The organism is Stenotrophomonas sp. Iso1, assembly GCF_027497995.1.
In the GTDB taxonomy this organism is placed as follows: Bacteria; Pseudomonadota; Gammaproteobacteria; order Xanthomonadales; family Xanthomonadaceae; genus Stenotrophomonas.
Window position 1 is genome coordinate 690,943 of sequence record NZ_JAODBT010000002.1, and the last position, 115,343, is coordinate 806,285.

Sequence of the window (115,343 nt, forward strand, 5' to 3'; positions counted from 1 at the left end):
GCAACCTGGGCATGACCCAGTTGGGCCGTATCGAAGCCGCACAGGTAGGCGTGCTGCTCAACACCGACTTCATCGACAACTCGGCCGGTGTGGATACCTCCGACCACGAAGTCAACATCAAGATCCTGCTCAACGACGTGGTGCGTGCCAAGAAGCTCACCGTCGAGCAGCGCAACAAGCTGTTGGCCTCGATGACCGATGAGGTGGGTGGTCTGGTGCTGATGGATAACTACCGTCAGAACCAGGCGCTGAGCCTGATGGAGCGCATGAGTGCGACCCGTCTGGGTTCCAAGCAGCACTTCATCCGCACGCTGGAGAAGCAGGGCCTGCTGGATCGTCAGATCGAGTTCCTGCCGTCCGATGCCGAGTTGTCGGCACGCAAGCTGCGCGGGCAGGGCCTGACCCGTCCGGAACTGGCGGTGCTGCTGTCGTATTCCAAGATCGTCGCGTTCCAGCAGTTGCTGGAGTCGGACATCCCGGAAGACCCGTACCTGTCCAAGGAGCTGCTGCGTTACTTCCCGCAGCCGCTGCAGAAGAAGTACGCCGATGCGATGGACCGTCACCGCCTGAAGCGCGAAATCATCGCCACGGCCGTGACCAACCAGACCATCAACCGCATGGGCGCCACCTTCCTGATGCGTATGCAGGAAGACACCGGCCGCAGCGTGGCCGAGGTCGCCAAGGCCTACACCATCAGCCGCGAAACGCTGGATGCCCGCGCGCTGTGGACGCAGATCGACGCCCTCGACGGCACCTTGCCCGAAGCCGTGCAGGTGGACGCGCTGGAAGTGATCTGGAAGTTGCAGCGTTCGTTCGTGCGCTGGCTGCTAAGCCGTCCGGGTGCCATGCCGGGCATCACCGCTGCGGTGGAGCGTTACCAGGGCCCGTTCAACGACATCCGTGTCGCCTCGGGTGTGCTGTCCGATTCGCAGCGTCCGTCCTATGAAGCCAGCGTCAAGGCTTGGAAGGAGAAGGGCTTGCCGGCAGGGCTGTCGCAGCAGCTGTCCGAGCTGCAGTTCCTGGAGCCGGCGTTCGACATCATCGAGCTGGCGCGTACCCGCAAGCTGAAGCCGGTGGACGTGTCCAAGGTCCACTTCCGCTTGGGTGAAGCCCTGCAGATGCCGTGGTTGTTCGAGCAGATCGACGCGCTGGAGGTCAACGGCCGTTGGCATGCAGTTGCACGTGGTGTGCTGCGTGACGAGCTGGCAGCGCACCAGCGCAACCTGGCCGGTCAGGTGCTGACCATGAAGGGCGCCAATGCCGAAGCCAAGGTCGCCGCATGGCTGAACCGCGACGACAGCAGCCTGCGCTTCACCCTGGCGATGCTGGCCGAGCTGGCCGAGCAGAAGACGCTGGATTACCCGACCGTGTCGGTCGCGGTGCAGCGCTTGGGTCAATTGGCGGCGCACGGGGTTTAATCCCGGAGGATCGGGTGTCGGCGGCAGAGTGCTTCCCTCACCCCAACCCCTCTCCCGTAAACGGGAGAGGGGCTTTAAGCAACCGCCCAATCAGAACCGAGCCCCTCTCCCGTTTACGGGAGAGGGGTTGGGCTGAGGGCTGGTTCCTGTAGAAGGCTGTCGCGTTCGCAGTTGCGGGTTATCCTCCGCACCTGAGCCGAACCAAAAGACGCGACTGTGTCCCCCCGAATCGCTTTTCTCGCAAGCACCGTCGAGGCCGCCCAGCAGGCACGCGCGCTGTTGGTTGCCCGCTATGGCAATCATGATCCGGAAGATGCCGATGTTCTCTGCCCGCTGGGTGGGGATGGCTTCATGCTGCAAACCCTGCACCGCCATGGCAGCAAGGGCAAACCGGTGTTCGGCATGAAGCTGGGTACCGTCGGCTTCCTGATGAACCATCATCGCGAAGAGGATCTCATCGAGCGTCTCGAAAATGCCGAGCCTGCACATTTGCGGCCGTTGGAGATGATCGCGCTGACCGAATCGGGTACCAGCACGGGTTCACTGGCCTATAACGATGTCTCAATGCTGCGGCAGACGCGCCAAGCGGCGCATATCGGCATTGATCTCAATGGCCAGCCGCGGGTCGAAGAACTGATCTGCGATGGCGTGCTGGTTTCAACGCCGGCGGGCAGTACCGCTTACAACTACTCCGCGCATGGCCCGATTCTGCCGCTGGGCTCGAACACCATTGCCCTTACGCCGTTGGCGCCTTACCGGCCCCGTCGTTGGCGCGGGGCCATACTCAAGGCCCAGACGGAAGTGCGCTTTCGTGTGCTTGATCCCTACAAGCGTCCGGTCAGCGTCACCGCCGATTCGCACGAAACCCGCGACGTGGTGGAAGTGACCATCCGTGAATCGCGCGAGCGTCAGGTAACCTTGCTGTTCGACCCCGAGCACAATCTCGAAGAACGCATCCTCAGCGAACAATTCATGGTGTGACAGCGGCGATGGTAGAGCCGCTGCAGCAAGGCCGGTGGGTGCATCGGGGGAGCGAGCCAGCTCCACGCGGCACTTTTTGCTGAGCACGCCTGTGAACTATCCGCTCGGCAGGGCTGGGCCGGAATCCAATGAACCCCCAATTTCCGGCTGCATGAGCCGGGAATGGCGGCTCCGGGATGGCAGAGGCTGGCGCGGGTTCCGGGTAGACTGGGCTCCGTTCCTTGATAGTCATTGGGTTCATCGCTCATGGGTGACAACACTCCCCGGCTTCTCACCGTCGCGGTGACCTCGCGCGCATTGTTCGACCTGGAAGAAGGGCACGCATTGTTCGAGCGTGACGGTCTGGAAGCCTATGCCGCCTATCAGCGCGAACACGAAGACGATGTGCTCAAACCGGGTGTCGCTTTCCCGGTGGTACGCAAGCTGCTGGCGCTCAACGATGGCGCACCAGGCGAAACGCCGCGAGTGGAAGTGATTCTGTTGTCGCGCAATTCGGCGGATACCGGTCTGCGTATTTTCAACTCCATCCAGCATTACGACTTGGGCATCATCCGCGCGACCTTCACCGCTGGCGAACCGACCTGGCCGTATGTAAAGCCGTTCGGTACCGACCTGTTCCTCTCTGCCAACCCGGAATCGGTGCGCCGTGCCTTGGTACACGGCATCGCGGCGGCGACGATCTTGCCGCATAGCGCGGCGGATGTGAGCGCCGCGACGGCTGCCGCCACTGATACCGGGCGCCCGACCTCACAATTGCGTATCGCCTTCGATGGTGATGCGGTGATCTTCGGTGATGAAAGCGAGCGCATCTCCCGCGAGCAGGGTGTGGAAGCGTTCGGTCGGCATGAGCGCGAACGCGCGCATGAGCCGCTGAGTGGCGGCCCGTTTCGCAATTTCCTGTCGGCATTGCATGCACTGCAGGCGGCATTCCCGCCGGGTGAGGCGGCGCCCATTCGCACCGCATTGGTCACTGCGCGTTCGGCGCCGGCACATGAACGCGTGATTCGCACGTTGCGCGAATGGGGCGTGCGATTGGACGAAGCCTTGTTCCTTGGCGGTCGTCACAAGGGGCCGTTTCTGGAGGCGTTCGGTGCCGATATCTTCTTCGACGATTCGCAGCACAACATCGACAGTGCACGGCAACATGTGGCCGCCGGTCACGTGCCGCACGGCGTCGCCAATCCTGACTAGGCGCATATCTGCCGGTCGGCACAAGCGGTGTGGGCACGCCGACGTCTTCTGACAGCATGCCTGCAATTACAGGCTTTCAGCGTTTTACGCGCCTGGTCAGCGTTGCAATTTGTTGCGTTCTTTCAGTATCGGAGAGCATGACGGTTATAGCCGGTTGCTGATCGCATGCTAGGATGAAAACGCTTTCGCGGGCTCATTCACGCCCAGCGGCAATCCTGCCGCGTCCTTGATCTGCACGAATGCGGCAGATTCATCCCGCCCGCACAGCAACCACCCGGTGATGTAGGGACGAGGCCTCGCCTCGGCCGGTAGCGTCTTCAGTCTGCCACTGCTCGCCAACGCTGCCCTCGGGCGGCTGCCGGGTGTTTCGCGCGCCGCGCGGGACCGGACGCATTGTCTCTCCTGCGCTGCGCATCATGCGCCCTTGCGCCGTGCTGCCGCGTTCATCTGCGTCAGCAGTTACACAGGAGAAACAATCCCAATGACCATGCGTATCGCCATTCTTGGTGCTGGCCCCAGCGGCCTGGCACAACTTCGTGCATTTGAATCCGCCCGCCGAGCAGGCGCTGAAGTACCGGAGATCGTCTGCTACGAAAAGCAGTCCGATCTCGGTGGGATGTGGAACTACACATGGCGTACGGGGCTGGATGCCTACGGGGAACCTGTTCACGGCAGCATGTATCGCTATCTCTGGTCCAATGGGCCGAAGGAAGCGCTGGAGTTTGCCGACTACAGTTTTGAAGAGCATTTTGGACGCCCAATCGCTTCGTATCCGCCGCGCGCGGTGTTGCGTGACTACATCATGGGCCGCATCGAGAAGAGCGGCGTGCGTGATCAGATCCGCTTCAACATGGCAGTGCAGTGGGTCGACTATTCGGAGCAGACCGGGCGCTTCACCGTCAGTGTTCGAGACCTGAAAAAAGACGAACTCGTGTCGGAAGAGTTCGATCGGGTGATCGTGGCGACCGGGCATTTTTCCACGCCCAATGCACCGTTCTTTGAAGGGTTGGAATGTTTCCCCGGCCGCGTGTTGCATGCGCATGACTTCCGCGATGCCTGTGAATTCACTGACAAGGACATCTTGTTGGTAGGCAGCAGCTATTCGGCCGAGGACATCGGCACCCAGTGCTACAAGTACGGCGCCAAATCGGTGACTTTCAGCTATCGGAGCAAGCCGATGGGGCACGACTGGCCGGCAACGTTTGATGAAAAGCCGCTGCTGCTGCGTGTGGAAGGCAACACTGGGTACTTTGCCGACGGTACATCCAAGCATGTGGATGCCATCGTCCTATGTACCGGATATCAGCATCATTTCCCGTTCTTGCCTGATGAACTGACGCTGCGCACGCGCAACCGCCTGTATCCGGGAGACATCTACAAGGGCGTGTTCTGGATCGACAATCCCAAGCTCATGTATCTGGGCATGCAGGACCAGTACTACACATTCAACATGTTCGATGCGCAGGCCTGGTATGCGCGTGACGTGATTCTGGGGCGCATCGCATTGCCGGACCCCGAAGCCATGCGTGCTGACAGTGACGCATGGGTTGCCCGTGAGGAAGCCTCGCAATCGGCTGAACAGGACATCGATTTTCAGACGGACTATGTGCGTGATCTGCTCGATGTCACTGACTACCCGGCATTCGATGTGGAAGCCGTGGCTGATTTGTTCAAACAATGGAAGCACGACAAGAAGGACGACATTCTTGGCTACCGCAACTGCAGCTATCGCTCTGTGTTGACCGGGACGCTGGCACCGCCGCATCACACGCCGTGGATGCAGGCGATGGATGATTCGTTGGAGGCGTTTCTCGCGGAAAGTGAGCTGGAAGAAGAACCTGTGCGACGCATTGCCTGAGCGTAGCTGGCGCCGGGCTTAGTCCGGCGCCTGTCCGGTGGGTAGCACGATGTTGGTCAGCCGCCAGCGCAGGCCTTGGCGGCTGAGCACGAACACCAGTTCGCGACCATCCTGCAGCCGTGTGGTGGCGGTGAAGCGCGACAACGATTCATAACGCCCGTGCGTGTCGGCTAGCGGCTTTGCTGGCGACGGTGCGGCCCAGGTATCACCGCCAATGGTGTCGCCTGTCGCACGCTTCCATGCGCTGTCGCCCTGCAGCAGGGCGGCAACGCCAAGGGGAGTGACCAGCGTATCCACGCCGGCGCCGGTCACGTTGCCGAGTACGCCCACCACCACCGCACCGAACAGGCTGGACTGCATCTGGCTACCGGCCTGGCGCACCAGATAGTCATTGACCTGAGCTTTGAGGTTGACCCGTAACGCGGGGAAATCCACGTAACGCTGCAATTTGCCGATGTCACGTTGTTCGATGGCGCGGCTGATGCCGTGGATGGTGAGGTAGGGCCCCGCAACCACATAGCTGCCGATGGTGAGCGCCACGATCACAACTGCGGCGATGATCCATTTTTTCATTGCGTCCGTCCGTCTTGTCAGTGGTGGTGATTGGCTTGGGACTCTGCCCATCGGCGCAACAACACCAAGGTTTCGGCCCAGGCTTGACTGCAGAAACTGTAGTACTCGTTCTGCGGTTCCCAGCCGAGATGCTGGAATTCCAACACGGTCATCGGCTCGCCTTCATGCGGCAGGCCGCGCCATGCGCCCGGGCTTGCCCGCCGGGACAGGTCGAAGCGGACCTCGGTGCCTGCCCAGACCGACGCCGGGCTCTGTGTCGGGTGGTGGCTGATGACCTCCCAGCGCACACGATGGCCAGGTACGGTTTCCAGCACCTTCATCACCACCGTGCCATGTGCTCCGCCAGGGTTGTGGCTGATCAGCGTATCGCCGTCATGGAGGGTCTGCTGGTGCGGCACCCACCAATGGCTCAGTCCGTCAGCACTGGCCAGCGCGTCGTAAAGGGTGGTCAGTGGGGCGTCGATCCAGATCTGGTGATGGATGGAGGACATGGCGGCAGCTTCTGGGTCGGTGGTGCCACAAGGTTGCCGCAAACGGTGTGTGACCGTGTGAAGCCCCGGCAAGGTCTGATGAGCCCGGTATGGGAAATGACGGGCTCAAGTACGGCGCTGCCTACCGCTTCCGCTGAAGGGTTGCTGCGATTGCGCGACCGTCGCAATTGGCTGCTTTATGGGCCTCACAGCGTCCGTCAGTGTTCTGGGTGCGCTGCGCTTTGGCTCAGAACTCCAGATCCAGTGCGGCGCACAGATAGTCGACGAATGGGCCGAGCGCAGCAAGGTCGCCGGCCAGCGTGTGGCGCAGGCGCGGGCCAGTCATGGTGCTGTCGTCCAGCGAGCGCCACAGCACCCAGTTGCGGTGTTTGAGGTCGTCGATGAATTCAAAATCAGCCGGGAAGCCCCGCGGCGAACGCACCAGCTTTTCGCTGGTCTCGAACTCATAGCGACGACGGGTGGCTGGCGCATGTGCGGCGGCTTTCCAGCTGCCCGGGTTGTCGAAGATGAACTGACGCAGGCGGCGTTGTACGTCCGGTTCCGGGTGCCAGATACCGGCGCCGACAAAGCTCTCGCCCGGTGCCAGATGGATGTAGTACGACGGCGCAGGCACCTGCTTGCGTCGCTCATGGAACAACCGCGCACCCTGCCAGGTTTTGTACGGCGTCTTGTCGCTGGAGAAGCGAGAGTCGCGGTAGATGCGAAACAGTGAGCCGCCCACTGTGCGAGGGTCGGCCTGGAAGTGCTCGCTGACCTTGCTCAGATCCGGCTGCAAGTCGGTGATCAGGCGCAGAAATGGCTGCCGTACATGGTCTTCATATTGCTGCTTGTGCTCTGCAAACCAGGTCTTGTCGTTATGGCGGGCAAGGCCGCGCAGGAATTTGAAGCTGGCGTCGCTGAAATACTGGCTCATAGTGATTTCTGCAGGTCGTGACCCCATTGGTCCAAAGCATCGAGCAGGGCCAATGAAGTGGAGTTGTCGTGGTGTTCTTCGCGCAGTGAGGTGATCTGTGCGATGTAGTCCGGCAGCATCTGTTCGCCCAGGCCCGGTGTTTCCAGCAGGCGTGCGCGGCGGTAGGTGTTCCAGCGCGCACGTGCCGTGGCATCCAGCGTATCGGGATGATTGCGGGCGCGGTAGCGGAACAGCAACTCGGGTAGACGCGGGTCGCGGAAACGCTGTTCCAGCTCGGCCAGTGCGTCCGGTGGCGCGGTGCGGACCTTGCTCAACAGGCCCTTGTCACCTTCGGCCAGGAAACCGTCGTACAGCGAAGCATCGGCGTCAATCGGCCCGTCGATGGCGCGCTCGCGGGAGAATACCTGGCGCGCTTTCTCCGCAAGTTGCGGGCCAATGGCGCGCAGCTTGTCAGCCTTGGCTTCGACGTCGGCGGGGTTGATGCCCAGTCGTTCAAAATCTGCTTCACGCAGATGATTCCATGCCACCAGCGCCGGCACTTTGTTCAAATGCACTTCCTTCAGGGGCACGCGCTGTTGGCCTTCGGGCAGGTCGGCGGCACGGGTGTAAAGGCGGCTGGCGATCTCTTCCACTGAGAGGTCCAGCAGCGCATCGACGTCACCTTCCAGGTCGAACACGATGACCCGGTTGTTGATGTGCGGATGGCGGGCCAGCGGCAGCACCGGCGCTGCGCACAGGCGGCTGGCCGGATAGCGCATCGAGATGTGCAGCACCGGCTGCATTGCCACCACATCCAGCAGGGTGCTGACATAACGTTTGTCGCGCAGGCGCAGGGCGTAGTCCCACATGCGCGGTTGGGTGTCGCGGAAACGACGTGCCATGCCGATGGTGGCGTGCACGTCGGACAAGGCTTCGTGCGCATCACCTTGTCGAACATTGTTGGCGATGGCCAAGTGCTCCAGTTTGAAGGACGTGGCGCCGTCTTCCCGCTGCGGCCAGTTGATGCCGTCCGGGCGGAGCGCATGCACCAGACGAAGCATGTCCAGCAAATCCCAGCGCGAGTTGCCGCCGCGCCATTCCCGTTCGTAGGGATCGTGGAAATTTCGGAACAGACCATAGCGGACGAATTCATCGTCGAAGCGCAGTGTGTTGTAGCCCAGCGTGCAGGTTTGCGGGCGCGCCATCAGCTCCTGGATGCGCGAGAACGCCTCGGCTTCGCTGACGCCTTCGGCCAGCGCATGCTGCGGCGTGATGCCGGTGATCAGAGTAGCGATGGGCGAGGGCAGTAGGTCGTCGGCAGGCTTGACGTAGAAACTCACCGGCTCATCGATCTGCCGCAGCTGGTCGTCGGTGCGGATGGCGGCGAACTGCGCGATGCGCGTGCGACGCGGGTCTTGACCGAAGGTTTCCAGGTCGTAAAACAGGAAGCTCTCGGCCATCAGTGCGCTCCTTCCAGAATGGGCAGTTGCTCGTGCACAATTTTCTCCAGCGCCGCCCAGTCGATGTGTTGCAGCGTCTGCTGGCCGGCAGTGGCATCAGCAAGGATGCGCTGCTGGATGCGGGTGCGCTCCAATGCCAGCGCATATGAGGTGTGCAGGAACGTGACCATTGTGTAGTGCGGCACGAAGCGGGTCGGCCAGCGCGCCTGCAATGCGTGCTCCAGCTCTCGCTGCAGCAGGAATGTGGGATCGGCGACGCGGTCGCGCATCTCCAGGTAGTTGTCCAGAGCCATCTGTTGGATGGCAGCGGCATTGGGTTGGCGCTCGCGCTCGAATGCGGCAAATGCCTGCGCGGTGTCTTCATGCTCGGCAAGCGTGCGTGCCAGTACCACGCAATCTTCGAATGCGCAGTTCATGCCCTGGCCGTGGAACGGCACCATTGCATGTGCGGCATCGCCTACGAGCACCGCTTTGCTGCCTTGGTGCCAACGGTCCAAATACAGCGTGCCGAGCAAGCCCGGCGGATGCTGTTCCCAGTCGCTGCGAAGGTTGGGAATCAACGACAGCGCGTCTGGGAATTCGCGCTGGAACAGCGTTTCGGCCTCGGTACCATTGCGCACATTGGCGAAGCTCGGTTCACCCTGATTGGGGAGAAACAGCGTCACGGTGAACGTGCCTTCGTCATTGGGCAGCGCGATGCACATGTAGTTGCCGCGTGGCCAGATATGCAGCGCATTGCCTTCAATCAGGAAGTTGCTGTCAGGGCCGGGCGGTATTTCGAGTTCCTTGTACGAATGATCGAGGAACTCGATGCGCTCACCGAGGGGCGATTTGCGATTCATGGCCGCACGCAGCGCCGAGCCAGCGCCATCGGCACCAATGAGCGGTGTATCGAAATGAATGTCGTGCGCTTGATCGTCGCGGTCGTCGATGAAGCGTGCGTACCGGGCATCGAAATCCACCGTGTGCAGTCGCCGATGGAAATGGAAGCGGGCGCCGGCCTCTTCGGCCAGCTGCAACAAGGTGGTATTGAGGTCCTTGCGATGTACCGACCAGATCACCTCACTGTCATCGCGACCATAACGTTGCAGCTCTGGCTCTCCCGTACGGGGGTGCACCATGCGTCCACGCATCATCACGGCCTTGGCCATGACGGCGTCTTCCACGCCAGCCTGACGCAGGGCATTGCGCCCGCGCTCGGCCAAGGCGAGATTGATGGAGCGGCCAGACTCGTAGTCGGCAATGCGCGGATCGCCGCGACGTTCGTAGAGCGTGATCTGCCAGCCCTGCCGGGATAACAGAATGGCCAGAAGGGAGCCGGCCAGGCCGGCGCCGATGATGGTGAGACTACGGGGGGAGGAAGTGGTCAACTCAAGGGTTCCGTTGGATCAGCTGCGGCGGGCCCAGTTCTCCACTTCTTCAACGAAGCGGTGAATGTCTTGGTAACGGTTGTACATCGGGGTCGGCGAGATACGGATGACATCGGGCTCGCGCCAATCACCGAGCACGCCAGCTGCTTGCAGGAACTCAAACAGCGAGCGCCCCTGCGGCCGGCCACCGTTGACGCGCAATGAAAGCTGGCAGCCGCGGCGTTCGGGTTCGCTGGGGGTGATGATCTGCAGCACTTCCGACAGACGTGCACGCACCATCGTTTCCAGATAGCCGGTGAGCTGTAGTGACTTGTTGCGCAAGGCATCGGTGCCGGCTTCGTCGAACAGCGCCAGCGAGGCGCGCAGCGGTGCCAGACCGAGCACGGGTGGATTGCTCAGCTGCCAGCCTTCAGCGCCCAGTTCCGGCACGAACTCTGGCGCCATCTTGAAGCGAGTGGATTGCTCATGGCCCCACCAGCCGGCAAAGCGGGGCAGGGTGGTGTCGCGTGCGTGACGCTCGTGGACGAAGCAACCGGCAACCGCGCCAGGGCCGGCATTGAGATATTTGTAATGGCACCACACCGCAAAATCGGGTGCGACGTCATGCAACGCCAATGGTACGTTGCCGACCGAATGGGCTAGATCGAAACCCACATTGGCGCCCTGCGCGCGCGCCAGACGGGTGATGGCGTCCAGATCAAACACCTGCCCGGTGCGGTACTGCACGCCCGGCCACAGCACCAGTGCGACACGCTGCCCGTGTTGGCTCAATGCGCGCTCGATGGCGCTCATGGAAATGGTGCCGTTGGGCTCGTCGGGCTGTACTTCGATCAGATCGGTTTCAGCATTGAAACCATGAAAACGCACCTGCGCTTCCACCGCGTGCCGGTCAGTAGGGAACGCGCCGGCTTCCATCAGGATGGCGGGGCGCTGCGAGGTGGGCCGGTAGAAGCTGACCATCATCAGGTGCAGGTTCACGCTCAGCGTGTTCATCGCCACGACTTCTTCGGGCTTTGCGCCGACCACGCGGGCCAGTGAATCGGTGACCAAGCGGTGGTAGTTCATCCAGTGCGTGGGACCGGTGAAATGGCCTTCGACTGCGATGCTCGCCCACAAGTCCAGCACTTCCTGCACCATCGCCAGCGCACCCTTGGGCTGCAGGCCGAGCGAGTTGCCAACAAAGTAGATTTGGTCGCCGCCGTGGTGTTGCGGAATCAGGAACTGGTCACGCAGATGTCGCAACGGATCGGCGGCATCGAGTGCGGCGGCATGGGCGGTGGACAGGATGTCGTTCATCGGGACAGGACGCGTGGCAAATGTAGCCGCAGTGTACCTGCCCGCGCGATGCAGGCGGTTGCGCTCAGGCGCTGCTGGCAACCGGCTGCGGCAGCGGATGGACGGTGCCACATTGATCGCAGGTGCGGTGTTCCAGCGAGGAATGGAAACGATCAAAAATCTTGGGCAGATCGGTCTCGATGTTCTTCAGTGGGAAGAATTCTTCATGGAGCTTGTGATTGCATTGCGGGCAGAACCACATCAGCCCGTCGAGCTCATGCTCCAGACGCTTGCGCTCCACCACCAACCCGACCGACCCGGGCATACGCTGTGGTGAATGCGGCACGCGTGGTGGTAGCAGGAAAATCTCCCCGGCGCGGATCGGGATGTCGCGGACCGCGCCATCTTCCTGTACCCGCAACACCATCTCGCCTTCCAACTGATAGAACCACTCCGGACCTTCGTCCCAGTGGAAATCGTTGCGGTTGTTCGGGCCGCCGACCACCATCACGATGAAGTCGCCGTTCTCGATCATCTTGTTGCCGACTGGCGGCTTGAGAAGATGTCGGTGCTCGTCGATCCAGCCTTGGAGATTGAGGGGAAGTGCGAGCATGGAGGTCTCGATGTCAGCTTTTGTCCCTTCTCCCGCCAGCGGTAGAAGGTGCCCCGAAGGGGCGGATGAGGGGGCTTTTAAAATTTCCAGCAGCTTGCCGTCACCCCAGCCCCTCTGCCGCACACGGGAGAGGGGCTTGAAGGCAGGGGCGGCTCTGCCTCAGTCGCGCTTGCCCTTGCGAGGCACATGCGACAAAGCCTTTTCATAGGCAGGCTGCAGGGCATCCGGGCTGTCGACGTCGATGCCCATTTCACGCACGCGGCCGTCGCGCAGGCTGTAGACCCAGCCGTGGACCATCAGTTTTTGCCCGCGTGCCCAAGCGTCCTGCACGATGGTCGAGCGGCAAGCGTTGACCACCTGCTCGATCACGTTCAGCTCGCACAGGCGTGCGTGCTTGAGTTCGGGTTCGTCAATCGCATCCAGAATTGCTGCATGCTTCTGCGCGACATCACCCACATGGCGCAGCCAGTTGTCGGCCAGGCCAACGCGGGTGTTGTTCAGGCTGGCGTGCACGCCGCCGCAGCCGTAATGGCCGACGATCAGGATGTGTTTCACTTTCAACTGATCTACCGCGTACTGCACCACGCTCAGGCAGTTGAGATCGGTGTGAACCACCACGTTGGCCACGTTGCGATGCACGAACACTTCGCCGGGAGCCATGCCGATGATCTGATTTGCCGGGACGCGCGAGTCGGAGCAACCGATCCACAGGTATTCGGGGTGCTGCTGCGTGGCCAGTTGATGGAAAAAGTTGGGGTCTTCCTTTTCGATCCGGTCGGCCCAATCACGGTTGTTCTGCAGCAGTTTGTGGATGTCTTGCATGGTGGTTGTCCCTGACGTCGGGTGGGGGCAAGACGCGGCCGTTATGGCTGCGTTGTCGCGGGAAACGGGTGTGTGTCAGTTGCCGGTGGCGGCTTCATCACGGCGCCAACGCATCCATTGCGCCAGCTCATCGGAAACGGGCGTTGCCAGTTGTTCCAGATTGTTGATGACGGACAATTGGTTGGCCTCGGGGTGGTTCTGGCTGAGCTTCAGGGTGATCTGTACCTGCTCGACCGTGAAGCGGAAGCCCACAATGCCGCGTAACTGGCGCAGGTGGTCGTCGCGCTCTGGTTCGAAGCGCCAAGCCTGGCCAACAGAGGCCTCAAAATGATCGCTCACCGAACCGACCAGTTCGGCCAGGGCATCGGTGTCGTTAAATGGCTGCAGCTGGCCGCGCAGTTCGGCAGTGGCGTAGTTCCAGGTCGGCACGCGCGCAGCCGTTTCCTTGTCTGGATACCAGCTGGCAGACACGTAGCCGTGCGGCCCATCAATCAGCACTTTGGCAGTGCCGTTGTGTCGCGATTGTGGGTTGGCACGCGCCCAATGCCCGAGCAGTGTGATGTCCTGGCCCTGCCGGTAGTACAACACCGGCAGGCGGGTGAGTTCGGGCAGGCCGTCGTCGCCGGTGGTCAGCACCGTTACGAAGGGATCACGGGCCAGCAGGCGATCCAGCCAATGCAGGTCGTTCTCGCTGAAGGCGCGGGGGCTGAACATCGGAGTGGGTCAGACCCGGGTGCCGAGCAGTTGCACCATGCGGTCCCGCAGGGCTTCATCATCTTCGGCAACTGGCGGTTGCACTTCATGCAGCGAGAAGCCGCGTGCGAGTGCGTCCTCTTCGTCCAGCCCATCGAAGGCCACGAACTCGGCGTCGAACAACTGCGCGCGGGCAACGTCTTCGCTGTCATAGCTGAGCGTATTGCCATCACTGTCCAGCACTTCAGCGGTGCCCGCCGGGCGCACACGCAGGCGCGCCCAGATCAGGGTGCCGCCGAGTTGTGCAAGCCACCACTGGTCGAGGGGGGTGTCGAGGTCGTTCATTTCAATACCTGGGAATAAAGGCCGAGCAGCCCGGCCATGGCCAACCCGCCCAGCATCACCAGCAGGGCGATGCGTGCCGGGGTGGCAAGGCCGGACAGCGAGCGGTCGCTGATGCCGGCGTAGCTGCCTGTCAGCAGCCAGCGCAGGCAGTCGGGTTTGAGGAAGGCGCCAGCACCGAACGCGTCAGCCAGCACCGGATGTTGGTCGCGGATATGCACCAGCGTCAGCGGCCAGAAGATCAGGAACGCGCTGAGGCCAGCGATGGCGATACCCACAAAGCACAGCGCGAAGAAGAGCGTCATGCGTGCAGATGCGAGTGAAAATGAGTGGGAAGTGAGAAACAGCCGAGGCTGCTCGCTGCCGATGGTTCCGCTTTTTTCTCACTGCTCATGTCTCGCTCCTCACTTGGTTGCTTAGAACTCCGCCGAACCCGGTGCGCGCGGGTAGGGGATGGCGTCGCGGATGTTGGACAAGCCGCAGACGTACACCACCAAGCGCTCGAAGCCCAGGCCGAAACCGGCGTGCGGCACCGAACCATAGCGACGGAAATCGCGGTACCACTGGTAGTGCTCCGGATCCAGGCCGAACTGTGCCATGCGCGCATCGAGTACATCCAGGCGCTCTTCGCGCTGGCTGCCGCCGATGATCTCGCCGATGCCCGGGGCCAGTACGTCCATCGCGGCAACGGTCTTGCCGTCGTCGTTCAAGCGCATGTAGAAGGCTTTGATGTGCTCGGGGTAGTTGGTGACCACCACCGGACGGCCGACGTGTTCTTCGGTCAACCAGCGTTCGTGCTCGGTCTGCAGGTCCAGGCCCCATTCGACCGGGTAGTCGAACTTCTTGCCGGACTTCTGCAGCAACGTGATCGCATCGGAATACTCGATGCGCTCGAACGGTGCGTTGACGAACGATTCCAGTCGGGTGATGGCGTCCTTCTGCACGCGCTCGGCGATGAAAGCCATGTCGTCGCCGCGCTCATCGAGCACAGCGCGGAACAGGTACTTGAGGAATTCCTCGGCCACGCGTGCGTCTTCAGCCAGATCAGCGAAGGCGATCTCCGGCTCCACCATCCAGAACTCGGCCAGGTGGCGGGTGGTGTGGCTGTTCTCGGCGCGGAAGGTCGGGCCGAACGTGTAGACCTTGCTCAGCGCCAGGCAGTAAGCCTCGACGTTCAGCTGGCCGGACACGGTCAGGAAGGTTTCCTTGCCGAAGAAATCGCGGCTGAAGTCGATCTCACCGTTGCCGGTGCGCGGCAGGTTGCTCATGTCCAACGTAGACACGCGGAACATCTGCCCGGCGCCTTCGGCATCGGAGGTAGTGACGATGGGCGTGCTGATCCAATAGAAGCCGTTCTCGTGGAAGTAACGGTGCACGGCCTTGGACAGGCAGTCGCGGATACGCGTGACCGCGCCGAACAGGTTGGTGCGCGGGCGCAGGTGGGCCACTTCGCGCAGGAACTCTGGCGACATCGGCTTGGGCTGAATCGGGTAGGTCAACGGGTCTTCGACCCAACCCACGATCTCAAGGCTCTGGCCCTGGATCTCGAAGCTTTGGCCCTTGCCCTGCGACTTGACCAGCGTGCCGGTAGCGATCACTGAGCAGCCAGGGGTCAGGCGCTTGATGTCCTCGAAATTGCCCAGCGCCTCGGTGGCTACGACTTGGATCGGCGCAAAGCCCGAGCCATCGCTGACGTTGACGAAGGCCAGTCCTGCCGAGCCGCGCACTGTGCGCACCCATCCGCGAACCGTGACTTCTCCGCCTTCCGGGAACTTCCCGGCAAGGGCGTGTGCAACGCTGACCACCGTCATGACATGAATCCTCTGTTGATCGACTCGATCTGTGAATGCGAGATTTTAGCGGCTGTAGGCCCGGGCAAGCGAGCATTTATCGGCGCTTGCAGTACCCGGTGGCCGTCCCCATCTATAATTGGACTGTAATTTTGCTGGAGTCGCCCATCATGGCTGTTCATTTGACCCCCGTCGCCCATTCCCGGGTGCAGCGCTTTGTTGAATCCACCCCTGGCGCGCTGGGGCTGCGTTTTGGCGTGACCCGCACGGGTTGCTCCGGCTGGGGGCATATCACCGACCTGGCCAAGGACCTGCGCGACGACGACACCGTGTTCGAGCAGGACGGCGTGCGGATCTACGTGGATGCTGACAGCCTGCCGTTGGTGGACGGTACCGAGATCGACTTCGGCAAACATGGCCTGAGCGAAACCTTCACTTTCAAGAACCCGAACGCAGCGGCTGAATGTGGTTGCGGCGAGAGCTTCACCACCGAAGACATGCATCGCTGAGGCTTTGTGACGTATCAGTGGAATAAAGAAGGCCGGCACCTTTGGGGCGCCGGCCTTTGTTTTTACGGGTGGATGCAGATTCCTGGGCGGAACTCCCGGGCAGCGCAAAGGCGCACACCTTTCCCTTGTCGCGCTGCGTGGATGGTGTTCCCAAGGGACGGATGAAGGGCGTTGGGCTTTAGTTTGTGAGTCCAAAGACAAAGGCTCCCTTCACTCCGGCTCATCTCACGGGAACGTGAGCAGGGATTGAATTACTGGCTGCAAACCGCCTCACGCCCTGCATTGCGGCGCTCAAAAGCAACCGCGGCGAACCACAGCAACAATCCGGCCGCCGCTGTGGCCGCGCCGACATAGCCCGTGCTCGCATGCCCAAAACCGGCATTGATCGCCATGCCGCCCAGCCAAGGGCCCAACGCGTTGGCGGTATTGAAAGCAGCATGGTTGGAGGCTGCCGCCAGAGTTTGTGCCTCACCGGCAGCGTCCATCAGGCGGGTTTGCAAGGCCACCGCCAATGCGCCCATTGTGCCCACGGCGATGATGGCCGGCACCATAGCCCAGGCCGAATGTGCGGCCAGCGGAAACAGTAGTAAAACCACCACCGACCACGCCAGCAGCACGCCGGCGGCACGGAATTGCAGGCGGTCAACCAACTTGCCGCCCGCGATATTGCCGATGATCGCGCCGACGCCAAACAGGCCTACGGCCACCGGCATCCAGCGCTCGTTCACGCCGGTTACGCTGACCAAGGTGGGAGCCAGGTAAGTGAACACGCAGAACATGCCGGCAAAGCCAATCGAGCCGATCGCCAGCGCCAGCCACACCTGGGTCTGGTTGAACGCCCGAAGCTCGCGCATCGGCGAGGTGCGGACTTCGTTGGGGTCCGGGCGAAGATGGCGGGCCACCATCACGACGGTGGCCAGGGCAAGCAGGCTGACGAGAGCGAACGCGGTGCGCCAAGTGAATTGCTGGCCCATCCAGGTGGTCAGCGGGTTGCCGACCAGAATGGCGATTGAAAGCCCCAGTAGCACTTTGGAAACGGCAGCGCCGCGCTGCTCCGGCGGGCTGATCGAGGCCGCCACCAGCATGGCCACACCGAAATAGGCGCCGTGCGGCAGGCCGGCAACAAAGCGGGCCAGCAGCATCGTGTGGTAATTCGGTGCCAGTGCGCTGGCAAGGTTGCCGGCGGCGTAAAAGCCCATCAGGCACAGCAGCAGGGTGCGCCGGCTCAGGCTGGCGCCGGCAAAGGCCAGCACCGGGGCGCCCACCACTACGCCGACGGCATAGGTGCTGATCAGATGCCCGACCTGTGCTTCGCTGATGCCCAGCCCGCGACTGATCTCCAGCATCAGGCCCATGCTGGCAAATTCACTGGTGCCGATGGCAAAGCCGCCAAGTGACAACGCCAATAGAATGAGGGTGCGCTGGCCCGAGCTCAGGCTCGCGGCGAGGGGGGCGGAGGGGGTCACGTTGAAACCTGGGGCGGCGTGGAAACGGCTGCAAATTGTACTGCTGCACCGCAGCAAGAAAGTGCCGGATATAGCGTTGCCCATCGGACGCTGTGTTCAGCTTGGCGGGGGATGGCTTGCCTGCGAGGCTGGCACGTTGGATAATGCGCGGCTTCCTTCGCTTCCGGCGTTGGAATCCTTGCCCCACCGCGTTCACAGCGGGGGGCTGTCCGGCCCATAAGGGCTACATCCGAAAGGTATAAAAACATGAGTCGTCATTACGAAGTCGTGTTCCTGGTCCACCCGGATCAGAGCGAACAGGTCCCGGCCATGATCGAGCGCTACAAGGCGCTGGTCGAGAACGGCAACGGCACCATCCACCGTCTGGAAGATTGGGGCCGCCGCCAGCTGGCTTACCCGATCCAGAACCTGGTCAAGGCTCACTATGTTCTGCTGAACATCGAAGTCGACCAGGCAGTTCTGAACGAACTGACCGAGAGCTTCCGTTTCAACGACGCCGTGCTGCGCAACCTGGTCATGAAGCGTGACGAGGCTGACACCGAGCAGTCGCTGATCATGAAGAGCAAGGACGAAAAGGGTGAGAAGCCCGAGCGTGGCGAACGCCGTCGTCGCGACGACGAAGAGGGTGCCACTTCCTCCACCAATGACGAAGCCGGCGACGACGCCGTTGCTTCTGCTGAATAAGGAGCACACCCATGTCCAAGTTCTTCCGTCGCCGTAAGTTCTGCAAATTCACCGCTGAAGGCGTGAAAGAGATCGATTACAAGGATCTCAACACCCTGCGCCAGTACCTGACCGAGAACGGCAAGATCGTTCCGAGCCGCGTCACCGGCACCAAGTCCAAGTACCAGCGCCAGCTGGCTACGGCCGTCAAGCGCGCCCGTTTCCTGGCCCTGATCCCGTACACGGACAACCACGACGTCTGATCACAGATTGAGTGGCGGCGCTTGCGCTGCAGGACGTGAGGAGTGAGAGGGCAATCTGCTCTTTCGCTCCTCACCTCTCTTCACTCATTACCTGTCATCAACCCGTCCTATTCGGACAGCAAGCGTTGCGACGCCCTTGGGTGCCGCTAACGAATAACGGAGCAATACAAATGAAGCTGATTCTTCTGCAGAAAGTGACCAACCTCGGTGGCCTGGGCGACCTGGTTGACGTGAAGCCGGGCTACGGCCGCAACTTCCTCGTGCCGCAGGGCAAGGCCGTTCCGGCCACCGAGAGCAATGTTGCCGAGTTCGAAGCCAAGCGTGCTGACTACGAAGCCAAGGCCTCGGCCCAGCATGCCGGTGCCGAAGCCCGTGCTGCCAAGTTTGAAGGCGCCAGCGTCACCATCGGTGCGCACGCTTCGACCGAAGGCAAGCTGTACGGTTCGGTTGGCCCGCGCGATATCGCCGAAGCCTTCACCGCTGCCGGCCTGGAGCTGAACAAGAGCGAAGTCATCCTCGGCGAAGGTGCTTTCCGCAACGTGGGCGAGTTCGACGTTATCGTCAAGCTGCACGCCGACGTGGAAGCCACCGTCAAGGTCATCGTCCAAGCCGACGCCTGATCCTGCCGTTGTAGATGTACTGGAACGGGCGCCGCAAGGCGCCCGTTTCTTTTGGGCTGCCGGCCATGCAGCCCGGGGCTGCGGGTGTCGCTATACTCGTTGCCCAGTGCCGTGCTTCAAGTTTTGAATATTTACGGATATCAATAGCTTGGGGGCGGGAAAGGAACTTCCGGAATTACCCCCGGGGTGCCGGCAGACCTGTGCCGGGCTCCGCCAATAGCCCGAGTCCATGCGTCTATCCACGATCAAGCTTTCCGGTTTCAAGTCCTTCGTCGATCCCACGACGCTGCACCTGCCGACCAACATGACCGGCGTGGTCGGCCCGAACGGCTGTGGCAAGTCCAACATCATCGATGCGGTGCGCTGGGTGATGGGCGAAAGCTCGGCCAGCCGCCTGAGGGGCGATTCGCTGACCGATGTGATCTTCTCCGGCTCGGCTGGGCGCAAGCCGGTGTCGCAGGCCACTGTTGAGTTGATCTTCGACAACACCGACCATGCGATCTCCGGCGAGTACGCCGCGTTCAATGAAATCTCGGTCAAACGCACGGTCAGCCGTGACGGCAGCAGCAACTATTACTTGAACGGCACCAAGTGCCGGCGCCGCGATATCACCGATCTGTTCCTGGGCACCGGGCTTGGCCCGCGCAGCTACTCGATCATCGAGCAGGGCATGATCAGCCAGATCATCGAGGCGCGCCCGGAAGACCTGCGCGTGTACCTGGAAGAAGCCGCCGGCATCTCCAAGTACAAGGAGCGTCGCAAGGAAACCGAAACCCGTATCCGCCACACCCGCGAGAACCTGGACCGTCTCAACGACTTGCGCGAAGAAATCGGCAAGCAGTTGGAGCACCTCAAGCGCCAGGCAAAGCAGGCCGAGCAATATCAGGCCTTGCAGGAAGAACGCCGCATCAAGGATGCGGAGTGGAAGGCGTTGGAGTATCGCGGTCTGGATGGGCGCCTGAGCGGGCTACGTGAAGCCTTGTCGCGTGAAGAAACCAAGTTGCAGCAGCTCATCGCCGAGCAGCGCGAAGCGGAAAGCCGCATTGAAACAGGCCGCGTGCGCCGCGAAGAAGCCGCCGAGACCTTGAACCGTGCGCAGGCAGATGTCTACCAGGTGGGTAGCACGCTGGCGCGCCTGGAGCAGCAGATCCAACACCAGCGCGAAATGGCGCAGCGTTTGAACAAAGCGCGCGACGAAACTCGTCAGGCATTGGCTGAACTGGGTCAGCACATCAGCGGCGACGAAGCCAAATTAATCGTGCTGCGCGAAACGGTGGAAGGCGCCGAGCCGCAGCTGGAGCAGTTGCAGGAAGAAAACGAGCTGCGTCAGGACGCGCTGCGCGAAGCCGAGACCAAACTGAGCGATTGGCAGCACCGTTGGGAAGCGCATAACCGCAATACCTCCGAAGCCACGCGCTCGGGTGAGGTGGAGCGCACTCGCGTGGATTACCTGGACAAACAGGTGCTCGAAGCGGATCGCCGTCGACAAACGTTGGCCGCTGAGCGCGCCGGGCTGGACATGGAAGCGCTGGCCGAGGCATTCGAGCAACTGCAGCTGCAGCACGAAACGCAGAAAACCAGCGTCGATTCGCTTACCGAGCAGGTCGAGGTGCGCAAGGAATCGGCGGCGACGCTGCAGGAACAGCAGCGCACCAGTCAGTCGGAACTGGCCGAAGTGCGCAAGCAGGCACAGTCGGCGCGCGGGCGCTTGTCGTCATTGGAAGCGCTGCAGCAGGCCGCGTTGGGTCAGGAACAGGGCGCGGCGGTGGCGTGGCTGAAAGCGCGCGGGCTGGATTCGGCCGTGCGCGTCGGCGAGCGCATCACCGTTGAGGCCGGTTGGGAGAACGCGGTTGAAAGCGCACTCGGGCAACTGATCGAAGGCGTGTTGGTCGATTCTCCGGAAACGCTGGTTGATGTACTCGGCGAGTTGGGTGAAGGCCGCATCGCGTTGGTTTCGGGCGCTGACGGCAAGGCTGATTTCGCGGCGACCTCGTTGGCCGCCAAGGTGCAGGGCCCGCTTGCGATTCGTCGTCTGCTGGCACGCTTGCATGCGGCCGATGATCTGACGCAGGCGCGTACTTTGCAGGCGCGACTGCCGGACGGTGACTCGGTCATCACCCGCGACGGTGAGCGTCTGGGCGAGGGCTGGGTGCGCCTGTCGCGCTCCGGCGCCGCACAGCAGGGCGCCTTGCTACGCGAACGAGAAATCGTCACTTTGCGCGAACAGATTGAAGCGTTGCAGGAGCGCGAAAGCGAACTGGAACAGCGGCTGTCCAGCCTGCGTGAGCAGTTGTTGGCAGCCGAACAGCATCGCGAAGAAGCGCAGCGTGCGTTGTATCAGGCGCATCGCGGTGCCTCGGAGCTGGCCGGGCAACTGCAGAGTCAGCAAGGCCGGCTGGAATCCTCCCGGCTCCGCATCGAGCGCATCGAAAGCGAGTTGGCGCAGCTGCTGGAAACGTTGGACGCCAGTCGCGAGCAGGCCAGTGAAGCGCGCGTTCGGCTGGATGATGCGGTGTCCAGCATGGGTGACCTTGAATCAGCGCGCCATGCATTGGAAAGCGAGCGCAGGCAGCTGACCGAAGCGCGTGATCAATCGCGCGATGCCGCACGCAATGTCCGCGACAGCATGCACGCGCTGGCGTTGACGCTGGAGTCACAGCGCACCCAGATCACCTCGCTCAGCCACGCGTTGGAGCGCATGAGTAACCAGCGTGGTCAGCTGGATTCGCGGCTGGGCGAACTGCACTCGCAGCTGGACGACGGCGACACGCCGGTACTGACGCTGGAATCAGACCATCAGAATGCGCTGGGCGAACGTGTGCGCGTGGAGCGCGTGCTCGGCGAAGCACGTGCACTGCTGGAAGGCATTGATGCCGAACTGCGCAGCGCCGAACAGACCCGCCACCAGCGCGATGAGCAGGCACTGGCTCAGCGCGAGCGCATTTCCCAGCGCAAGTTGGACCAGCAGGCACTGGTGCTCAGTGCCGAGCAGCTGTCCGGTGCGGTGGAGAAGGCGGGTTTTGTGTTGCAGGACGTCATCAACACGTTGGCCGAAGATGCACGTCTGTCCGACTGGGAGCAGGCCGTACATCAGATCGATGGACGCATGCGTCGCCTGGAGCCGGTGAACCTGGCGGCTATCCATGAGTATGGCGAGGCATCACAGCGCTCTGAGTATCTGGAAGCACAGAACAACGATCTGACCACGGCGTTGGATACGCTGGAAGACGCCATCCGCAAGATCGACCGCGAAACCCGCGGCCGCTTCAAGGACACCTTCGACCGCGTCAACGCCGGCGTGCAGGCGTTGTACCCGCGTCTGTTCGGCGGTGGCCACGCCTATCTGGAGTTGACCGGCGATGATCTGCTCGACACCGGCGTGACCATCATGGCGCGCCCGCCGGGCAAGCGCGTATCCAGCATCTCGCTGCTGTCCGGTGGCGAGAAGGCGATGACGGCAGTGGCGCTGGTGTTTGCCATCTTCCAGCTCAATCCTGCGCCGTTCTGCCTGCTGGACGAGGTGGACGCGCCGCTGGACGAAGCCAATGTTGGCCGCCTGGCCAATATGGTCAAGGAAATGAGCGAGAAAGTGCAGTTCCTGTTTGTCAGCCATAACAAGGCCACGATGGAGGCTGCGCAGCAATTGTCCGGCGTGACGATGCGCGAGCCAGGTGTCAGCCGCTTGGTTAGCGTGGACCTGGAAGAAGCCGCACGATTGGCGGGCGCGGCGTGACGTGCCATCCTTTATCCACCTGAACGAACCTCCGGAGACTCCAACGTATGTCCGACATGGCACTGTTGCGCATCGGCATTCTGTTTGCCGGACTGCTGCTGATCGTGGCGATTTTCCTGTTCGGGCGTTCCCGCAGGCCTGCACAAGGCAAGCGCAAGGAGTCGTCTGCAGCAGAATCAGGCGAGCGTGCTGAACGTCGCGAACCTGTGCTGGGTGCATCCGACGACCTGCAGGGCGGCGGGACAACAGCAGATCTGGCCGATGGCGAAGGCATCAGTCAGGCCGAGCTTGGCTTGGCCGACCCTGACCCGGCCGGCACCAGTGAGCTTGGCAAACGCCCCAGCCAAGAGTTCGACAAGATCGTGTCGCTGTATGTAGCTGCACGTTCCGGCGAAGTGCTGCGAGGTGAGGACATTGTCGTCGCTGCCGAGAAAACCGGTTTGGTGTTCGGCTACATGAATGTGTTCCACCGCCTGGTGGAAGGCCATCCTGAGCGCGGCCCGATCTTCTCGATGGCCAGCATCATGAAGCCGGGCAGTTTCGACATGGCCAGCATCCGTGACATGGAAACCCCGGCCATTGCCTTTTTCCTGACCTTGCCGGCGCCACTGACCGCGCTCGACGCATGGGAAAAGATGCTGCCGACCGTACAGCGCATGGGTGAACTGCTGGATGGCGTGGTGCTGGACGACAGCCGCAACGCGCTGGGTCGTCAGCGCATTGCCCATATCCGAGATGACCTGCGGGCTTATGACCGCCAGCATCAGGCGCCGCCGCTGACCAAGTCGCCGCGTTGGTGAGTTTGCGAGCGTTTTCTGGCAGCTGAGCTTTCAGCCGCAGAAGCACTCTTTCAGCCCTCCTTGTGGCTCCGCCGCCGGGTGGGGCTCGCGCCTTCGATCAAGGTGCCGGGCGCCGCTTTTGCCGTCTCCCTTTGGCGAGGCCAGGGTGAGGGTCGGCGGCAAGCCTCCCGCTTCTGATCCTTCATGCTCAAGATCCAACGCGATCACCCGGCGAACACGCACGCGGGTAAAATCGCCGTATGAATTCCAATACCCAAGCCTCTCTGCGCATCGCGGCGCTTCGGACACAACTGGCCGATGCTTCGCGTGCGTATCACGAGCTCGACGAGCAGATCATTCCCGATGCCGAGTACGACCGGCTGATGCGGGAGTTGGAGGCGCTGGAGGCGGCGCATCCTGAGTTGGATCGCGTGGATTCGCCCAGCCACCAAGTGGGTGGCAAGGCTTCGTCGCGCTTCCCTGAAGTGACCCATGCGGTGCCGATGTTGTCGCTGGGCAATGCCTTCAGTGACGAAGAAGTGCGAGATTTCGTGCGTCGCATTGATGAGCGTCTGCGGCGCAGGCAGGTGCTGTTTTCCGCTGAACCCAAGCTCGATGGTCTAGCGATCAATCTGCGTTACGAGCATGGTCGGTTCGTGCAAGGTGCTACGCGCGGTGACGGTGCTACCGGCGAGGATGTGTCCGCCAATCTGCGGCAGATCAAGGTGATTCCGAAACAGCTGGAAGGACAGGGCTGGCCGGACGTGCTTGAAGTGCGCGGTGAGGTTTATATGCCACGTGCCGATTTCGAGCGTTACAACGAGCAGGCGCGTCTGCACGGTGGCAAGGTGCTGGCCAACCCACGCAATGGCGCGGCAGGTTCGTTGCGGCAGCTTGATCCCCAAATCAGCGCACAACGTCCGTTGAGCTTCTTTGCTTATGGCTTGGGTGAAGTGTCCGGTGGCGAGTTGCCGGCCACGCACTCGGCTACGTTGGCGCAGTTGGCGCAATGGGGTTTCCCGGTGAGCGACCTGTGCAAGGTCGTTGAAGGCGCGGACGGGTTGTTGGCGTACTACCGCGATATCGGCGAGCGCCGCGATGGTTTGGCGTTCGACATCGATGGCGTGGTCTACAAGCTGGATGATCGCCAGGGTCAGCAGGAAATGGGGTTTGTCGCGCGGGCGCCGCGCTGGGCCATCGCCCACAAATTCCCGGCGCAGGAGCAGACCACTACTGTCGAGGCCATCGAGATCCAGATCGGCCGTACCGGTGCGGCGACACCTGTCGCACGTCTCAAGCCTGTGCATGTCGCTGGCGTGGTGGTCACCAACGCTACCCTGCACAATGCCGACCAGATCGCGCGCCTGGATGTGCGCGTGGGCGATACCGTGATCGTGCGCCGTGCCGGTGATGTGATCCCGGAAGTGGTCAGTGTCATCGCCGACAAGCGCCCCGACGGCACCACGCCGTGGCAGATGCCGCGCGTATGCCCAGTGTGCGGTTCGGAAATCGTGCGCGAGGAAGGCGAGGCGGCATGGCGCTGCTCGGGTGAGTTGAGCTGCCCGGCGCAACGCAAGGAAGCCATCGCGCATTTCGCTTCGCGCAAGGCCATGGATATCGACGGCCTCGGTGACAAGTACATCGAAACCCTGGTCGATGCCGGAATCGTGCGCGGCGTGGCAGATCTCTACGCGTTGAATCGTGATCAGTTACTGCTGTTGAAGCTGGCATTGGATGCGGATTCGCCCGAGGCGTTGGCTTCGCAACTCAGCCTGCATCTAGTGCCGGAAGGCAGCGGCGACACGCTCAAGCAGGTTCTGAAGCTGAGCAGTGACGATGCCGGTTGGCGCGCGCAGGTGCTGGCTGTGCCGGCGCAGTTCCAGTGGAATACAAAAAAAATCGCCACCAAGTGGGCCGATAATCTCATTGCTGCCATCGCCAACAGCCGCACTACGACGCTGGAGCGCCTGCTGTTTGCGCTGGGTATCGAACACGTGGGTGAGAGCACGGCCAAAGCCTTGTCGGTGTGGTTCGGTGATTTGGAGCTGATCCGCCACTTGCCGTGGCCGTTGTTCAAGCGCGTGCCGGATATTGGTGGCGAAGTTGCGCGCTCCATTGGCCACTTCATGGCACAGCCAGGCAACCAGCAGGCCATCGATGAATTACTGGCGCGCGGCGTACAGATCACCGACCGCCATCCTCCGAGTGCGAGGCTGCGCGGCGAGCTCACGTTGGTCAATCTGCTGCAGGACATGGAAATTCCGAAGATCACGCCGGTGCGCGCCAAACAGTTGGCCGAAGCCTTCCCATCGGCAGATGCCATCCGCGATGAAAGTGCGCACAACTTTGTCACTGCCGGATTGCCGGCGGAGACTGCCAACGCCTTGGTGGCCTGGCTGGACAAGGATGCCAATGCCGCTCTGTTTTCTGCCGCCGGTGCGCAGATGCACGCGCTGCAGCAGCTCACCCCAGAGGCCTCGGAGCAGGTTGTCGGTCCGTTGGAGGGCCAGACCGCCGTATTGACCGGCACGCTGGCGCAGATGAGCCGTGACGAGGCCAAGGCGCGCTTGGAAGCGCTGGGTGCAAAGGTGTCCGGCAGCGTGTCGAAAAAGACCAGCTTTGTGGTTGCGGGCACCGAAGCGGGCTCCAAACTCGACAAAGCCAACGAACTGGGCGTGGAGGTGTGGGACGAAGCGCGCTTGCTGAGCTTCCTCGCCGACAACGGACAAAGCGCATGAGCAACGACATCGCCGCCCGCATTGCCGGGCCTGAAGACTTCGCGCGGTTGATCGCGATGGTGCGGGACTTCTACGTGGAAGACTGCATCCCCTACCAGCCGGAGTTGGTCGAGCCGGGCCTGCGGGCGGTGCTGGGCAATCCGTCATTGGGCGCGGTGCTGATGCTGTCCAGTGATGACCTGGCCGAAGTGGGTTACGTCACCCTGGGTTGGTGTTTCAGCGTGGAGCAGGGCGGGCGTTTTGTGCTGCTGGATGAGTTGTATCTGGCGCCGTCGGCACGCGGCCGTGGCTGGGGCCGGCAGGCGCTGGCAGTCGCGCGCGACTGGGCTGCAGGGCAGGGCGCGGCGGTCATCCGGCTGGAGGTCAATCATCACAATGCCAAGGCCAAGCGCCTGTATCTCTCGGCGGGCTATCGCGATGACGAACGCGACATTCTGACGCTGTCGTTGAACGGCCAAGCTGGAGGGCTGCATTCGTGATTGAAGCACTACGCCAGCGCGCGCGGTTGAACGCGCTGATCCGTGATTTCTTCGCGCAGCGGCAGGTGCTGGAGGTGGAGACGCCGATCATGTCGGCGGCCGGCAACACAGAGCCGAACATCGAAAGCTTCCAGACATTTTTTACCGGCCATGCTGACGCCGGCGCGCCGCTGCGCTGGTTGCGTACCTCACCGGAATATCCGCTCAAGCGCCTGCTCGCTGCCGGCGTCGGTGATTGCTACGAACTGGGTCGCGTGTTCCGCAACGGTGAGGCCGGTGGCCGCCACAATCCCGAGTTCACCATGCTTGAGTGGTACCGCGTGGGTTGGGATCATCACCGTTTGATTGATGAAACCGTCGCCTTGGTGCAACAGGCGTTGGCGATGGTGGGGCGGCAAGGTTCATTGCGTGTGCTCACCTATCGCGAGCTGTTCATCGAAACAGTGGGGCTGGATCCGTTTCTTGCCGATATGGCGCAGCTGCGTGCGGGTCTGGGCGAGGTCAGCATTCAAGCGGATGGCTTGAACCGCGATGACTGGCTGGATCTGCTGATGACCCATCGCATCCAGCCGCAGTTCGCTTCCGATTGCATCACGGTGATCCACGACTGGCCGGCCACGCAGGCTGCGCTGGCGCGCATTCGCCCGGGTGAACCGCCCGTCGCAGAGCGCTTCGAGCTTTACCTGGGGGCTGTGGAACTGGCCAATGGCTATCACGAGCTGAACGATGCCATCGAACAGCGGCAACGTTTTGAGCGTGACCTGGCCGTGCGTGCAGCGCGGGGTACCGTGTTGCCGCCATTGGATGAGCCCCTGCTGGCGGCGTTGCCTGCCATGCCCGCCTGTGCCGGGGTCGCGGTAGGCGTGGACCGACTGCTGATGGCGCTTGCGGGCACGCCGCGCATTGCCGATGTGTTGGCGTTCGATTTCGGAAATGCCTGAGGGCCGTTGTTTCGTCTGGCCTGCGGCAATTCGTCGCACACATCTGTGGCCATCAGCCCGTTCATGTCATGGAAGGGCCTTGTCGGTTCGGCGATGATGATGCTTTGATCACACGCACTTGTGCAGGGTGTGCGTACCGGAGTCCATCGGAACCATGGGGGAATTTCGGATGAAAGCAGTTTGCGCGGTAGTGCTGCTGTTGGTTCCTGCGCTTTTCGTAGCGAAGGCGGGTGAGCCTGTGGCCGCATCCGCGCAGGTGGTGCGCTGTGAATCCAGGGACATGCTGCGTGTGTTCTGCGCGATGGACGACGTGGACAAGGGTGTGGAACTAGTGCGTCAGTTGTCCGAACAGAGCTGCATCCGCGAGACCAGCTGGGGTGTGGAGGATGACGCGGTGTGGGTCAGTCACAACTGCCGTGCTGAGTTCGCAAGGCGCCAGTCGAGCTCGCGCAAGAGCCGGCGCGTCGTGCGCTGCGAGTCGCGCAGCCGGGTCGAATCCTGCCCGGTGGTGCTGAGAGGTGCACCGGTGCGGTTGCTGCGCCAGCAATCGGTGCTGCCCTGCCGGGAAGGGCGCAGCTGGGGTTATGACCGCAACGAAATCTGGGTGAGCCGTGGCTGCCAGGGCGTGTTTGAAGTGGGGGCTGAGGACGGCTCAGGATTCGTGCAAACCCCACGCAAGGTGGTCTGCGAATCCAAGAGCAATCTCCGCCGCGAGTGCGGGGTGAGTGTCGAACGGCGGGTAACGCTGGTTGAGCAGCTCTCCAATGCGCCGTGCCGCGAGGGTGAGACGTGGGGCTGGGACCGCAATGGCATCTGGGTGGACAAGGGTTGCCGAGGCGAATTTTCCGCCGATTGAGCGGTGCATCGGCGGGGCCGATTACAATGGCCCGATGAACGACACTGCCCCCATCGATTTCGCCCGTTACGACCACGTCCGCCCGATCCGCTGGACCGGCGAGGCGCTTGAACTGCTGGATCAACGCAAGCTCCCGTTCGTGGTCGAGCATGTGCTGTGCCAGGACAGCGACGCCGTCGCCGAAGCCATTCATGCGCTGACCGTGCGAGGCGCGCCGGCCATCGGTATCGCCGCCGCATGGGGTGTGGTGTTGGCTGCTGCCGAAGTGCAGGCCGACGACGGGGCCGCCGCACTGGAACGGCTGGAGCCCGCGCTGGCCCGGTTGAATGCCTCGCGCCCGACCGCAGTGAATCTGGCGTGGGCGCTGGCGCGGATGCGTCGCGTGCTGTCCGCCGCAGGCGCTGACTGGAAACAGGTGCTGGCATGCGAAGCACAGGCCATTGCCGATGAAGACCTCGCCGCCAACCGCCACATGGGCGCCCTGGGCGCCGGGCTGATCTCCGCCGGCAGCGGTGTGCTGACCCACTGCAACACCGGCTCGCTGGCAACCGCCGGTTTTGGCACCGCGCTGGGCGTGATCCGCGCAGGCAAGGCGCAGGGCCACATCGCGCGCGTGTTCGCCGGTGAAACCCGGCCGTGGCTACAGGGCGCGCGCCTGACGGTGTGGGAGCTGCAGCAGGACGGTATTGACGCCACTTTGATCGCCGATTCAGCCGCATCACATCTGATGAAAACGGGCGCGGTGCAGTGGGTGATCGTTGGCGCTGATCGCATCTGCGCCAATGGCGATACCGCCAACAAGATCGGCACCTACCAGTTGGCCATCGCGGCCCGTCATCACGGCGTCAAGTTCATGGTGGTGGCGCCATCTTCCACGGTGGACATGGGCACCGCTCATGGCGACGAGATCGAGATCGAGCAGCGCGACCCAGGCGAACTGTACGGCGTGGGTGGGGTGCGGACCGTGGCCGAGGGCATTGCTGCTTGGAACCCGGTGTTCGACGTCACCCCGGGTGAGCTGATCGATGCCATCGTCACCGAGCGCGGGGTGATCCTGAAGCCGGACGCAGCGGCGATGCAGGCAGCGTTCGGTACCGCCTGAGGGCGTTGGCTCGGCAGGGTTCTCGTAGCGGCGATGACCCCGCTACGGAGTGGTTTTGCTGGGGCGCGGGCCGGGAGGTAGTGCAGCGTGATCGCGGCACCCGGAGACGGTGGCCCATCGTGATGCCGGGTTTGCTGCCGGCCTGAGGTCGGGTCGACCCGAGGGCGTTTGAAGCTGGCTCCACACCATTCCCTAAGTTCCTGATTTGTTCCGGTAAAAGCCCTCTAAAAGGCGGCAAAAAACGGCTGTTTGTGATAGTATCCGCCGGTTGATCAGAGATTCCGGCGTGGCTGCCCGTGGGCGAGCTTCCGCCGGCTTGGATCGCTACCAGACAACGGAACCCGAATGGCAGAAAACGCCAAGGAAATCATCCAGGTCAACCTGGAAGACGAGATGCGAAAGAGCTACCTCGATTACGCCATGAGCGTGATCGTGGGGCGCGCACTCCCCGATGCTCGCGATGGCCTCAAGCCAGTCCATCGCCGCGTCCTGTTCGCGATGAGCGAGCTGGGTGCGCACAGCAACAAGCCGTACTACAAGTCGGCGCGTATCGTCGGTGACGTCATCGGTAAGTACCACCCGCATGGCGATCAGTCGGTGTACGACACGCTGGTGCGTTTGGCGCAGCCGTTCTCGCTGCGCTACATGCTGGTGGATGGCCAGGGTAACTTCGGTTCGGTCGATGGCGACTCCGCCGCGGCGATGCGATACACCGAGGCGCGCATGTCGCGCCTCGCGCATGAGCTGATGGCCGACCTGGAGAAGGAAACCGTCGATTTCCAGCCTAACTACGACGAAAAGGAGATGGAGCCGAAGGTCATGCCGACCCGGTTCCCGAACCTGCTGGTCAATGGTTCGGCTGGTATCGCAGTGGGCATGGCGACGAATATCCCGCCGCATAACCTCACTGAATCCATCAATGCCTGCATCGCGCTGATCGACGATCCGTCGATCGACGTGGATGCCCTGATGGAATTCATCCCGGGCCCGGATTTCCCGACTGCCGGCATCATCAATGGCACCGCCGGGATCATCGCCGGTTACCGCACCGGCCGTGGCCGCGTGCGCATCCGTGCCAGGGCGGATATCGAAGTGGCCGACAACGGCCGCGAATCGATCATCGTCACCGAGATTCCGTACCAGGTGAACAAGGCGCGGTTGATCGAGAAGATCGCCGAGCTGGTCAAGGAAAAGAAGCTCGAAGGCATCAGCGAGCTGCGCGATGAGTCCGATAAGGACGGCATGCGCATTTACATCGAAATCAAACGCGGTGAATCGGCCGAGGTTGTGCTCAACAACCTTTACCAGCAGACCCAGATGGAGTCGGTGTTCGGTATCAACATGGTGGCGCTGATTGATGGCCGCCCGAAGTTGATGAACCTCAAGGAGATGCTGGAGGCGTTCCTCCGTCATCGTCGTGAAGTTGTCACCCGCCGCACCATCTTTGAACTGCGCAAGGCGCGTGCACGTGCGCACGTGCTGGAAGGCCTGACCGTTGCGTTGGCCAACATCGATGAAATGATCGAGTTGATCAAGACGTCGGCCAACCCTGCCGAAGCCAAAGAGCGCATGCTCACCAAGGTGTGGGCGCCGGGCCTGGTGGGCTCGTTGTTGGCCGCCTCGGGTGCGGAAGCATCGCGTCCGGAAGATCTGTCCAAGAGCATTGGCCTGGTCAATGGCAACTACCAGCTCAGTGACGTCCAGGCGACGCAGATCCTCGAAATGCGCCTGCACCGCCTTACCGGGCTGGAGCAGGACAGGCTGACCGAGGAATACAAGGTACTGCTGGAGGTCATCGCAGGCCTGATCCGCATTCTGGAAAACCCAGATGTGTTGCTGCAGGTCATCCGCGAAGAACTGGAGAACGTGCGTTCGGAATTCGGGGATGCCCGCCGTACCGAAATCCGTCACAGCGAAGAAGATCTCGACATCCTTGACCTGATCGCGCCGGAAGACGTGGTGGTCACGCTGTCGCGTGCGGGTTACGTCAAGCGTCAGCCGGCCAGTGCCTACCGCGCACAGCGTCGCGGTGGCCGTGGCCGCAGCGCAGCGGCGACCCGGGACGAGGATTCGATTGAGCAGCTGTGGCTGGTCAATACGCACGACACATTGTTGACTTTCACCAGCTCGGGCAAGGTGTTCTGGTTGCCGGTGCATCAGTTGCCGGAAGCCGGCTCCAATGCGCGTGGTCGCCCGATCATCAACTGGATCGCGCTGGAAAATGGGGAGCGCGTGCAGGCCGTGTTGCCGGTACGCGAGTACGACGACAGCCACTACGTGTTCTTCGCCACCCGCAACGGTACGGTCAAGAAGACGCCGCTGAGCGAATTTGCGTTCCGTCTGGCGCGCGGCAAGATCGCCATCAACCTCGACGAAGGCGATGCGCTGGTTGGTGTCGGCCTTACCGATGGTGAGCGCGATGTGCTGCTGTTCGCGTCCAACGGCAAGACCGTGCGCTTCGGCGAGGACAAGGTCCGTTCGATGGGCCGCACCGCTACCGGTGTGCGCGGTATCAAGATGGTCAAGGGTGAAGAAGTTGTCAGCCTGATCGTGGCCGAAAGCGCCGGCGGCGTTGAGGACGAGAACGAAGACGAAAGCAGTGTCGTCGAAGAAGTGGTGACCGATGGCGGCGAAACCGTCGACAACGGCGCCGATGATGCGGGTGCTCAGTACATCCTCACCGCGACCGAGAACGGCTATGGCAAGCGCACCCCGCTGGCCGATTACCCGCGCAAGGGTCGTGGCACGCAGGGTGTTATCGGCATCCAAACCAGTGAGCGCAACGGCAAGCTGGTCAGCGCAGTACTGGTGAGCAATGCCGACGAGGTGATGTTGATCTCCGATGGCGGCACGCTGGTGCGTACTCGCGGTTCGGAAATCTCGCGCGTTGGCCGCAACACCCAGGGCGTCACCCTGATCCGTCTGTCCAAGGGCGAGAAGCTGCAGGCGATTGAGCGCCTGGATGCCTCGCTGGATCTTGGCGACGATACGGATGGCGAGGCTGACGTGGTTGTGCAGGACGCAACGCCGGCACCGGCGGCGCCCGAAGCCTGATTGTTACTGCAGTTGAAATGAGAAAACGCCGGCTAAGCCGGCGTTTTTTTTGGCTGACCCTCACTGGAGCATGGCTCCGCTCCGCAGAGGATTGTTCGCGGATATCGGGATGCCAGCGCTGCAATCAGCGCGGCGTACGCACCATGCGCTCGAGCAGGTGCTCGACGATGCCTGGGGGATTGGCTGTACGGCCTACATGGGTTACCGACATCTGCACCACTGAGCTGCGCTTGGCCGTCAGGAAATGAAAGCGTGCGCGTGGAGGCAGCTGGGCGATGGGGCCAGCGTCGGGCCGGCCTTCGCAGATGGCGACGATCGCATCCAGCCACGGTTGCAACGATTCAATATCCAGCTGCGGCGCGAACGCCTGCATGCGAACGGTGTCGATCTCGATGGCTGCTTGCAGGTGGCCCGCGCTGGGGCAGGAGACAATCACCCCGACGTTGATGAACTCCTCGCGCTCCACCCGCGGTACGACGCGGATCACCGCGTAGTCATAGGTGTGCAGCGTGGGCACGGATGGCCTCCTGTACGAATGCTTCGCGCAGCTGTAGGCGGCGCTTGAGGTAGCTGGAATAGGCTTGGCGGTACGCGTCGGCATTGGTAAATGCGGGTTCGTTCTGCAGCCAGCTTTCCGGGATGTCGGCTACCGTCGCATCGATCACCGCGTCGGTCAGGACAGGTGCCAGTGCTGCATCGGCTTCGGCAATCGCGCTGGCGAACGGCAGCAGCACATGGTCGCGTATCAGTTTGAACGGCTTGCCGCAGGCCTCGCCGGCATTTTCCCAGTCATGGTGGAAATACAGCGCGGCACCGTGATCGATGAGATACAGCTTGCGGTGCCACACCATCAGGTTGGGATTACGCGCGGTGCGGTCGACGTTGCTGGTGAAGGCGTCAAACCAGACGATGCGCGAAGCCAATTCGGCATCCGGCTGCATCGCAGCGGGGTCGTAGTTGAGCGCGCCGGGCAAATAGTCGCTGCCCAGATTGATGCCTTCGCTGGCGCGGATCAGATCCTGGATTTCCGGGTCCGGCTCGGTACGTGCGAACTCGCGGTCCAGCTCGACCAGCGCCATGTCCGGCATGGGCAGGTGAAGTGCTTGCGCCAGTTTGCCGACCACCAGTTCGGCGATCAGCGCTTTGGGGCCTTGGCCAGCGCCGCGGAACTTGAGTACATACATGCCGTCGTCATCGGCTTCGATGACCGCAGGAAGTGAGCCACCTTCGCGTAGCGGGGTGATGTAGCGGGTCGCATGTACAGTCTTCACTGCTGGCAGGCCGTTACGGGAAAGGTGACAAGCCTAGCGCAAAGCCGTGAATGCAGGCTTCTTGCGGGCCGGCCAAGCGGACCAGTATCAGGCGGTGGCCTCGAAGGCATCGTGGTAGCGCACCTGCGCAATGGGTGGTTCGCCGCTGAACGACAGTAGTTGGAAGTACTCGGCCGGTACACCGGGCAGCGCCAGTGCAGGGTTGGCTTTGAAGCCGAAGCGGGCGTAGTACGCCGGCTCACCCAACAGTACGCAGCCTGCACTTCCCAGGGTTTGCAACCGCGCGATTGCAGCCCGCATCAGCGCCGAACCCACGCCTTGTTGCTGATGGGTTGGCGCCACCGATATCGGCCCCAGCCCGTGCCAGCCAACGTCGCCGGAAGAAAGTGTCACCGGCGATACCGCGACATGGCCGATCACCTCATCGTCCTTCAGTGCGACCAGCGATAGCGTCAGTTGGCCGGCATCGCGCAGTGCGGTAACGATGAACTGTTCGGTATGGCTGGAGTAGGGCTGATCGGCGAACGCCGCTTGGGTGATGCGGTGGATCGCTTCGATGTCGCCGGGCTGCTCGTCGCGTATCAGTAGTTCGGTGTCGCTGGGTTGGTGGTCGTCATCTCTGCGGGACAGATGGGTCGGCTGGGACATCAGAGTCATTCCGGCAAGAAATATGGCGGTCATGATGCGGGCAACCAGCGGGGAATGCGAGAGCAGGGTGATTCGCAAGCTGCGTAGTGGGCGTCGCTCGTACCAGGTACCGTCAGCCATGTGGTCCATTGCTTGGGATCAAGCGTGGTGAACATCCATTCGAGCCGGATCTAGCCGACAGCCAGCCACAACAGGTACCGTTGTTCGCGCAGCGCGTTCCAGCCCGCAATCAACGACAGGCCGAGCAGTGCGACATGGTGGGAACAACGAATGCGACGTCCTGCGCTGCGGTGGCGTGCAAGGCAACCAAGCCACTCAGGTGGATCAGGAGTAAGGCGTGAAATACATGAGCAGTGGCACAGGGTTGGGCGGGGCGGGGTGTGCTTCAAAACGGGCGCGCGGACCATTGCTCATGCTGGTGCTGCTGACGATGGCCGGTTGCAACACCGTGCCTCAGGCGCCTGCTGGACCGACGCAGGATGTACGGGCCGAGATCGAACGACGCATTCCGGCCAAGACGCCAGACCGCGACGGCTGGGCGGCGGACATCCAGACGGCGTTCACGGCGCAGCAGATCGAGCCCAATGTGGAGAACATCTGCGCGGTGCTGGCGGTGATTGAACAGGAATCAGGGTATCGGGCCGATCCGCAGGTGGCCAACCTGCCGCAGATCGCGCGACAGGAAATCCGTCGCCGTGCATCTGCAGTGCGTGTCCCCGGTTTGGTGGTGGATGCGGGTTTGAAGATACGGGCGCCAGACGGCATCAGTTATGGCGACAAGCTCGCCCGCGTGCGTACCGAGCGCGATCTAAGCCGTTTGTACGAAGAAATCATTGACCGTCTGCCGATGGGCAGGCGCTTGTTTGCTGGCAAGAACCCGGTGCAGACCGGCGGTGCGATGCAAGTCGGCATTCCCTTTGCGCAGACGCATGCGCAGGACTATCCGTATCCCGTGCAGAGCAGCATCCGCGACGAAGTGTTCAGTCGTCGTGGCGGCGTCTATTTCGGCACGCTGCACCTGCTGGGCTACCAGACGCCATACACGCGCAAAGTGCATCGCTTCGCTGACTACAATGCGGGTTGGTATGCCAGTCGCAATGCGGCGTTCCAGAGTGCGATGGCGCTGGCGGCCAACACCACGCTGGAGTTGGACGGCGACGTGCTGGTGCCGGACGCTGCGTTGGACAAGCCGGGGCAGACCGAGCGTGCCGTGCGTTCGCTGGGGCCGCAACTGCGCATGGATGAGCGTGCGATACGACGTGCCCTGGAGCAGGCCGATACGTTGGCTTTCAATGAGAGTGAGCTGCATCAACGCGTATTCGCCCTTGCCGAGGCGCGGGCTGGGCATGCACTACCGCGTGCCGTGATTCCGGGCATTCGGTTGAATAGCCCGAAGATCACACGGGAACTGACCACCGAGTGGTTTGCCAATCGTGTGGACGAGCGGTATCGGCAGTGTCTGGTGCGGTGAGGTGTGACTGCGGCGGTTGTTTCGCCGCCTTGCACCTGCAGGCCCGTTTTTTTTCGCGAAGACGGCAATTGCTGCCGTTCTAAGTGCCTGCTCTGCAGTCCTTGCGACCGTATTGCACCGACCGTTATTCCGTGCGCTGCGGATGCCGAGCCAGTGCGCGTGAGCCGGTGATGATCATGCGGATCATCTGCGACATCTGTTCAATCAGTTCCGGATCTTTTTCTTCCGGCAGATCCATTGCCATGCCACCCATGGCGAAGATCAAGCGCGTGATCGCTTTGGCTGCCAGTGCTGGCTCATACAGGGTGGCGTTGTCGAGCGCGGCCAAGCGCACGAGGTCCACTTTGAGCTCGTCCTCGAAATACACCAGCTCACGGTCCACCGCCTCTTTGAACGCGTCGGAACCTGCGGTGCCTTCGCGCAACAGCACATGCATCAAGCGGTCGTCAGCGCGCAACTGCTCCATGAAGGTTTCAACAGACAGGCGGATAACGCCGCGATTGCTGTCGGCCGCGCGCAGCCGCGCCTGGCCAATGATGGTGCGCAGCGAGCGTCCGGACAGATCAATCAGCGCAACCGTCAGTTCATCCATGTCACGGAACTGGCGATAGAACGAATTGGGAGCGATGCCGGCTTCGCGTGCCACTTCGCGCAGGCTTAGCGTGGAAACACTGCGGTGCGGGCCGATGAGGGCGAGCGCAGCGGCCAACAGGTCGTCACGCGAGATCGAGGCCTTGCGCGCGGGGTGCAGGTCGTCTGGTGCGGCGGTGGGCTGGTCGCGGGTGCTCATCACGGCTCGGGTGGTCAGGTCGATGAATCATAGCCTGTGTTGCGTATATACAGCTGTATACACAGTCGTATGCTCGCCCGTATAGTTCGTCCCCATGAGTGCCGTCTACCGCAATACCACCCCGCCCACGATTCCCTGGTTGAGCGAGGGCTTCTTCGATTTCTGGTCGTCCCGGGTACATCCGCTGTGGACGTTGCGGCGGCCGTTGGCGCGTTTGGTCTCGCGTAGCGCTGCCAGCGCCGATGCGGTCACCCTGGAATTGCAGCCCAATCGCCACTTCCGGGGGCTCGCCGCCGGCCAGCACATCAATCTGGGTGTCGAGGTTGAGGGCCGCTTGGCGTCCCGCAGTTTCAGCCCCACGCTGCTTCCGAACGGCCGCTTGGCGATTACCGTCAAGGCGGTTGCGGGTGGCAAGGTCAGCAATCATCTGGCGCGTGGCGCCGCTATCGGTGAGGTATTCGCGCTGGGCCAGGCGTTCGGCGACATGACGGTGCCGACGGATACGCCGCAGCGTTTGTTGCTGCTGGCAGCCGGTAGCGGAATCACCCCGATGCGGGCACTGCTGCGACAGCTGGATGCACAGGGCATGCGCGCACCGGTGGAGCTGCTGTACTGGGCGCGACGTCGCGAGGAGTTGTGCTTCGTCGATGAATTGAAGACGTTGGCCAGCCGCCATCCCAATTTCCGTTTGCAACTGCTGCTGACTCGCGATCCGCAGACACCGGATGCGCGGATTGATGCGCATGACTTTGCAGGCACTGCTGCGCTTGATGCCACGCGCGTACTCGCCTGTGGCCCCGGCGGCTTTGTGGAAGCTGCACGTCAGCGTCTGCAGGGGCAGGCGGCCAGCTTTCAAAGCGAGGCGTTCAGCCTGCCGCAGCTCCCTGCTCAGGAAGAAGGCAGCGTGCAGGTTCAGTTGTTGCGCAGTGGCCGCACGCTGACTGTGCCGCGTGGCACTGCCTTGCTGCAGGCGCTGGAAGCCGAAGGCATTCAACCGGCCAGCGGTTGCCGCATGGGCATCTGCAATACCTGCGTGTGCGGCAAGGTCTCGGGCATCACCCGGCACGCGCTTACCGGCGATTACGCCGATGAGCCCTCCACTCCACTGAAGCTGTGTGTCAACAGCGCCAGTACCGATCTCGCCCTGGAGCTGTAACCGATGCCTTCCGTGCACAACCGGGCGTTGTCGCCCGCTCAATTGCAGAATTTTGGTGATGAGCTGGACGCATTGCGCGCCCGTCACCAGGCCACGCTGGGGGCCAACGACGCACGCTACATCCGCAGAGTGGTCGCTGCCGTGCGTTGGTGTGGCGTTGCTGGCCGAGCGCTGCTGTTTCTCGGCGCGTTCGTACACAGCGTGTTGGTGCCAGCGTGGATTGCCGGTGTGCTGTTGCTGGCGCTGTCGAAGATTCTGGAAAACATGGAGCTGGCGCACAACGTCATCCACGGCCAGTACGACTGGATGGGCGACCCGAGCCTGCAGGGAAAGAACTACGAGTGGGATATCGCCGGTACGTCGGAAAACTGGCGCAAGACCCATAATTTCCGCCACCACACTTACACCAACGTGCGTGGTTTGGACGATGACATTGGCTATGGGTTGCTGCGCATCTTCCCCGAGCAACGCTGGCAGCCGCTCTACCTGTTACAGCCATTCGTGGCGGTCATTTTCGCGCTGCTGTTTGAATGGGGCATCGCCATACAGGATCTGCGCGTGGGCCGGCTGCTCGCTCGCAAGGTGACGTTGAAGCAGCTGTGGAAGCAGGCCAAGCCAGTGCGCCGCAAGGCGCTCAAGCAGGTGCTGAAGGACTATGTGCTGTTCCCGGCGTTGGCTGGCCCGTTCTTCCTGCCGGTGCTGCTGGGCAATGTGGCGGCCAATGTGATCCGTAATGTGTGGACGTACGTGGTGATCTTCTGCGGGCATTTCACCGCGGATGCGGAAACGTTTCCCAAGGATTGCGTCCGCAATGAAAGCCGAGGGCATTGGTATCTGCGCCAGCTGCGAGGCTCGTCCAATATTGCCGGTGGCAAGGCGATGAACGTGATGACCGGCAATTTGAGCCACCAGATCGAGCACCACTTTTATCCCGACATTCCCGCCAATCGCTACGCCGCGATGGCAGTGGAAGTGCGCGAAATCTGCGAGCGTTACGGCCAGCATTACAACACTGGCTCATTGCCGCGCCAGTTCGGTCAGGTGATGTGGCGGATCGTGCGGCATGCATTCCCGAGCAGGCCATCCCCGGCACGCCCGTTGGTGGCCCAAAACAAGGAAGGCGCCGAGCCGCTGGAAGGGCAGGCCGCCTAGCGGTCATGCCCGGGCGGCGCCGCGAATCCAGTGGCTGCCTTAGCCGCGTACTGCGGCTTCTATCGCGGCGACATCAATTTTTGTCATGCCCATCATGGCCTCGAAGGCGCGCTTGGCTATGGCGGGGTCAGGGTTGGTGAACGCCGCGGTCAATACACGCGGGGTGATCTGCCACGACAGACCCCATTTGTCCCTGCACCAACCGCACGCACTTTCCTCACCGCCGTTTTCGACGATGGCGTTCCATAGACGGTCGGTTTCAGCTTGGTCGTCGGTGGCCACCTGGAACGAGAACGCCTCGGTGTGCTTGAACGCAGGCCCACCATTCAAGCCCAGGCAGGGGATGCCCATCACGGTGAACTCCACTGTCAGCGGATCGCCTTGTTTGCCAGCGGGAAAGTCACTGGGTGCACGGTGCTCGGCCAGCACCTTGCTGTCCGGAAATGTGGCGGCGTAGAAGGTGGCAGCTTCCAGGGCATCGCCGTTGAACCAGAGACAGATCGTGTTCTTGCTGAGCATGACGTTTCTCCCGAATGGACGGCCTGCATAGCACGCCAAACATTCAGGCATCGTGGTCAAACTGCCAAGTTGCCAGGCGCTCGCGTTCATGCCAGCGCTGCAACCACGCGGGTTCAGTTGGCTGAATTCACTGCGTGGTTTTGCGCGAGAGCGTCAGGCTTTCAGGCGCGGCGCAGCCAGAAGTAAATCGGCAGACCCGCGATGATCAGGCCCACGCCCCACAGCAGCGCCTCGGTGCCGATACCGCCGATGGCATACACGCTGAAAGCCAAGGCGCCGGCAGCGGCAATGCGCGATGGAATGCCACTGCCACGCCATAGCCACGCCGCAGCACCCGCCAGATAGGGGAGCAAGGTGGCGGCTGTGGAAAGCAGCACCGAGAACTTGAACAGGTCCACCAACGAGCGGTTGTAGTTGCAGATCACCAGCACAGTGGCCAGCAGGCAGCTGACGATGACGCCGAAGGCAGGTGCGCCACGCTTGTTGGCGCGGGCGAAGGCGCGCGGCAAAACGCCATCGCGTGCGGCGGCCATTGGCAGTTGTGCCGACAGCAGGGTCCAGCCGTTGAGTGCGCCTACGCAGGAGATGGCCATTACGACTGCGAGCAATTTGCCAGCAGTCGGGCCCCATAGCGCGGCGGCAGCATCGGCCATTGGCGCACCGGAATTGGCCAGCACATCGGCCGGCAGTAGGCCCAGCACGGTGGTACACGCCAGTACCGTCGCGACGCCGGCAATCGCGGTGCCGGTGACGGTGGCGCGGGCGATGGTGCGCGGCGCGTCATCCACGGATTCAGCCGGCACAGTGGCGGCTTCCAGGCCAATCATGGCCCACAAGGTCAACGCCACGGTGGCACCGGCCACGCTGCCCAGGGATTCGCCGCTGGGGTTGAACGGTACGTAATGGCTGGTGTCGATGAACCACAGCGCTACCAGTCCAAACAACAGCAACGGCACCACCTTGAGTACGGTGGTCAGCAGTTGCAGGCGGCCGGCTTCGCGCACACCGATGAGGTTGACGCCAGCACACAGCCACAACGCCACCAGCCCGCAGGCGGCGGCGCTTACCGGTGTTGCGGTGAGCGCGGGGAAGATGGCACCGATGCTGCCGGCGAAGGCCACCGCGATGGCGGCGATGGCGCACCACATCGATATCCAGTAACTCCAGGCCACCAGAAAGCCGGGCAGTTCACCAAAGGCGTTGCGGGCGAACACATACGGGCCACCCGTCTGTGGCCAACGCTTGGCGAGCTGGGCGAAGGTGACCGCCAGCAGCAAGGCACCACACAAAGTGATACCCCAGCCGATAAGGGTGGCGGCGCCATAGGGAGCAAGGGTGGCCGGCAACAGGAAGGTGCCTGAGCCGATCATGCTGCCCACTACCAGGGCGGTGGCGGACCAGAAGCCCAGTGGGCGGCGTGAATTCGTCATGGTTACAGCAACGGCAAGGGTCATGCGGCGGCGCAGGGTGCACCGGGCGGGACGGGAACGGGGGCGGCAACTGTCCTGAACGGATGGCTGCAGAATTGGGGAATTATGACGGTTTGCCGGCCCGGCGGCGATCCCGGTTGTGGGTAGTGACCTTTGGCCCTTTTTTTTAGCCAGTTGGGCGGTAAGGCTGGCGGCCTTGTTCTCCCGTATGGAAAGTCTCCATGACACTTCGTCCGCTGGCATTTGCCGTTTCGCTGTCCCTGGCCGCCATGCTTGGCGCCTGTACACAGTCCCCGCAGCCCGCAGGTGGCGATGCCGCGAGCCAGGCCCCGCAGGCCGACAAGGCCGCACAGCTGACCCAGCTGTATGCCGATTATTGGGAAGGCGTACTCAAGCTGAACCCGCTGCAGGCGACCTTCCAGGGTGACAACCGCTACAACGACCAGTTGCCGGATTTCGGCTCGGCGGAATTCCGTCAGCAGAGCCATGACTTCAGCACCGAATGGCTGGGCAAGGTAGAGAAGCTGGGTGATGCCGGCCTGACCGGGCAGGACTTGCTGAGCTACCGCATCTTCGTCGAAGAGCAGAAGCAGTCGCTGGAAGGCGAGAAATTCCCCGGCTGGATGATGCCGGTCAACCAGATGAACTCCACTGTCAGCTATGCGGTGATGCTGGGTTCCGGCCAGGTGGCGCAGCCGTTCAAAACGGTAAAGGATTACGACAATTGGCTGGCACGTGCGGGCCGCCTTCCGGTGTTGCTGGATACCGAAATCAGCAACATGCGTGAAGGCATGAAGGCTGGCGTCGTACAGCCGCGTGTGCTGATGGAAAAGGTAGTGCCGCAGTTCGACGAGATCCTCGCCGCCAAGGTGGAGGACAGCCAGTTCTGGGGCCCGATCAAGTTGATGCCGGCAGACTTCGCACAGGCCGACAAGGACCGTTTGACTGCTGCCTACCGCACCTTGATCGCCGACCAGTTGTTGCCGGCGATCAAGAAGCAGCGTGACTTCATTGCCAACGAATACCTGCCGGCCACCCGCGATACGGTGGGTCTGGATTCGTTGCCGGACGGCAAGGCGTGGTACGCCTTCAACGCCAAGGAAAGCACCACCACCGCGCAGACGCCGGAGCAGATCCACGAGATCGGCCTGAAGGAAGTGGAGCGTATCCACGGTGAGATGCGCACGGTGATGGAGCAGGTGGGCTTCAAGGGTTCGCTGCAGGACTTCTTCAAGTTCATGCAGACCGACAAGCAGTTCGAGTTCAAGTCCGAGCCTGAGCTGCTGACGCATTACCGCGGGCTGGAAGCCAAGATCAACGCCAGCGTGCCGAAGCTGTTCTCGCTGACCCCGAAGGCGGCATTTGAGATCCGCCCGATTGAAGCGTTCCGCGCCAAGTCGGCCGCCGGCGGCGAATACATGCAGCCGAGCGAAGACGGTACCCGTCCGGGTATTTTTTATGTGAATACCTACGACCTGCCGACCCGCAAGACCTGGGATGCGGAAGACCTGTTCCTGCATGAAGCCATTCCGGGCCATCACTTCCAGCTGGCATTGCAGCAGGAATTGAAGGGCGTGCCGGCGTTCCGTCGCTTTGGTGGCGAGACGGCCTTCATTGAAGGCTGGGGCCTGTATGCCGAAAGCCTGGGCAAGGATCTGGGGGTGTACACCGATCCGTACAGCTATTTTGGCCGCCTGCAGGGCGAGCTGTGGCGCGCAGTGCGACTGGTGGTGGACACCGGCCTGCATTCCAAGAGCTGGACCCGTCAGCAGGTGCTGGATTACATGTTCGCCAACTCGTCGGTGAGTGAGCCGGATGCCATTGCCGAAGCCGAGCGCTACATCGCATGGCCGGGCCAGGCACTGGCTTACAAGACCGGCGAATTGAAGATCCAGGAACTGCGCAAGCGTGCGCAGGAGAAGCTGGGTGACAAGTTCGACATTCGCGAGTTCCACGCCGAAGTGCTGAAGGACGGCTCGGTGCCGCTGGATGTGCTGGAAGAGAAGGTGGACGGCTGGATTGCTGGCAAGAGCAAGTAATTCGCTTAGGTGGAGTTGGAGAGGCACCGCGAAAGCGGTGCCTCTTTGGTTTCGGATGTTGGTGGAAGCGAAAGCTTGCCCTCACCCCAATCGCTCTCCCGCGCGCGGGAGAAGGGTTCGGCGCAAGGCAAGTTGACGTAGTTCTGGCAACTGCAGCTTTAAAGCCTCTCTCCCGCCTGCGGATGAGAGGTTGGGATGAGGGTAGAACCAACGCCAGCAAACCTCGAAAGCCCCGAAATCCGGAAGAAGTAACCGCAAAACCCAACCCAAAAAAGAACGCACTGATTCACCTGCCAGCACCTGTCCAGCAACAGGCCTATGTCAAAGTACATGGCATCCCCCTGAGAACTTCCCAGCGGCCTGAAGGCAGTCGGCACCTGCGCTCCATCAATCGCTGTTATTGAAAATGACCCTACTCGTATCGCTGATCCTGCCGCTGCTCGCCTTGTGGCTGTGGTGGCCCGTCACCTCCTTGAGCAAGCGCCAACGACGTTGGCACATCGGCGTCACGCTTGCGCTCGCGCTGGTTGGTTTGAGTTTCGCCACGCTGTGGCGGATGGACGTGTTCGAGTACGCGGTGGAAGCGTGGATCCAGCTGGTGTTCGGCTGGGTGCTGGCGATGTTCATCATCCTGCTGGCGTTTCTGATCCTGCGGACGCTGGGTTGGCTGCTGTCACGCTTCATGCCCCGCACCTCGGTGTGGGCGACGCTGTGGCATGGCAAGCGTATGAACCAATCGGCGTCGATGCTCATCGTCACGCTGGCTACGTTGGGTATCTGGAACGGCTTGAAACCGCCGCAGGTGCGCGAGCGCGAACTCGTCGTGCCGCATCTGCCTGCAGAACTGGACGGCGTGCGCGTGGCGGTGCTTGCCGACCTGCATATCAGCCCGGTCAAGCGCGCCTGGCGCACACAGCGCATCGTCGATGCGGTGATGGCGGCCAAGCCCGACATCATTGTGTTGCCGGGTGACATGGTGGATGGCGAGGTTGCCGACACGGCAGTGTTTGTCGAGCCCTTGGCCAAACTGGCCGCGCCGCACGGCGTGTGGGTGGCGCCAGGCAATCACGAGTACTACCACGGCTACAAACAGTGGATGGCGCACTTCCGCGGCATGGGCCTGGGTGTGCTTGAAAACCAGACCGCACGCTTGTCGATCAACGGCCGCACGCTGGTGGTGTCTGGCGTGGGTGATCTGGCCGCGTTACGGCCCAGCTCCTATATGCGCGGCGGACTGGCACCGGATCTGCCGGCGGTCATCGCAGCAGCCAAGGGCAGTGATGCGCATATCTTGCTGGCCCACCAGCCCAAACAGGCGCGCGATGCGGCAGCGACCGGCGCGTTCAATTTGCAGATTTCAGGCCACACGCACGGCGGCCACATGTGGGGCTTCGATCGTTGGGTAGTGGCACCGGCAAATCACGGTTACGTGCGTGGCGAGTACAGGGTCAAGGACATGAAGCTGTTCGTCAGCAGTGGCGCCGGCCAGTGGGATGGCTTCACCGCACGCTTGGGCGTGCCTTCCAGTATTGATGTGCTGGTGTTGAAGCGTGCCGGCGTCAGTGACCGTTGATCTTCTGCAATGAAGTTTTGATGCGGGCGTTTGAACTCAGCTATCGATGGTTTCTTCGCTGACGTTGGTCTTCCGGTCCGGCATCAATCGCGGCAGTGTGCTCACGACCGCCAATGCTGCGGCGGTGGTCGCCAGTGCCACCATCTGCATGCCCATACCGGCGGCCATGCCGATGGCCGCGGTCATCCAGATGCCCGCAGCGGTGGTCAGGCCTCGCACCCGTTCCTTTTTGTCCTGCTTGAGGATGGCGCCTGCACCCAGGAATCCGATGCCGGAGACGATGCCCTGCATCACGCGGGTGACATCCGCACCGCTGATGCCCATCTGCAAGGGTGCCAAGACAAACAGCGCTGAACCCACCGACACCAGAATGTGGGTCTTCAGTCCCGCCGCTCGCCCCTTGCTTTCACGTTCCAAGCCCAGCAGTCCGCCGAGCACGATGGCAGTCAGCAGGCGTGATGCGACGACGGTCAGCGTCTCTACATCAGGTATCGAAAACTCAGCTGCCAGCGCATGGCCGATCTGCGAGGGGATGCTCATTGCAGGTCTCCGATGGAGCGAGGAAGGATTGCGGTGGGTCGACTGCTGCGACCAAGTCGCCACTGCATGGCTACACGTTGGAGTGGCATGGACGTCCGCAGGGGAACGCTAGCACCGTGGCAGTGCGGCAGAAGTGACGGCACGTTATGGCATGGTCGCGCGCGACGCATGATGGGCAGGCGCCGATGGACGATGCAGCGGCTGCTGAGCGCCGTTCGTGCGGGCGGTGGATCCTGCTGCACCTGAAACTACAACGGCCCTTTCCAGGGCCGTTGTAGGCGGGGCGGCATTGCTGATATCAGAGCGTAATCTGCTCGAAATTCTCGACCCGCGTATGCCCGTGGGTTGCCTCGCCGGTGCGGGGCTGCGGGTAGTCGCTGATACGATCCAGTAGCACGGTTTGCAGGCCGGCATCGCGCGCGGCATCCAGTTCTTCAACGATGTCCGACAGGAACAGGATGTCCTGCGGTGCAATGCCAATGGCCTGCGCGATGTGCGCATAGCTGGCGGCCTCGCGTTTGCCGCCCACTTCGGTGTCGAAGTTGCCGGAGAACAGATCGTTGAGATCACCTGCCTCGCTGAAACCAAAGAACAATTTCTGCGCCGGCACCGAGCCCGACGAATACACGTACAGCGGCAGACCGGCGGCATGCCACGCGCGCAACACGCCTGCGACTTCTGGGTACATGTGCGCGGCGTAGTCACCGTTGCGATAACCCACGTCCCAGATCATGCCCTGCAGCGCCTTGAGGGCGGTGTGCTTGCGGTCTTGGTCGATCCAGCCTTGCAGGGTTTCGACGATGACTTCGTCCTGGCAGGCGCCAGCGGCGATTTCAGTGGCGACCGCATCCAGCCACTGGCGGACCTGCGGATCGTTGCCGTGGTCGCGAACGAAGCCGGGCAGTGCAGTGCGGGCATACGGGAACAGCACCTCTTTGACGAAAGAAATGCTGGACGTGGTGCCTTCGATGTCGGTAAGGATGGCTTTGATGGTCATACGGGGTTCCTGCGCGGCGCTTTCAAAGCACTCGCGGGTAGTTGGGCTATGGCAGTCTGGATCTGCCCTCACCCCAACCCCTGTCCCAGGTGGGGGAGAGGGGCTTAATCGGGCATCAAACAGCGCTGGGTTCGTAGCGCGGGAAGCGCAGGGCGATGTCGGTGCCGGTGAAATGGCCGACCCAGCCGTCCGGCTCAGTGAAGAAGCGGATGGCGGCGAAGTTGGGTGCTTCACCCATATCGAACCAATGGGTGACGCCGTCCGGCACTGAGATTAGATCGTCCTTCACACATTCCACTTCGTAGACCTTGTCGTCCACGTGCAGGGTGAACAGGCCCGAGCCGGCGACGAAGAAACGTACTTCGTCCTCCTTATGATAGTGCTCGTCGAGGAACTTCTTGCGGATTTCCGCCCGGTTGGGGTTGTCCGGAGCGATTGAGGCCACATCCACGCTCTTGAAGCCATGCGCGGCAACCAGGCGATCAATATCTTCGCGGTAGGCGGAAAAGACTTCTTCCTGACTGGCGCCGGGGGTGATCGGATGCTGGGCCTGCCAGCGCTCGAAGGTGACGCCAATCTTTTTCAGTTCAGCGGCGATGACGTCGCCGTCACGGCTGTCGAGCAGCGGGGCGTCCGGAGCGGTGTCGTTGAAGATACGCAGTCGGCTCATGGCGATGGACTCCATGGGTAGGGGAAGGGGAGCGTAGCAGGCGCGGGCCGAGCAAGATCCGCGCCGATTCGGAATCAGGAAATGGCGCGTAGTTTGAGCAGTTCCAGTTCGCAATGGAGCAGGAACTCGAAGGCTTCCAGGTGGCGGCGGGCCTCGGCCATATCGCGGCCCCATGCATACAGGCCGTGACCGTCAATCAGATAACCCCACATCGGGCCCTTGTCGAGCTCGGCTTCGACCTGCTCGGCCAGTACGTCCATGTCCTGGGTGTTGGGGAACACCTTCAGGTCGACGGCGGTTTCGTGGGTGGCGTTGCCATGCAGCGCCTTCAGCAACTCGTAACCTTCCAGACGGATGTGGCCCTGGCGACCAAACAGGCGCGAGGCGATGGTCTGTACTGGCGAATGGGTGTGCAGCACGCAACCTACGTCCGGGAAACGGGCATATAACTGGGTGTGCAACAGGGTTTCGGCGGAGGGACGCAGCGGACGGCCGACGGCCTTGCCGTTGAAGTCGACCACCATGATGTCGCTTTCGATCAGCCGGCCCTTGTCTTTGCCGGACACGGTGATGGCTGCATGCTGGTCATCCAGCCGATGCGAAAAATTGCTGCTGGTGGCTGGCGTCCAGCCCGATTGGGCCAGGTCACGGATATTGTCGATCAGCAACTGGGCCAACTGGCTCAGCCGCTCACTGTCGTAGGGGACGGAAGGCGCGTTCATGCCCGCATTCTACTAAAGCCAGGGGCCATCGTAGGAGCCTGGACAGGCGGGGGTGAAATCCCTGCGGGGTCTTGTATGGCAAGTTCCATGAGACCGGGAATTCACGCCGCGCCCCGGGGTAGTCAGTTGCGGGTGATGACTCCGTCCGCCCGAGGGAAATGGGCATGTCTGGACTACAGCGCCATGCCGAAAGCCCTAGGCAGGGCCAACTAAAGAGCCCGGGTGTCTGAGGCCCGGGCTCTGGTCACTTGGTCGGTGCGTGGAGATCAGCCGTTCTTGGCCTTGTTGGCAGCATTGAGCTTGCTGTGGCGAATGCTGTAGGTGAAATAGATGATGAAGCCGGTGGCGGTCCACACGCCCATCAACATCCAGTTGTGCAGGGTCATGGCGGTGAGCAGCCCGATGCAGCTGAGCACGCCCAGGCTGCAGATCAGCCACGCCATCGGGATGCGGAACGGACGCGGCAGGTCCGGCTGAGTCCGGCGCAGGACCAGTACGCCGGCGCAGACCGCAGCAAAAGCGATCAGCGTGCCCATCGAGGTCAGCTCACCCAGGATGTCGAGCGGGAACAGCGCTGCCAGCAGCGCGATACCGATACCGGTGATCACGGTGTTGATATGGGGCGTGCGGTACTTCGGATGGATTTTGGTGAACACGGGCGGCAACAGACCGTCGCGGCCCATGATCATGAAAATGCGCGGCTGGCCGATCACCATCACCAGCACCACCGATGCCAGGCCGATCAACGCGCCGACTTCGACAATGACGCGCAGCCAGTCCAGCTGCGGGTGCGCGGCTACGGCGGTGACCACCGGTTCTGCAGTGCCCAGCAGTTGGTAGGGCACCAGGCCGGTCATTACAGCGGCCATGGCGATGTAAAGCACGGTGCAGATCACCAGCGACAGCAGCATGCCGATCGGCAGATCGCGCTGCGGCCGGTGCGATTCCTGCGCCGCCACGGACACCGCTTCAAAGCCGATGTAGGCGAAGAACACCATTGCCGCGCCACGCAGTACGCCGTCGAAGCCGTACTTGCCCGGGCCTTCGTTGGCGGGGATGAAGGGTGTCCAGTTGCTCGGGTCCACATACTTCCAGCCGGCAACGATCACCAGCACGATCAGGCCGGTCTTGAGGATCACCATGGCCATGTTCATCGCCGAAGACTTGCTGATGCCGACGTAGCACAGCCAGGTCAGCAGCAGCACAAGGGTGGCGGCCGGCAGGTTGGCGATGGCGCCGGTGGGGCGCAGCTGGGCATCCAGCGGCGCGTTGACCAAGGCCGCAGGCAGATGGATGTCGAAATGGCTGAGCAGGCTGAGGAAGTAGCCTGTCCAGCTCACCGCCACTGCGGATGCGGACACGCCATATTCCAGCACCAACATCCAGCCGATAAACCACGCCGACAGCTCGCCGAAGGTGGCGTAGGTGTAGGTATAAGCGCTGCCTGCGACCGGCACCATTGAAGCGAATTCGGCATAGGCCATGGCGCAGAACGCACAGCAGATGGCCGCCAGTACGAAGGACAGCATGATGGCCGGACCGGCATGGTTGGCCGCGGCCTGGCCGGTGATGACGAAGATGCCGCCGCCGATCACCGCGCCGATGCCCAGCGCAGTCAGGCCCCAAGGGCCAAGTGTGCGGCGCAGGCTCAGGCCATTGGCTTCTTCATGTGCGGCATGGGGATGTTTGGTGGCCCACAGTTGCTTGAACATGGTTCGAATATTCGCTCGTCAGTGCGCGGTGGGGGCGCGCAGAAAAACCGGCGCGGGAAGCGCCGGTGATGAAGTGGAGTCAGGCGCTCTTGTTGAGCTTGCTATGACGGATGCCGTAACCGAAGTAGATGCACAGGCCCAGCAAGGTCCACAGCACGAAGACCAACCAGTGCGCGACAAATGCCATCGCGAACAGGCCCAGGCAGATCAAGGCACCGAGCGGTGCGATCAGCCACACCGCAGGCACTCGGAAAGAACGCGGCAGATCCGGCTTGGTCCGGCGCAGCACCAGCACGCCGATGCAGACCGTTGCGAAGGCCAGCAGGGTGCCCATGGCGACCAGTTCGCCCAGCACCGACAACGGCACCAGGCCGGCCAGCGTCGCGGCGATTACGCCGACGAAAATGGTGCTCAGGTGCGGCGTGCGGAACTTCGGGTGGACCTTGCCGAAGATTGGTGGCAACAGGCCGTCGCGGGAGATGGTATAGGCGATGCGGGTCTGGCCCATCATCATCACCAATATCACCGACGACAGGCCGGCGATGGCGCCGATTTCGACCCAGGTCTTTAGCCAGGCCAGGTTGGCGTAGGGCTCCAGTGCAGTGGCAACCGGCTTGTCGGTGCCCAGCAGGTAGTACGGCAACAGGCCGGTCAGCACCGCGCAGACGATGATGTAGATCAACGTACATACCGCCAGCGAGCCTAGCAGGCCAATCGGCATGTTTCGCTGCGGGTCCTTGGTTTCTCCGGCAGCGGTGGAAACCGCGTCGAAGCCGATGTAGGCAAAGAATACGATGGAGGCCGCGCGCAACACGCCGCTCCAGCCAAATTCACCAAAGGTGCCGGTGTTGGCGGGCACGAACGGGGTCCAGTTGGCCGGGTCCACGTACATGGCGCCGAAGCCGACGAACAGGCAGATAACGCCTACCTTGATCGCCACGATCACCGCATTGACGAAGGTGGACTGGGTGACGCCGACGTAGAGCAGGCCGCTGATCGCGACGACGATGAGTACCGCCGGGAGGTTGAACAGTTTGCCTGAGGCAGCGAACTCGCCGTTCTGCCAGGAGATGGGGGCAGCGCTCAGTGCATCAGGAAAGGGCAGGTGCAGGGTAGTGGTGAGGAAGCTGATCAGATAAGCCGACCAACCCACCGCCACCGATGCCGAGGCGAACAGGTATTCCAGCACCAGGCACCAGCCGATGAACCAGGCCATGCCTTCGCCGAGGGTGGCATAGGAATAGGAATACGCGCTGCCGGAGACCGGCATCATTGCCGCGAACTCTGCGTAACACAGGCCGGCGAACGCACAGGCCAGGCCGGCCAGTACGAAAGACAGCATGATCGCCGGGCCGGCATGGTTGGCTGCGGCCTGGCCAGTGACGACGAAAATGCCGGCACCGATCACCGCGCCCATGCCCAGTAGGATCAGGTGCTTGGCTGTGAGGGTGCGTTTGAGCGTGGCCTCGCCTTGCAGGCTGCCCTCAATCGGCTCACCGGCATCGATATGCGCGGTGGGTTCGATTGGTTTGACCCTCAACAGTGTTTTGAGCATTCCGCTAATTCCCGAATCTTGTGTAATGCACCCGGGCGCATGGAAGCGACGGGGGAGGATGGAGGGTGTCACAAACTGAACGGTCGGCAACAACTCTACCTTGCCAAAGGTGGCCAAACTCGACAAGCGCATGTGCAACATCGACAGCGATAATGGCCGCTGCCTCAAATCAATGGGATGTGCTGACAGTCATGCTTGAACAGGATCAGAGTCTGCGCCAGGCGCTGCTGGAGTATGCACGGGCTGTTCCCGCGCATGGCGATGTGGCACAGGAATTTCTGGCATTGCTGGATGCACCAGGGCCGGACCCGTTCACCCGTGGGCGGCTGGCGGGCCACTTTACTGGCAGCGCCTGGCTGGTCAGTAGCGATGGCAAGCGGGCGCTGTTAACCCATCACCGGAAGCTCGGGCGTTGGCTACAGCTGGGTGGGCACGCCGATGGCGACCACGACCTGCCAGCCGTTGCGTTGCGTGAGGCTGACGAGGAATCCGGCCTGCCGGGGTTGACCTTGGCGTCGCGGGCGATATTTGACCTGGACCGGCATTGGATCCCGGAGCGTCGCGAGGTGCCAGGGCACTGGCATTACGACGTGCGCTACGTGGTAGTTGCTGGAGCAGATGAGCGCTTTGCAGTCAGTGAGGAGTCGCTGGATCTGGCCTGGTGTCTGGTGACGGACATCGCCCGACAGGAAGATGAATCCATGCAGCGCATGGCAACACGCTGGTTGGCACGGGGCTGATTCAGGAGTTGTGGCGGAAAAAAGAACGCCCCGTCGGGGGCGTTCTTCACTTCAAACTACAGGCAACAACTCAAGCCGTCTTCTTCGCCGCCAACTGCCGCAGTACGTACTGCAGCAGGCCGCCATTTCGGAAGTACTCCACTTCCTTCGGCGTCAGCAACAGCACCTTGGCCTGGAAGCGTTTGCTGCTGCCATCGGCTTTGCTGGCGGTAACCGTGGCGACCTTGGCGGTGCCGTCCTGCAGCCCAGTGATGTCGAAGGTTTCAGAGCCATCCAGGCCCAGGCTCAGTGCGTTCTCGCCGTTCTGGAACTGCAGCGGCAGCACGCCCATGCCAACCAGGTTGGAGCGATGGATGCGCTCGAAGCTCTCGGCGATGACTGCCTTGACGCCCAGCAGGTTGGTGCCCTTGGCGGCCCAGTCACGTGACGACCCGGTGCCGTATTCCTTGCCGGCGATAACAACCAATGGCCTGCCATCGGCCTTGTACTTCATGGCGGCGTCGTAGATGGCGAGCTTCTCGCCAACGTTGCTTCCGGAGGCGTAATACAAGGTGTTGCCGCCTTCTTCACCACCGAACATCAGGTTCTTGATGCGAATGTTGGCGAAGGTGCCGCGCACCATCACGTCATCGTTGCCACGACGGCTGCCGTAACTGTTGAAGTCGGCTGGCTGCACGCCACGCTCCTGCAGGAAGCGGCCCGCTGGCGAATCCTTCTTGATGTTACCGGCCGGGGAGATGTGGTCAGTGGTGATGGAGTCACCGAACAGGCCCAACACACGCGCGCCGTGTACATCGGAGATGGTGCCGACCTGCATGGTCATGCCGTCGAAGTAGGGCGGATTCTTGATGTAAGTCGAATCGGAATTCCATAGATAAGCCTGGCCTTCCGGTGATTCGATCTGCGCCCAGCGGCTGTCGCCCTTGAACACGTCGGCGTAGTTCTGCTTGAACATCTCCGGGCCGACGGTGGCGGCGATGGTGTCGCCGATTTCCTTGTTGCTCGGCCAGATGTCGCGCAGGAACACGTCCTTGCCGTCGCTGCTCTGGCCGATGGGTTCGCGGGTCAAATCGATGTTGACCGTGCCAGCGATGGCGTAGGCCACCACCAACGGCGGCGATGCCAAGTAGTTGGCCTTTACTTCCGGGTGCACGCGTCCTTCAAAGTTGCGATTGCCGGACAGCACCGAAGCCACCACCAGGTCACCGGCAGCAATGCCGGCGCTGACCTCGGTGGGCAACGGGCCGGAGTTGCCGATGCAGGTAGTGCAGCCGTAGCCGACCACGAAGAAGCCCAGCTTCTCCAGTTCGGTCATCACGCCGGCTTTTTCAAGGTAATCGGTAACCACGCGCGAGCCCGGCCCGAGCGAAGTCTTGACCCACGGCTTGGCCTTCAAACCCAGGCGTGCTGCATTGCGGGCGAGCAGGCCAGCGCCGAGCATCACCGCCGGGTTGGAGGTGTTGGTGCAGGAGGTGATGGCAGCGATCACCACCGAGCCGTCCTTCAACCGCATCGGTTGGTCGTCGATGACGATGTCGGCATGACCCTTGGCCAATTGCTCGTTGCCGACGGCCGCGCCGCCGCCTTCATTGATGAAGTCGGCCACGTCACCATTGCGTTGTTCACGGTGGGTGGTGAGCCCCTTGAGCGCTTCGGTGAAGTTGCTGTGCACGTCTTCCAGCAGCACGCGGTCCTGTGGGCGCTTGGGGCCGGCAAGCGACGGTTTGACGTCGCCCATGTCCAGTTCCAGCGTCGCGCTGTATTGCGCCTGCGAGCTGCCCGGTTCGTGCCACAGGCCCTGTGCCTTGGCGTACGCCTCGACCAGCGCGATCTGCGATTCGCTGCGACCGGAAAGACGCAGGTAAGTCAGAGACTCAGCGTCGATCGGGAAGATGCCGCAGGTGGCACCGTACTCGGGAGCCATGTTGGCGATGGTGGCGCGGTCGGCCAGTGGCAGGTGCTGCAGGCCCTCGCCGTAGAACTCGACGAACTTGCCGACCACGCCCAGCGTGCGCAGCATCTGGGTGACGGTCAGCACCAGGTCGGTGGCGGTGGTGCCTTCGGGCATCTTGCCGCTCAGCTTGAAGCCGACCACCTGCGGGATCAACATCGACGATGGCTGGCCGAGCATGGCGGCTTCCGCCTCGATCCCGCCCACGCCCCAGCCCAGTACACCGATGCCGTTGATCATGGTGGTGTGCGAGTCGGTGCCGAACACGGTGTCCGGGAAGGCCCAATGGGTGCCTTCGATATCGCGTTCCATCACCACGCGCGCGAGGTTTTCCAGGTTCACCTGATGGACGATACCGGTGTTGGGCGGCACCACCTTGAAGTTCTCGAATGCCTTCTGGCCCCAGCGCAGGAAGCTGTAGCGCTCGCGGTTACGCTCGAACTCGATCTTGCCGTTGATGTCCAGTGCGTCGGCGCGGCCGAACACGTCCACCTGCACCGAATGATCGATCACCAGTTCAGAGGGAATCAGCGGATTGATCTGCTCTGCCCTGCCGCCGAGTTTGGTCACCGCATCGCGCATGGCGGCAAGATCCACCACGCAGGGCACGCCGGTGAAATCCTGCAGCACCACACGGGCCGGCATGAAGGCGATTTCGGTGTCGGGTTCTGCCTTGGGGTTCCAACGTGCCACTGCCTCGATGTGCTCGGGACCGACGGTCTGGCCGCCGTCCTCATGCCGGAGCAGGTTCTCCAGCAGGATCTTCATCGAGTAGGGCAGGTGGGAGATGTCGTACTTCTGGCCGAGCTTGGGAAGGCTGCAGTAGGTGTACTGCTGGCCGCCAACCTCCAGTTGGCTGCGGGTGGAGAACGAATCGCTCATACGGCTTTGCTCCTTTACATACAGATGGCTTGCCGCGGCTGGGGTGCCGCGCGGGCTTTCCGGGGCCTGTGCCCCTTACATGAATGCCCGTCGAGTATGGACGAAGCCTTCGTGACCGGGGCGCGGCTGCAACCGACATTTTAGGCAACGGCTTGTTGCGCCCATGTAACGGCGTGCGGCATGCCGCGGCCCCCCAAGGGGCTGTGGTGGGTTGGGGTATGCCGGCCAAGGTATGTATAATTCGTACATACTTTGCTGGAGGTCGCCATGGAAGCCACCGTAGCTGAACGCGGGCAAATCACGTTGCCCAAGGCCGTACGCGACGCGCTGGGCCTGACCAAGGGCACGTTGTTGAAGGTTGAGCTGGACGGCAGCCGCATCATCCTGCGCAAAAGTGTGGACGATGCCATTTCCCGTGCGCGCGGCAAGTTCGCGTTGGACGGCTTTGAGTCGGCTGAGCAGGCCGTGCGTACCGTCCGTGACGAGGCCGGCGACGCATGATCGCCGTGGACTCTCCCGTCCTGATCGAGCTGCTCAGCGACGGCCCGCGTGCCGACGCAGTGGAAGCCTGCCTGCGGCAGGCGCTGGTCAGTGGCCGGGTGGTTGTCTGCGGTACCACGCTGGCTGAGGTCTGCGCCTCGTTGCGCGGCGGTGCCGAAGTGCAGGAAGCACTGGAAGAAATGGGCGTCCACTTCAATCCGCTGGAAGCCAAATCCGCACTGCGCGCTGGCGAGATGCATCGCCGCCACCGCCAGCGCAGCGGCGAAACCCGCCGTATCGACGATTTCATGGTCGGTGCCCACGCCCTGTTGCAGTGCGATGGCCTGATCACCTGGAACGACACGTTTTATCGCGACTACTTCAAGGGCCTGAAGCTGATCGTGCCGCAAGCCTGAGCCCATCCATTCTTAAACCGTAATACCCGGGAGTTGTCATGTTGGAAGCCTACCGCCACCACGTAGCCGAGCGCGCCGCGCTTGGCATCCCGCCGTTGCCGCTGACCGCACAGCAGACGGCCGACGTCATCGAGCTGCTGAAGAACCCGCCCGCAGGCGAGGCCGAGTTCCTGCTCGACCTGATCACCCACCGCGTGCCGGCTGGCGTGGACGACGCTGCCAAGGTCAAGGCCTCGTACCTGGCCGCCATTGCCTTCGGCAGCGAAAAGAGCACGCTGATCAGCCGTGCGCGCGCCACCGAACTGCTGGGCACCATGCTCGGCGGTTACAACGTTGCGCCCCTGATCCAGCTGCTGGACGACGCTGAAGTGGGTGCCATCGCCGCGAGCGGCTTGAAGCACACGCTGCTGGTGTTTGATGCGTTCCACGATGTGCAGGAAAAGGCCAAGGCGGGCAATGCCCACGCCCAGGGCGTACTGCAGAGCTGGGCCGATGCCGAATGGTTCACCAGCAAGCCGGAAGTGCCGCAGAGCCTGACCATCACCGTGTTCAAGGTGCCGGGCGAAACCAACACCGATGACCTGTCGCCGGCACCGGACGCTACCACCCGTCCTGACATCCCGCTGCACGCGTTGGCGATGCTGAAGAACAAGCGTCCCGACGCGCCGTTCGTGCCGGAAGAAGATGGCAAGCGTGGCCCGATCCAGGAAATCCTGTCGCTGAAGGACAAGGGCCACCTGGTCGCCTATGTGGGTGACGTGGTCGGTACCGGCTCCAGCCGCAAGTCCGCCACCAACTCGGTGCTGTGGTTCACCGGCGAAGACATCCCCTTCATCCCGAACAAGCGCTTCGGCGGCGTGTGCCTGGGTTCGAAGATCGCCCCGATCTTCTACAACACCATGGAAGACGCTGGCGCACTGCCGATCGAGCTGGACGTGTCGCACATGGAGCACGGCGATGTCGTCGAGCTGCGTCCGTACGACGGCAAGGCGTTGAAGAACGGTGAAGTGATTGCCGAATTCCAGGTCAAGAGCGACGTGCTGTTCGACGAAGTGCGCGCCGGTGGCCGCATTCCGCTGATTATCGGCCGCGGCCTGACCACCAAGGCGCGCGAAGCGCTGGGCCTGCCGGTGACCGAGCTGTTCCGTCTGCCGGTGCAGCCGGCCGATACCGGCAAGGGCTACTCGCTGGCACAGAAGATGGTTGGCCGCGCCTGTGGCCTGTCGGAAGGCAAGGGCATGCGCCCGGGCACCTACTGCGAACCGAAGATGACCTCGGTGGGCTCGCAGGACACCACCGGTCCGATGACCCGTGACGAGCTGAAGGATCTGGCTTGCCTGGGCTTCTCGGCCGATTTGGTGATGCAGTCGTTCTGCCACACCGCCGCTTACCCGAAGCCGGTGGACGTGAAGACCCACCATACGCTGCCGGAATTCATCTCGACCCGTGGCGGCGTTTCGCTGCGTCCGGGCGACGGCGTGATCCACAGCTGGCTCAACCGCATGCTGCTGCCGGACACCGTCGGTACCGGTGGTGACTCGCACACCCGTTTCCCGGTGGGCATTTCGTTCCCGGCCGGTTCGGGTCTGGTTGCCTTCGCCGCAGCCACCGGCGTGATGCCGTTGGACATGCCGGAATCGGTGCTGGTGCGCTTCAAGGGCAAGATGCAGCCGGGCGTGACCCTGCGTGATCTGGTCAATGCGATCCCGCTGTACGCGATCAAGTCCGGTCTGCTGACTGTTGCCAAGGCGGGCAAGAAGAACATCTTCTCCGGTCGCATTCTGGAAATCGAAGGTTTGCCGGACCTGAAGGTCGAGCAGGCGTTCGAGCTGTCCGATGCCTCGGCAGAACGTTCGGCCGCCGGTTGTTCGGTGCACCTGAACAAGGAGCCGATCATCGAGTACCTCACCAGCAACATCACGCTGCTGAAGTGGATGATTGCCGAAGGTTATGCCGACGCTCGTTCGCTGGCGCGCCGCATCGAGAAGATGGAAGCATGGCTGGCTGATCCGCAGCTGCTGGAGCCGGATGCCGACGCCGAATACGCCGCCGTCATCGACATCGACCTGGCCGACATTCATGAGCCGATCGTGGCCTGCCCGAACGACCCGGACGACGTGAAGACGCTGTCCGAAGTTGCCGGTGCCAAGATCGACGAAGTGTTCATCGGTTCGTGCATGACCAACATCGGTCACTTCCGCGCCGCTGCCAAGCTGCTGGAAGGCAAGCGCGATATCCCGACCCGTCTGTGGGTGGCCCCGCCGACCAAAATGGATGCATCCGAGCTGACCAAGGAAGGCGTCTACGGCACCTTCGGCGCCGCTGGCGCGCGCATGGAAATGCCGGGTTGCTCGCTGTGCATGGGCAACCAGGCACAGATCCGTGAAGGCTCCACCGCTATGTCGACTTCGACGCGCAACTTCCCGAACCGACTGGGCCGCAATACCAACGTGTACCTGGGTTCGGCTGAGTTGGCCGCGATCTGCTCGCGTCTGGGCCGCATCCCGACCAAGGAAGAGTACATGGCCGACATCGGCGTGCTCGATGCCAGCGGCAAGGAAATCTACCGCTACATGAACTTCGACCAGATTGCCGATTACAAGGACGTGGCCGATACGGTCAATGCCTGAGTCTGATCAGCGGTAAGTGTTGAACGAAAAACCCCCGGCGAAAGCCGGGGGTTTTTTGTTGTGGTGATTGGGAAGAAGAGGCCGCGGGACGCGATGCGCGCGCTGTAGAGAAGAGCCCTGTTCCGCCTCTGACATTGCGCGGGGACGCTCTGCCTGGCATCGGTCGGCACTACTGCTCTCTTTCTTTGACAGCGCAATCGGAGGGTCGAAAGAAGTGAGCCTTGGGTAGTATTGCGGGTCGCACCGTATCTGAAAGAAACGACGCCACCGAGAAGATCACCGCTCGCGGAACGCCTCCCGGCTCTTGAGGATCGGCTTGAGCAGGTACTCAAGCACGGTTTTTTCGCCGGTGCGGATTTCCACCGAGGCGACCATGCCCGGAATGATCGGCAACTCCTTGCCGCCGGCCTGCAGGGCGCTCTTTTCGGTCAGTACCAGCACGCGGTAGTAGGTGTCATCCGCACGGCCTGCGGCGGCCTTCTGGTCATCTTTCAAGGTGTCCGGACTGATGTGCTCGACCTTGCCGGTCAAACCGCCATAGATGGCGTAGTCATAGGCGGTGATTTTGACGGTGGCCGGCAGGCCGGGGCGCAGGAAGGCAACGTCCTTTGGTCGGATTTTGCCTTCGACCAGCAGCTGGTCCTCCAGCGGCACGATTTCGAGGATGTGCTCGCCGGGCTGGATCACGCCACCGATGGTGTTGACGCGGACATTCTTCACCGTGCCATGTACCGGCGCAGCGATGGTGGTGCGTTCGACCACGTCGGCGCGACCCACCAGATTCTCGTTGGTCTGCGACAACTCCATTTCCAGCTTCACGATTTCAGAGTTGGCATCGGCGCGGTAGCGGTTCTGGCGTTCCACGATCTGCGACTTGATGTCGTTGGCCTGGCGGCGCATGCGCAGCAGTTCAACATCCGATAGCAGGCCCTTGGCTGCCAGTGGTTCGGCCAGGTTGATCTCGCGCATGGAGAGCGAGTAGCTGCGCTCCAGTGAAGCCACACTCTCGGTCAGGGCACGGCGTCGCGCGTTGAAGGCGCGGGTTTCATTGGCGACCTCGTCCGGCGCGGCACGCACCTGCTCGTCGAATACCAGCGGTTGATCGTAGGCCTCGGCCCGCAAACGGGAGAGGGTGGCCTTCAATGAGATGACCTTGCTCAATGCTTCGCGATAGCTGGCATTGGCGCGGGTCGGATCGATCTTCAGCAACACCTGGCCCGCATTGACGATATCGCCTTCACGTACGTTCATTTCAGCCAAGATGCCACCTTCCAGACTCTGGATGACCTGCTCGCGGCTCTTGGAAATGATCTTGGCTTCGCCCTGTGTGATCTCCTCGACCCGAGCAAGAGACGCCCAGATCAAGCCGGCGCCCATGACCGCGACCACCATGTAGAGCACCAGACGCGAGCCCGGCGTTGTCTGCGCCAGCAGTGATTCCTGCACGTCATTCATGAAGGCAGCATCGTTGGCGCCGATGTTGCCGGCGTCCTTGTTTCGCTTGAACCATCCCAACATCACGGTGACTCCCCGGCGGCAATAGTGGTGGCGCGTTGCACGCGTATGCTCGGCGGCTGTGGTGTGCGTTCGCTTGACGACACTGTCAGTGTGCTGCCGGAGGTTTTGCGGGGAGCAGCGGCAGTGTTGCCGTGAGTAGTTTTCGGCGCCCCTTCTGTATCGCCCAGGGTTTTGGCCAATGCGGCCATCACGTTTTCCTTGGGGCCGTCGGCGATGATTTTGCCGCCGTCTACGACGATGACGCGGTCGACCAGGCTGAGCACGGAGGGGCGATGGGTGACCACGACCAGTGTCTGGCCTTCCATCGCACGTTTGAGATGGTCTAGAAACAGGGCTTCGGTCTGCGAATCCATGGCGCTGGTGGGTTCGTCCATCAGCAACAGCTTGGGCCGGGTCAACAACGTGCGCGCCAGCGATATCAGCTGACGCTGGCCGCCGGAAACGCCTTCACCCATTTCGCCGATAGGCAGATTGATGCCGCGCGGATGGGCGCCGGCAATGTGGTCAAGGCCAGTCAGACGCAGCACGCGCAGAAATTCTTCCGCCGTTGCCTCGGGCTTGCCGATCATCACATTCTCGCGCAGCGAGCCGTAGAACAGGCGGGCGTCCTGCGAGACGAAACCCACGGTCTTGCGCCAATCGGCCGGGTCAATCTGGTTGACGTCCAAGCCATCGCTGAACAACTGTCCTTCGACTGGTGCATACAACCGAGACATCACGCGAAGCAGTGTGGATTTGCCACTGCCGATCCGGCCAAGGATGGCAACGCGCTCACCCGGCTTGATCACCATGTTGATGTTGGTCAGGACCGGCGGGTTGGGCTGCATCGGCGGTGCCGGATAGCTGAAACCAACAGCCTTCAAGGTCAGTTGGCCGCTCAGCGCAGGGTTTGGCAGGTAATCGCATTCGGTGTCGCGGTCCACCGGCAGTTCCATCAGCTTGTTCAATGAAGTCAGTGCGGCCTTGGCTTGCTGAAAGCGCACTGCAAGGCCAATGACCTGGCCCAGCGGCGCGGTGGCGCGGCCGGCCAGCATCACCGTACCGATCAGTGCGCCCATGGTGAGGTCGCCAGCGGTGATCAGGTACACGCCGGTGATCACCAAAGCCACGGTCTGCAGCTGTTGCAACAGGGTCACCATGCCGGTGGCTGCGCTGGATAGCTTGCGTGACTTCATTGACGTTGCAGACTGCAGGGCGCTGAAGTGTTCCCAGCGACGCTGCATGTAGGCATAGCCGCCGGTGGACTTCAGCGTCTCCAGACCTTCGATCGATTCCACCAACACGCCTTGCTTGAGCGAGGATTCGCGAAGGTTCTCCTGCATCACCCGTGCAAGTGGCCATTGGATGCAGACCGAAATGATCAGGATCAGCGGCAGTATCAACAACGGCACCCAGCCCAACGGCCCGCCGATGAAGAAAATAACGCCGACAAACAACAACACGAAGGGAAGGTCGGAAATAGCGGCCAGCGTTGCCGATGACGCAAAGTCGCGCACTGACTCGAATTCACGCAGCTGATTGGCGAAGCTGCCGGATGAGGCCGGCTTATGCTCCATTCGCACCGACAGCGCTTGGCGGAACAGCATCGCGCCGAGTACCAGATCTGCCTTCTTGCCTGCGACGTCAAGCAAGTGTGCGCGCACGAAGCGGATACTGGCTTCAAATATCATCGCAACGATCACGCCGATACCCAGCGACCACAGCGTGATGAACGCCTGATTGGGGACGACACGGTCGTACACATTCATGGTGAAGAAGATGCTCGCCAGAGCGAGTACGTTGGCGACCACGGAGGCAATGGCGGCGCTTCGGTAGTAACGACGATAGCGCCACAGCGTACTGAGCAACCAGTGGCCGCTGGGGGCCGGGAGCATCTCACCTGCACGGTTGTCAGTCTTGGCGCGGGGCTTCACCAGAATGGCGAAGCCGGCATACATCGCATCCATCTCTTCCTGCGACAGCTCCACCGCTTCGTTGGAAACTTCCGGGAGAATTACGGAATAGCGAAGATGACGTTTGTTCTCGGCGTCGCGCACCTCATGGCGGGACAGCAAAACGCAGCCGCCGCGTTCGATGCGCAGCAGGATCATCGGCATGACCTGCGCAGGAAGGTTGCGGACGTTGCGCTTGACAAGCCCGCTGATCAAATCTGCGTTGCTCAGTGCAGCGAGTGCCAGCGACGGTGAAAGAATGCCCGCATGCGGTAATCCGGCAAGCAGTGCATCCGTGCTGCGATGCATGTCGTAGTGATTGCATATCCACGAGACACTCTGCAACAGGGTGTCATCGATCCTGGTGCTTTCATTGACCAGTGTGGCAGCTTCGTTAGGCGTGACGGCGGTAGTCATGTCTGGTTCCTGTATTAGCCGCCTTCACATGCGCGGTTTTGGATGGCGTAAAGGGAATGCCCGGCAGCACATCACGGATGAAGGTGCGAATCTTGGTTCAGAAACCCTTATCAGGGAATCGGATTTGTCCCAAATTTGCACATGGAGAAATAGGCCTGGTTTCTCTGTTCCTGATAAGCCTGAAACGTCAAAGGGCACGGGAATGCGGCTGCTTAACGTCAGATCAGGGGATGTGTGTTTTGTCGGAGTTTTCGGACAGGTCTCATGTACTTTGAATGGTGGCGCTCTTAGCCTTCGCCTTCGTTGGTGAGGAAGGTATTTGCCATGCATTACAGGGCGTGACAAAGCCTCGTTTCTTTTCTGGTGTGGTGATGATTGCGAGCGGCTCTACGGCGCCCCGCTGGGCAGTGCGGTTCTGATGCCGCAGAAACTGCGCAGCATTGACGTGCGCGGGGCCCGGAGGGCTGTCGATCCACTTCGTGATTGTGTCGTTGGTTCGTTGTTGCTTGTGTGGCAGTCGCTACACAGCAATCTGAAATTCTCGCTCCGCCAATGGCGGGCATTCAGAGGTGAATATGCGTAAGTCACAGTCGAACAGTCGACATCACGAAATCGTTTCCGTCAGGAAACTCAACTTTTCGATGTCTGCGCTTGCACTCGCGTGTCTGGGCTTGTTCTGCTCAGAGGCGTACGCCGATGACGAGCTGCTGCAGTTTGAGCGTATATCGCCCGAGAAAACGCGGACGGTGGTTGCGCCGCGCAAAAGTGCCGATGGTGACGTTGAGAAGATAGCGGCGCAGCTGATCGAGGCGCAGCGCGCTTCATCAGCGCAGCTTATTCAATCTGTGCGTCAGAGCCTTGCGCCGTTGCCCATGGCGAAGCAGGACGTACCTGCGCTGCAGTTCGAAAAGGTGGATGACTTGGCGGGTCCCCTGCAGGCCAAGCGATACGTTCCCGAACTGGGGACGACCCGATTGGATACGGCCGTTGCACCGATTGTTGTACCTGGATTGATTGAAAGTACGCCATTGGACCGCACGCTACCTGCGTCGGTGCTCACGCCGTCGGGGCAGTCGATGCCGAGTGAGCGACAACTACGAGAGATATTCCTTCGTGTGGTGGAGGCTGCGGCGGGGCGAAGCCCCACCGTTGCGCGAGCCTTGGCAGAGCGTTCTGCTTCTGAAGCCGATGTGTCGGCAGCCAAAGGCCAGCGGTATCCGCAGGTCGACATCGGTGCCCGTAGTCATTCCGTGGAGTTCGGATCCGGCGGCAGTCGTAGCGCCAGTGATCCGTCGTTGAGCCTGGATATCACCACGCCGATATTTGACTGGGGGCGAATCAGCAAGACGATTCAGAGCCGCTCTGAGCTGGCAAACGCTGCGGACTGGGCATTCGAAGCGGAGCTTGAGTCCTCTGCGTTCGATGTCACCTCCAATATGGTGGAACTGGGTAAGCAGCGCATCATCGTTGATATCAGCCAGCAGTACGTAAACCGCATGAGTGATCTGGTGAAAATGCTGGAAGGCATCGTTGCGGTGGATGGCGGGCGCGTGAGCGAACTAACGCAAGCGCGAGCCCGTTTATTGCAGGCCGAAGCGTCACGCAGTACTGCGGATACGCGGGCCCGTGATATTGAGATCAGCCTGCGCCGGATGGTGGGTGATCGCCCGCTTCCTACGCTGCCGACGTCGACGTACTGGGACATTCGCCTTCCGGAGCTGCAATGGCTGCTGGCTGAGGCCGTCAGTCATCCCGTTATTCGGCAGGCGCAGGCGCAGGCGTCGTCGGCTGATCTGCAGGCTGACGTCGTGCGGTCCTCGGCATTGCCGCAAGTCAACTGGGTGGTGGGGAAAGTGACGGGGCAGGATTCCTCCGGACGCGAACCGGCATGGCAAACCGGGCTTAGTCTCTCCTGGGGAGCTTTCAGGGGCGGTTCGGCGCGCGCGTCGGAACGTGCAGCAAGGCAGCGCGCTGAAGCCGGTTGGAAGGTCGCCGAACAGCAGGCGCTGGATCTCGAGTACCGCATTCGCGCCGCCAACGAAGATGCGCGAGCGCTGGTAGATCGTGCCGAGCTTTACCGTGCGCTTACCGTTGAAACGAACAAGGTGCGCGAAGCGTTCTATGAGCAGTGGTACCACCTTGGGCGTCGTACTTTGTTGGATGTCCTCAGCTCCGAGAGCGAGCACTACAACAACCAGGTGGGCGAAGTGTCCAGCCGCTTTGATGGCTACCAGGCGGTCATGCGGCAATACGCGAGTGCCGGCACGCTTGTCCGCTGGCTTTCAGTTGGAAAATCCTGACGGTTGTTGAATGCGTGGAAGGATGCTCAATGCATGCAGGTTTCGGGCGCTTTGCAGGTACATCAATCAGTATTGATGGCTTCATTGCGCGCCTCCTTTTGAGGCACGTCCTGTGCTGTCGGAATACTTGGGATCTGATGCTGCTCTGGCAGGAATCGAGTGTCCACTGTGTTCCAGTGCGAGCAGTGGAGTTGTGCTGCTTTGAAGGTAATTGATGCGATTTTTTCGGCCATATGGGATGGCCATTCTCGGTCGCTTGTCAGTGGGATGCAGGCGGGTGTTTCCGTACTGCGGTGATGGCGTCGCCTGCGAGTGCGTCGTGCTGGCGAAGAAGGACGGGTTTCTGTAGCTGACCGTAAATGGAATGTCGGCCAAGACGCGATGTAGCGCAGCACAATGCGGTTCCAAATAGATGGCGCATTGAATGGCGGCATGCATTTTTGATGTAGGCATTCGGCGCGTTGAGATGCCAAGCGAAAGGCGTAAATTGCCTTGCGTCATCGTTTTTGTACGTTTTTTGTCAGGCCAGGGTAAACCTTGGGATTTGTCTTATTCATAACTCGGTATTTTTCAGACATTCCCTGTGTACGGCGGATGCTCCGGTTGGGAATACTCCCTGCCTAACGATGGGGTGGCTGTGCGCAGTCATATCCCAGTCTTCAAGGTTCCGGGTGAATTCCGGAAATTCGAATTTGATCAGACGGGTGTTCTAGAAATGACTGTAATCGTGTCCGTAGTCGCCGATAAATCCATCGCAAGCAGTAAGGAACTGGACGGAGCCAAGGCGGGTAAGCCGGTCCGGATCAAGGCCATCAAGAATGGCAAGTATCTGCTTGCTGAGAACGAGAGCGGTATTGCTCCGGAGAACATCACCGTCAAGCGTGTAGGTAAGAACCTGCATGTTGCGCTTGAAGGGCGCGACCCGGATCAACCCGAGCTGATCATCGAAGATTTCTTCAGCTACGAGGGGCAGCTCGTTGGCCTTGCCGAGGATGGCGCATACCACGAGTACATTGCCGTCGACGGAAATGGCGACAGCGATGTTGCGTTCTTGTTGGAAGGTGTTTCCTCGCCGCTGGCCTTGGGCAGCGGCGAGCTGTTGGGGTTCGGCGACGGCTTGGTCAATGCAGGTGCCGGCATTCTGCCGTGGATGCTTGCTGGCTTGGGCCTGGCTGGCGCAGGTGTGGCGATTGACCGTCACAACAATGACGACAAGAAGCCGGTGGTCAAGAACAATGGCATTGGCCAAGTGGTGGATGACCAAGGCCCGGTGCAGGGAAATATCGAAAAGGGTGGTGTCACCGACGATGACCGCCCAACACTGGGCGGCAAAGGCCAGGTGCCGGGTGACACGGTCACCATTACCGACAACGGCAAGGTGATCGGTGAAGTGGTCGTTGACAAGAACGGTGACTGGAACTTCACCCCGGAGAAGGGGCTGGATGATGGTGAGCATTCGTTTGAAGTGATCATCACTGATTCCAACGGCAATAGTTCGGGCCCTTCTGATGATTTCACCGTGATTGTCGATACCATGCCGCCGTCGAAGCCAGGTGCCAACGATGCGCAGCTGATCGACGATGCCGGTGCGATCGTGGGGCCGATCGTCAGCGGTACCACCACCGATGACAACACGCCTACCTACAAGGGCAAGGCCGAGCCGAATGCCACCGTAGTCAGCTATGACAACGGTCAGGAAATTGGTCGTACGCAGACCAACGGTACCGGCGACTGGACGTTCACTCCGACCACGCCGTTGGTTGATGGCGACCATAGCTTGAACTATCAGGTGATCGACAAGGCGGGCAACGTCGGCGAGAAGTCCGATGCCATTGACTTCATCGTCGATACGATTGCGCCGATAAAGCCGCGTGGCGACGAAGCGGAGCTAATCGACGATGCGGGCGCGATTGTCGGCCCGATTGTCAGCGGCAGCACTACCGATGACAACACACCGACGTACAACGGCAAGGGCGAGCCGAATGCCACCGTGGTCATCTATGACAATGGTCAGGAGATCGGTCGCGCGAAGACAAACGGTGCCGGCGAGTGGACCTTCACTCCGTCCAAGCCATTGGTTGATGGCGCACACAGCCTGAACTATCAGGTGATCGACACGGCGGGCAACGTGGGCGAAAAATCCGATGCCATCGACTTCACCGTTGATACGATTGCGCCGACCAAGCCAAGCACCAATGACGCGCAGCTGATCGACGATGCAGGTGAGGTCGTTGGCCCAATTGTCAGCGGCAGCATCACCGACGACAACACGCCGACGTACAACGGCAAGTCCGAGCCGAATGCCACCGTAGTCATCTATGACAACGGCCAGGAAATCGGGCGCGCGCAGACTAACGGTGCCGGCGAATGGACCTTCACTCCGACCACGCCGTTGGTTGATGGCGACCACAGCCTGAACTATCAGGTGATCGACAAGGCCGGTAACGTTGGCGATAAATCCGATGTCATCGACTTCACCGTCGATACGATTGCGCCGACCAAGCCAAGCACCAATGACGCACAGCTGATTGACGACGCGGGTGCGGTTGTTGGCCCGATTCTCAGCGGCAGCATCACCGACGACAACACGCCGACCTACAAGGGCAAGGCCGAGCCGAACGCCACTGTGGTCATCTATGACGATGGCCAGGAGATCGGTCGCGCGCAGACCAACGGTGCAGGCGAGTGGGCCTTCACTCCGTCCAAGCCGTTGGTTGATGGTGCGCACAACCTGAACTATCAGGTGATCGACAAGGCGGGTAACGTCGGCGAAAAATCCGATGCCATCGACTTCATCATCGATACGATTGCGCCGACCAAGCCGACCATTGATTCGGTGGTAGATGACCAAGGCACGGTTACCGGCGAGTTGCAGAACGGCGATTCGACCGACGACGCCCAGCCGACCCTCAGCGGCAGCGCGGAGCCGGGTAGCACCGTGGTCATCTATGACAACGGCAAGAAGATCGGCCAAGCCGCAGTGGACGAGAACGGCAAGTGGACGTTTGAGCCGAAGCTACCGCTGGCCCTGGGCGGCCATACGCTGACGGTTGAAGCGGTGGACGCTGCTGGCAATACCAGCGTGCCGTCCGATGCGTTTGACCTGACGCTGGGTAACGCCGACAAGCCGAACCCGCCGGCAATCACCGGTGTGATCGACGATGTGGGCTCGGTGATGGGCAACATCCAGAAGAACGGCATTACCGATGACGCCCGTCCGACGATTGAAGGCACCGCGCAGCCGGGCATGACCGTGTCGATTTACATCGATGGCAAGCTGGCCGGTACCGTGCCAGCCGATGCCCAGGGCAACTGGAGCTTTACCCCGTCCAGCGATCTGGCCGATGGCCTGCACAACATCACTGCCACATCCACCAATTCATTGGGCAACGTGAGCCCGGCGACCGGTGACTATCCGATCGTGGTGGACACCGTGGCACCGAGCAAGCCGGGCAGCGGCGATGCGCAATTGTGGGATGACGAGGGTCAGATCACCGGTGAGATCGTCAATGGTGGTCCCGCTACCGACGACAGCACGCCGACCTTTAACGGCAAGGGCGAGCCGGAATCGACCGTGGTCATCTATGACAACGGCAAGGAGATCGGCCGGGCGCCGACCGATCAGAATGGTGACTGGAGCTTCACCCCGACCACGCCGCTGGTTGATGGCGACCACAGCCTGAACTATGAAGTGGTGGACAAGGCCGGCAACGTCAGTGAGAAATCCGATCCGATCGACTTCACCGTCAACACGGGTGACGTGGAGATCAAGATTGAGAGTGTCACCGACAACGTTGGCAAGGTGACCGGTGCCATCAGCAACGGTGGCGTGACCGACGATGCAACACCGACGCTGCATGGCAAGGCCACGGCCGGCGGGATCGTGAAGATCTACGAAGGCAGCGTGCTGCTGGGTGAGACCACGGTCAATGCCGAAGGCAAGTGGAGCCTGGAGCTGCCCAACGGCTTGAGCGAAGGCGCCCATGCGTTGACGGCGACCGTGACCACCGCGACCAATGGCGAAAGCACATCCACGCCGCCCTTCAACCTGACCGTGGACCTGAGTGCTCCGAGCAAGCCGAGCATCACCGAGGTCGGTGATGACGTGGGCAGCATCCAGGGTCCGATTGCCAATGGTGCGTCCACCGATGACACCACGCCGACCCTGAAGGGTCAGGCCGAAGCCAACAGCACCGTGCACATCTACGACAACGGCAAGTTGATCGGCAGTGTGCCGGCCGGTGGCAATGGTCTGTGGAGCTTCACCCCGACCACGCCGTTGGCGGGTGGCGAGCACGACTTTACCGTGACCAGCGAAGACAAGGCAGGCAACGTCAGTGTGCCGTCGGATATTCATGGCGTGGTGATTGATACCGTTGCGCCGGCCAAGCCGGTTATCGAAACGGTCTATGACGACCAGGGTGGCCAGACCGGCAACCTGACTTCGGGCGACGAAACCGACGACGCCCAGCCGACTATCAGCGGCAGCGCTGAGCCGAACAGCACCGTGGTCATCTATGACAACGGCAAGAAGATCGGCCAAGCCGCAGTGGACGAGAACGGCAAGTGGACGTTTGAGCCAAGCCTGCCTTTGCTCGATGGAGAGCACGATCTCACTGTAGTGAACGTAGATAGTGCTGGTAACGAGAGCTTGCCGTCTGATGTATTCACGATCATCACAGACACCGTACAACCAGAGAAGCCGGAGATCACTTCGGTTACGGATAACGAAGGTGCACTGCAGGGTCAGATCGTCCAGGGTGAAATTACTGATGATCTGACACCAGCGATATCCGGTAACGCGGAGCCGAATAGCACCGTGATCCTCTGGGATAACGGCGTGAAGATTGGGCAAGCCCCGGTCGATGCAGCCGGCAATTGGACCTTTGTGCCAAGCGATGCGCTGCAGCTTGGCTTGCATTCCATCCACGTCACTTCTGTGGACGGGGTGGGCAATGCGAGCGAGCCCTCGGACGCGTTTGATTTCACAATCAACAGGGAATTGCCTACGGCGCCGTCCATCACCAACGTGGCGGATGACGTCGGCCAGTTCACTGGCTTCGTTCTAAATGGCCGCTATACGGATGATGCCAAGCCAACCATCCACGGCAAGGGCGTTGCGGGTGAGAAGATCGAAATCCTGGTGGACGGCGAGCTGATCGGCAGTACCTATGTCGGTGTGGATGGCCGTTGGAAGTTCACTGCGGAGACTGCGCTGGAAGACGGCATGCGTGTTCTCACTGCGGTTTCGGTCAGTGCGGCAGGTATTCCCAGTGAAATGAGCAACGAATTCAGGATCAACCTGGATACGAAGGCTCCGGATGCTCCGACCATCGAAACGGTGATGGACGATGTTGGCATTTCTCAGGGCGAACTGAAGGATGGTGAGTACACCGATGACCGCCGGCCGACATTCAACGGCAAGGCAGAGGCTGGCGCCACCGTCATCGTTTATGACAATGGTGACGAAGTCGGTGATGCGCGGGTTGATGAGAATGGTAACTGGACCTGGACTCCTGCCGTGAACCTTACCTACGGAGAACATGAGTTCACGTTTGAGCCATTCGATACGGCAGGTAATGTCGGAAACCCGGAGCAGTGGACCCTGATAATCGGCAACGTAACCCGCGGCGCGCCACAAGCTGAGGATAGTGGCGAATTGCTGTCCATCCAGGATTTGTTGGTGGACGGTGACGCGGAGTTGCTTGGCGAAGGCGTGAATGTCCATTCCATGCAGATGGAGCCGGCTTGTCTGGATATGCCCGTTGCTACCGGCAAATGGATGCAGCCGCTTGATTCGCTCAACAGCACCTCAAACAACGGCTTCGTGCCGGTGGCGGCAGTGATGCAGGACAACCTGCATCAGCTCGAAAATCAGTTAATTGGGTAAAGGTTTGCCGGAGAGCCTCAATGAGGCTCTCCGGTGTTTGGCCGATAGTGTCACCCTCGCGGATTAACGTCGCCACTTGTCGCTGAGCAGGTCTTGGCGATTAACGACGTCAATATCAACCTATAGATCTACGCGGGAAATTGAGACGACCGGTTGCCGCTACAGACAAGTCGCAATGGGGCTTGTCCGTAGCAGGCACCAGTTGTGAGGAGCTGCTGCTCTTGCCGCGGTTAGGTTGATGCGAGATCTGAATATCAAGGGGCATGCCTGTGCTGTATCTGCGCGGCGGCATTCTTTTCCGCATTTAATTAGAGAAATAAAAATGAATTTTGATGTGTCGAAAGATAAAAGCGTTTCTTCTGCGCAGGGTCAGCCAGCTATGAGCGGCCGCGCTGGTATCGCAGCCACTGGCATCGATCCCACACTGGTTATCAAGGAAGTGTTGGACGACAAGGGGGGCAAGCAGGGTGCCATCGCCAATGGTGGGGTCACTGATGACAGTCGGCCTGAGATCACGGGAGCGGCTGGCGCCGGTGTTGTGGTTCATGTCTACAACAGCTCGGAGCTGATGGGCCATGTCACGGTGGGTGCAAATGGGGAGTGGTCATTCATTCCGAACATGCCACTGGCAGATGGCCGGCATGAAATCTCCGTCATTTACGAATACCCGAACGGCGACGTCAGCGAGATCTCCGCACCGCACGTGATTATCGTCGACAAGATTGCGCCGGACATGCCGATCATTCTGGGCATGGTGGATGATGAAGGTCGCATCACCGGAACGATTGCCAGTGAAGGTGTAACCGACGACAACCGCCCGGTGGTTGACGGCACCACTGAGCCGAACGCCACGGTCATTGTCTACGACAAGGACAAGGAAATCGGCCGTGCGCAAGCCGACAGTACGGGCAAGTGGTCCTTTACGCCCGAGCCGCCGCTGGCCGACGGTACCCATGTTCTGAAATATGTGTCGGTGGATGAGGCTGGCAACCAGAGCCCGGAATCTGCGTCTTTCGAGTTCGTGGTGGATACGCGGCCGGAGCTGGTCAGTATCGACAATGCCGACGATGACTTCGGCAGTGTCACCGGTACTCTCGTGTCGGGCAGTTCCACCGATGACGCCACGCCGACCCTGCATGGCGCAGCGACCGCTGGCGGGATCGTGACTATCTACGAAGGCTCCGTGCTGTTGGGTCAGACCACCGCGGGTGTGGATGGGCGTTGGACGTTCACGCCACAGAGCCCGTTGAGCGAAGGTGCGCACGCGCTGCAAGCGACGGTAACGCTGCCGGCCAAGGGTGAGAGCGATCGTTCGCCAAGCTTCAATCTGGTCGTCGACCTGAGTGCGCCTGACGCCCCCACCATTAATGAGGTCTATGACAACGTAGGCGTACATCAGGGGCCGTTGGAAAATGGTGCAGTCACCGATGACAGCACGCCAACGCTGAAGGGTAAGGCCGAAGCCGGCAGCACCGTGCAGATCTATGACGAGGGCAACCTGGTGGCCAGCGTCGTGGCCGATGCGGGCGGGAACTGGATCTTTACGCCAGCTACTCCGCTGGCCGAAGGCAAGCACACGTTCACCGTTACCGCTACCGACAAGGTTGGCAACACCAGTGTGCCCTCGGGCGAGTTCGTGCTGACCGCCGACTACACCGCGCCGGACACCAGCAAGCTGGCGATCACTGGTTTGGAAGATGATGTGGGGGGTATCCAGGGCAACATTGCCTCTGGGGGCACTACCGACGACAGCCGCCCGGTGCTCAGTGGTACGGGTACTGCCGGTGATACCGTCATCGTGATGGTGAAAGACGGTCTGGGCCAACACGAGTTGGGCCGAGCTATCGTGGACGAAAATGGTAAGTGGACACTGCAGGTGACCACGCCGCTGATTTCAGGCGCCAACGAGTTCACCGCCATCGAGAGGGACCCGGCGGGCAACACCTCCGCACCTACTGTTCCGTACACCGTTATCGTTGATACCGGTCGCCCGGAAGTGCCGGTCATCGAGAATGTGCAGGACGACGTGGGCGTGGTGCACATGCTGCAGAAGGGCGAAGTCACCAACGACGACACGCCTACCATCATCGGCACTGCGCAGGCAGGCAATCTCGTAAAGATCTATGACGGCGCGACGTTGCTCGGCGAAGTTGAAGTTGGCGCCAACGGCAAGTGGGAATTTACCCCACAGGTGCCCCTGATCGATGGCCCGCACACCATCACTGCAACGGCCACCAACAAGGTTGGTCAGACCAGCGATGCAACAGGTCCCTGGGGCTTTGTGGTCGACGCCACGGCGCCGGGGCAGGTCACCGACCTGGTGGTCACCGACAACGCGGGTGAAAAGCTGGGTTCGCTCGTCGACGGTGACATCACCGACGACAACACGCCTGAGTTCGCCGGCAAGGCCGAGCCGGGTGCAACGGTGAATGTGTATGACGGCGACACCCTGCTGGGCAGCGCCGAGGTCGGGCAGGACGGCAGTTGGACGTTTACCCCAAGCAAGCCGTTGGAAGACGGCAAGCATGACTTCACCACCGAGGTAGTGGATCCGGCGGGGAACAGCAGCGGGAAGGGTCCGGTGCTGAGCGTGACCGTGGACACCACGGATGTGACCGTGGCTATCAGCACGCTGGTGGATGACCAAGGTGCGATCACTGGTGCAATCATGCCCAACGGCGTGACCGACGACATGCGTCCCGAGATTCAGGGCACGGGCAAGGTCGGCAGCACCATCAAGGTGTACGACGGCGCCACGCTGCTCGGCGAGACGGACGTAAAGCCCGACGGCACCTGGAGTTTCATTCCCAAGGTTGACCTGAGCCAGGGCGCGCATGCCATCACTGCCACAGCCACTGACACGACCGGCAACGTGAGCAAGCCGACAGCCTCTTTCATCTTCAGTATCGACACGCTGGCGCCGGATGCGCCGAGCATTGACCTTGCCAAGGATGATGTGGGTGCCAAGCAGGAGGACTTGAGCAGCGGCGCTGTGACGGACGACCCGTCGCCGACGCTGGTGGGCAAGGCCGAAGCCGGTAGCACCGTAAATGTGTACGACAACGGCGCCTTCCTGGGCAAGGCTGATGTCGATGCCCAGGGCAACTGGAGCCTGACGCCGACGACGCCGCTGTCGGAAGGCGAGCACACGTTCACCGCCACCGCCACCGACAAGGCCGGCAATACCGGCGTGCCGTCGGGCGGGTTCGTGCTGACCACCGACTACACCGCACCAGACGCCAGTAAGCTGGCCATCACCGGCGTGGAAGACGATGTGGGCGGCATCACCGGCAACGTGGCCTCGGGCGCTACCACCGATGATGACTGTCCGCTGCTCAGCGGCACCGGCACGGCAGGTGACACCATCTTCGTGATGGTCAAGGACGGGCAGGGCTCACGCGAGCTGGGCCAGGCGACCGTGGACGCAGACGGCAAGTGGACGCTGCAGGTGACCAAGCCTCTGGCGGCTGGTTCCAATGAGTTCACTGCCATCGAAATGGACCCGGCAGGCAACAAGACCGCACCGAGTGCACCGCACACCGTCATCGTGGACACCAGCCGGGCGGAAGTGCCGGTCATCGAAAGCATCAAGGACGACGTGGGCGTGGTGCACCTGTTGCAGAAGGGCGAAGTCACCAATGACGACACCCCGACCATCAGCGGCACCGCTCAGGCGAACAACGTCATCAAGATCTACGACGGTGCGACCCTGTTGGGCGAAGCCTTGGCAGGTGCCGATGGCACGTGGGAGTTCACCCCGGGTACGGCACTGATTGATGGCCCGCACAACATCACCGCCACCGCCACCAATCCGGTCGGCCAGACGAGCGCCGCGACCGATATCTGGGACTTCGTGGTCGACATCACCGCGCCAGGCCAGGTTACTGACCTGGTAGTCAACGACAACGTGGGCGACAAGCAGGCGCCGCTGGTCAACGGTGATATCACCGACGACAACACGCCAGAGTTCACCGGAAAAGCCGAGCCCGGCGCGACGGTGAATGTGTATGACGGTGACACGTTGCTCGGCAGTGCAACGGTGGATGGGAACGGCGACTGGAGCTTCACGCCGAGCACGCCGTTGGAAGATGGCGCGCACACTCTCACCACAGAGGTGGTGGACCCGGCAGGCAACAGCAGTGGCAAGGGCCCGGTGTTGAACGTCACCGTAGACACCTCGCCGGTGACGCTGACGATCGAAGCACTGGTGGATGACCAGGGCGCAATCACCGGTGTCATCGCGCCCAACAGTGTGACCGATGACACCCGTCCTGAGATTCAGGGCTTGGGCAAGGTCGGCAGCGTCATCAAGGTGTACGACGGCAGTACGCTACTGGGCCAGACCAACGTCAAACCTGATGGTACGTGGAGCTTCACTCCTGAGGTTGACCTGAGCCAAGGTGCGCATGCCATCACCGCAACCGCCACCGATAAAACGGGGAACGTGAGCGCACCGACGGCGTCCTTCGAGTTCACTGTGGATACCGTGCCTGCCACCACGCCGTCCATCGGCAACATCTCAGACGACGTTGGCCAGTTCGTTGGTTTCGTTCTGAACGGGCGCTACACGGATGATGCCAATCCGACCATCAGCGGCAAGGGTGTCGCGGGTGAGAAGATCGAAATCCGGGTGGATGGCGAGCTGATCGGCAGTACCCAAGTGGGTGTGGATGGTCGCTGGAAATTTACAGCGGAGACCGCGTTGAGCGATGGCATGCGCGTCATTACTGCGGTTTCTGTCAGTGCGGCGGGTATCCCGAGTGAGGTGAGCAACGAGTTCAAGATCAACCTGGATACGAAGGCGCCGGATGCACCGACCATCGAGACGGTGATCGACGACGTGGGTGTCTCGAAGGGTGAACTGACGGACGGTGAGTACACCGATGACCGTCGGCCGACATTCAACGGCAAGGCGGAGCCTGGCGCCACCGTCATCGTCTATGACAATGGAGACGAAGTGGGTGACGCACGGGTGGATACGAATGGCAATTGGACGTGGACCCCTTCAGTCAACCTGACCTATGGAGAGCACGAGTTCACGTTTGAGCCTTTTGACACGGCAGGCAATATCGGTGGCACGGAACAGTGGACCCTGATCATCGGCAACGTCACCCGCAGTGAGCCGCAGTCTGAGACCGTTGTGCAAACGGCCGATAGTCAGGAAGTGGATGCCGCCATGCTGACGTTGAACTTGTCGCAGGTGCTGAACGATGGTGGCGTGAATCTGTTCTATGAAGGTGACCAAAGCCGCACGCAGATGATGGTCAAGGGTGGTGCCGGCGACAGCATCAATCTGGACGATCTGCTGGACGACGGTTTGACCGATCTGGGCGACTGGGCGGCAGCCGGCAACCAGACTGTCGATGGTGTCTCGTACACCGTGTATCAGCACTCTGGAGCCAACGTCGAGCTGCTGGTGCAGGAACCAGTGACGGTCAATTTGATCTGACGCGTAGAAGCGACGGCTGGCTGGATGTCAGCCGTCGCTGATGGTGTTTTCGTACATTGATCCATGGCGGATTAGCATCGCGTTTAAGTGCCTCGACAGTTTTTCAATGAATCCGCACTGGGTGATATTGGCAGTGTGAATAGCCCAGGATTTCGTAGACACCTCGCGCTGCCTTGTCGATCACAGCCGTTCTACATAATTCTATTCGCCATAAGTTGCGCCAACCTGGAGGCGAGCTTGGCGTTTTCCAATGTCAAAAAGTGCGTTCGCACCCTGTAGTGCATGGTGTTGAATGATGCGGCGCTTCTGTGTGCGTCAATACGTGAGGCATGAATGACCGCCGAGAGGCGGGCAGGGCCGAACCCATCAGGGTAGCTTCATGGGGTGCGTGACTTTCTACGCAGATTGAAGGTGCACATCTGTCAAATCATCGCAGCCGTTATTTTGGCGATGTCATTGCGTGCGCATCTGCGCCGGCACGCTCGGCTGCTGCGTGCATGGGCTCTGTGGCTGTTGCTGGGGAGAGGGCTGTACCGCACGTGGCCCACCGTTCATGCGCCCACTTCATGTTCCGTTTTGCCGAAGTTCTAATGCTGAATAATCGGTGATTCTCAGTCGGAAATTGCCGTCATTACATCTTTGGGATTTGTCTGAATGCCCGTCGACGGTGTTTGGGACGGCTCCTATGTACCGCCTGTTTTTCAATCGGGATACTCGCCCACGACGATGAGGTGGCTGTAGGCCTTGCCCCTCTGTGCCCAATGCGCCGGAAAAATGTTCCGGAGAAATTGCAACTGACCAGACGAGTATCCTAGAAATGACCGTAATATTGCCCGTAATCACCGGTAATTCCACTGCGACTATCGAAAGGCCGACTACCGGTAAGTTGTTTGGCGGCGCCACTGCCGCCATCAATTCCGTTCCCGCCATTGAGACAGTGCTGGACGACAAGGGCGCCAAACAGGGCGCCATCGAGAACGGCGGGCACACCGACGATAGCCGGCCGGAGATCACCGGTAAGGCGGCTGAAGGTGTTGTGGTGCATCTCTATGATGATTCGGAGCTGATAGGTCGCGTCACAGTCGGCGCCAGTGGTGAGTGGTCATTCATTCCGCGCCTGCCACTGGCGGATGGTCGGCATGAGATCTCCGTGATTTACGAATATCCAGACGGTGACGTCAGCGATGTTTCCGCGCCCTACGAGATCTTCGTGGACAAGGTGGCCCCGGACACGCCGATCATCCTGGGTATCGTGGATGACGAAGGTCGTCTCACCGGTGCAATTGCCAGTGAAGGTGTTACCGATGACAACCGGCCGACGGTTGACGGCACCACCGAAGCCAATGCGACGGTCATTGTCTATGACAAGGGCAAGGAGATTGGTCGTGCCCAAGCCGATGAAGCGGGCAAGTGGAGCTTCACTCCGGAGCCGCCATTGGCCGATGGCACGCACATTCTGGAATATGTGGCTGTGGATCAGGCCGGCAACCAGAGTGAGAAGTCTGGGTCGTTCGAATTCCTGGTGGACACGCGCCCGGAGCTGGTCAACATTCACGTTGCCGACGACGATGTCGGCAGCATCACCGGCACACTGGTGTCGGGTAGCTCGACCGATGATGAACTGCCGACGTTGCGTGGCACGGCGACTGCCGGTGGCGTCGTCAGCATCTACGAAGGTTCGGTGTTGCTGGGCCAGACGACGGCTGGCGTGGATGGCCGCTGGACGTTCACGCCCACAACCCCGTTGAGCGAAGGCCCGCATGCGCTGCAGGCCACGGTGACGTTGGTCGCCAAGGGGGAGAGTGAGCGGTCTCCGGACTTCAATCTGGTTATCGATTTGAGCGTGCCTGATGCACCCCACATCGTGGAAGTCATCGACAACGTGGGTAGCCAGCAGGGGCTGCTGACCAACGGTGCAGCTACTGACGACGACATGCCGCTTCTGGTCGGCAAGGCCGAGGCAGGTAGTACCGTGCACATCTACGACAACGGAAGTGTGCTGGGTAGTACGGTGGCAGATGCCAACGGAAACTGGAGCTATACGCCGCTCGCACCGCTGAGCGATGGTGAACATGCGTTCACTGCAGTGGCAGAGGACAAGGCGGGCAACGCCAGTGCGCCATCGAGTGTGTATGAGGTGGTGGTTGATACCACAGCACCGGGCAAGCCGATCATCGTGAGCGTTTACGACGATGCAGGGCTCACGACCGGAGAGATTGTTGACGGTGCGACAACCGATGATTCCAAGCCGACGATCAGTGGTACTGCAGAGCCCAACAGCACGGTTGTCATCAACGACAATGGTACGGAGATCGGCCGTGCGCTGGCGGATGGTGATGGTAAGTGGAGCTTCGAACCGAGCCAGCCGCTGGCTTGGGGCGGGCATGCACTAACAGCGGAGGCTATTGATGCGGTGGGTAACATCAGCGCACCTTCCGAGACGTTCAACCTCACACTGGAAAACAATGGTGATGACTATATCGATCTGAGCAAAGACGTGAGCCCGGTTAGCGTGACGTTCGTTGCTGATGTGTCCGGCAGCATGGCAGGCGAACGCATGGTGCAGCTGCGTGCCTCGTTGACTGCAATGGTCAATGAATATGCTGCACTGGGAAAGCCGGCGACGTTCAGTTTGATCACCTTTAATAGCGCTGCACGCAACGTGGGAACGTTTGACTTCAGCAGCACAGCAGATCCGGGCTACGCCAATCTGATCGTTGCCATCGCTGGTTTGGTGGAGACCGGTACGACCAACATGTCCGCTGGCATGGCCATGGCGATATCGCAGATCAAGGCGGAGTATGCAGCTGCGGGTCATGACCCATATGTTTCCAAGCAGGTGTACCTTCTGTCTGACGGCGCACCGGATGCAGTGCCAAACTTCAACACTTGGCACGCCGCTATGCAGGACCCCGATGGTAATCCAGCAACCAATAACCCGATCGAGGTAACCACCATCGGTTTGGGGGAGGGAGCTAGCTATGTGCACCTGGATAAGATCTCGAGCAGTGGTTCGTCTATTCATTCGCCCGTGCCGGAGGATCTGCATGGTGCACTGCTCCAGAACATGCTCGTTTCTTTGGCCGAAGGCAATCTGTTGGAAAACGACGTACAGATTGAAATGGACGGAGGCTCGAGGCTTAGCCAGATTGTGGTGGGCAACGAGGTCTTCAAGATCACGGCGATGAACCAGTTGGAGGTCAGTAATGCCAGCGGCAAGGCCACTGCGACTTACGACCCAGCCACCGGCTTGCTGACGTTGAAGACCGACGCTGGTGTCTTGGCTGTGTACATGAAGAGCTCTGCGGGCCATGACGCAGGTGACTACAGTTTCCGTGGTTACAACAACATGAAACTGCATCTGGAGGAAAGTGTCGACTACGTGTACGACTACACGGCAGTCAACAGCAAGGGCGAAACCCAAGTGTCCAGCCTGCACGTGCTTGGCAAAGTGCCGACAATCGGGCCGGATTCGGTCTCGGTTACCAGCATTGGCAAGGATGGCGGCGTGGCCGGCGACTACCTCACCGGTGATGCCGATGGCGGGCGCTTGGTCACCGGTACCCTCAAGGCCGATCTGGCCGACGGCTTGGCCCTGCAGGTGTCCATGGACGGTGGCGTCACCTGGCACAGCGTAACGCTGGTGGGCAGGCAGTGGGCCTTCGTGGACATGCAGGCACATCAGAGTGATTGGACCATACAAACTCGCGTTGCAGATACCAGTGGCAACAACAGTGGCGCGCACATCGCCCAGAATGTGACGTTGGAAACGGCATATGGCGCACCGACCATCTTGCGCATTCCGGAAGCCGAAGGCATCTACACCGCCGCATTGGCGGCAGGTGGTTCGCAGGTGATCCTGTCACTGTCGGATACCGGTGCCAAGGCCGGCGATATCGTGCATATGCAGTGGGGCAGCACCACCTATGATCAGGTGCTGACACAACTGGATATCAACACCGGTCTTGCCACCATCAACGTGCCTGCTACAGCAACCGTTACGGCCCAGGGGACCACCAAGGACTTCGCTGTGACCGCGCAGATCCATGGCCAGGGTGGTGGTGCAGTTGGCGTCTTGTCGAAGCCGTACCAAGTGGTGGGTGTGCCGGTTAAGGCCAACGTTGCCGATACCCTGCAGAAAGTGCCAGTGGACGATGAGTATGCGGGCACAGGCTTCAAGGTAACGACCACCGGCAGCCTGACTAAGACGGCGTTGACCCCAGCCGCACTGTCCGGCCTGACCCTGGGAGGTACTACGCAGGTAGACGCGACCTTTACGTTGGACAAGCCAGCGAGTTATTTCACGCTGCGCCTGACTGGCATTGACAACAGCATGGGTGCGCAGATTCAGGTGTTCGATATGAAGGGCAACCTGATGTACACGGAAAATTTCGTTGGCGGCACCGATGCGCGTCATACCAAGACATTCACCTATACAGCGCCAGAACTGACCGACATTGGCTCGTTCAAGGTTGTTACGGCGGGCGCCGGTATTACGCTGGATGCGTTCAGCCAAACGACGGTTACGCATACAACGGAAACCCGCGATCCGAATCTGATCAACTATTTATCTGATAGCTTCCTTGGCACGGCGGGCAACGATTTTGTGACGCTGAGGGATAGTTCGGCAAGCTACTTCGGTCGGGCCTCTACAGGTATCCATGGTGGCGCCGGCATCGACACGCTCAAGCTGGATGGGACCGCCCATGATCTGAACCTGGCTACCATTGGCAACAAGCTCAGCTCGATTGAGATCCTCGATCTCGTTAGCTACAACACACTGACGCTAGGGCTGTCGAATGTACTGGATAACGGTGCTGTCAACGCCTTCTACATCGGTGACAAAGACCGCGTGCAGATGATGGTCAAGGGCAACGGAAGCTCCAAGATGAACCTGAGCGACTTGCTAGCCAACGGCAATGACTTTGGCGATTGGGTTAAGACGGCCGCTGTGACCGTTGATGGCGTGACATATGACTCGTACCAGCATTCGTCGCTGGGTGCAGAGCTGCTGGTTCAAGTCGGTGTGACGGTCACTGTCACCAACTCCACCTTGGTTGGTGTGGACAGCGCCTTCGGCGCGGAGCAGGTCGAGAGCGCCGCGCTGCCGGTTGATAGCGCAATGTTGACGCTGAACTTGTCGCAGGTACTGAACGATGGCGGTATGAATCTGTTCTATGACGGTGACCAGAGCCGCGCGCAGATGATGGTAAAGGGCAATGCCGGCGACAGCATCAATCTGGATGATTTGCTGGATGATGGTTTGACAGACCTAGGCGACTGGGCGGTCGCTGGCAGCCATGCCATCGATGGCGTTGCGTACACCGTGTATCAGCATTCGGGAGCCAATGTTGAGCTGCTGGTGCAGGAGCAGGTGACAGTCAATCTCATCTAACGCGTAGAGGCGGTGGCTGGCTGGGGTTCCAGCCAGCCGGCCCTATCGTGCTCGGCTCATCAATGTTCAGCGTCACGTTTTGCGTTGCGCATGAACTGGATGATCTCTGGTCGGCGACGATGCTGCAGATCAATAGTGCATTTTCTGCGATACATCGACTTGAATGCATCTGTGGCCAGGGAACTTCCAGGACTATCGGCTTGGAGCTGTGCTCGCTCAAGCCGGTCTTGGACATCAATCGTGAGGCGCATCACCAGCGTCATTCCCTTGCATACACGTCATGCGCACAATCGCCTCAGTGTCGCGATCATGAAGGGAAACGTCATTGGTCAACGACAAGGTAATAGTTTTCTAAGCTGAGAATGTTTGGGCCATTTCTCATATACGCATTGCCCGCTGCTCGGGATACTTGCTGCGATGTTCCTGTATTCAATGTTCCGGAGATAAATTCCGGATAGTCGCAGTAGATCAGCATGGGTTCTCTAAAATGACTTCAATCATGGAAGGCAATGCCTCGCGTGGCAGCTTCGCAGTGGCTGCCAATAATTACACCCCGGCCATTGAGGCTGTGTTGGACGACCAGGGAGCCAAGCAGGGCGTCATCGAGAACGGTGGATATACCGACGATGGCCGGCCAGAGATCACTGGCAAGGCAGCTGCAGGCGTTGTGGTACACATCTACAACAATTCGGAGCTGATGGGCCGCGTGACGGCGGATGCGAATGGAGAATGGTCATTCATTCCACGTTTGCCGCTGGTGGATGGCGAGCACGTTATCTCCATTATTCATGAGTACGCTGACGGCGGGGTTAGTGATGTTTCCGCGCCCTATGTGATTCTCGTGGACAAGGTGTCCCCGGACACGCCGATCATCCTGGGCATGGTGGACGATGAAGGTCGCATTACGGGTGCGATTTCCCACGGGAGCATCACCGACGACAACCAACCAACGATTGATGGCACTGCCGAAGCAAACGCGACGGTTATTGTTTACGACAAGGGCTATGAGATTGGCCGTGCGCAGGCCGATGCCACAGGCAAGTGGAGCTTCACGCCGGAGCCGCCGCTGGCGGATGGCACGCATATTCTGGAATACATGGCGGTCGACCAAGCCGGTAATCAGAGTGAAAAATCCGGGTCGGTTGAAATCTTCGTGGATACGCGCCCGGAATTGGTCAATATTCATGTTGCTGAGGACGACGTCGGCAGCATCACCGGCATTCTGTTGTCGGGCAGTTCCACCGACGATGAACTGCCAACGTTGCATGGTGCCGCGACCGCCGGCGGTATCGTTAAAATCTACGAAGGTTCGTTGCTGCTAGGTCAAACCACGGCAGGTGTGGATGGCCGCTGGTCGTTCACGCCCACAACCGCGTTGAGCGAAGGTCCGCATGCGCTGCAGGCCACGGTGACGCTGGTTGCAAAGGGTGAGAGCGAACGCTCTCCGAGTTTCAATCTGGTTGTTGATTTGAGCGCGCCTGATGCACCTGTCATCGTGGAGATCATCGACAACGAGGGTAGCCAACAGGGTGTGCTGGCCAACGGTGCCGCTACCGACGACGGCACTCCGCTTCTGGTCGGTAAGGCCGAGGCCGGTAGTATTGTGCGCATTTACGACAATGGAATTCTGCTAGGTAGCGCGGTAGCGGACGCTGATGGTAAATGGAGCCACACGCCACTCACACCATTGATTGATGGCGAACATGCGTTCACCGCAGTGGCAGAAGACCCAGCGGGTAATGCCAGTGCGCCATCGAATGTGTATGAGGTGGTGGTTGACACCACGCCGCCTGGGAAGCCGATCATCGTTAGCGTTTACGACGATGCAGGCCGGACCACCGGCGAAATTGTAGATGGCGCGACAACCGACGATACCAAGCCGACGATCAGTGGTACCGCGGAGGCCGGGAGCGTCGTTGTCATCATGGACAACGGTACGGAGATCGGCCGCGCACCGGTGGATACCGATGGCAAGTGGAGTTTCGAGCCGAGCCAGCCGTTGAATTGGGGCGGGCACGCATTGACGGTGGAAGCTATTGATGCGGTGGGGAACATCAGCGTGCCGTCTGAGGCGTTCAACTTAACACTTGAAACCAGCGGTGATGATTACGTTGATCTTGCCGGCAGCAATAATCCCATCAGCGTGACGTTCGTCGCCGACGTTTCTGGCAGCATGGCAGGGGTCGGAATCACACAGCTGAAAGCGTCGCTGATAGCGCTGGTAGATGCGTATGCCGCGCTGGGCGCACCAACAACCTTCAACCTCATCGCGTTCGCCAGCGCCGCATCCAACAAGGGAACGTTCACTTTCAACAGTGCGAGCGATACCTCATACCTGCAGCTGATCAGCGCCATCAATCAGCTTACGGCGAGCGGTGGAACGAATATCGGAACTGGCCTGGTCATGGCCACCAACCTGATCAAGCAGGAATACATCGCTGCGGGTGCCGATCCGTACATGTCCAAGCAGGTGTTCCTGCTGTCCGATGGAAACACGACAGCGCCCGACATCGCGACATGGAAAGCCGCCATGAACGACCCGGACGGCAATCCGGCGACCAATAATCCGGTCGAAGTCACAAGCATTGGGCTTGGCAGTCACGTGAATTACGTGCATCTGGACGGAGCTTCCAGCAGTGGTACCTCGATCAGGACGCCCAATCCGGAAGACTTGAAGGATGTGGTGCTCCAGAACATGTTCGTGACGTTTGCGGAAGGCAACCTTCTTGAGAACGACGTACAGGTGGAAATGGATTCCGGTGCCGGGTTGAGCCAGATTGTCTTGGGTAATGAAGTATTCAAGATCAATGGCCTGAACCAGTTGGAAGTGAGTAACGTCAGCGGCAAAGTGGTGGCCTCCTATGACGCAGCAACCGGCTTGCTGGCTTTGAAGACGGATGTCGGCTTGCTGGGCGTGTACATGAAGAGCTCGGCAGGGCACGCAGCGGGCGATTACAGCTTCCGTGGCTACGAGAACACGAAGATTCACCTGGATGACAGCGTCGACTATGTCTACGACTACACCGCCGTCAATAGCAAAGGTGAGAGCCAGGTTTCCAGCCTGCACATTCTGGGCAAGGTTCAGACGATTGGAGCGGATTCGCTCACGATCACCAGCATGGGCAAGGATACGGGCGCGAGTGCCACCAGCGATTTCATTACCGCTGATGGAAGTGCGGGGAGACTGATCACGGGCACTGTCAATGGCGTCCTCGCCCATGGCTTGATTGTCCAGGTATCCACGGACGGTGGTACCACTTGGCATGATGTCAAACTGGTGGGTAAGCAATGGGGCTTTGTCGACCTGGACACGCATCAAGGTGACTGGGCAATCCAGACGCGTATCGCCGATGCCGGTGGCAAGAACAGTGGTGTGTTGACCAGTCAGGCGGTGACGTTGGTCGAGGCAGGTGGTGCTCCGAGCATCGTCCGTGTCCCGGACGCTGAAGGCTTGTACACGGCAGCAAAGGCGCAGGATGGTTCGCAGATATTGCTGTCGCTGACCGGTACGGGCGCCGAGGCGGGCGATACCGTGCACATACAGTGGGGCAGCACTACCTACGACCAGACGCTGACGCAGTTGGATATCAACTCCGGGCTTGCCACTATCGATGTGCCCAAGGCAGCCACTTATACGATTCAGGGCGCGACCAAGGACTTCTCGGTAACCGCACAGATCATCAGCACGAGTGGTGCTATCGGCCCGTTGTCCAGTCCCTATGAAGTCGTTGGCACACCCACCAAGGCGAATGTGGCCGATACGCTGCAGTTGAACCCAGTGAACAATGAGTATGCCGGTGCAGGGTTCAAAGTCACGACCACGGCTAGCCTCACCAAAACCGCGCTCACCACAGCCTCACTGGCTGGCCTGACGTTGAGCGGGGGCTACCAGCCCGAGGCCACCTTTACGATGGACAAGCCGGCGAGTTACTTCACGCTGCGCCTAACGGGTACTGACAACGCGCTTGGCGCGCGGATCCAGGTATTCGATGTGAAGGGTAATCTGATCCATTCGGAGTTCTTCGTTGGTGGCACGGATGCAAGGCATACCAAGGTGTTCTCCTTTACATCGGCGGATGCGGTCGACATCGGTTCGTTCAAGGTCGTGACGTTGGGTTCCAGCGTCACCTTGGATGCCTTTCGCCAGACCGTGGTTACCCACACGGCGGAAACCCGCGATCCGAACCTGATCGACTATGCGACGGAAAGCTTCATGGGAAGCGCTGGTAATGATGTGGTATCGCTGGCTATCACTTCGGCAACCTATTTCAACCAGCTATCAGCGGGTATTCACGGTGGTGCGGGTGTCGATACGCTCAAGCTGATCGGGGCCAACCATCAGCTCAATCTGGCTACAGCGGGAAACAAGGTCAGTTCGATGGAAATCATCGACATCACCGGCACCGGCAACAACACACTGACACTTGGATTGTCGCAGGTGCTGGAAAACGGCAGTGTCGACGCATTCTATAGCGGCGACAAAAGTCGGGTGCAGATGTTGGTCACCGGCAATGCGGGTGACAAGGTGAACCTCAGTGACCTGCTGGCCAACGGCAACGACTTTGGGGATTGGGTGAAGGCATCGGCTGTGATCGTCAACGGTCTGGCATATGACTCTTATCAGCATTCGTCGCTAGGTGCAGAGCTACTGGTTCAGCTCGGTGTGACGGTGACTGTCACAAATTCTGCAGTCGTTGGCGTAGGCAGTAGTTACGGTACCGACGGGGCCGCCAGCGCCGCACAACCTGTCGACGGTGCAATGCTGACACTGAATCTGTCGCAGGTAATGAAGGACGGTGGTGTGGATCTATTCCACGAAGACGGTCAGAGCCGCATCCAGATGATGGTCAACGGGAAGGCTGGCGACAGTATCAACCTGGACGACTTGCTCGCGGATGGCGTGACCGACCTGGGCGACTGGGCGGTGCATGGAAGCCATGCCGTCGATGGTATTGCGTACGCCGTGTATCAGCACTCGGGAGCCAATGCTGAGTTGCTGGTGCAGGAACCGGTGACAGTCAATCTGATCTAACCCAGGGAAGTGCGTGAGGTGGCAGTCGTGTCGATGGCGACTGCCACCTGGCTGGACTGAGTATCAAGATGGTCTCGTGCCCTGAGCAACCGCTTCTTTCTGGAACCCCAAAGGTCTGTGAACTTTGGGCGGGGTATGCGCGTATGTGTACCGGCGGGCGCATCTATGGCCTGAAAACCTCCTTCGCTGCCGTGTCCATCGGCGACTCAGGGGTGCGCGGAAGACTCGCTCAATCGGAGGGTGGCCGGTGGGATGCATGCAATTGCATGTGCCTCGCTGTCGTTCTGTTTCGCCTGTAGCGCAGCCGCTTCGGCTCACCTGCGCCAGACACGTGAAGTGCGTGCTGGGAATGTCGGTGAATGTCACTCAGCCATATCCGCTGCCTCGGGCCGCAACTTTGAGACTTTCCCTATGTACTGCGGAGCCGGCTGTCGGAATACTCGCCGCAACGATAGACCGACCGCGCGCAGTTCGATTTCCGTCTTCACATTTCAGGAGATATTCCCGGAAAGGTTGACTCAACCAAGCTGGCGTTTCCGACAATGAATGCACTATTTCCACGTTGCCAATGCCGCATTTTTTGGACGTCACTGGGCAAGAGATCGCTGCGTGGCAAGCCACGACACGCGGATGCAGTTGGCAGTGATGCGTCGCGTCGCCGTATTGGCAAGTTTGCAATCACTTTCGGGGAAAACGACGGCAGAGCATGCCGCTCTTTGTTGACGCGATGGAGCACGCAGCGTCTTCAACGAAATCCCCCGGAGCCTGCTTTGGAAGGTAGTGCTGATGCTGTGTTGACGGTTCCGCTGGAAATGCCTATCTGACGCGAAACATGTGACGACTGGGTGGGACGCCGGTCGTCACGCATTGTTGTGCCCACTTCAACTCGTACCCGTGATCAGGGTGCTTTGTCACCCCGAGAGAGACTTATCAATGTTCTTGAAAATCAACGTTTCGAAGCTGACATCCGTATTCCTTGCCACCCTCATGCTGTCGCTAATTGCTGTGAGCGCGCATGCGGCCGTGTTGCAGTCGGCATTCGGTGATGACTACCAGGCAGTTCCGGCGGTGGGAGTGACACAAAGCCAGGTTGTGTATTACCGCCTGGGTACACCTGGACAGAAGGCGGAGCCTTCATTTGTCTACATCGACAAGGAATTCCACACAGGTCTGTTGCCGGGCGGATACACCGTGTTCTGTCTCGCGCCGGGGCGTCACGGCTTGAGTGCAGTAGTGGACGATGCTCCGCGTTATGGCGGCAAACGCGTGCAACCAGGCGTGCGATTGGTGCCGGGAAAAACCCAGTTCATTCGCGTGAACGAGGCTGGGAGTCTGGAGCCTCAGCTTGTGGCCCGCGAGACGGCCGAACAGGAGTTGGCGGGTGCTCGCCGACAGGTGCACGTGCTGTCACGGGCCGCAGTGCAGTCGTGTGAGTACGTGGCGCAGCCGGAAGTGCAGAGCTACACGCTTTCCGGCGACGTGCTCTTCGGATTTGGCAAGTCGGCTTATGGCGATATTCGAGAAGAAGGCCGCAAGGCGTTCTCCGAGTTGCTGCACAAGTTGGGCAACGACAATCTGCAAGTGAACCAGATTGAAGTTGTGGGCCATACCGATCCGATTGGCAGCATTCCCTACAACGATGCGCTGGGGCTGCGACGTGCACAGACAGTACGTCAGCTTCTGATCGATAGCGGCGTCACGCCGCAGCACATCAACGCCCGTTCCGAAGGCAGTCGCCAGCTGGTGACCCATGGTTGTTCCGGTGATCGTGCCGCGCAGATTGCCTGCCATGCACCTGACCGGCGCGTGGTGGTGGAAGTCACCGCGAGCGGCGAGAAGTAACTGTCTGACATACGTAGCGATGCCTCAGGTATCGCCAAACTGCCCGCCTGCGTGAAGCAGGTGGGCGCAGGCAATTTAATGAAATGCAAGCAGGTGATTCATGTTCCGGAGTAGCAGATTGATGCGTTCTGCAGTGATGGCATGGGGGCGTTGCCTCTCAGTTTTGCCGGTGTTCCTGTTGGCGGGAATCCCCGCATCCGGTGCCGCCCTGGCCGTGGCAGATGGAGCATTCGGTGGACATTTCACCGAAAGCGCCCGGGTTGGTGAAGACCAAGCGCAGGTCATTTACTACCGCGCTGCCGATGCGTTGGCAGCAGGTGCTGCTAACGTCTATCTCGATCAAGAGCTGGTGACGGCATTGAAGCCAGGCGGCTACACCGTATTCTGCCTGACCCCGGGAAGGCACACGCTGGGAGCCTACCTGGACGACGCGCCCGACTACTCCGGCAAGACGCGCGAGCTGTATGCAGCGGCATTCAAGGCAGGGGCTACTTACTACCTCAAAGTTCGCGAAGAGGGGTTGAATCAACCCATGCCGGTCAACAAGACCACCGCAGAGGCGGAGCTTGGAGATACCCGCGAACAGATCCACCTGTTGTCGCGTGCATCGCGTGCCGAACCTTGCCGGTACTACGACTTTCTCGACGACCCGACTTTCTCGGTCCGCGATTTCACTGTGCTGGCAGATACCGCCTTCAATGCCCGTGGTGGCATGACTAACGACGGCAGCCGCGCAGTGGCTGCGATCCTGGCCGGATTGGAACAAGTCAACGCGCAGATCATCCGCGTGGAAGTGGAAGGCCATACCGACCCGATGGGCGCCGGCGCCAATAACCAAGCACAGGCGCAGCGATGGGCCGATGGTGTTCGTCGTGCGCTGATCGAGCGAGGTGTGCCGCAATCGGTGGTGGTAGCGACCAGCGCAGGTAGCCGGAATCTGGTGCAGCACAGCTGCTACGGAAGCCACGTCGAGCAGCAGGTATGTTATGCGCCGAATCGACGGGTCATGGTTCGCGTTCAGGTACGCACGGTGAAGGCGCGCTGATCAAGTACTCCCATTACCGTCTGAGCACTATCAAATCAGCTTGCAGGATGCACTGGGTGCGGGGCGCAAGCTGATGCGTTGCCGCACCCGTTGCACGATTCGAATGCGCTGGCAGGACCTGATGCAACGATGCCGTAAAGCAGTCCTGTGTCAGTGCCGCCAATGGTCACAAGAGGTTGCTCCAAAGCGCTCCGATACACGATTGCGCTGCAGAAGTTTGTAGTTCCGTTGTCTGCTGTTCGCAAGGTACGCGCATAGCGAAGTTTCAGGATGTCTACGATATGCGTGTGAAATGGTCCGTCGTGAAGCCGCTGCGAATTTCAGTGCTGGATGATCATTCGTTGATTCAGTTGGCAATGAAGACGCGGCTTTCGCGTGAAGCGGATTTTGCAGTTGTCGGAATCTATGCCAACAGCAGAGACATGTTCGCGCTGATGCCAGCGGTGGCGCCAGATCTATTGATCATGGACTACGTCCTTGCGGATACGGAGATGGACGGTCTGCATCTTCTGGGTCTGATCAGGCGGCGCTTTCCCGGACTTTGCATCCTGGTGTCGTCTTCGACGGAGAAGCCGTCGCTTGTGAACCTGATGCTGAACGGCGGAGCCAATGGTTTCTTCGGGAAATCCGAGGACGCGGAACTGTTGATCGATGCAGTACGCAATGTTGCCGCTGGCGAGACCTACGTCTCGCCGGCCTTGCAGCACGCATTGGGGCGATCACCGGGCCTGTACATCCCGCAGGACGGTGAACGCATCGAGGATGGGCAGCAGCTGTTGGACCATGCGGCGCTGTCCCCAAGAGAGCGTGAGGTGCTGCGCTGCTGCCTGGACGGGATGTCTGTTTCGCAGATAGCGCGGAAGTTTCAGCGAAGCACGAAGACCATCAGCGGGCAGAAGCAGTCCGCATATCGAAAGCTGGGTATTTGCACCGACGCCGAACTGTTCAAGCTGCAGAGCAGCCTCGTCGTCAATACGCCGTAAAGATGAGGTAGTGCCAAGATGTTTCCGTCGATTCGATCCGTCGGCATGCTGTGTACAGCTCTGATACTTCTGGTAGCGGTTGCGTGGCAGAGCGCTTCCCACGCGGCAGCTTCCCAGCCGCTATCCGAACTGCGGCTGCTTAGCCGATCCAGTAGCGGTGGAATGCAGCCGATCCTATCGGCTGACGAGTGGCACTGGGTCCGTGGCAAGCGGGCGCTGGTTATTGGTACGTCGTCGCCCAGCTTCGCGCCGATGGAGATGATCAATGCGGATACCTACTACGAAGGTGTGACCGCCGATGTGCTGGGGGCGATCGGCAGCATGTTGAGCCTGGATGTGCGAGTGGTGCAGTTCCCTAGCCGCAAGGCCGCGCTAGAGGCTTTGGAGGATGGGCGTGTTGATGTTGTGGGGAGCGCAAATAACTATGAGCTCTCTCTTCACACGATCGAGCTGACACAGAGCTATGTGCGCGATGAGCCTGTGTTGTACGTGCGAAAGGGCGAAGCACGGCCGCTCCCGCCGCGATTGAATGGCATGCGTCTGGCGATGGCCAAGGACTACCTGCCGCTGGAGCCGCTCAAAACGATGTTCCCGGGTGCGACCTTTGATACCTATGAATCGCGTGAAGCGGCATTGTCTGCTCTGGCTTTCAGCAAAGCAGATATGTATCTGGGCGATGCTGTCTCCAGCAACTACCTGATCAATCTGAGCTACTTCAATTATGTGAAGATCCACCAGGTTCTAGACCTCCCCACGGGTGGCTTTGCTTTCGCCGTGCGGCGCGATTCGGGTCAGCTGAGAACAGTGCTGGATGCAGCATTGACCGCTGCTCGCGGAGGCCATTCCAATGAAATTCTCAAGCGCTGGTCTGGCGGCGGCGCGATTGCCTCCTCCGAGCGGGTTGAACTCAATGCTGCCGAGCAGCGCTGGCTAGCACGCAACCCGTCGGTTCGCTTCGCGGTGAGCAATGACACCGCACCGCTGTCTTACTTCGACTCGGATGGGCGCTTCAGCGGCATCAGTGCCGACCTGCTCAAAGCGATTTCCGCGCGTACCGGTCTGGAATTCAAGCAGGTCAGGGAGCCGCATATCGGCGAGCAGATAGGAGCGCTGGAGCGCGGTTCCGCTGATGTGACGATACTGATGCCAACGCATGCGCGCGAGGAGGCGTTCCGCTTCTCCCGGCCTTTCGTGCAGACCGCGTTTGCGATCATTACCCGTGACACGCCTGGGGAGCCGGACGGAGTGATCGCGCTGCGTGGCAAACGCATCGCGCTTCCGGTAGGGCACGTCCTGCGTGAACTGTTGCAACCGGCGTGGGCCTATCGCTTTATTGAATCGGAGAGCGTGACGGAATCCTTGCAGATGGTGGCCGACGGCGAAGCGGATGCCACGATGGCCCTGCTGCCGATCGCGCAGTACTACACCGCCGCACAGCACCAGGGCGTGTTGAAGGTGTCGGGTGTGGTCGAGGACATGCCGACCGGGCTGTCCTTTGCAACGCGCAAGGGCGATGCCGAGCTGGGTTCCATCCTGGAGAAGGCACTGCTGCAGATTCCGCCGGACGAAGTGGATATCTTCCAGAACCGGTGGCGGCCGAAATCCGATGTGTCGAAGACCGCCTGGTTCGACTATCGCAACCTGATCTACAAGGTTGGCGGCCTGGCGTTTCTGCTGATTCTGGTGTCGCTGCTATGGAATCTTAAGATCCGCTCACAGTACAAGCGCCGGCAGCAGGCCGCCGATGCGCGAAGTGAACAATTGAATTTCATGGAGTCGCTGATCAACGGAACGCCGCACCCCATTTACGTACGGGATTGCGAAGGGCGGCTGGTGACCTGCAACAGCAATTACCTGGAAGTCTTCAGTGCCACTCGAGGAGCTGTAGTCGGGAAGAATGCGCTGGAAGGTGTGAAGCTTGATCGTGAGGAGGCACAGCAGTTCCATGAGGACTACCTGTGGGTGATCGAGAATGGCAAGCCATTGGAGAAGGACCGCACCTTGCATCTGCCGGGCCGAATTCTGAGCGTCTATCACTGGATTCACCCGTACTTTGACAAGCGGGGAAAGCTGGAGGGCGTGATCTGTGGCTGGATCGACGTCAGCGACCGGCGCGAACTCATGGAAGACCTGCGCACTGCGTTGGATGCCGCAGACCAATCCAGTCGTGCGAAAACAACTTTTCTGGCGACGATGAGCCACGAAATTCGAACGCCCATGAGTGCGGTCATCGGTATGTTGGAGCTGGCGATGTTGCATGCCGAACAGGGCAGGTTCGACAAGCAGGCCATCGAGGTCGCCCATGATTCCGCGCGCGGACTGTTGGAGCTGATTGGTGACATTCTGGACGTGGTACGTATTGAATCCGGCCATGCCAGCCTCAGTCCGCGCCGGGCAAACCTGCGCGAAGTAGTCGAGTCGGTGGTGCGCGTGTTCGATGGGCTGGCGCGACAGAAAGCGCTCACGCTCAGTTTGCAGATGGACGCCGCCGTCAACTGCGACGTGCTGGTCGATCCACTGCGCTTCAAGCAGGTGCTTTCGAACCTGGTGGGCAATGCCATCAAGTTCACCGACAGTGGCGAGGTGAAGATCATCATCGGCGGCAAACCACTGGCCAATGAGCGCCTGCTGGTGGTTCTGAGCGTAGAGGACAGCGGCATCGGCATTGCCGAGGATGAGCTGGAAGGGTTGTTTGAGCCGTTTGCACAGGCCAATCACGGGCGTATGTCACGCGGCGGCACTGGCCTGGGCCTGCCAATCTGCAAGTCCTTGTGCGAGCTGATGGGCGGGCATATCTCCGTTGGCAGCGTGCGTGGCGTGGGCACGCGGGTGACGTTGGAGATTCCGTTCAACCGGTTGTCAGAAGTCCAGGATGTGCCACATGTGCAGGAGGAGGCGTTGGGCACGGGGCACCCGACCATGCGGATCCTGGTGATTGATGACCAACAGGCCAATCGGGTGTTGTTGACTCAGCAGTTGGGCTTGTTCGGGCAGGTGGTGTTCAGCGCAGAGAATGGCGAGCAGGGCCTGCAGCTGTGGCGAGACCAGCCAGTGGACGTCATCATCACCGACTGCAACATGCCGGTAATGAACGGCTATGAGATGGCACGTGCCATTCGCCAGGAAGAAGAACGGGACGGTTTGGCACCTTGCGCGATCATTGGTTTCACCGCTAACGCGCAACCTGACGAGAAGGCCAAATGCCTGCAGGCAGGAATGGACGATTGCCTGTTCAAGCCGGTCAACCTGAAGGAGCTGTCGCGGTTGCTGATGTCCCTCGGTGGGATGCCGCAGGTGGTGCGTGCGGTGCCGCTGGAAGCGGCGGAAAGCACGATAGTGAGGATCCTGCGTGAGCTCACCGGTGGCGATGCGGCGATGGGCAGGATGCTGCTGGATGAAGCGCATCAGGACTACATTGATGACTTGGCCGCATTGGGCATACAGCGACAGCGGCTCGATGCCCGGGCGCTGTCGCGGTTGGCACATCGCATCAAGGGTGGGGCCCGCATTCTGCAGGCTCAGAGCATTGTTGATGCCTGCTCGCAGCTGGAGCGCCTATGCGACGCATCGGTCCTGGACAGGGTGGCGATCACCGCTGCGGTGATGCTGGCCGAACGTGAATTGGAATTGCTGATCGGCGAGGTGGCGGCATTTCGCGAGTCAAGCAGCGCGCCGGCCTGACCGGCGTGGGTGCCGCGCTGGCAAGTAGCCAGCGGCGGCAATCAGGCACGTGCCAGGGACAGGAGACGTTCGGCAATGCGTTCCAGCGGCAGGACTTCGTCGACGGCTCCCAGCCTTACCGCGCTGCCCGGCATTCCCCAAACCACGCTGGTGGCTTCGTCCTGCGCCAGCGTGGGCGCACCGGCCTGCTTCAGCGCCATCAAGCCCCGCGCGCCGTCCTCGCCCATGCCTGTGAGAATGGCGCCGATCGCATTGGCGCCAGCACTCTGTGCGACCGAACGGAACAGGACATCTACTGCGGGTTTGTGCAGGTTGACTGGCGCGGTGTCGTCCAAACGGCAACGCCAGCGCGCTCCGTCGCGGATGATGCGCAGGTGCCGGCCACCGGCTGGCAGGTAGGCATGACCAGGCAGGATGGCTTCGCCGTCGGTGGCCTCGCGCACTGACATGGCGGAATGCTTGTCCAGCCGCTCTGCAAATGCCGTGCTGAAGCTGGCAGGCAGATGCTGGGTCAGCACCACGGCCGGCGCGTCGGCCGGCATGGATTCCAACACGACTCGGATGGCTTCAGTGCCACCGGCCGACGCGCCGATGGCAATCAGGCGGTCGGTGGTGCGGAAGCCGATGTTGGGTGGCGTGCTGGGCGCTATGGCCGGGCGGCGCAGCAGCGAAGCGGAGGCGCGTACGCGCGAGCGTGCGGCCATCTTGACCTTGCTGCAGATTTCCTCGGCGTAAGCGCCTAGGCCGCGTGCGATATCGATCTTTGGCTTTGCAACGAAATCCACCGCACCCAGCGCCAAGGCCTGCAGCGTGGTGTCGGCACCGCGTTCGGTCAGTGAGGACACCATCACCACCGGCAAAGGATGCAGGCGCATCAGGTTTTCAAGGAACGCCAAGCCGTCCATGCGCGGCATTTCCACGTCCAGCGTGAGGACGTCCGGGTTGAGTCGCTTGATCTTTTCACGTGCCAGCAGCGGGTCGGCCGCAGTGCCGACGACTTCGATGCCAGGGTCGGCAGCCAGCAGCTCGCTCAAGACTTGGCGCACCAGCGCCGAATCGTCGATTACCAGCACCCGGCAGGGCGGTTGCAACATCATTCAAACAACTCCACGCCGCCACTGACCGGTGTGCGCGACAGTTTGGCGCGGACCGCCGATTCAGCCGCCACCACCTCGGCGTCATGTGCATGCGGCAGGCGCTGCACCACCACGCGCCCAGTGATCGGGAAGAACCAGACCTTGCGGGGATGGATGCCGCACAGATCTTCGGCCACGACGGGAATGTGCTCGGCATGCAGGTAATGCCGAACGAACTCGGCATTGCGTGTGCCCACCGGATTGCTGGTAAAGCCCTTGAGTACGTTGGCGCCGCCAAACACCTTGGCTTCCAGTCGCTTGCGATTGGCGCCGCGCTTGAGCAGGTCGTTGATCAGCAGCTCCATGGCATAGCTGCCATAGCGTGCGGGCGCGCCATCGCCGATGTTGCCTTCCGGCAGAAGAAAGTGATTCATGCCGCCGATGCCGAGAATGGGGTCGCGGATGCACGCGGCGACGCAGGAACCCAGTGTGGTGGTCAGCGCGGTGTCGTCGTCTACCACCAGATACTGCGTGGGTAGCAGCTTGGCGGCAATCGTCTGGAAACGACTGTCGTGATAACGCATCACGTCATCGGGATATTTGTGCGTGGGTTTCATGCGCCGCTCCGGCGGGTACGGCGGTACAGGGTGCGGCCGCAGGGTTGGATCAGATCAGCGGCGTGCAGGTAATTTTCAGAGTGCCCGGTGTAAAGCAAGCCGTCATCGCCCATGTGCTCGACCAGGCGCGACAGGATGCCGCGCTGGGTGGGCTTGTCGAAATAGATCATCACATTGCGGCAGAACAGTGCGTCGAACGGACCGCTGACTTCGTAGCGGTTCGCCAACAGGTTTAGCGGGCGGAACTCGATGAGTGACCGCAGTGCCGGCACCACGCGACATTTGCCTTCATTGGGCCCGGTGCCGCGCTGGAAGTAGCGGCGTTTCAGTTCGTTGTCCAGCCCATTGATGCGATCCATGGAATAGACGCCCTGACTGGCCGTGGCCAGGACCTGCGTATCGACATCGGTGGCGAGGATACGCACCGGAGGCGTCATCGTGCCGAAGGTCTCACAGGCGGTGATCGCCAGGGAGTAGGGCTCCTCGCCCGTGGACGCTGCGCAGGACCATAGTTTCAGGGGCGCCTTGTGCGCGCGCAGCAGCAGTTCTTCGTGCAGCTTGTCGAAGTGGTGTGGCTCGCGGAAGAAAGAGGTGAGGTTGGTGGTGAGGGCGTTGGTGAACGCCTGCCATTCCTCACCGCCGTGTTTCTCCAGTTGATCGAGGTAATCCTTGAAGCTGCGCAGGCCGAGCGTGCGCAGGCGCCGTGACAGCCGCCCATACACCATGTCGCGCTTGGCGGGCACCAGTGCAATGCCGGCGCGTGCATGGATGAGCTCGCAGACGCGCTTGAAGTCGCGGTCATTGAACTCGAAGTCACGCTCGCCGTGGCCGATGCTCGACATGATGGTCTGTGCTCCTTTCAGCTGGCCAGTGCGAAATTGGCGTGCGTAGCGGTGGTGACCGCCGCATGACCCTGCTCAAGACGGAACACGGCCACTGCCTGGTCAAGCTGGTTGGCCTGTTCTTCCAGTGAGCGTGCTGCAGCGGTGGCTTCTTCCACCAACGCAGCGTTCTGCTGCGTGGTTTCGTCCATCTGCATGACGGTCTGGTTGACCTGCTCAATGCCCGCGCTTTGTTCCTGCGATGCGGCGGAAATCTCGGCCATGATGTCGGTGACGCGTTGCACGGAGGCTACGATTTCGCCCATGGTGGTACCAGCCTGCTGCACCAGCTGCGAGCCTTCGGCGACTTTGCCGACCGAGTCCTCGATCAGGCCTTTGATCTCTTTTGCGGCACCGGCCGAACGCTGCGCCAGCGAGCGGACCTCCGAAGCAACTACCGCAAAGCCACGGCCTTGTTCCCCCGCGCGCGCAGCTTCGACGGCAGCATTCAGGGCCAGAATGTTGGTTTGGAAGGCGATACCGTCGATCACCGAAATGATGTCGGCGATGCGGCGGGAGGAATGCTCGATCTGGCTCATGGTGGTAACCACCTCATCCACCACGGTACCGCCGCGCGACGCCACGCTAGCTGCACCGATGGCGAGCTGGTTTGCCTGGCGCGCGGAGTCGGCGTTCTGGCGTACGGTGGACGTCAACTCTTCCATTGACGCGGCGGTTTCTTCCAGATTGGCAGCCTGCATTTCAGTGCGGCGGGACAGATCGCTGTTGCCGGTTGCTATCTCGCCAGCCGCAAGGTTGATGCTGTCGGCCGATTGCTGGATACGCGAGACGATGCTCGCCAGCTGCGCGATGGTGCTGTTGGCATCATCGCGCATGCGCGCGAACACGCCCTGGAAATCCCCACGCATGGTCACGGTAAGGTCGCCGTCGGCCAATGCGCGCAACAGGCCTGAGATCTGACCAAGGTTGTCGTCACTGGTGCGCATCATCGTGTTCAGCGCACGCACCATTTCCAGAAAATCATGCTCAAAGCGGCTTTCATCGCCGCGCTGGGTGAAGTCGCCGGCGGCCGCTGCCGTGCCCAGGTGCTTGATCTCGGCATTGATGGCAGCCAGGTTCTGCTTGATGGTGGCCATGGTGTCGGTGATGACGCGTTTCTCGCCGGGTAGCGACGGCATGTCCTGGCTCAAGTCACCCACCGCATAGCGCTGCGCGATCTCGATGACCTGGTTGTTCATCTGGATGTGGCTAGCCACCAGCGTGTTGGTTTCAGAAACCATCACGCCGTAGTCGCCCGGGAATGCGTTTGAGTCAATGTGATAGCTGATGATGCCGGCATCGTGCTGGCGGGCCATTTCGTTCTGTGCGCTGATCACTGCGCGCAGCTGCTCCTGCATGCGTTGCATGCTGGTCAACAGCTGGCCGGTTTCATCGCGGCTGGGCGTCTCGATGGTGTTGTTCATGCGGCCCTGAGCAATGGCATTTGCCACGGCGGTGGCATTGCGCAGCGGCAGCACGATGCGGTTGCCGATGATCCAGCTAAGGCCAAGTACCAGCAGCACCAGGACGCCGCCGGCAGCGGCCATGGTGAATGTGAACTTCAATGCCTGTGCCTGCACGTCATCCATGTAAACGCCGCTGGAGACCACCCAGTTCCACGGTGCGTACAAGCCTGCATACGCCAGCTTGGCGACCGGCGCATCGTGGCCGGGCTTGGCCCAGGTGTAGGCCAGATAGCCACCGCCCGCACGGGCGAGCTGCACCTGGTCGTAGTACACGCGTATACCGTCGCCGCCACGGAAGTCCTTCATGTCCTTGCCGACCTTGTCTGCAAGGAACGGGTGCATCAGCAGCACATAGCTGGTGTCGTAGATGTTGAAGTAGTTGACGTCACCATCTGACCGCATGGCCTGCACGGCGGCGAGCGCCTGCTTCTGCGCATCTTCCTTCGTCAGTTCGCCGGCTTCCACGCGTTTGGCGTAATGGTCGAGCACGCCGTAGCTGAGCTCTACCTGGGTACGCAGCGCGTCCTTGCGGGTTTCGTACAGATCCACGTACTGCATGCGTGCCGCAATGACGGCCAGCAGGATCACGCCAATGGCGATCAGGATCGTCAGCAAGTTGAGCTTGCGGCGAACGGAGATGTTGGTGATGTAGTTCGACCAGAGGCGGTAGATGTTCATGGGAGCTGCGCTGCCGAGGCGCTGGACGGGGGAAGGTACCGCCTGTATCGGCCGCATTGGCGCCAAGTTGAGTGTCCCTATAAAGCACAACCCCGGCCGAAGCCGGGGTTGTGGGTGAGTCAGAACTCCTGCCAATCCGCGTCGGGCAGCTCGGCTACTGCAACCCTGCCAGGGTTGCGTCGGCGAGCTGCCGGTGCTGAAGCGGTGGGTTCCAATGCCTTGTACGGCGCGGGCGTGCGCATTGTCGATACGGGTGAAGCTGCCGGTGCAGCCTCGAAAGCCGCATCTTCGAGCTGGAACACCGACACTGCATGCGCCAGTTGTCCGGCCTGTTCTTCCATGGCACGGGCCGCTGCAGTGGCTTCTTCCACCAGCGCGGCGTTCTGCTGGGTGGTTTCATCCATCTGCACGACGGTCTGGTTGACCTGCTCGATGCCGGCCGACTGTTCCTGCGAGGCGGCTGAAATCTCCGCCATGATGTCGGTGACGCGCTGCACGGAGGCCACGATCTCGCCCATGGTGCTGCCTGCTTTCTTCACCAGTGCGGAACCGTCAGCGACCTTGCTGACTGAATCGTCGATCAGGCCCTTGATCTCCTTGGCAGCTCCGGCCGAGCGTTGCGCCAGCGTGCGGACCTCGGAAGCAACCACTGCAAAGCCGCGACCCTGCTCACCTGCACGGGCGGCTTCAACCGCTGCGTTCAGCGCCAGGATATTGGTCTGGAATGCGATGCCGTCGATCACCGAAATGATCTCGGCAATCTTCTTGGACGACTGCTCGATGCCGGTCATGGTGGACACGACCTGCTGCACCACATCGCCACCCTGCGAAGCCACCGAGGCTGCGCCGATGGCGAGCTGGTTGGCCTGACGTGCAGATTCTGCGTTCTGGCGCACGGTGGAGGTGAGTTCCTCCATCGAGGCGGCGGTTTCTTCCAGATTGGCGGCCTGCTGCTCGGTACGGCGCGACAGGTCGTTGTTGCCGCTGGCGATCTCGGTGGCAGCGGAGTTGATCGCTGTCGAAGAGTGCTTGATGCGGCCAACGATATCGGTCAGCTGATCCGCTGTGGCATTGGCGTCGTCACGCATGGTGGCGAACACACCTTGGTACTCGCCATGCATGCGCACGGTGAGGTCGCCGCGGGACAGTGCAGACAGCAGGGCCGAAATCTGTTCCAGGCTGCTGGCGTTGGCATCGAGCAGGGTGTTGAGCTGCGCAGCCAGTTGCAGGAAGAAGCCATCCTTGTCGTCGGTGCCGATACGGCCGCTCAGATCGCCGGCGGCAGCAGCTTCGATGACCTGCGCCACTTCCTTCTCCACCAGTGCTTCGGTGGTGCGGTCACGCCACTCCACCACATGGCCCACGCCCACACCGTTGTCGTCGCGGATGACCGAGATGGTCTGAGCGAACTCGGCATTGCCATAGCGTATTTCGCGCTTGGCGACGCCAGCCTTATGAAGTACGTCGAGAACCTTGTTATCCATTTCGCCACCATGTTCCAGCGCGGTGACGTGCTGGCCGATCAGCGGCTTGCTGGCATCGTAAGGCGTGCGCTCGGTTGCGATGTCTTCGTGATAGTTGGTGAGCGTGTCGAGCAAGGCGCGGTTGGCGTAGACGATCTCCAGCTGCGAGTTGGTCAGGTACACGCCGGTCGATGAGTAATCCAGGGCGGTGCGAATGCGCAGGTTTTCGTTGGCGACGATCTGCTCGGTTTCGATACGCTCGCGCAGGTCGCGCTGCATGCGCTGCATGGCACGCAGCAGGTCGCCTACTTCGTCGGCACGGGTGACATCAATCTGGCCATCCAGCTTGCCGCTGGCAACCTCGTTGGCCACGTTCACAGCGCCACGCATGGAGTTGACCAGGGAGCGGGCAAACAGCCACACCAGCAGCAGTCCGGCGCTAACGCCGACCAGCACGGCAATGATCGTCAGTACCGCCGACGCCGAATACGTATCGGCGGCCTGCTTGGCTGACGCCTGGGCACGGGCATTGTCATTGGCCGCCAAAGCCTGCAGTGCGTCGTAAGCCTTGCGATGCAGGTTGCGGGTTTCGCCGACGAAAGTATCGATGGCGTCGTCCGGCAGATCCAGCTCCAGCATCTCGGTGACCGCATCGTAGGAGGCCAGGGTTGTTTCCCAGTCACGCACAAATGCCTCGAACAGCTTCTTCTGCTCGGGGTTGTCGATCAACTTGGGATAGCTGGCAATGGTCTCGGCGATGTGCTGACGCAGTTCGGCTGAGCGTGTTTTGGCGTCGGCTTTTACGTCATCACTGGCGCGTACCAAGCTCTGATACGACGTATTGCGGTACTCACTGACCATGCCGCTGAGCTCGCCTGTGGCACGCAGGCTGGGCAAGCGGTTGCTGGCGAGGTCGGTGGTGACATCGTTGAGAGAGTACAGGCCGCGATAGGCGACGACGCCCTGCAACAGCATCACAAACAGTACGACGCCGAAGGTAAGCATCAGCTTCGGCTTCAGTTTGAGCGAATTGATCCACTGCATCTTGCTAGATCTCCGATGGCGGCTACCCGGTTGGCGGGTGCGGCGCAGCGCATGGCGCCGGCGGAGCCGGCGCAACGGCGGGCTGGATTACTTGATGTTTGCCAGCTTCAGGCCGGCCGGCGAGCTGACTTCAATCTCGGCGCGGGAGGAATCGCGCTGGATCCTGCCGATGACGCAGACAGTCTTGCCTTCCAGCGATTCCAGCGGGAAGGCGAACTTGCTGCGGTTGGCGCCAGAGATGCGGGCCGAGAAGGTGTGACGCGGGAACATGCCGCCCATATGCAGGAAGGTCGGCTGGCCTTCGGAGCCTTCTGCATAGCGCGCTTTTTCGACCTTGCCGCAAACCATGCCGTCTTTGCCGGCAAAGCGAGCTGCGTTTTCCGGCGGGATCATTTCCGCCGTATCGGCGCCAGCGTTGAAAGCTGCGGTAGCCAGGACGGCAGCCGAGAACAGCGGAAGCAGGTGCTTGTACATCTGAAATCTCCGAGAGGGCATATGTGGCCCGCAGGGAGGCGGGCATACATTGGCTATCGGCAGTCCTTGCCAGTGATTTAAGCCACAACTACGAAAACGTGATTGATGTCACTTTATTTCAGGCGGCGACTTCCTCGATGGCGGCGGATTGCCCGAGATCTGCGATGTCGAGCAAGGTTTCGATATCCAGCAGGATCAACATGCGGTCGTCCTGGGTGCCGATGCCCGAGATGAAGCGGGTATCCACGGCGGCGCCGAATTCGGGTGTCGGGCGGATCTGGTCGGCGTTGAGCGGGATCACGTCCGAGACGCTGTCCACGACGATGCCGACGACGCGGTCTTCGACGTTGAGCACGATCATCACGGTGAAAGCGTCATAGCGGGCTTCGTCCAGGCGCAGCTTCAGGCGCAGATCGATCACCGGCACGATGGTGCCGCGCAGGTTGATCACGCCCTTGATGTAGTCCGGGGCGTCAGGGACGCGGGTAACGGCGTCGTAGCCGCGGATCTCCTGCACTTTGAGGATATCCACGCCGTAGTGCTCGTTGCCGAGCGTAAAGCTGAGGTACTCGCCGCCTGTGCCTTCGGCGGAAGTGATGCGCGTGTCGTTCATGGCGGTTCCTGATCCTGGCGTGGGCCGGTGGCTGATGCACCGGTATCGGCGGCAGGGGCAGGGACTTTAGCGGCGGGGTGAGGGAGGCGAAGGAAACAGGCCGGTCGTGTGCTGTGGGCCTCAGCTTCCGCTGCGTCCTTCACTTGCCACGTGTTCCTTTTCACACACGACCGCCTCAGTCTCCGTTCGCACGCGCCTTGCGAAGGCGGTCGATGCGGAAGATGTAGCGTTGGATCAGGGTGTCGGCACCACGTGGCAGTTCGTCAAAACGCAGCCCTGCGCGGGTCATCTCTACGCCGTTGGCTTGTTTTTGCTGGCGCAGGTTGCAAGCCACCATGGAAGTAGTAATCGGCGGCGATTCGGGAATCTGGAGTACGCAGCCGTGGTAACGACTCTGCAGGTTGAGCAGGCCCTGGGGTGCAGGCAGCATCAGGGCAAGCCCGCCGGCGCTGATATCCAGCACGCGCCAGCGGCTGGGTTGGCCACCGTCGGGGTCGGGCAGCAGGCAATAGGGCGAGTCACCGACCGGTGTTTCCAGGCGATAGAACTCACGGCGCTGCAGGTGGTAAACCTCCTCTGGCAGCGGCGCCCAGAAGGCGATGTGTCCGTCGCGCTCAACGCGGCGAGGTTGCTGCAGCTGGAAGCGGACGGTGACCTTGTCCACCAGCCCGAAGCACAGCAGGGCGGCGGCGCTTTCAACCGTACGGTTGAGCGATGGCAGCGGGCTGGCATCGAGCAGCAGGCCGTGTTCGTCCACTTCCAGCACGGCGCTGGGGAAGGACTGGTCGCGGCCATCAGGATGCGCGTTGATCAACGAGCGCTGGTCGATCATGGACTGCAGCAAATGCCTGATCTGATGACGGTTCCGCACCATGTAGCGGTCGTCGGCATAGAGCTTGCCAGCGGCGTTGGAGGGATTCGGCTCGAAGGGTTCGTTTACGGACATGGGCACGCTTGCGATGGGCCGAAAGACCAGCAGATGGAAAAGAAGCCGCTGGAAACTGTGATAACGGCCGCCCTTTTTACATCTTTAGCCGGGCTATTACGACCCTGGCTTTCAGGCTATGGCTGGCAAGGTTTGAGTCGGTACCGACGTCGGGTGCCGTGCAGGGCTCCTCGAAACGGTGGGCGCGATTGTTTTCGCTTGTTGATGAGGCCATCAAAGCCCACTGCGTTGCCGCTACCGTTGACCGGAACAGAGCCCGGTCGCGCGCAAGAGGCCGGCAGCAGGCAGGCCGGAGAGTTTCCCGCCTGCCGCCGGCAATGGGTTTTTAGAACTCCTGCCAGTCGTTGCCGGTGGTTACGGGTGCACGTGGCGGTGCGCTGGGAATAGCGCGAAGGGCAGGGCGCGGACGTTGTGCGGGCTTGGCGACGCTGGCAGCGGCGCGGGCCAGGGAGGCGCTGAGCGAATCAGAGAGACGAAACTGTGCCACGGCATCGGTGAGTTGCTGTGCCTGGTCTTCCATCGAGCGCGCGGCGGCAGTGGCCTCTTCCACCAGTGCTGCGTTCTGCTGCGTGCTTTCATCCATCTGCATGACAGTCTGGTTGACCTGCTCGATGCCGGCCGTCTGCTCCTGCGAGGCCGCGGAAATGTCAGCCATGATCGTGGTCACGCGCTGCACCGAGGCGACGATGTCATCCATGGTGGTGCCGGCCCGGCGCACCTGCTGTGAGCCCTCGGAGACCTTTTGTACGGAGTCGTCAATCAGCGATTTGATCTCCTTGGCGGCTGATGCCGAGCGTTGCGCCAGCGTGCGCACTTCCGTGGCGACCACGGCAAAGCCCCGTCCCTGGTCACCGGCACGCGCTGCTTCCACTGCAGCGTTGAGGGCGAGGATGTTGGTCTGGAAAGCGATGCCGTCGATGACGCTGATGATGTCGGCAATGCGCTGCGAGGATTGCTCGATGGAGGTCATGGTGGTGACGACCTGGCTGACCACGTCGCCTCCCTTGGCGGCAACCTCGGCTGCTCCCCGTGCAAGCTGATCGGCCTGGCGCGCGTGATCGGCATTCTGGCGCACGGTGGAGGTGAGTTCCTCCATCGATGCGGCGGTTTCTTCAAGATTGGCCGCTTGTTGTTCGGTGCGGCGCGATAGGTCGCTGTTGCCGGTGGCGATCTCGCTGGCTGACAGACTGATGCTGCCGCTGGACGCCTGGATGCGCGAGACGATGGTGGCGAGCTGGTCCATGCTGGCATTGCCGTCATCGCGCATGCGGGAAAACACACCGTGGAAATCGCCTTCCATGCGCTGGGTCAGGTCACCCTGCGCGATGGCCTGCAGCAGTCGCGATAGATGGCCGAGATTGTTTTCTGTGGTTTCCATCAGTGAGTTGAGGCCGCCGACCATGTCGCGGAAGTCGTGTTCGAAATGCCCGACATCACCGCGCTGGCTGAAGTCGCCGATGGCGGCAGCGCCGGACAAACGTTTGATCTCGTTGTTGATCGCCGACAGGCTGGCTTTGGTGTTGTCCATGGCATCAGTGATGGCGGCTTTCTCGCCGGGCAGGCGGTCCATGTCCACGGACAGGTCGCCGCGCGCGTAGTGGCGCATCACTTCCACGACGCGCATCTTCACGCCGATGTGTTGGGCGACGACGGCGTTGACTTCGCGCACCATGCGCCCGTACTCGCCGGGGAAGCGGGCTTCGTCAATACGGAAGCTGATCTGTCCTTCATCATGTTCCCGCGCCAGCTCAAGCTGTGCGGCAATGACCGCCTTGAGCTGGCCTTGCATGCGTTGCATCGAGGCCAGCAACTGGCCGACCTCATCCTTGCGGGTGCTGTCGATGGTGCCGTCCAGGCGGCCGCTGGCCACGTCATCGGCAGCACGCAGCGCGCTGCGCAGTGGGCCCACGATAGAGCGGACGATGACCACGCCCATGATTGCTGACGACACCCCCAGCAGCAACATGAAGGCGAGAATCGCGTTGATGCTGTGTGCCTGCGTTGCATTGGTCTCGGCGGTTTCCCGATTCAGCGCGGAGACCACATAGCTGCTGAGCTTTTCGACATCCTGAAACAGGTCGCGACGCGCAATACGCGACTGATCATTGGAAATGGCCTGCGCGGCATCAAACTCGCCATTGGCGATGGCCTTGGCCATCAGCGCGTGAGCGTCGAAGTAGGCCTGTGTCGTTTGCTGCATCTTGGCGTGGAGGGCTTTCTGCTCGTCACTGGCAGGAAGTGCTTCGTACTGTTGACTGTGCTCGGCCAGCTTCTGCCGCTGTTCGGCAATGCGTTGGTTGTACTCAGCAACGAACTCGGGCTCGTGAAGGTGCGAAAGCTGTGAAAGCTCCGCGATACGGATTTCGGCAAGGTCGGCACGGATGCGGTCCAGGTATTGCACGGCGGGCATGTAGCGCGTGCTGACGGCATCCAGTTGCACGCTGGTTTGCTTGAGCCGCATGACGGCGAAACCAGCCATGGCAAGGGTTGCGACGGTGGTGAGAGTGAAAGCGATTGCCAGCTTTCGGGTGATCGTGAGGTTGCGTAAGAACTCCATCTCTTGCTCTCCGGATCGACTGCTGATGTGTGGTGCGGGGCGCGCGTCCTTGTCCTTCTTGAAAACGCCGCAGTGAGGCGTACGCATCACCGTGTTCAGCTGGTGAGGTCAGAGCTGGTATCGGCGCTTAGCTTGCGTCGCTGTAGGAAAATCGCGGCGAATATTCTGAAGAATTCAGCACAAGTGATCACTTACTGGTCACTTCAGTCATGTATCGAAACGGGACATCTACATAACGTGATGGGCTGCCGTAAGAGCCTGTGTTTTGTATCACTGAAATGCGTCCAGGCACGGAACCGGCATAGATCGTCGCTGCCCCTCGGCCAAAACGAAAAAGGCCCCGTCTTTGTCAGACGGGGCCGTTGAGCTACATGGGAAGCGTGTCGATCAGAATTCCTGCCAGTCCTCGCCATTGGCGACCATCGGCTCCAGGCGACGTGGCGCGGTGGCCATCCGTGCAGGACGATAGCTGGCTGATGGCGTAGCGGCCGCAGCGGGCTTGGTGATGGCGATCACCGCGGAAGGCCGCGACGTTGAGGTCACCCGGAATGCGGCGACCGCTTCGTTGAGCAGCAGCGCTTGTTCTTCCATCGCACGCGCAGCGGCGGTGGCTTCTTCCACCAGCGCGGCATTCTGCTGGGTGGTTTCATCCATCTGCACCACGGTCTGGTTGACCTGCTCGATGCCGGCCGACTGTTCCTGCGAGGCGGCTGAAATCTCCGCCATGATGTCGGTGACGCGCTGCACCGAGGCGACAATCTCGCCCATGGTGGTGCCGGCCTGATGCACCAACGCCGAACCTTCGCCGACCTTGTCAACGGAGTCTTCGATCAGTCCCTTGATCTCCTTGGCGGCAGCTGCCGAACGCTGCGCGAGCGTGCGTACTTCCGAGGCGACGACGGCAAAGCCGCGGCCCTGTTCACCTGCGCGGGCGGCTTCCACCGCAGCATTCAGCGCCAGGATGTTGGTCTGGAACGCGATGCCGTCGATCACCGAGATGATCTCGGCAATCTTCTTGGACGAGGCTTCGATACCACTCATGGTGGTAACGACCTGCTGGACAACATTGCCGCCCTGACTGGCGACGCCGTGCGCGCCGATGGCGAGCTGGTTGGCTTGGCGAGCGTGCTCGGCATTTTGACGCACGGTGGAAGTCAGCTCTTCCATCGAGGCGGCGGTTTCTTCCAGGTTGGCGGCCTGCTGCTCGGTACGGCGCGACAGATCGTTGTTGCCGGTCGCGATCTCGGTGGCTGCCAGGTTGATGCTGGATGCCGCATTCTGGATACGGCCGACGATGCTGGCTAGCTGGTCAACGGTGGCGTTGGCATCATCACGCATCAGTGCGAAGACCCCATTGAACTGGCCGTCCATGCGCACCGTAAGGTCGCCCTGCGCCAGTGCCTGCAGCACCTGAGATACCTTGGCCAAGTTGCCGTCAGCGGTTTCCATCAGGTGATTCAGTCCGCTCACCATGTTGCGGAAATCGTACTGGTAACGGTCCAGTTCGCCGCGCTGGGTGAAGTCACCGGTAGCGGCGGCGCTGGCCAGTCGCGTGATTTCGGTATTGATCGAGGACAGGCTGGCCTTGATGCCATCCACGGCCTCGGTCATCACGGCGCTCTCGCCGGGCAGGCGGTCGATATCCAGGCTCATGTCGCCAATCGAGTAACGCTTCAGGACGTCCAGCATATGCAGGATGGTCTTCACCTGCGAGGCCACCAGATCATTGGTGGCGTGGATCATCTGACCGTACTCGCCGGGGAATGCACTTTCGTCCATGCGGTAGCTGATGGTGCCTGCGTCGTGCTGGCGGGCCATTTCCCCCTGTGCGGCAATCACCGCCTGCAACTGCGTCTGCATGCGCTGCATCGACGACAACAGCTTGCCTACTTCATCTTTGCGCGAGGTGTCGATACGGCGGTCAAGCTTGCCGATAGAAACATCGTCCGCCACGCGAACGGCTTCTTCGAGCGGAACCATGATCGCGCGGATGATCGCCCAGGCCAGCAGGGCTGCCAGCACCAAGGCCAGTGCCAGGACGATGAACACCGCGATAAGCGAACGGTCGTGCGCCTGCCTGGATTCGGCGGTCTGCTGGGTCAGCTGTGTCTGGTTGTACTGCGACAGTTGCTTGAGCTGATTGAACAGATCGCGACGCAACGTGCGTGATTCGTCGCTGGAAATGGTGCGGGCGGCATCGAAGTCTTCCAGCGCGATGGCTTCGGCGATTCGCTCGTGTGCACCAAAATAGGCAGCGCGCAGTGCCTTTACCTTGTCGTACAGGTGCTGCTCTTCCTTTGTGCTTGCCGTCTCGATGCTGTCGTAGGCTTTTTCTTCTGCTTCGATCAGGGCGCGCGTAGCCGCCAAGCGCTTGTCGTAATCGGCCAGCTGCGTCGCGTCGCCCTGATAGTTCAACTGGGCCTGTTCGAAAGTTCGGAATTCACCCAGCTGAGCGCGCATTTCGCCAAGGTGTTGCACGGAGGGCATCCAGTTGTTGCTGACTTGTTCGAGCTGAAGTTCGGCCACATCCAGGCGCCATACCGAAAACAGGCCCAGCAGCAGCGTGAGTAGACCGGTGGAACAGAAAGCCACCAGCAGCTTCCGCGTGATTGACAGGTTCTGGAACCATTTCATTGCAGGCGCCTCCATCGGCATTTCGCGCTACACAGGCCCGTTGCACCTGTGGAAGTTTCGGTTGATTGAATGTGGCGGCGGGGGCGCCTTGGTGGTCCGGGAACCACGACGTGCTGAGGTATCGGCGACCGGTGAGGGTTCTTGAGCGACTGAGAGACGGGCTGCTGAACGACGTTCAGGAGCGAGGTCGGAGCATGATTGGCGATGCGAAAATACTTGGCTGACGACGCGTTTTTCCCTTGCCCTTTGCGGGGAAGGAGGGCATTGCTACGGCCGCACATTGCGTGCTGCACCCAGGCGGCTCTTCTGCATGCCGGGCAAGATGAAATGCCTTGTGAGCTATTGGCGCCGCGCCGGTTCCAGAGCGGCTTTGCTTTGACGCAGGGCGCTGGAAAGGTACTCAAACAGCTGCACGGATCAACCGTTCAGAGGCCGCGCCCTGTTTCTCCATCGCGGGGAGGGCGGCCCTCATCCATCCTTTCTGGCGCACCTTCTCCCGCCGATGGGAGAAGGATGCCGCCGAACATTTCCAGTGACTCGGGGAGTGTCAGCGGCAGCTAGATGCGGGACTGCATCAAGCTGCTTGCGGCATGCGCAACGAGCGCACCAATCCACCAATATCGACGATCAATGCGACGCGACCGTCACCAAGGATGGTGGCGCCGGACACACCGCCGATGCGGCGGTAGTTGTTCTCGATATTTTTGACCACTACCTGCTGCTGGCCGAGCAGTTCGTCCACTTCCAGCGCAATCTTCTGGCCATCGCTTTCGACTACCACCACCAGCGGATCGCCATGGCTGCTGTCGCGATAGCCGTAATGCTGGCCCAACGCCAGAATCGGCAGGTACTCGCCACGCACACGCAGCACGCGGCCTTCGCCACCCATGGTGCGGATATCTTCGGCCTGCGGCTGCAGTGCTTCCAGCACGTAGGCCAAGGGCAGGATCAGGGTTTCGCCAGCCACCGAAACGGTCATGCCGTCGAGAATGGCCAGTGTCAGTGGAAGGCGAATTAATACGCGGGTGCCCGCGCCGGTGCGGCTTTCCAGCTGTACTTCGCCGCCAAGTGCCTGGATATTGCGGCGGACCACGTCCATGCCCACACCACGACCGGACAGATCGGTGACTGCATCGGCAGTAGAGAAGCCCGGTTGGAAGATCAGGTCCCACACTTGCGAATCGGTGGGGTTGTCCGGCACGTTGAGGCCGCGTTCGAGCGCTTTGGACAGGATTTTTTCGCGGTTCAAGCCGCGGCCGTCATCGCTGACTTCAATCACGATATGACCGCCCTGATGTGACGCTGCCAGGGTGATCGTGCCGGTTTCTTCTTTGCCGGCGTCACGACGCACGTCCGGCATTTCCAGGCCGTGGTCGATGGAATTGCGGACCAGGTGCACGAGAGGGTCAGCGATCTTTTCGATCAGGCCCTTGTCCAGCTCGGTGCCTTCGCCGATGGTGCGCAGGCGCACCTGCTTGCCGAGGCGACTGGAGAGGTCACGGACCAGGCGCGGGAAGCGGCGGAACACCGCATCCACGGGCAACATGCGCACGCCGATGACCGCTTCCTGCAGGTCGCGCGTATTGCGCTCCAGCAGATCGAGGCCGGCGAACAGCTGTTCGGCATGAACCGGATCCAGCCCACCGGAAACCTGCTTGAGCATGGCCTGGGTGATGACCAGTTCGCCCACCAGATTGATCAGTGCATCGACCTTGTCGACGCTGACGCGGATTGAGGATTCGGCTTCGTGCGCAGGGGCACCGTTTGCGGCGGGCTTGGAGGCTTCGGCCGTAGCGACGGCCACAGGCACCGGTTCAGGCTGTGGGGTTTCAATGGCCAGGCTCGGTGGTGCGGCAGGGCGGATGTCCAGCTCGCAGTCGTCCACGACCCAGGCGAAAGTGTCTTCGATGCGGCTGCGCGGCACTTTGCCGACCAGGCCCAGATCCCACGCCAGGTAGGCTTCCAGCGGATCGAGCTGCTCGAAGGAGGGCAGACGTTGCATGCGTGGTTCGACATGCAGGGAGCCCAGCGTTTCCAGCTCGCGGATGATACGCAGCGGATCGTTGCCACTCATGAACAGCGAGGGTGCCGGCGCGAAGCCGATTTGCCACGCATCCGGCGTGTCATCTTCCTTGGCGGCCGCAACCGCGGCGGCGGGTGCAGGCGCTTCACCGGACAACACCGCCTGCAGGCGATCGGTGACAGCCTTCACTGCCGCCGGATCAGCCGCTTGGCCGTGCTCGGCTTCGCGCAGAAGGGCACGAAGCACGTCCACCGAGGCGAGCATTGCATCGACGGCATTGCCGGCCAGTGCGCGCTTGCCGGAACGCAGTTCGTCCAGCAATGTTTCAAGCACATGAGTGAGGCTTGCGATTGCATCGAAGCCAAACGTGCCGGCGCCACCCTTGATCGAGTGGGCGGCGCGGAAAACGGAGTTGATGATCTCCGGGTCCTGCGCGCCGTCTTCCAGGGCAAGCAGGCCGGCTTCCATCGCATCCAGCCCTTCACGGCTTTCTTCAAAGAAGGTGGCGTGGAAGCGTTGCAGGTCCATGCTCATCGGCGCGGTATCCGTTGGTAAGGCAGGTAGGGCTGATCAGCCCAGGACTTTCTGGACGGTGGCGACCAGTTGCTCGGGATTGAATGGCTTGACCAGCCAGCCGGTGGCGCCAGCGGCCTTGCCCTCGGACTTCTTGTCAGCGGCCGATTCGGTGGTGAGCATCAGCATTGGGGTGAACTTGTAGTCCGGCAGCTGGCGCAGTTCGCGAATCAGCGAAATGCCGTCCATGTTGGGCATGTTCACGTCAGTCACCACCGCATTGAAGCGCTGGCCCTTGGCGCGGCCCAGGGCGACGGCGCCGTCTTCGGCTTCTTCAACCGAAAACCCGGCCGAGGTGAGGGCAAAAGAGACCATCTGGCGCATTGACGCCGAGTCGTCTACCACCAGGATTCGTGCGCTCATGCAGCGTTCTCCACAGATTTCGTTGTGTCAGGGGTTGCTCCCAGACCCAAGGTCTGGAGCACGCCGAGCAAGCGCGCGGCGTCATGGAAGGTTGCGGTTGCGTTGTCAAAGACGGTGGCATGGCCGGCCTGTCGGCGGGCCAGCACGAAGGCACAGAGCACCTGCATGGCTGCGGTGTGTATCCGCGAAACCTCGCTGGCGTCCACACGCAGTTCACCGCCTTGGCCAAGGTGCAGGGCCAATTGCTGTTTCAACTCGCTGGTGGTCTCGATGCCGAGATCCTGCAACAGCGCCACAGTGCTCATCGTCGCTCCGGACAAACGTTACTGGGAGGTTTAGCGGCGGTGTGCCGGGGATCTTTAGGGCGTGTAGGGAAAAGGGAGAGAGAGTGCCAACCGCTGCACGGTTTGGCGCTTGCCTCTCCCTGACATGTAGCGAAGAGGAGGCGGGGAGGAGATTTCGTTGGCTGCAGGGAGCAAAGGACAAAGGACAGCCTTCCTCCAAACCTCCCCAGCGTTGGGCGCGAGGGAAGGGCGAGATCGTCGCTATTGCCCTTGGTGCGGGGCCTCACGCCTCTCCACATGCTCCCACTTCACTGCAACAGCCGCGTCGCATCCAGCAGGATCATCGGCTGGCTGCCGACGCGGGCGATGCCGCGGAACAACTCGTTGGATATCTGGCAGATGCGGGCGGTGTCGGGTGGCTCGATCTGGGAATCGGTGAGGCTGGCGACGTCTTCCACCGCCGATACCCGCAGGCCCAGGACTTCGCCGTTCTCTTCCAGCACCACGATGCGGGTCTGGGGATCTTCCGCTGTGGCCGCCATGTCAAGGTGCAGGCACAGGTCCATTACCGGTACCACCTGACCGCGCAGATTCATGATGCCGAGCATTGATGCATCGGTGCCACGCAGGGCCAGTAGCGGTACCGGCAGCACCACTTCCTGCACCTTCAGCAACTCCAATGCATAGGTCTGTTGACCGCAACGCAGGCGCAGCCAGCGCGAGGCCCGTTCACTAGCGCGGCGCTGCTGGGGACCGTTGGCGGTATGGGCCTGCGCCTGCAGCTCCTGCCAGCTGTTGGGCCGGGCAGCGCCGGGCTGCGCTCGGGCGGTGGGCGCACGTGCCATGGGGGGAATGGGCGTGGGAAGCGGCGGAGTCACACCGGCAGCGACATCAAACGCGCTCTGCAGTGCCGGACTGTCGGCATGCGCCAGTTTGGCGCTCTCTGCCGGGCCAGTTTCGTAGATAACTTCGTCAGGCAGGTCGTCCCAAGTGGGTTCGGGCGTGTTGCCTGCGGCGGTATCTGCCAATGCCAGGGGAACTTCAGCCGGAACGTCATCCCAACTGGGTTCTGCCGAACTCTCCGGCTTGCTCTGCATCGCAGCCAACGCTTCCTCGAAAGCTGCTTCCAGCTCGGCGCTGTCGCCGGGCACGTTGGCCAGGGCCGTGGGCAACGTCGCCGGCTTGACGGCAGCGACCACGGGAGCCGGCATGGCCTCAGCCAAAAGTTCGTCGAGGTAGTCGTCTAGAGCCGCGGTGCTCATGCGGCCTCCCGTTCCAGCGCCCGACCATCCTCGCTCAGGATCCACTCCAGCGCGCGACGGTAGGCGGCGTGACCGCGGCCCGGATAATCATCGCCCTGAATCGGTTGCGTGAGCCCGGCGGCATGGCTGATACGGGTGTCCACTGGAATGGCGTCTTCCCAGACGCGGGCACCGTGCCGGTCCTGCATCTGCTTGAGGGTTTCGTTGCCGGCGCGGGTGCGGCGGTCGAACAGGGTGGGCAATACCGAGATCGGCAGGGCGCGCTTGCGCGAGCGTTCCACCATTTCACCGGTGCGGACCATACCGTCGAGGCCGTGCAACGCCAGCGGTTCGGCCTGGGTGGGGATGATCAGGCGGTCGGCAGCGGCCAGTGCATTGATCATCAGCAGGCCAAGTGTGGGCGCACAGTCCAGCAGGATGTAATCGTGGCGTTCGCCATGACGTGCGAACGCCTGTTGCAAGGCCAGGCCAAGGCCGGGCTGGTTGGCGCTTCGCCGTTCCAACGTGGCCAATGAGGCCTGCGCGCACAGGTAATCCAGGCCCGGGATATCGCTGGCATGTGCCAGGCCGGAAATCTCGTGCGGTGGTGTGGCGAACAGCTCCTGCACGCCCTGCGGCACGGGCTCCAGCGGTACGCCGAAGGCGCGGGTAAGCGAGGAATGGGGATCCAGGTCGATCAACAGCACCTTGTGGCCGCGCGCGGCCAGGCCGCGACCAAGCGACAGCGTGGTGGTGGTCTTGCCGACGCCACCTTTCTGGTTGGCAATGGCCCAGATACGCATCAATGAACTCCTTCGATGACAGCAGGCACCGCGCCCGTGGCGACGGACGCGCCGCCTGTCGGTGTCGCAGTGTCGGTGCGGGTGCTGGCGGTGGTGTTGCCAACGCCCGGCAGGTCGGCGGCCGCCGCGGAGTCGGCCAGGATGATGACCATCACCCGCCGGTTGCGATTGCGGCCTGCAGGTTGATCGTTGCTTTCGCGTGGGCGGAATTCGCCATAGCCGACCATCGCCAGCCGCGCCGGTTGTACGCCGTGGTCGGCGAACAGGTGCACCACGCTGGCCGCACGGCCGGCAGACAATTCCCAGTTGGACGGAAACTGCGCGGTGGCGATGGGCAGATTGTCGGTGTGGCCCTCTACGCGTACACCATTGGGCGCATCGAGCAGCACATCGGCCAGCTTTCCCAGAGTGTCACGGGCGCCGACATCAAGTGCGGCCGAGCCGGTGCTGAAGAGGATGTCGCTGTTGATTTCCACTTCGAGCCAAAGCTCGGTGCGGCGTACGGTGATCACGCCCTGCTTGACCAGTGGTGCCAGCGCCGAACTCAGGCGGTCGGCAATCTGGTTCAACTGGCGCTCGGCGCGTTTGAGTTGCTCCTGGTTGTGCGCCGACACTGGCATGCGCATATGCGATGCCATCGACGGGAGCTGGGTGGGATCGGACATGGCACCGCCGGTCATGCTCGGCGAACGGATCACCGATGGCGTGTCATGGCCGCCACCCTGGATCTGCATGTTGCCGACCTGCACCTGGGTAATGGTGCGCGGCGCACCGCCGAAAGCGGTGGACAGCGAATCGGCCATCACCCGGTACTTGCCCTCATTGAGCGACGAGATGGCATACATCACCACGAAAAAAGCGAGCAGTAAGGTCATCAGATCGGCATAGGGGATGGCCCATGCTTCGTGATTGCCGTGCTCTTCGTGGCGCTTGCGACGTGCCATGGCTCAGTTCACGAACCCGGCAAGGCTGTTTTCGATGTTGCGCGGGTTCTCGCCCTGGGCAATGGCGATCAGGCCTTCGATGACCATTTCGCGCTCACGGGTGGTGTGGGCGATCACGCCTTTGAGTTTGGCTGACACCGGCAGAAACAGCAGGTTGGCCGAGGCGATGCCGTAGATGGTGGCAGTGAAGGCCGCGGCGATACCGTGGCCAAGTTTGCTTGGGTCGGCCAGGTTCTTCATTACTGCGATCAGGCCGAGTACTGCGCCGATGATGCCCAGCGTTGGCGCATAGATGCCCATGCCCTCAAACACCTTGGTCGCGGCCAGATCCTGCTGTTCCTGGCTGCCCAGTTCGATTTCCATCATGTGCCGGATGGTGTCTGGCTCCACGCCATCGACCACCAACTGCAGGCCCTTGCGGATGAAGGCATCGTCCTGCATGTCCACCTGCGGCTCCAGGCCCAGCAGGCCCTGGCGGCGGGCGATGTTGCTCCAGTCCACGATCTGTTGGATCAACGCGCGACGATCGGTGGCAGGCGGTTTGACCACCCAGCGCACGATCTTGAAGGCATGCTTGAACACGGCCGGCGAGGTATGCAGCAGGATCGCGGCGAGGGTGCCGACGATCACGATCACGAAGGCGGCCGGCGACCACAGCGAGGACAGGCCGGCACCTTTGAGGATGCTGCCGCCCACCAGTGAGAGCAGGGCGAGGAAAAGTCCAATGATGCTGAGTCGGTCCATGGTGTTGGATATCGGCCTGGTGAATGCGGTCTTGAGTTTGGGAGGCTTCAAGCCCCTCGCACTCAAGCGGGGGAGGGGTTGGGGTGCGGGGAGGCTTCTAGCCAACAAGCCCCTTACCCG

Annotated in this window: 80 protein-coding genes and 1 pseudogene (1 of these 81 running past the window's edge); 34 read left to right on the top strand and 47 right to left on the bottom strand. The window is 61.3% G+C overall.

The features are described 5' to 3' along the window. From PAN08_RS12040 to PAN08_RS12055, 4 genes are all read left to right on the top strand, one after another. A protein-coding gene (locus PAN08_RS12040) for an NAD-glutamate dehydrogenase domain-containing protein (RefSeq protein ID WP_269791722.1) crosses the window boundary here: on the top strand, positions 1 to 1,418 show its final stretch. 3,568 nt of this gene lie to the left of the window's left edge; 1,418 of the gene's 4,986 nt are visible here — the last part of the coding sequence; its start codon lies beyond the left edge, outside the window; its stop codon occupies positions 1,416 to 1,418. A 216-nt stretch (positions 1,419 to 1,634) separates the two neighbouring features. Then, positions 1,635 to 2,399, top strand: coding sequence for an NAD kinase (locus tag PAN08_RS12045; RefSeq protein WP_269791723.1), 765 nt, complete (start codon positions 1,635 to 1,637; stop codon positions 2,397 to 2,399). Between the two features lie 246 nt (positions 2,400 to 2,645). Further along, positions 2,646 to 3,590 carry a 5'-nucleotidase gene (locus PAN08_RS12050; protein ID WP_269791724.1) on the top strand — a complete coding sequence of 315 codons (945 nt, stop codon included), beginning with the start codon at positions 2,646 to 2,648 and terminating at the stop codon, positions 3,588 to 3,590. Positions 3,591 to 4,071: 481 nt separating this feature from the next. Then, positions 4,072 to 5,448 (top strand): NAD(P)/FAD-dependent oxidoreductase, encoded by a 1,377-nt coding sequence (locus PAN08_RS12055; protein WP_269791725.1) that lies wholly within the window; start codon positions 4,072 to 4,074, stop codon positions 5,446 to 5,448. Positions 5,449 to 5,466: 18 nt separating this feature from the next. Here PAN08_RS12055 and PAN08_RS12060 read toward each other — a convergent pair whose 3' ends face one another. From PAN08_RS12060 to asnS, 12 genes are all read right to left on the bottom strand, one after another. Further along, positions 5,467 to 6,021, bottom strand: coding sequence for a DUF2939 domain-containing protein (locus PAN08_RS12060; RefSeq protein ID WP_269791726.1), 555 nt, complete (start codon positions 6,019 to 6,021; stop codon positions 5,467 to 5,469). A gap of 17 nt (positions 6,022 to 6,038) precedes the next feature. Then, positions 6,039 to 6,512 carry an SRPBCC domain-containing protein gene (locus PAN08_RS12065; protein WP_269791727.1) on the bottom strand — a complete coding sequence of 158 codons (474 nt, stop codon included), beginning with the start codon at positions 6,510 to 6,512 and terminating at the stop codon, positions 6,039 to 6,041. 226 nt (positions 6,513 to 6,738) lie between these two features. Next, positions 6,739 to 7,425 (bottom strand): DUF2461 domain-containing protein, encoded by a 687-nt coding sequence (locus PAN08_RS12070; protein WP_269791728.1) that lies wholly within the window; start codon positions 7,423 to 7,425, stop codon positions 6,739 to 6,741. Next, positions 7,422 to 8,864, bottom strand: coding sequence for an exodeoxyribonuclease I (gene sbcB / locus PAN08_RS12075; protein WP_269791729.1), 1,443 nt, complete (start codon positions 8,862 to 8,864; stop codon positions 7,422 to 7,424). Before sbcB ends, PAN08_RS12070 begins: the two co-directional genes overlap by 4 nt. Next, the gene (locus tag PAN08_RS12080) at positions 8,864 to 10,234 is read right to left on the bottom strand and encodes an NAD(P)/FAD-dependent oxidoreductase (protein WP_269791730.1); all 1,371 of its coding nucleotides are present in this window, start codon (positions 10,232 to 10,234) and stop codon (positions 8,864 to 8,866) included. The genes sbcB and PAN08_RS12080 overlap by 1 nt, the downstream gene beginning before the upstream one ends. An 18-nt stretch (positions 10,235 to 10,252) precedes the next feature. Beyond that, entirely contained in the window at positions 10,253 to 11,530 is a 1,278-nt protein-coding gene (kynU, locus tag PAN08_RS12085) for a kynureninase (protein WP_269791731.1), read from the bottom strand. Positions 11,531 to 11,594: 64 nt separating this feature from the next. After that, positions 11,595 to 12,122 carry a 3-hydroxyanthranilate 3,4-dioxygenase gene (locus tag PAN08_RS12090; RefSeq protein ID WP_269791732.1) on the bottom strand — a complete coding sequence of 176 codons (528 nt, stop codon included), beginning with the start codon at positions 12,120 to 12,122 and terminating at the stop codon, positions 11,595 to 11,597. Positions 12,123 to 12,281: 159 nt separating this feature from the next. After that, positions 12,282 to 12,944 (bottom strand): carbonate dehydratase, encoded by a 663-nt coding sequence (gene can / locus PAN08_RS12095; protein ID WP_269791733.1) that lies wholly within the window; start codon positions 12,942 to 12,944, stop codon positions 12,282 to 12,284. A gap of 75 nt (positions 12,945 to 13,019) precedes the next feature. Continuing rightward, the gene (locus PAN08_RS12100; protein WP_269791734.1) at positions 13,020 to 13,658 is read right to left on the bottom strand and encodes an FMN-binding negative transcriptional regulator; all 639 of its coding nucleotides are present in this window, start codon (positions 13,656 to 13,658) and stop codon (positions 13,020 to 13,022) included. A gap of 9 nt (positions 13,659 to 13,667) precedes the next feature. Then, positions 13,668 to 13,982, bottom strand: a complete 315-nt coding sequence (locus PAN08_RS12105) for a hypothetical protein (protein ID WP_269791735.1) — start codon at positions 13,980 to 13,982, stop codon at positions 13,668 to 13,670. Continuing rightward, positions 13,979 to 14,284, bottom strand: coding sequence for a hypothetical protein (locus PAN08_RS12110; RefSeq protein WP_269791736.1), 306 nt, complete (start codon positions 14,282 to 14,284; stop codon positions 13,979 to 13,981). Before PAN08_RS12110 ends, PAN08_RS12105 begins: the two co-directional genes overlap by 4 nt. 111 nt (positions 14,285 to 14,395) lie before the next feature. Then, on the bottom strand, positions 14,396 to 15,790 hold the full coding sequence (gene asnS, locus PAN08_RS12115; RefSeq protein WP_269791737.1) for an asparagine--tRNA ligase: 1,395 nt from the start codon (positions 15,788 to 15,790) through the stop codon (positions 14,396 to 14,398). Positions 15,791 to 15,939: 149 nt separating this feature from the next. Between asnS and PAN08_RS12120 the strand changes: the two genes are divergently transcribed. Next, positions 15,940 to 16,278, top strand: a complete 339-nt coding sequence (locus tag PAN08_RS12120; protein WP_269791738.1) for an iron-sulfur cluster assembly accessory protein — start codon at positions 15,940 to 15,942, stop codon at positions 16,276 to 16,278. A 251-nt stretch (positions 16,279 to 16,529) separates the two neighbouring features. Here the strand turns inward: PAN08_RS12120 and PAN08_RS12125 are convergent, their stop codons facing one another. After that, positions 16,530 to 17,744, bottom strand: a complete 1,215-nt coding sequence (locus tag PAN08_RS12125) for an MFS transporter (RefSeq protein ID WP_269791739.1) — start codon at positions 17,742 to 17,744, stop codon at positions 16,530 to 16,532. Between the two features lie 246 nt (positions 17,745 to 17,990). Here PAN08_RS12125 and rpsF point away from each other — a divergent pair, with 246 nt between their 5' ends. The 11 genes and pseudogenes from rpsF to gyrA all read left to right on the top strand — a co-directional run. After that, positions 17,991 to 18,428 carry a 30S ribosomal protein S6 gene (gene rpsF / locus PAN08_RS12130; protein ID WP_269791740.1) on the top strand — a complete coding sequence of 146 codons (438 nt, stop codon included), beginning with the start codon at positions 17,991 to 17,993 and terminating at the stop codon, positions 18,426 to 18,428. A gap of 11 nt (positions 18,429 to 18,439) precedes the next feature. Continuing rightward, positions 18,440 to 18,670, top strand: a complete 231-nt coding sequence (rpsR, locus tag PAN08_RS12135) for a 30S ribosomal protein S18 (protein WP_002804494.1) — start codon at positions 18,440 to 18,442, stop codon at positions 18,668 to 18,670. A 170-nt stretch (positions 18,671 to 18,840) separates the two neighbouring features. Next, positions 18,841 to 19,290 carry a 50S ribosomal protein L9 gene (gene rplI / locus PAN08_RS12140; protein WP_269791741.1) on the top strand — a complete coding sequence of 150 codons (450 nt, stop codon included), beginning with the start codon at positions 18,841 to 18,843 and terminating at the stop codon, positions 19,288 to 19,290. Positions 19,291 to 19,519: 229 nt separating this feature from the next. Further along, a complete protein-coding gene (gene smc / locus PAN08_RS12145; RefSeq protein ID WP_269791742.1) occupies positions 19,520 to 23,023 on the top strand; it encodes a chromosome segregation protein SMC in 3,504 nt (1,167 codons plus the stop codon). Between the two features lie 47 nt (positions 23,024 to 23,070). Then, positions 23,071 to 23,823, top strand: a complete 753-nt coding sequence (gene zipA / locus PAN08_RS12150) for a cell division protein ZipA (RefSeq protein ID WP_269791743.1) — start codon at positions 23,071 to 23,073, stop codon at positions 23,821 to 23,823. A 239-nt stretch (positions 23,824 to 24,062) separates the two neighbouring features. Then, complete coding sequence (ligA, locus tag PAN08_RS12155) at positions 24,063 to 26,540, top strand: NAD-dependent DNA ligase LigA (RefSeq protein WP_269791744.1); 2,478 nt, start codon at positions 24,063 to 24,065, stop codon at positions 26,538 to 26,540. Next, positions 26,537 to 27,019, top strand: coding sequence for a GNAT family N-acetyltransferase (locus PAN08_RS12160; RefSeq protein WP_269791745.1), 483 nt, complete (start codon positions 26,537 to 26,539; stop codon positions 27,017 to 27,019). The genes ligA and PAN08_RS12160 overlap by 4 nt, the downstream gene beginning before the upstream one ends. Then, positions 27,016 to 27,960, top strand: a complete 945-nt coding sequence (epmA, locus tag PAN08_RS12165; RefSeq protein WP_269791746.1) for an EF-P lysine aminoacylase EpmA — start codon at positions 27,016 to 27,018, stop codon at positions 27,958 to 27,960. The genes PAN08_RS12160 and epmA overlap by 4 nt, the downstream gene beginning before the upstream one ends. 169 nt (positions 27,961 to 28,129) lie before the next feature. Continuing rightward, positions 28,130 to 28,816 carry a DUF3011 domain-containing protein gene (locus PAN08_RS12170; protein ID WP_269791747.1) on the top strand — a complete coding sequence of 229 codons (687 nt, stop codon included), beginning with the start codon at positions 28,130 to 28,132 and terminating at the stop codon, positions 28,814 to 28,816. Between the two features lie 34 nt (positions 28,817 to 28,850). Beyond that, complete coding sequence (mtnA, locus tag PAN08_RS12175) at positions 28,851 to 29,918, top strand: S-methyl-5-thioribose-1-phosphate isomerase (protein WP_269791748.1); 1,068 nt, start codon at positions 28,851 to 28,853, stop codon at positions 29,916 to 29,918. 345 nt (positions 29,919 to 30,263) lie between these two features. Continuing rightward, positions 30,264 to 32,894 (top strand): annotated as a pseudogene (gene gyrA, locus PAN08_RS12180) (DNA gyrase subunit A); the annotation flags it as partial. Positions 32,895 to 33,096: 202 nt separating this feature from the next. On the opposite strand, the gene PAN08_RS12185 reads toward gyrA, so the two are convergent. The 3 genes from PAN08_RS12185 to PAN08_RS12195 form a co-directional block, all read right to left on the bottom strand. Continuing rightward, positions 33,097 to 33,489 (bottom strand): DUF3037 domain-containing protein, encoded by a 393-nt coding sequence (locus PAN08_RS12185; protein WP_269791750.1) that lies wholly within the window; start codon positions 33,487 to 33,489, stop codon positions 33,097 to 33,099. Next, positions 33,467 to 34,243 (bottom strand): HipA family kinase, encoded by a 777-nt coding sequence (locus PAN08_RS12190; RefSeq protein WP_269791751.1) that lies wholly within the window; start codon positions 34,241 to 34,243, stop codon positions 33,467 to 33,469. Before PAN08_RS12190 ends, PAN08_RS12185 begins: the two co-directional genes overlap by 23 nt. A gap of 87 nt (positions 34,244 to 34,330) precedes the next feature. Continuing rightward, the gene (locus PAN08_RS12195; RefSeq protein WP_269791919.1) at positions 34,331 to 34,891 is read right to left on the bottom strand and encodes an N-acetyltransferase; all 561 of its coding nucleotides are present in this window, start codon (positions 34,889 to 34,891) and stop codon (positions 34,331 to 34,333) included. Between the two features lie 412 nt (positions 34,892 to 35,303). Here PAN08_RS12195 and PAN08_RS12200 point away from each other — a divergent pair, with 412 nt between their 5' ends. Further along, positions 35,304 to 36,362 (top strand): DUF1615 domain-containing protein, encoded by a 1,059-nt coding sequence (locus PAN08_RS12200; protein WP_269791752.1) that lies wholly within the window; start codon positions 35,304 to 35,306, stop codon positions 36,360 to 36,362. A 124-nt stretch (positions 36,363 to 36,486) separates the two neighbouring features. Here the strand turns inward: PAN08_RS12200 and fabR are convergent, their stop codons facing one another. After that, positions 36,487 to 37,152 carry an HTH-type transcriptional repressor FabR gene (fabR, locus tag PAN08_RS12205; RefSeq protein ID WP_269791753.1) on the bottom strand — a complete coding sequence of 222 codons (666 nt, stop codon included), beginning with the start codon at positions 37,150 to 37,152 and terminating at the stop codon, positions 36,487 to 36,489. 94 nt (positions 37,153 to 37,246) lie between these two features. Here fabR and PAN08_RS12210 point away from each other — a divergent pair, with 94 nt between their 5' ends. Both PAN08_RS12210 and PAN08_RS12215 read left to right on the top strand, forming a co-directional pair. Beyond that, entirely contained in the window at positions 37,247 to 38,308 is a 1,062-nt protein-coding gene (locus tag PAN08_RS12210; RefSeq protein ID WP_332840103.1) for a ferredoxin reductase, read from the top strand. Between the two features lie 3 nt (positions 38,309 to 38,311). Next, the gene (locus tag PAN08_RS12215; RefSeq protein ID WP_269791754.1) at positions 38,312 to 39,460 is read left to right on the top strand and encodes an acyl-CoA desaturase; all 1,149 of its coding nucleotides are present in this window, start codon (positions 38,312 to 38,314) and stop codon (positions 39,458 to 39,460) included. A 39-nt stretch (positions 39,461 to 39,499) separates the two neighbouring features. On the opposite strand, the gene PAN08_RS12220 is transcribed toward PAN08_RS12215, so the two are convergent. Both PAN08_RS12220 and PAN08_RS12225 read right to left on the bottom strand, forming a co-directional pair. After that, complete coding sequence (locus PAN08_RS12220) at positions 39,500 to 39,979, bottom strand: VOC family protein (protein WP_269791755.1); 480 nt, start codon at positions 39,977 to 39,979, stop codon at positions 39,500 to 39,502. Between the two features lie 161 nt (positions 39,980 to 40,140). Further along, positions 40,141 to 41,409 carry an amino acid permease gene (locus tag PAN08_RS12225; protein WP_269791756.1) on the bottom strand — a complete coding sequence of 423 codons (1,269 nt, stop codon included), beginning with the start codon at positions 41,407 to 41,409 and terminating at the stop codon, positions 40,141 to 40,143. A 221-nt stretch (positions 41,410 to 41,630) separates the two neighbouring features. Here PAN08_RS12225 and PAN08_RS12230 point away from each other — a divergent pair, with 221 nt between their 5' ends. Together PAN08_RS12230 and PAN08_RS12235 are read left to right on the top strand one after the other, a co-directional pair. Next, a complete protein-coding gene (locus PAN08_RS12230; RefSeq protein WP_269791757.1) occupies positions 41,631 to 43,448 on the top strand; it encodes a DUF885 family protein in 1,818 nt (605 codons plus the stop codon). 406 nt (positions 43,449 to 43,854) lie between these two features. Then, a complete protein-coding gene (locus tag PAN08_RS12235; protein WP_269791758.1) occupies positions 43,855 to 45,021 on the top strand; it encodes a metallophosphoesterase in 1,167 nt (388 codons plus the stop codon). A gap of 36 nt (positions 45,022 to 45,057) precedes the next feature. On the opposite strand, the gene PAN08_RS12240 is transcribed toward PAN08_RS12235, so the two are convergent. The 6 genes from PAN08_RS12240 to PAN08_RS12265 form a co-directional block, all read right to left on the bottom strand. Then, entirely contained in the window at positions 45,058 to 45,561 is a 504-nt protein-coding gene (locus tag PAN08_RS12240) for an MgtC/SapB family protein (RefSeq protein WP_269791759.1), read from the bottom strand. A gap of 298 nt (positions 45,562 to 45,859) precedes the next feature. Continuing rightward, positions 45,860 to 46,558: an acireductone synthase gene (gene mtnC, locus PAN08_RS12245; protein WP_269791760.1), complete on the bottom strand. Its 699-nt coding sequence runs from the start codon at positions 46,556 to 46,558 to the stop codon at positions 45,860 to 45,862. A gap of 115 nt (positions 46,559 to 46,673) precedes the next feature. Then, entirely contained in the window at positions 46,674 to 47,228 is a 555-nt protein-coding gene (locus PAN08_RS12250) for an acireductone dioxygenase (protein WP_269791761.1), read from the bottom strand. A 74-nt stretch (positions 47,229 to 47,302) separates the two neighbouring features. Further along, complete coding sequence (locus tag PAN08_RS12255; RefSeq protein WP_269791762.1) at positions 47,303 to 47,950, bottom strand: methylthioribulose 1-phosphate dehydratase; 648 nt, start codon at positions 47,948 to 47,950, stop codon at positions 47,303 to 47,305. A 266-nt stretch (positions 47,951 to 48,216) separates the two neighbouring features. Further along, entirely contained in the window at positions 48,217 to 49,662 is a 1,446-nt protein-coding gene (locus tag PAN08_RS12260; RefSeq protein ID WP_269791763.1) for an amino acid permease, read from the bottom strand. 79 nt (positions 49,663 to 49,741) lie between these two features. Beyond that, positions 49,742 to 51,217: an amino acid permease gene (locus PAN08_RS12265; RefSeq protein WP_269791764.1), complete on the bottom strand. Its 1,476-nt coding sequence runs from the start codon at positions 51,215 to 51,217 to the stop codon at positions 49,742 to 49,744. A 191-nt stretch (positions 51,218 to 51,408) separates the two neighbouring features. Here PAN08_RS12265 and PAN08_RS12270 point away from each other — a divergent pair, with 191 nt between their 5' ends. After that, entirely contained in the window at positions 51,409 to 51,957 is a 549-nt protein-coding gene (locus PAN08_RS12270; protein ID WP_269791765.1) for an NUDIX hydrolase, read from the top strand. A gap of 70 nt (positions 51,958 to 52,027) precedes the next feature. On the opposite strand, the gene acnA is transcribed toward PAN08_RS12270, so the two are convergent. Beyond that, the gene (gene acnA, locus PAN08_RS12275; protein ID WP_269791766.1) at positions 52,028 to 54,790 is read right to left on the bottom strand and encodes an aconitate hydratase AcnA; all 2,763 of its coding nucleotides are present in this window, start codon (positions 54,788 to 54,790) and stop codon (positions 52,028 to 52,030) included. A gap of 267 nt (positions 54,791 to 55,057) precedes the next feature. Between acnA and PAN08_RS12280 the strand changes: the two genes are divergently transcribed. The 3 genes from PAN08_RS12280 to acnB are packed head-to-tail and all read left to right on the top strand — an operon-like array spanning position 55,058 to position 58,316. Next, positions 55,058 to 55,291: an AbrB/MazE/SpoVT family DNA-binding domain-containing protein gene (locus PAN08_RS12280; RefSeq protein ID WP_269791767.1), complete on the top strand. Its 234-nt coding sequence runs from the start codon at positions 55,058 to 55,060 to the stop codon at positions 55,289 to 55,291. Beyond that, complete coding sequence (locus PAN08_RS12285) at positions 55,288 to 55,686, top strand: type II toxin-antitoxin system VapC family toxin (protein ID WP_057635398.1); 399 nt, start codon at positions 55,288 to 55,290, stop codon at positions 55,684 to 55,686. Before PAN08_RS12280 ends, PAN08_RS12285 begins: the two co-directional genes overlap by 4 nt. Positions 55,687 to 55,724: 38 nt before the next feature. Then, positions 55,725 to 58,316, top strand: coding sequence for a bifunctional aconitate hydratase 2/2-methylisocitrate dehydratase (gene acnB, locus PAN08_RS12290; protein ID WP_269791768.1), 2,592 nt, complete (start codon positions 55,725 to 55,727; stop codon positions 58,314 to 58,316). A gap of 276 nt (positions 58,317 to 58,592) precedes the next feature. Here acnB and PAN08_RS12295 read toward each other — a convergent pair whose 3' ends face one another. Together PAN08_RS12295 and PAN08_RS12300 are read right to left on the bottom strand one after the other, a co-directional pair. After that, positions 58,593 to 59,834 (bottom strand): HlyD family type I secretion periplasmic adaptor subunit, encoded by a 1,242-nt coding sequence (locus tag PAN08_RS12295; RefSeq protein ID WP_269791769.1) that lies wholly within the window; start codon positions 59,832 to 59,834, stop codon positions 58,593 to 58,595. Next, positions 59,834 to 62,182, bottom strand: coding sequence for a type I secretion system permease/ATPase (locus tag PAN08_RS12300; protein ID WP_269791770.1), 2,349 nt, complete (start codon positions 62,180 to 62,182; stop codon positions 59,834 to 59,836). Before PAN08_RS12300 ends, PAN08_RS12295 begins: the two co-directional genes overlap by 1 nt. 575 nt (positions 62,183 to 62,757) lie before the next feature. On the opposite strand from PAN08_RS12300, the gene PAN08_RS12305 reads away from it, so the two are divergent. Beyond that, positions 62,758 to 64,482, top strand: a complete 1,725-nt coding sequence (locus tag PAN08_RS12305; RefSeq protein ID WP_269791920.1) for a TolC family protein — start codon at positions 62,758 to 62,760, stop codon at positions 64,480 to 64,482. Between the two features lie 62 nt (positions 64,483 to 64,544). On the opposite strand, the gene PAN08_RS12310 is transcribed toward PAN08_RS12305, so the two are convergent. Continuing rightward, on the bottom strand, positions 64,545 to 64,715 hold the full coding sequence (locus tag PAN08_RS12310) for a hypothetical protein (protein ID WP_269791771.1): 171 nt from the start codon (positions 64,713 to 64,715) through the stop codon (positions 64,545 to 64,547). A 482-nt stretch (positions 64,716 to 65,197) separates the two neighbouring features. On the opposite strand from PAN08_RS12310, the gene PAN08_RS12315 reads away from it, so the two are divergent. The 3 genes from PAN08_RS12315 (at position 65,198) to PAN08_RS12325 (ending at position 81,216) form a co-directional block, all read left to right on the top strand. After that, complete coding sequence (locus PAN08_RS12315; RefSeq protein WP_269791772.1) at positions 65,198 to 70,372, top strand: Ig-like domain-containing protein; 5,175 nt, start codon at positions 65,198 to 65,200, stop codon at positions 70,370 to 70,372. A gap of 379 nt (positions 70,373 to 70,751) precedes the next feature. Then, the gene (locus tag PAN08_RS12320) at positions 70,752 to 75,821 is read left to right on the top strand and encodes an Ig-like domain-containing protein (RefSeq protein WP_269791773.1); all 5,070 of its coding nucleotides are present in this window, start codon (positions 70,752 to 70,754) and stop codon (positions 75,819 to 75,821) included. 817 nt (positions 75,822 to 76,638) lie between these two features. After that, positions 76,639 to 81,216: an Ig-like domain-containing protein gene (locus PAN08_RS12325; protein ID WP_269791774.1), complete on the top strand. Its 4,578-nt coding sequence runs from the start codon at positions 76,639 to 76,641 to the stop codon at positions 81,214 to 81,216. Between the two features lie 59 nt (positions 81,217 to 81,275). Here PAN08_RS12325 and PAN08_RS12330 read toward each other — a convergent pair whose 3' ends face one another. Further along, on the bottom strand, positions 81,276 to 81,479 hold the full coding sequence (locus PAN08_RS12330) for a hypothetical protein (protein WP_269791775.1): 204 nt from the start codon (positions 81,477 to 81,479) through the stop codon (positions 81,276 to 81,278). A 146-nt stretch (positions 81,480 to 81,625) separates the two neighbouring features. On the opposite strand from PAN08_RS12330, the gene PAN08_RS12335 reads away from it, so the two are divergent. The 5 genes from PAN08_RS12335 to PAN08_RS12355 all read left to right on the top strand — a co-directional run bounded on the left by PAN08_RS12335 (position 81,626) and on the right by PAN08_RS12355 (position 93,799). After that, positions 81,626 to 86,248 (top strand): Ig-like domain-containing protein, encoded by a 4,623-nt coding sequence (locus PAN08_RS12335; RefSeq protein ID WP_269791776.1) that lies wholly within the window; start codon positions 81,626 to 81,628, stop codon positions 86,246 to 86,248. A gap of 894 nt (positions 86,249 to 87,142) precedes the next feature. Beyond that, positions 87,143 to 88,090, top strand: coding sequence for an OmpA family protein (locus PAN08_RS12340; protein WP_269791777.1), 948 nt, complete (start codon positions 87,143 to 87,145; stop codon positions 88,088 to 88,090). Positions 88,091 to 88,211: 121 nt separating this feature from the next. Beyond that, a complete protein-coding gene (locus PAN08_RS12345) occupies positions 88,212 to 89,135 on the top strand; it encodes an OmpA family protein (RefSeq protein WP_269791921.1) in 924 nt (307 codons plus the stop codon). Positions 89,136 to 89,416: 281 nt separating this feature from the next. After that, entirely contained in the window at positions 89,417 to 90,118 is a 702-nt protein-coding gene (locus tag PAN08_RS12350) for a response regulator transcription factor (protein WP_269791778.1), read from the top strand. Positions 90,119 to 90,280: 162 nt separating this feature from the next. Then, a complete protein-coding gene (locus PAN08_RS12355; protein ID WP_269791779.1) occupies positions 90,281 to 93,799 on the top strand; it encodes a transporter substrate-binding domain-containing protein in 3,519 nt (1,172 codons plus the stop codon). Between the two features lie 41 nt (positions 93,800 to 93,840). Here PAN08_RS12355 and PAN08_RS12360 read toward each other — a convergent pair whose 3' ends face one another. The 17 genes from PAN08_RS12360 to PAN08_RS12440 form a co-directional block, all read right to left on the bottom strand. Beyond that, positions 93,841 to 94,896 (bottom strand): chemotaxis response regulator protein-glutamate methylesterase, encoded by a 1,056-nt coding sequence (locus PAN08_RS12360; protein WP_269791780.1) that lies wholly within the window; start codon positions 94,894 to 94,896, stop codon positions 93,841 to 93,843. After that, positions 94,893 to 95,492: a chemoreceptor glutamine deamidase CheD gene (gene cheD, locus PAN08_RS12365; protein ID WP_269791781.1), complete on the bottom strand. Its 600-nt coding sequence runs from the start codon at positions 95,490 to 95,492 to the stop codon at positions 94,893 to 94,895. Before cheD ends, PAN08_RS12360 begins: the two co-directional genes overlap by 4 nt. Further along, positions 95,489 to 96,334, bottom strand: coding sequence for a CheR family methyltransferase (locus PAN08_RS12370; protein ID WP_269791782.1), 846 nt, complete (start codon positions 96,332 to 96,334; stop codon positions 95,489 to 95,491). Before PAN08_RS12370 ends, cheD begins: the two co-directional genes overlap by 4 nt. 17 nt (positions 96,335 to 96,351) lie before the next feature. Further along, entirely contained in the window at positions 96,352 to 98,517 is a 2,166-nt protein-coding gene (locus PAN08_RS12375) for a methyl-accepting chemotaxis protein (protein ID WP_269791783.1), read from the bottom strand. Between the two features lie 119 nt (positions 98,518 to 98,636). Continuing rightward, positions 98,637 to 101,024, bottom strand: coding sequence for a methyl-accepting chemotaxis protein (locus tag PAN08_RS12380; RefSeq protein WP_269791784.1), 2,388 nt, complete (start codon positions 101,022 to 101,024; stop codon positions 98,637 to 98,639). A gap of 87 nt (positions 101,025 to 101,111) precedes the next feature. Beyond that, positions 101,112 to 101,417, bottom strand: a complete 306-nt coding sequence (locus PAN08_RS12385; RefSeq protein WP_269791922.1) for a hypothetical protein — start codon at positions 101,415 to 101,417, stop codon at positions 101,112 to 101,114. Between the two features lie 199 nt (positions 101,418 to 101,616). After that, the gene (locus tag PAN08_RS12390) at positions 101,617 to 102,111 is read right to left on the bottom strand and encodes a chemotaxis protein CheW (protein ID WP_269791785.1); all 495 of its coding nucleotides are present in this window, start codon (positions 102,109 to 102,111) and stop codon (positions 101,617 to 101,619) included. Positions 102,112 to 102,286: 175 nt separating this feature from the next. After that, positions 102,287 to 103,057, bottom strand: a complete 771-nt coding sequence (locus tag PAN08_RS12395) for a flagellar brake protein (protein ID WP_269791786.1) — start codon at positions 103,055 to 103,057, stop codon at positions 102,287 to 102,289. 325 nt (positions 103,058 to 103,382) lie between these two features. Then, entirely contained in the window at positions 103,383 to 105,614 is a 2,232-nt protein-coding gene (locus tag PAN08_RS12400) for a methyl-accepting chemotaxis protein (RefSeq protein ID WP_269791787.1), read from the bottom strand. A gap of 387 nt (positions 105,615 to 106,001) precedes the next feature. Next, complete coding sequence (locus tag PAN08_RS12405; RefSeq protein ID WP_269791788.1) at positions 106,002 to 108,248, bottom strand: methyl-accepting chemotaxis protein; 2,247 nt, start codon at positions 108,246 to 108,248, stop codon at positions 106,002 to 106,004. Between the two features lie 574 nt (positions 108,249 to 108,822). Beyond that, complete coding sequence (locus PAN08_RS12410) at positions 108,823 to 110,805, bottom strand: chemotaxis protein CheA (protein ID WP_269791789.1); 1,983 nt, start codon at positions 110,803 to 110,805, stop codon at positions 108,823 to 108,825. A gap of 36 nt (positions 110,806 to 110,841) precedes the next feature. Beyond that, positions 110,842 to 111,207 (bottom strand): response regulator, encoded by a 366-nt coding sequence (locus PAN08_RS12415; RefSeq protein ID WP_038688521.1) that lies wholly within the window; start codon positions 111,205 to 111,207, stop codon positions 110,842 to 110,844. After that, positions 111,204 to 111,512, bottom strand: coding sequence for an STAS domain-containing protein (locus PAN08_RS12420; RefSeq protein ID WP_269791790.1), 309 nt, complete (start codon positions 111,510 to 111,512; stop codon positions 111,204 to 111,206). The genes PAN08_RS12415 and PAN08_RS12420 overlap by 4 nt, the downstream gene beginning before the upstream one ends. A 287-nt stretch (positions 111,513 to 111,799) precedes the next feature. Next, positions 111,800 to 112,753 carry a chemotaxis protein CheW gene (locus tag PAN08_RS12425; protein ID WP_269791791.1) on the bottom strand — a complete coding sequence of 318 codons (954 nt, stop codon included), beginning with the start codon at positions 112,751 to 112,753 and terminating at the stop codon, positions 111,800 to 111,802. Continuing rightward, positions 112,750 to 113,535, bottom strand: a complete 786-nt coding sequence (locus PAN08_RS12430) for a ParA family protein (RefSeq protein ID WP_269791792.1) — start codon at positions 113,533 to 113,535, stop codon at positions 112,750 to 112,752. The genes PAN08_RS12425 and PAN08_RS12430 overlap by 4 nt, the downstream gene beginning before the upstream one ends. Then, the gene (gene motD / locus PAN08_RS12435; RefSeq protein WP_269791793.1) at positions 113,535 to 114,479 is read right to left on the bottom strand and encodes a flagellar motor protein MotD; all 945 of its coding nucleotides are present in this window, start codon (positions 114,477 to 114,479) and stop codon (positions 113,535 to 113,537) included. The genes PAN08_RS12430 and motD overlap by 1 nt, the downstream gene beginning before the upstream one ends. A gap of 3 nt (positions 114,480 to 114,482) precedes the next feature. Then, positions 114,483 to 115,223: a flagellar motor protein gene (locus tag PAN08_RS12440; RefSeq protein ID WP_269791794.1), complete on the bottom strand. Its 741-nt coding sequence runs from the start codon at positions 115,221 to 115,223 to the stop codon at positions 114,483 to 114,485. Between the last annotated feature and the right edge of the window lie 120 nt (positions 115,224 to 115,343).

Coding starts and splice junctions, on each gene's coding strand:
- PAN08_RS12120 (WP_269791738.1), top strand. CDS start 15,940: ATGGCTGTTCATTTGACCCCCGTCGCCCATTCCCGGGTGCAGCGCTTT.
- PAN08_RS12355 (WP_269791779.1), top strand. CDS start 90,281: ATGCAGCCGATCCTATCGGCTGACGAGTGGCACTGGGTCCGTGGCAAG.
- PAN08_RS12050 (WP_269791724.1), top strand. CDS start 2,646: ATGGGTGACAACACTCCCCGGCTTCTCACCGTCGCGGTGACCTCGCGC.
- PAN08_RS12415 (WP_038688521.1), bottom strand. CDS start 111,207: ATGAGCGCACGAATCCTGGTGGTAGACGACTCGGCGTCAATGCGCCAG.
- PAN08_RS12330 (WP_269791775.1), bottom strand. CDS start 81,479: ATGACGCTGGTGATGCGCCTCACGATTGATGTCCAAGACCGGCTTGAG.
- PAN08_RS12240 (WP_269791759.1), bottom strand. CDS start 45,561: ATGAGCATCCCCTCGCAGATCGGCCATGCGCTGGCAGCTGAGTTTTCG.
- PAN08_RS12100 (WP_269791734.1), bottom strand. CDS start 13,658: ATGTTCAGCCCCCGCGCCTTCAGCGAGAACGACCTGCATTGGCTGGAT.
- rpsR (WP_002804494.1), top strand. CDS start 18,440: ATGTCCAAGTTCTTCCGTCGCCGTAAGTTCTGCAAATTCACCGCTGAA.
- fabR (WP_269791753.1), bottom strand. CDS start 37,152: ATGAGCACCCGCGACCAGCCCACCGCCGCACCAGACGACCTGCACCCC.
- rplI (WP_269791741.1), top strand. CDS start 18,841: ATGAAGCTGATTCTTCTGCAGAAAGTGACCAACCTCGGTGGCCTGGGC.
- PAN08_RS12230 (WP_269791757.1), top strand. CDS start 41,631: ATGACACTTCGTCCGCTGGCATTTGCCGTTTCGCTGTCCCTGGCCGCC.
- PAN08_RS12315 (WP_269791772.1), top strand. CDS start 65,198: ATGACTGTAATCGTGTCCGTAGTCGCCGATAAATCCATCGCAAGCAGT.
- PAN08_RS12325 (WP_269791774.1), top strand. CDS start 76,639: ATGACCGTAATATTGCCCGTAATCACCGGTAATTCCACTGCGACTATC.
- PAN08_RS12370 (WP_269791782.1), bottom strand. CDS start 96,334: ATGTCGAGCATCGGCCACGGCGAGCGTGACTTCGAGTTCAATGACCGC.
- PAN08_RS12170 (WP_269791747.1), top strand. CDS start 28,130: ATGAAAGCAGTTTGCGCGGTAGTGCTGCTGTTGGTTCCTGCGCTTTTC.
- PAN08_RS12425 (WP_269791791.1), bottom strand. CDS start 112,753: ATGAGCACCGCGGCTCTAGACGACTACCTCGACGAACTTTTGGCTGAG.
- PAN08_RS12160 (WP_269791745.1), top strand. CDS start 26,537: ATGAGCAACGACATCGCCGCCCGCATTGCCGGGCCTGAAGACTTCGCG.
- PAN08_RS12350 (WP_269791778.1), top strand. CDS start 89,417: ATGCGTGTGAAATGGTCCGTCGTGAAGCCGCTGCGAATTTCAGTGCTG.
- zipA (WP_269791743.1), top strand. CDS start 23,071: ATGTCCGACATGGCACTGTTGCGCATCGGCATTCTGTTTGCCGGACTG.
- PAN08_RS12385 (WP_269791922.1), bottom strand. CDS start 101,417: ATGATCCCGCCGGAAAACGCAGCTCGCTTTGCCGGCAAAGACGGCATG.
- PAN08_RS12225 (WP_269791756.1), bottom strand. CDS start 41,409: ATGACGAATTCACGCCGCCCACTGGGCTTCTGGTCCGCCACCGCCCTG.
- rpsF (WP_269791740.1), top strand. CDS start 17,991: ATGAGTCGTCATTACGAAGTCGTGTTCCTGGTCCACCCGGATCAGAGC.
- PAN08_RS12200 (WP_269791752.1), top strand. CDS start 35,304: ATGCTGGTGCTGCTGACGATGGCCGGTTGCAACACCGTGCCTCAGGCG.
- mtnC (WP_269791760.1), bottom strand. CDS start 46,558: ATGACCATCAAAGCCATCCTTACCGACATCGAAGGCACCACGTCCAGC.
- can (WP_269791733.1), bottom strand. CDS start 12,944: ATGCAAGACATCCACAAACTGCTGCAGAACAACCGTGATTGGGCCGAC.
- PAN08_RS12065 (WP_269791727.1), bottom strand. CDS start 6,512: ATGTCCTCCATCCATCACCAGATCTGGATCGACGCCCCACTGACCACC.
- PAN08_RS12280 (WP_269791767.1), top strand. CDS start 55,058: ATGGAAGCCACCGTAGCTGAACGCGGGCAAATCACGTTGCCCAAGGCC.
- PAN08_RS12380 (WP_269791784.1), bottom strand. CDS start 101,024: ATGCAGTGGATCAATTCGCTCAAACTGAAGCCGAAGCTGATGCTTACC.
- PAN08_RS12255 (WP_269791762.1), bottom strand. CDS start 47,950: ATGAACGCGCCTTCCGTCCCCTACGACAGTGAGCGGCTGAGCCAGTTG.
- PAN08_RS12390 (WP_269791785.1), bottom strand. CDS start 102,111: ATGAACGACACGCGCATCACTTCCGCCGAAGGCACAGGCGGCGAGTAC.
- PAN08_RS12215 (WP_269791754.1), top strand. CDS start 38,312: ATGCCTTCCGTGCACAACCGGGCGTTGTCGCCCGCTCAATTGCAGAAT.
- asnS (WP_269791737.1), bottom strand. CDS start 15,790: ATGACGGTGGTCAGCGTTGCACACGCCCTTGCCGGGAAGTTCCCGGAA.
- PAN08_RS12235 (WP_269791758.1), top strand. CDS start 43,855: ATGACCCTACTCGTATCGCTGATCCTGCCGCTGCTCGCCTTGTGGCTG.
- PAN08_RS12420 (WP_269791790.1), bottom strand. CDS start 111,512: ATGAGCACTGTGGCGCTGTTGCAGGATCTCGGCATCGAGACCACCAGC.
- PAN08_RS12270 (WP_269791765.1), top strand. CDS start 51,409: ATGCTTGAACAGGATCAGAGTCTGCGCCAGGCGCTGCTGGAGTATGCA.
- acnA (WP_269791766.1), bottom strand. CDS start 54,790: ATGAGCGATTCGTTCTCCACCCGCAGCCAACTGGAGGTTGGCGGCCAG.
- PAN08_RS12430 (WP_269791792.1), bottom strand. CDS start 113,535: ATGCGTATCTGGGCCATTGCCAACCAGAAAGGTGGCGTCGGCAAGACC.
- PAN08_RS12295 (WP_269791769.1), bottom strand. CDS start 59,834: ATGTTGGGATGGTTCAAGCGAAACAAGGACGCCGGCAACATCGGCGCC.
- PAN08_RS12305 (WP_269791920.1), top strand. CDS start 62,758: ATGCGTAAGTCACAGTCGAACAGTCGACATCACGAAATCGTTTCCGTC.
- PAN08_RS12090 (WP_269791732.1), bottom strand. CDS start 12,122: ATGCTCGCACTTCCCCTCAATCTCCAAGGCTGGATCGACGAGCACCGA.
- acnB (WP_269791768.1), top strand. CDS start 55,725: ATGTTGGAAGCCTACCGCCACCACGTAGCCGAGCGCGCCGCGCTTGGC.
- PAN08_RS12105 (WP_269791735.1), bottom strand. CDS start 13,982: ATGAACGACCTCGACACCCCCCTCGACCAGTGGTGGCTTGCACAACTC.
- PAN08_RS12440 (WP_269791794.1), bottom strand. CDS start 115,223: ATGGACCGACTCAGCATCATTGGACTTTTCCTCGCCCTGCTCTCACTG.
- PAN08_RS12345 (WP_269791921.1), top strand. CDS start 88,212: ATGCGTTCTGCAGTGATGGCATGGGGGCGTTGCCTCTCAGTTTTGCCG.
- PAN08_RS12110 (WP_269791736.1), bottom strand. CDS start 14,284: ATGACGCTCTTCTTCGCGCTGTGCTTTGTGGGTATCGCCATCGCTGGC.
- PAN08_RS12410 (WP_269791789.1), bottom strand. CDS start 110,805: ATGAGCATGGACCTGCAACGCTTCCACGCCACCTTCTTTGAAGAAAGC.
- PAN08_RS12220 (WP_269791755.1), bottom strand. CDS start 39,979: ATGCTCAGCAAGAACACGATCTGTCTCTGGTTCAACGGCGATGCCCTG.
- smc (WP_269791742.1), top strand. CDS start 19,520: ATGCGTCTATCCACGATCAAGCTTTCCGGTTTCAAGTCCTTCGTCGAT.
- PAN08_RS12070 (WP_269791728.1), bottom strand. CDS start 7,425: ATGAGCCAGTATTTCAGCGACGCCAGCTTCAAATTCCTGCGCGGCCTT.
- PAN08_RS12395 (WP_269791786.1), bottom strand. CDS start 103,057: ATGTCCGTAAACGAACCCTTCGAGCCGAATCCCTCCAACGCCGCTGGC.
- PAN08_RS12320 (WP_269791773.1), top strand. CDS start 70,752: ATGAGCGGCCGCGCTGGTATCGCAGCCACTGGCATCGATCCCACACTG.
- PAN08_RS12250 (WP_269791761.1), bottom strand. CDS start 47,228: ATGAGCCGACTGCGTATCTTCAACGACACCGCTCCGGACGCCCCGCTG.
- PAN08_RS12260 (WP_269791763.1), bottom strand. CDS start 49,662: ATGTTCAAGCAACTGTGGGCCACCAAACATCCCCATGCCGCACATGAA.
- ligA (WP_269791744.1), top strand. CDS start 24,063: ATGAATTCCAATACCCAAGCCTCTCTGCGCATCGCGGCGCTTCGGACA.
- PAN08_RS12265 (WP_269791764.1), bottom strand. CDS start 51,217: ATGCTCAAAACACTGTTGAGGGTCAAACCAATCGAACCCACCGCGCAT.
- PAN08_RS12405 (WP_269791788.1), bottom strand. CDS start 108,248: ATGAAATGGTTCCAGAACCTGTCAATCACGCGGAAGCTGCTGGTGGCT.
- PAN08_RS12055 (WP_269791725.1), top strand. CDS start 4,072: ATGACCATGCGTATCGCCATTCTTGGTGCTGGCCCCAGCGGCCTGGCA.
- PAN08_RS12195 (WP_269791919.1), bottom strand. CDS start 34,891: ATGTCCCAGCCGACCCATCTGTCCCGCAGAGATGACGACCACCAACCC.
- PAN08_RS12300 (WP_269791770.1), bottom strand. CDS start 62,182: ATGACTACCGCCGTCACGCCTAACGAAGCTGCCACACTGGTCAATGAA.
- PAN08_RS12285 (WP_057635398.1), top strand. CDS start 55,288: ATGATCGCCGTGGACTCTCCCGTCCTGATCGAGCTGCTCAGCGACGGC.
- PAN08_RS12210 (WP_332840103.1), top strand. CDS start 37,247: ATGAGTGCCGTCTACCGCAATACCACCCCGCCCACGATTCCCTGGTTG.
- kynU (WP_269791731.1), bottom strand. CDS start 11,530: ATGAACGACATCCTGTCCACCGCCCATGCCGCCGCACTCGATGCCGCC.
- PAN08_RS12310 (WP_269791771.1), bottom strand. CDS start 64,715: ATGGCCGAAAAAATCGCATCAATTACCTTCAAAGCAGCACAACTCCAC.
- PAN08_RS12375 (WP_269791783.1), bottom strand. CDS start 98,517: ATGAACATCTACCGCCTCTGGTCGAACTACATCACCAACATCTCCGTT.
- sbcB (WP_269791729.1), bottom strand. CDS start 8,864: ATGGCCGAGAGCTTCCTGTTTTACGACCTGGAAACCTTCGGTCAAGAC.
- PAN08_RS12400 (WP_269791787.1), bottom strand. CDS start 105,614: ATGGAGTTCTTACGCAACCTCACGATCACCCGAAAGCTGGCAATCGCT.
- mtnA (WP_269791748.1), top strand. CDS start 28,851: ATGAACGACACTGCCCCCATCGATTTCGCCCGTTACGACCACGTCCGC.
- motD (WP_269791793.1), bottom strand. CDS start 114,479: ATGGCACGTCGCAAGCGCCACGAAGAGCACGGCAATCACGAAGCATGG.
- PAN08_RS12360 (WP_269791780.1), bottom strand. CDS start 94,896: ATGATGTTGCAACCGCCCTGCCGGGTGCTGGTAATCGACGATTCGGCG.
- PAN08_RS12060 (WP_269791726.1), bottom strand. CDS start 6,021: ATGAAAAAATGGATCATCGCCGCAGTTGTGATCGTGGCGCTCACCATC.
- cheD (WP_269791781.1), bottom strand. CDS start 95,492: ATGAAACCCACGCACAAATATCCCGATGACGTGATGCGTTATCACGAC.